This window comes from Pantoea sp. 9140 (assembly GCF_000745295.1).
Classification (GTDB): domain Bacteria; phylum Pseudomonadota; class Gammaproteobacteria; order Enterobacterales; family Enterobacteriaceae; genus Pantoea; species Pantoea vagans.
Window position 1 is genome coordinate 2,233,039 of record NZ_JQNO01000001.1, and the last position, 115,343, is coordinate 2,348,381.

At 52.9% G+C, this 115,343-nt stretch carries 92 protein-coding genes, 1 tRNA gene and 10 pseudogenes (2 of these 103 only partly in view); 50 read left to right on the forward strand and 53 right to left on the reverse strand.

The genetic code is table 11. From position 1 onward, the window contains the following. From FA92_RS10535 to FA92_RS10610, 16 genes are all read right to left on the reverse strand, one after another. Positions 1-124, reverse strand: the start of a protein-coding gene (locus FA92_RS10535) for a glyoxylate/hydroxypyruvate reductase A (protein ID WP_033783470.1). The gene continues 803 nt to the left of window position 1, outside the view; only the first 124 of its 927 coding nucleotides appear in the window; the start codon lies at positions 122-124; its stop codon lies off the left edge, out of view. After that, positions 124-966, reverse strand: a complete 843-nt coding sequence (locus FA92_RS10540; protein ID WP_033783471.1) for a GNAT family N-acetyltransferase — start codon at positions 964-966, stop codon at positions 124-126. Before FA92_RS10540 ends, FA92_RS10535 begins: the two co-directional genes overlap by 1 nt. 11 nt (positions 967-977) lie before the next feature. After that, the gene (locus FA92_RS10545; protein ID WP_033783473.1) at positions 978-2,309 is read right to left on the reverse strand and encodes an FAD-binding oxidoreductase; all 1,332 of its coding nucleotides are present in this window, start codon (positions 2,307-2,309) and stop codon (positions 978-980) included. Between the two features lie 138 nt (positions 2,310-2,447). Then, entirely contained in the window at positions 2,448-4,112 is a 1,665-nt protein-coding gene (locus tag FA92_RS10550; RefSeq protein WP_033783475.1) for an ABC transporter ATP-binding protein, read from the reverse strand. Next, positions 4,109-4,960 (reverse strand): ABC transporter permease, encoded by an 852-nt coding sequence (locus FA92_RS10555; RefSeq protein ID WP_013358371.1) that lies wholly within the window; start codon positions 4,958-4,960, stop codon positions 4,109-4,111. Before FA92_RS10555 ends, FA92_RS10550 begins: the two co-directional genes overlap by 4 nt. After that, the gene (locus FA92_RS10560; protein WP_013358372.1) at positions 4,957-5,913 is read right to left on the reverse strand and encodes an ABC transporter permease; all 957 of its coding nucleotides are present in this window, start codon (positions 5,911-5,913) and stop codon (positions 4,957-4,959) included. Before FA92_RS10560 ends, FA92_RS10555 begins: the two co-directional genes overlap by 4 nt. Positions 5,914-5,954: 41 nt before the next feature. Beyond that, positions 5,955-7,562 (reverse strand): ABC transporter substrate-binding protein, encoded by a 1,608-nt coding sequence (locus FA92_RS10565; RefSeq protein WP_033783476.1) that lies wholly within the window; start codon positions 7,560-7,562, stop codon positions 5,955-5,957. Between the two features lie 81 nt (positions 7,563-7,643). After that, positions 7,644-8,921 carry an FAD-binding oxidoreductase gene (locus FA92_RS10570; protein WP_033783477.1) on the reverse strand — a complete coding sequence of 426 codons (1,278 nt, stop codon included), beginning with the start codon at positions 8,919-8,921 and terminating at the stop codon, positions 7,644-7,646. A gap of 10 nt (positions 8,922-8,931) precedes the next feature. After that, the gene (locus tag FA92_RS10575) at positions 8,932-9,600 is read right to left on the reverse strand and encodes a haloacid dehalogenase type II (RefSeq protein WP_013358375.1); all 669 of its coding nucleotides are present in this window, start codon (positions 9,598-9,600) and stop codon (positions 8,932-8,934) included. A gap of 27 nt (positions 9,601-9,627) precedes the next feature. Next, positions 9,628-11,097, reverse strand: a complete 1,470-nt coding sequence (locus tag FA92_RS10580; RefSeq protein ID WP_013358376.1) for an aldehyde dehydrogenase family protein — start codon at positions 11,095-11,097, stop codon at positions 9,628-9,630. A gap of 447 nt (positions 11,098-11,544) precedes the next feature. Beyond that, positions 11,545-13,002 (reverse strand): NAD-dependent succinate-semialdehyde dehydrogenase, encoded by a 1,458-nt coding sequence (locus FA92_RS10585; RefSeq protein WP_033783479.1) that lies wholly within the window; start codon positions 13,000-13,002, stop codon positions 11,545-11,547. Positions 13,003-13,162: 160 nt separating this feature from the next. Continuing rightward, positions 13,163-14,122: an HTH-type transcriptional regulator Cbl gene (gene cbl, locus FA92_RS10590; RefSeq protein WP_013358380.1), complete on the reverse strand. Its 960-nt coding sequence runs from the start codon at positions 14,120-14,122 to the stop codon at positions 13,163-13,165. Positions 14,123-15,160: 1,038 nt separating this feature from the next. Then, complete coding sequence (nac, locus tag FA92_RS10595) at positions 15,161-16,078, reverse strand: nitrogen assimilation transcriptional regulator NAC (protein WP_033783480.1); 918 nt, start codon at positions 16,076-16,078, stop codon at positions 15,161-15,163. 453 nt (positions 16,079-16,531) lie between these two features. Then, positions 16,532-17,557 carry an ABC transporter permease gene (locus tag FA92_RS10600; protein WP_179291192.1) on the reverse strand — a complete coding sequence of 342 codons (1,026 nt, stop codon included), beginning with the start codon at positions 17,555-17,557 and terminating at the stop codon, positions 16,532-16,534. A 23-nt stretch (positions 17,558-17,580) separates the two neighbouring features. Beyond that, positions 17,581-19,065, reverse strand: a complete 1,485-nt coding sequence (locus FA92_RS10605; protein WP_033783481.1) for a sugar ABC transporter ATP-binding protein — start codon at positions 19,063-19,065, stop codon at positions 17,581-17,583. A gap of 32 nt (positions 19,066-19,097) precedes the next feature. Next, positions 19,098-20,021 carry a sugar ABC transporter substrate-binding protein gene (locus tag FA92_RS10610; protein WP_033783482.1) on the reverse strand — a complete coding sequence of 308 codons (924 nt, stop codon included), beginning with the start codon at positions 20,019-20,021 and terminating at the stop codon, positions 19,098-19,100. 505 nt (positions 20,022-20,526) lie between these two features. On the opposite strand from FA92_RS10610, the gene FA92_RS10615 reads away from it, so the two are divergent. Continuing rightward, positions 20,527-20,602: transfer RNA gene (locus tag FA92_RS10615), tRNA-Asn, on the forward strand. Between the two features lie 161 nt (positions 20,603-20,763). After that, positions 20,764-22,032, forward strand: coding sequence for an integrase arm-type DNA-binding domain-containing protein (locus FA92_RS10620; protein ID WP_033783483.1), 1,269 nt, complete (start codon positions 20,764-20,766; stop codon positions 22,030-22,032). Positions 22,033-22,523: 491 nt separating this feature from the next. Here the strand turns inward: FA92_RS10620 and FA92_RS10625 are convergent, their stop codons facing one another. Both FA92_RS10625 and FA92_RS10630 read right to left on the reverse strand, forming a co-directional pair. Further along, the gene (locus tag FA92_RS10625) at positions 22,524-23,777 is read right to left on the reverse strand and encodes an enolase C-terminal domain-like protein (protein ID WP_033783484.1); all 1,254 of its coding nucleotides are present in this window, start codon (positions 23,775-23,777) and stop codon (positions 22,524-22,526) included. Between the two features lie 88 nt (positions 23,778-23,865). After that, the gene (locus FA92_RS10630; protein ID WP_033784612.1) at positions 23,866-24,567 is read right to left on the reverse strand and encodes a FadR/GntR family transcriptional regulator; all 702 of its coding nucleotides are present in this window, start codon (positions 24,565-24,567) and stop codon (positions 23,866-23,868) included. A gap of 285 nt (positions 24,568-24,852) precedes the next feature. Here FA92_RS10630 and FA92_RS10635 point away from each other — a divergent pair, with 285 nt between their 5' ends. The 4 genes from FA92_RS10635 (at position 24,853) to idnD (ending at position 29,412) form a co-directional block, all read left to right on the forward strand. Further along, positions 24,853-25,620 carry an SDR family oxidoreductase gene (locus FA92_RS10635; RefSeq protein ID WP_033783486.1) on the forward strand — a complete coding sequence of 256 codons (768 nt, stop codon included), beginning with the start codon at positions 24,853-24,855 and terminating at the stop codon, positions 25,618-25,620. A 74-nt stretch (positions 25,621-25,694) separates the two neighbouring features. Continuing rightward, positions 25,695-26,984, forward strand: a complete 1,290-nt coding sequence (locus FA92_RS10640; RefSeq protein ID WP_033783487.1) for an MFS transporter — start codon at positions 25,695-25,697, stop codon at positions 26,982-26,984. A 20-nt stretch (positions 26,985-27,004) separates the two neighbouring features. Next, positions 27,005-28,360 (forward strand): MFS transporter, encoded by a 1,356-nt coding sequence (locus tag FA92_RS10645; RefSeq protein ID WP_033784613.1) that lies wholly within the window; start codon positions 27,005-27,007, stop codon positions 28,358-28,360. 11 nt (positions 28,361-28,371) lie between these two features. Continuing rightward, the gene (gene idnD, locus FA92_RS10650; protein ID WP_081917185.1) at positions 28,372-29,412 is read left to right on the forward strand and encodes an L-idonate 5-dehydrogenase; all 1,041 of its coding nucleotides are present in this window, start codon (positions 28,372-28,374) and stop codon (positions 29,410-29,412) included. Positions 29,413-29,564: 152 nt separating this feature from the next. Here idnD and FA92_RS10655 read toward each other — a convergent pair whose 3' ends face one another. Genes FA92_RS10655 through FA92_RS10670 form a run of 4 tightly spaced genes read right to left on the reverse strand, consistent with a single transcriptional unit; the run spans position 29,565 to position 33,430 of the window. Then, the gene (locus tag FA92_RS10655) at positions 29,565-30,506 is read right to left on the reverse strand and encodes a sugar phosphate isomerase/epimerase (RefSeq protein ID WP_033783491.1); all 942 of its coding nucleotides are present in this window, start codon (positions 30,504-30,506) and stop codon (positions 29,565-29,567) included. 27 nt (positions 30,507-30,533) lie between these two features. Further along, positions 30,534-31,025 carry a PTS sugar transporter subunit IIA gene (locus FA92_RS10660; RefSeq protein ID WP_239780521.1) on the reverse strand — a complete coding sequence of 164 codons (492 nt, stop codon included), beginning with the start codon at positions 31,023-31,025 and terminating at the stop codon, positions 30,534-30,536. Then, the gene (locus FA92_RS10665) at positions 30,985-31,995 is read right to left on the reverse strand and encodes a Gfo/Idh/MocA family oxidoreductase (protein WP_033783495.1); all 1,011 of its coding nucleotides are present in this window, start codon (positions 31,993-31,995) and stop codon (positions 30,985-30,987) included. The genes FA92_RS10660 and FA92_RS10665 overlap by 41 nt, the downstream gene beginning before the upstream one ends. Before the next feature lie 25 nt (positions 31,996-32,020). Continuing rightward, the gene (locus FA92_RS10670; RefSeq protein WP_033783497.1) at positions 32,021-33,430 is read right to left on the reverse strand and encodes a sugar porter family MFS transporter; all 1,410 of its coding nucleotides are present in this window, start codon (positions 33,428-33,430) and stop codon (positions 32,021-32,023) included. Between the two features lie 782 nt (positions 33,431-34,212). Between FA92_RS10670 and FA92_RS10675 the strand changes: the two genes are divergently transcribed. Together FA92_RS10675 and FA92_RS10680 are read left to right on the forward strand one after the other, a co-directional pair. After that, positions 34,213-35,082: an AraC family transcriptional regulator gene (locus FA92_RS10675; RefSeq protein WP_033783498.1), complete on the forward strand. Its 870-nt coding sequence runs from the start codon at positions 34,213-34,215 to the stop codon at positions 35,080-35,082. Between the two features lie 864 nt (positions 35,083-35,946). After that, the gene (locus tag FA92_RS10680) at positions 35,947-36,771 is read left to right on the forward strand and encodes a sugar phosphate isomerase/epimerase family protein (RefSeq protein ID WP_033783501.1); all 825 of its coding nucleotides are present in this window, start codon (positions 35,947-35,949) and stop codon (positions 36,769-36,771) included. Between the two features lie 70 nt (positions 36,772-36,841). On the opposite strand, the gene FA92_RS10685 is transcribed toward FA92_RS10680, so the two are convergent. From FA92_RS10685 to fhuA, 3 genes are all read right to left on the reverse strand, one after another. Continuing rightward, positions 36,842-37,936: an L-dopachrome tautomerase-related protein gene (locus FA92_RS10685; RefSeq protein ID WP_197061499.1), complete on the reverse strand. Its 1,095-nt coding sequence runs from the start codon at positions 37,934-37,936 to the stop codon at positions 36,842-36,844. A gap of 17 nt (positions 37,937-37,953) precedes the next feature. Further along, positions 37,954-38,508 (reverse strand): VOC family protein, encoded by a 555-nt coding sequence (locus FA92_RS10690; protein ID WP_239780522.1) that lies wholly within the window; start codon positions 38,506-38,508, stop codon positions 37,954-37,956. Between the two features lie 979 nt (positions 38,509-39,487). Further along, positions 39,488-41,662, reverse strand: a complete 2,175-nt coding sequence (gene fhuA / locus FA92_RS10695) for a ferrichrome porin FhuA (RefSeq protein WP_033783504.1) — start codon at positions 41,660-41,662, stop codon at positions 39,488-39,490. A gap of 571 nt (positions 41,663-42,233) precedes the next feature. On the opposite strand from fhuA, the gene FA92_RS10700 reads away from it, so the two are divergent. Genes FA92_RS10700 through FA92_RS10710 form a run of 3 tightly spaced genes read left to right on the forward strand, consistent with a single transcriptional unit; the run spans position 42,234 to position 47,928 of the window. Next, complete coding sequence (locus tag FA92_RS10700; protein WP_033783505.1) at positions 42,234-43,355, forward strand: efflux RND transporter periplasmic adaptor subunit; 1,122 nt, start codon at positions 42,234-42,236, stop codon at positions 43,353-43,355. A 12-nt stretch (positions 43,356-43,367) separates the two neighbouring features. Next, complete coding sequence (locus FA92_RS10705) at positions 43,368-46,460, forward strand: efflux RND transporter permease subunit (protein WP_033783507.1); 3,093 nt, start codon at positions 43,368-43,370, stop codon at positions 46,458-46,460. Next, positions 46,447-47,928, forward strand: a complete 1,482-nt coding sequence (locus FA92_RS10710; protein ID WP_197061500.1) for a TolC family protein — start codon at positions 46,447-46,449, stop codon at positions 47,926-47,928. Before FA92_RS10705 ends, FA92_RS10710 begins: the two co-directional genes overlap by 14 nt. Before the next feature lie 734 nt (positions 47,929-48,662). On the opposite strand, the gene FA92_RS10715 is transcribed toward FA92_RS10710, so the two are convergent. Further along, a complete protein-coding gene (locus FA92_RS10715) occupies positions 48,663-49,457 on the reverse strand; it encodes an SDR family oxidoreductase (protein WP_033783508.1) in 795 nt (264 codons plus the stop codon). Between the two features lie 156 nt (positions 49,458-49,613). After that, a complete protein-coding gene (locus FA92_RS10720) occupies positions 49,614-50,465 on the reverse strand; it encodes a helix-turn-helix transcriptional regulator (RefSeq protein WP_033783509.1) in 852 nt (283 codons plus the stop codon). A 239-nt stretch (positions 50,466-50,704) separates the two neighbouring features. Here FA92_RS10720 and FA92_RS23835 point away from each other — a divergent pair, with 239 nt between their 5' ends. From FA92_RS23835 to mobC, 15 genes and pseudogenes are all read left to right on the forward strand, one after another. Further along, complete coding sequence (locus FA92_RS23835; protein WP_072008966.1) at positions 50,705-51,181, forward strand: helix-turn-helix domain-containing protein; 477 nt, start codon at positions 50,705-50,707, stop codon at positions 51,179-51,181. 662 nt (positions 51,182-51,843) lie between these two features. Continuing rightward, positions 51,844-52,233, forward strand: a complete 390-nt coding sequence (locus FA92_RS10730; RefSeq protein WP_033783510.1) for a hypothetical protein — start codon at positions 51,844-51,846, stop codon at positions 52,231-52,233. A gap of 377 nt (positions 52,234-52,610) precedes the next feature. Continuing rightward, positions 52,611-53,522, forward strand: coding sequence for a hypothetical protein (locus tag FA92_RS23460; RefSeq protein WP_072009001.1), 912 nt, complete (start codon positions 52,611-52,613; stop codon positions 53,520-53,522). A 159-nt stretch (positions 53,523-53,681) separates the two neighbouring features. Continuing rightward, complete coding sequence (locus tag FA92_RS10735) at positions 53,682-53,876, forward strand: AlpA family transcriptional regulator (protein WP_033783512.1); 195 nt, start codon at positions 53,682-53,684, stop codon at positions 53,874-53,876. A gap of 14 nt (positions 53,877-53,890) precedes the next feature. Further along, positions 53,891-54,478, forward strand: coding sequence for a DUF2857 domain-containing protein (locus tag FA92_RS10740; protein WP_033783513.1), 588 nt, complete (start codon positions 53,891-53,893; stop codon positions 54,476-54,478). Further along, complete coding sequence (locus FA92_RS22640; protein WP_033783515.1) at positions 54,468-54,677, forward strand: TraR/DksA family transcriptional regulator; 210 nt, start codon at positions 54,468-54,470, stop codon at positions 54,675-54,677. Before FA92_RS10740 ends, FA92_RS22640 begins: the two co-directional genes overlap by 11 nt. A 394-nt stretch (positions 54,678-55,071) precedes the next feature. Then, the gene (locus FA92_RS10750) at positions 55,072-55,293 is read left to right on the forward strand and encodes a hypothetical protein (RefSeq protein ID WP_033783518.1); all 222 of its coding nucleotides are present in this window, start codon (positions 55,072-55,074) and stop codon (positions 55,291-55,293) included. Between the two features lie 77 nt (positions 55,294-55,370). Then, positions 55,371-56,036: a lytic transglycosylase domain-containing protein gene (locus FA92_RS10755; RefSeq protein ID WP_033783519.1), complete on the forward strand. Its 666-nt coding sequence runs from the start codon at positions 55,371-55,373 to the stop codon at positions 56,034-56,036. Continuing rightward, positions 56,017-56,247: pseudogene (locus tag FA92_RS23465) on the forward strand (TrbC/VirB2 family protein); the annotation flags it as partial. The gene FA92_RS10755 and the pseudogene FA92_RS23465, both read left to right, overlap by 20 nt. Next, a pseudogene (gene virB10, locus FA92_RS10760) lies at positions 56,248-56,907 on the forward strand (VirB10/TraB/TrbI family type IV secretion system protein); the annotation flags it as partial. Next, positions 56,897-57,925, forward strand: a complete 1,029-nt coding sequence (gene virB11 / locus FA92_RS10765) for a P-type DNA transfer ATPase VirB11 (protein ID WP_033783521.1) — start codon at positions 56,897-56,899, stop codon at positions 57,923-57,925. The pseudogene virB10 and the gene virB11, both read left to right, overlap by 11 nt. A 50-nt stretch (positions 57,926-57,975) precedes the next feature. After that, positions 57,976-58,278, forward strand: coding sequence for a TrbM/KikA/MpfK family conjugal transfer protein (locus FA92_RS10770; protein ID WP_033783524.1), 303 nt, complete (start codon positions 57,976-57,978; stop codon positions 58,276-58,278). Between the two features lie 18 nt (positions 58,279-58,296). Further along, on the forward strand, positions 58,297-58,581 hold the full coding sequence (locus tag FA92_RS10775) for a hypothetical protein (RefSeq protein ID WP_033783526.1): 285 nt from the start codon (positions 58,297-58,299) through the stop codon (positions 58,579-58,581). 767 nt (positions 58,582-59,348) lie between these two features. Further along, positions 59,349-61,208, forward strand: a complete 1,860-nt coding sequence (locus FA92_RS10785) for a type IV secretion system DNA-binding domain-containing protein (protein WP_033783531.1) — start codon at positions 59,349-59,351, stop codon at positions 61,206-61,208. Between the two features lie 9 nt (positions 61,209-61,217). After that, positions 61,218-61,964, forward strand: coding sequence for a MobC family replication-relaxation protein (gene mobC / locus FA92_RS10790; RefSeq protein ID WP_033783532.1), 747 nt, complete (start codon positions 61,218-61,220; stop codon positions 61,962-61,964). 195 nt (positions 61,965-62,159) lie between these two features. Here the strand turns inward: mobC and FA92_RS22645 are convergent. Both FA92_RS22645 and FA92_RS10795 read right to left on the reverse strand, forming a co-directional pair. Continuing rightward, positions 62,160-62,490 (reverse strand): annotated as a pseudogene (locus FA92_RS22645) (ArdC-like ssDNA-binding domain-containing protein); the annotation flags it as partial. A gap of 22 nt (positions 62,491-62,512) precedes the next feature. After that, entirely contained in the window at positions 62,513-63,580 is a 1,068-nt protein-coding gene (locus tag FA92_RS10795) for an aldo/keto reductase (RefSeq protein ID WP_033783533.1), read from the reverse strand. Positions 63,581-63,678: 98 nt separating this feature from the next. Between FA92_RS10795 and FA92_RS10800 the strand changes: the two genes are divergently transcribed. Continuing rightward, complete coding sequence (locus FA92_RS10800; RefSeq protein ID WP_033783535.1) at positions 63,679-64,596, forward strand: AraC family transcriptional regulator; 918 nt, start codon at positions 63,679-63,681, stop codon at positions 64,594-64,596. Positions 64,597-64,691: 95 nt separating this feature from the next. On the opposite strand, the pseudogene FA92_RS10805 reads toward FA92_RS10800, so the two are convergent. The 10 genes and pseudogenes from FA92_RS10805 to FA92_RS10850 form a co-directional block, all read right to left on the reverse strand. After that, positions 64,692-65,853, reverse strand: a pseudogene (locus FA92_RS10805) (IS30 family transposase). A gap of 261 nt (positions 65,854-66,114) precedes the next feature. Then, positions 66,115-66,675 (reverse strand): histidine phosphatase family protein, encoded by a 561-nt coding sequence (locus tag FA92_RS10810; protein WP_051926502.1) that lies wholly within the window; start codon positions 66,673-66,675, stop codon positions 66,115-66,117. Between the two features lie 3 nt (positions 66,676-66,678). After that, complete coding sequence (locus tag FA92_RS10815) at positions 66,679-67,437, reverse strand: CbtA family protein (protein ID WP_033783536.1); 759 nt, start codon at positions 67,435-67,437, stop codon at positions 66,679-66,681. Positions 67,438-67,447: 10 nt separating this feature from the next. After that, complete coding sequence (locus FA92_RS10820) at positions 67,448-67,657, reverse strand: CbtB-domain containing protein (protein ID WP_051926504.1); 210 nt, start codon at positions 67,655-67,657, stop codon at positions 67,448-67,450. A 28-nt stretch (positions 67,658-67,685) separates the two neighbouring features. Then, the gene (locus FA92_RS10825) at positions 67,686-68,075 is read right to left on the reverse strand and encodes a nitrile hydratase accessory protein (RefSeq protein WP_239780523.1); all 390 of its coding nucleotides are present in this window, start codon (positions 68,073-68,075) and stop codon (positions 67,686-67,688) included. Between the two features lie 41 nt (positions 68,076-68,116). Beyond that, entirely contained in the window at positions 68,117-68,776 is a 660-nt protein-coding gene (gene nthB, locus FA92_RS10830) for a nitrile hydratase subunit beta (RefSeq protein WP_033783538.1), read from the reverse strand. Beyond that, complete coding sequence (nthA, locus tag FA92_RS10835) at positions 68,773-69,414, reverse strand: nitrile hydratase subunit alpha (RefSeq protein ID WP_033783539.1); 642 nt, start codon at positions 69,412-69,414, stop codon at positions 68,773-68,775. Before nthA ends, nthB begins: the two co-directional genes overlap by 4 nt. Before the next feature lie 50 nt (positions 69,415-69,464). Beyond that, a complete protein-coding gene (locus FA92_RS10840) occupies positions 69,465-70,979 on the reverse strand; it encodes an amidase (RefSeq protein WP_033783540.1) in 1,515 nt (504 codons plus the stop codon). Positions 70,980-71,091: 112 nt separating this feature from the next. After that, positions 71,092-71,958 carry a transporter gene (locus FA92_RS10845; RefSeq protein WP_033783542.1) on the reverse strand — a complete coding sequence of 289 codons (867 nt, stop codon included), beginning with the start codon at positions 71,956-71,958 and terminating at the stop codon, positions 71,092-71,094. Positions 71,959-71,997: 39 nt separating this feature from the next. Then, positions 71,998-73,044 (reverse strand): phenylacetaldoxime dehydratase family protein, encoded by a 1,047-nt coding sequence (locus tag FA92_RS10850; protein ID WP_033783544.1) that lies wholly within the window; start codon positions 73,042-73,044, stop codon positions 71,998-72,000. A 305-nt stretch (positions 73,045-73,349) separates the two neighbouring features. Here FA92_RS10850 and FA92_RS10855 point away from each other — a divergent pair, with 305 nt between their 5' ends. Then, complete coding sequence (locus tag FA92_RS10855) at positions 73,350-74,357, forward strand: helix-turn-helix domain-containing protein (RefSeq protein WP_033783545.1); 1,008 nt, start codon at positions 73,350-73,352, stop codon at positions 74,355-74,357. 9 nt (positions 74,358-74,366) lie between these two features. On the opposite strand, the pseudogene FA92_RS10860 reads toward FA92_RS10855, so the two are convergent. Next, positions 74,367-75,540: pseudogene (locus FA92_RS10860) on the reverse strand (IS3 family transposase). 91 nt (positions 75,541-75,631) lie between these two features. On the opposite strand from FA92_RS10860, the pseudogene FA92_RS10870 reads away from it, so the two are divergent. Together FA92_RS10870 and idnO are read left to right on the forward strand one after the other, a co-directional pair. Further along, positions 75,632-76,444: pseudogene (locus tag FA92_RS10870) on the forward strand (2-hydroxyacid dehydrogenase); the annotation flags it as partial. A gap of 51 nt (positions 76,445-76,495) precedes the next feature. Continuing rightward, complete coding sequence (gene idnO, locus FA92_RS10875; RefSeq protein ID WP_033783549.1) at positions 76,496-77,260, forward strand: gluconate 5-dehydrogenase; 765 nt, start codon at positions 76,496-76,498, stop codon at positions 77,258-77,260. 299 nt (positions 77,261-77,559) lie between these two features. On the opposite strand, the gene FA92_RS10880 is transcribed toward idnO, so the two are convergent. Then, positions 77,560-78,411, reverse strand: coding sequence for an alcohol dehydrogenase catalytic domain-containing protein (locus FA92_RS10880; protein WP_239780524.1), 852 nt, complete (start codon positions 78,409-78,411; stop codon positions 77,560-77,562). A 464-nt stretch (positions 78,412-78,875) separates the two neighbouring features. Between FA92_RS10880 and FA92_RS10885 the strand changes: the two genes are divergently transcribed. From FA92_RS10885 to FA92_RS10920, 8 genes and pseudogenes are all read left to right on the forward strand, one after another. After that, positions 78,876-79,508 (forward strand): aldolase, encoded by a 633-nt coding sequence (locus tag FA92_RS10885; RefSeq protein ID WP_033783551.1) that lies wholly within the window; start codon positions 78,876-78,878, stop codon positions 79,506-79,508. A gap of 65 nt (positions 79,509-79,573) precedes the next feature. Next, on the forward strand, positions 79,574-80,914 hold the full coding sequence (locus tag FA92_RS10890; protein WP_033783552.1) for an MFS transporter: 1,341 nt from the start codon (positions 79,574-79,576) through the stop codon (positions 80,912-80,914). 43 nt (positions 80,915-80,957) lie between these two features. Beyond that, on the forward strand, positions 80,958-83,045 hold the full coding sequence (locus FA92_RS10895; RefSeq protein ID WP_033783553.1) for a hydantoinase/oxoprolinase family protein: 2,088 nt from the start codon (positions 80,958-80,960) through the stop codon (positions 83,043-83,045). After that, the gene (locus FA92_RS10900) at positions 83,045-84,727 is read left to right on the forward strand and encodes a hydantoinase B/oxoprolinase family protein (protein ID WP_051926509.1); all 1,683 of its coding nucleotides are present in this window, start codon (positions 83,045-83,047) and stop codon (positions 84,725-84,727) included. The genes FA92_RS10895 and FA92_RS10900 overlap by 1 nt, the downstream gene beginning before the upstream one ends. Positions 84,728-84,730: 3 nt before the next feature. Next, positions 84,731-85,552 (forward strand): SDR family NAD(P)-dependent oxidoreductase, encoded by an 822-nt coding sequence (locus FA92_RS10905; protein ID WP_033783554.1) that lies wholly within the window; start codon positions 84,731-84,733, stop codon positions 85,550-85,552. Continuing rightward, the gene (locus FA92_RS10910; protein WP_033783555.1) at positions 85,549-86,700 is read left to right on the forward strand and encodes an aminotransferase class I/II-fold pyridoxal phosphate-dependent enzyme; all 1,152 of its coding nucleotides are present in this window, start codon (positions 85,549-85,551) and stop codon (positions 86,698-86,700) included. The genes FA92_RS10905 and FA92_RS10910 overlap by 4 nt, the downstream gene beginning before the upstream one ends. A 30-nt stretch (positions 86,701-86,730) precedes the next feature. Then, complete coding sequence (locus tag FA92_RS10915) at positions 86,731-87,351, forward strand: TetR/AcrR family transcriptional regulator (protein WP_033783557.1); 621 nt, start codon at positions 86,731-86,733, stop codon at positions 87,349-87,351. Positions 87,352-87,469: 118 nt separating this feature from the next. Continuing rightward, positions 87,470-88,743 (forward strand): annotated as a pseudogene (locus FA92_RS10920) (Glu/Leu/Phe/Val dehydrogenase). A 354-nt stretch (positions 88,744-89,097) separates the two neighbouring features. Here the strand turns inward: FA92_RS10920 and FA92_RS10925 are convergent. After that, positions 89,098-89,799 (reverse strand): alpha/beta hydrolase, encoded by a 702-nt coding sequence (locus tag FA92_RS10925; protein ID WP_239780526.1) that lies wholly within the window; start codon positions 89,797-89,799, stop codon positions 89,098-89,100. Positions 89,800-89,834: 35 nt separating this feature from the next. After that, positions 89,835-90,969, reverse strand: a pseudogene (locus tag FA92_RS10930) (IS3 family transposase). A gap of 1,128 nt (positions 90,970-92,097) precedes the next feature. On the opposite strand from FA92_RS10930, the pseudogene FA92_RS10945 reads away from it, so the two are divergent. From FA92_RS10945 to FA92_RS23300, 7 genes and pseudogenes are all read left to right on the forward strand, one after another. Continuing rightward, positions 92,098-92,667 (forward strand): annotated as a pseudogene (locus FA92_RS10945) (RNase A-like domain-containing protein). Then, positions 92,667-92,981, forward strand: coding sequence for a contact-dependent growth inhibition system immunity protein (locus FA92_RS10950; RefSeq protein ID WP_033783561.1), 315 nt, complete (start codon positions 92,667-92,669; stop codon positions 92,979-92,981). The pseudogene FA92_RS10945 and the gene FA92_RS10950 overlap by 1 nt, the downstream one beginning before the upstream one ends. Before the next feature lie 245 nt (positions 92,982-93,226). Next, positions 93,227-93,460 carry a KTSC domain-containing protein gene (locus FA92_RS10955; RefSeq protein WP_033783562.1) on the forward strand — a complete coding sequence of 78 codons (234 nt, stop codon included), beginning with the start codon at positions 93,227-93,229 and terminating at the stop codon, positions 93,458-93,460. A gap of 431 nt (positions 93,461-93,891) precedes the next feature. Continuing rightward, positions 93,892-94,164, forward strand: coding sequence for a hypothetical protein (locus tag FA92_RS10960; protein ID WP_033783563.1), 273 nt, complete (start codon positions 93,892-93,894; stop codon positions 94,162-94,164). A 101-nt stretch (positions 94,165-94,265) separates the two neighbouring features. After that, a complete protein-coding gene (locus FA92_RS10965; RefSeq protein WP_033783565.1) occupies positions 94,266-94,508 on the forward strand; it encodes a biofilm development regulator YmgB/AriR family protein in 243 nt (80 codons plus the stop codon). A gap of 774 nt (positions 94,509-95,282) precedes the next feature. After that, positions 95,283-96,944, forward strand: a complete 1,662-nt coding sequence (locus FA92_RS10970) for a methyl-accepting chemotaxis protein (protein WP_033783566.1) — start codon at positions 95,283-95,285, stop codon at positions 96,942-96,944. 724 nt (positions 96,945-97,668) lie between these two features. Continuing rightward, a complete protein-coding gene (locus FA92_RS23300) occupies positions 97,669-97,899 on the forward strand; it encodes a hypothetical protein (protein ID WP_156105702.1) in 231 nt (76 codons plus the stop codon). A 73-nt stretch (positions 97,900-97,972) separates the two neighbouring features. Here FA92_RS23300 and FA92_RS10980 read toward each other — a convergent pair whose 3' ends face one another. The 6 genes and pseudogenes from FA92_RS10980 to FA92_RS11005 form a co-directional block, all read right to left on the reverse strand. Continuing rightward, entirely contained in the window at positions 97,973-98,926 is a 954-nt protein-coding gene (locus tag FA92_RS10980; RefSeq protein WP_343251855.1) for a DUF2254 family protein, read from the reverse strand. Positions 98,927-98,948: 22 nt separating this feature from the next. Continuing rightward, positions 98,949-99,218 (reverse strand): annotated as a pseudogene (locus FA92_RS23605) (DUF2254 family protein); the annotation flags it as partial. 974 nt (positions 99,219-100,192) lie between these two features. Then, complete coding sequence (locus FA92_RS10985; protein WP_033783568.1) at positions 100,193-100,402, reverse strand: hypothetical protein; 210 nt, start codon at positions 100,400-100,402, stop codon at positions 100,193-100,195. 521 nt (positions 100,403-100,923) lie between these two features. Continuing rightward, positions 100,924-103,092, reverse strand: a complete 2,169-nt coding sequence (locus FA92_RS10990) for an EAL domain-containing protein (RefSeq protein ID WP_051926511.1) — start codon at positions 103,090-103,092, stop codon at positions 100,924-100,926. Between the two features lie 470 nt (positions 103,093-103,562). Further along, complete coding sequence (locus FA92_RS22655; protein ID WP_072008969.1) at positions 103,563-103,802, reverse strand: transcriptional regulator; 240 nt, start codon at positions 103,800-103,802, stop codon at positions 103,563-103,565. 535 nt (positions 103,803-104,337) lie between these two features. Continuing rightward, positions 104,338-105,798 (reverse strand): methyl-accepting chemotaxis protein, encoded by a 1,461-nt coding sequence (locus tag FA92_RS11005; RefSeq protein ID WP_033783571.1) that lies wholly within the window; start codon positions 105,796-105,798, stop codon positions 104,338-104,340. Positions 105,799-106,132: 334 nt separating this feature from the next. On the opposite strand from FA92_RS11005, the gene FA92_RS11010 reads away from it, so the two are divergent. Then, positions 106,133-107,914, forward strand: coding sequence for a GGDEF and EAL domain-containing protein (locus tag FA92_RS11010; RefSeq protein WP_033783572.1), 1,782 nt, complete (start codon positions 106,133-106,135; stop codon positions 107,912-107,914). Positions 107,915-107,979: 65 nt separating this feature from the next. Here the strand turns inward: FA92_RS11010 and FA92_RS23470 are convergent, their stop codons facing one another. After that, positions 107,980-108,234: a biofilm development regulator YmgB/AriR family protein gene (locus tag FA92_RS23470; protein WP_197061501.1), complete on the reverse strand. Its 255-nt coding sequence runs from the start codon at positions 108,232-108,234 to the stop codon at positions 107,980-107,982. Positions 108,235-108,640: 406 nt separating this feature from the next. Here FA92_RS23470 and tnpA point away from each other — a divergent pair, with 406 nt between their 5' ends. From tnpA to FA92_RS11035, 4 genes are all read left to right on the forward strand, one after another. Then, a complete protein-coding gene (tnpA, locus tag FA92_RS11020) occupies positions 108,641-109,243 on the forward strand; it encodes an IS66-like element accessory protein TnpA (protein ID WP_239780528.1) in 603 nt (200 codons plus the stop codon). After that, positions 109,240-109,587, forward strand: a complete 348-nt coding sequence (tnpB, locus tag FA92_RS11025) for an IS66 family insertion sequence element accessory protein TnpB (RefSeq protein WP_033783574.1) — start codon at positions 109,240-109,242, stop codon at positions 109,585-109,587. The genes tnpA and tnpB overlap by 4 nt, the downstream gene beginning before the upstream one ends. A 19-nt stretch (positions 109,588-109,606) precedes the next feature. Further along, positions 109,607-111,193, forward strand: a complete 1,587-nt coding sequence (locus FA92_RS11030) for an IS66 family transposase (RefSeq protein ID WP_033783575.1) — start codon at positions 109,607-109,609, stop codon at positions 111,191-111,193. A 225-nt stretch (positions 111,194-111,418) separates the two neighbouring features. Continuing rightward, entirely contained in the window at positions 111,419-112,477 is a 1,059-nt protein-coding gene (locus tag FA92_RS11035) for an alpha/beta fold hydrolase (protein WP_033783577.1), read from the forward strand. On the opposite strand, the gene FA92_RS11040 is transcribed toward FA92_RS11035, so the two are convergent. From FA92_RS11040 to FA92_RS11050, 3 genes are all read right to left on the reverse strand, one after another. After that, positions 112,416-113,438 carry an AraC family transcriptional regulator gene (locus FA92_RS11040; RefSeq protein WP_033783578.1) on the reverse strand — a complete coding sequence of 341 codons (1,023 nt, stop codon included), beginning with the start codon at positions 113,436-113,438 and terminating at the stop codon, positions 112,416-112,418. The two genes, FA92_RS11035 and FA92_RS11040, sit on opposite strands and share 62 nt — an antisense overlap. A 427-nt stretch (positions 113,439-113,865) precedes the next feature. Further along, complete coding sequence (locus FA92_RS23305) at positions 113,866-114,093, reverse strand: hypothetical protein (protein WP_051926512.1); 228 nt, start codon at positions 114,091-114,093, stop codon at positions 113,866-113,868. Between the two features lie 231 nt (positions 114,094-114,324). Next, positions 114,325-115,343: the 3' portion of a bifunctional diguanylate cyclase/phosphodiesterase gene (locus FA92_RS11050; protein ID WP_239780529.1), read on the reverse strand. The gene runs 499 nt beyond the window's last position; only the last 1,019 of its 1,518 coding nucleotides appear in the window; its start codon lies beyond the right edge, outside the window; its stop codon occupies positions 114,325-114,327.

A 115,343-nucleotide genomic window follows, 5' to 3' on the forward strand; every position in this document is an offset into this window, starting at 1 on the left:
CTTCAACCTGCTCCGGATCACCGGTCTCCGGCCAGAGATGCAGCTGAATGTCAGGCGCATGCTCGGCCAGCCAGCGCTGCCAGATCCGGCCTCGTTCCGGCTCCGATTTATAGACGATATGCATCAGGCCATCGCCTGCGTCATCAGTCCAAATGCCTGCATACCCTGCGGCGTCCAGGGCGTGCCGCGCACCATGGTGGTGGGCGCATCGACCTGAGGAATACCAAGACTTTCAAGCCACCCCGCCATCGGCAGCGCGGCGTCGGTATCGATGCGCAGAAATTCACCCTGCAGCGACTGCATCAGCGAGGCGACCAGTGCCTGAGCGGCCGGAAAGTCTGCTGCGATCACCGGGCCAATTGCCCAGCCGTGACCAAAGCGGCGCAGGCTGGCGAAGCCCTGAATCTGCTGCTGCGCATCCTCTAAAATCACTGTCTGGCTGTCGCGAAGCAGGTGGTCGATCAGCGCCGGGCGATGCATGCCGTGTGCCAGCTGATCCAGCGTCACCAGCATGCCGTGATCGGCAGCCGTCGCCGGGCGCAGTTTCAGCCCTGCGGGGATCACCACCTCTGGCAGCGTGGTCACGGCACGCGTCTGGTGCTGGCGGATCTCACCACAGCTGACAAAGCCGAGCTTTTCATACAGCCCTTTGCCCATTTCGGTGGCGTGCAGACGCACGTTAACGTCGGGCACTTTTTCCAGCTGTGCCAGCATCAGCTGCTTGCCCAGGCCGCGTCCCTGCTGCTGGTTATCGATAATCACCAGTCCCACCGTGGCGGCATGGTCACCCCAGCGCCAGAGTACTGCGCTGCCAATCAGTTTGCCCTGCTCTTCTATTACCGTGCCCTCGCCCAGCTGCAGCGCCAGCTGCCAGTCTTCACGGCGATGGGGCCATTTCAGCACCTGGGTTAAGGTGAAACACGTTTCAATATCATCTGGCGTCATTGCGCGTATTGTCAGGCTCATTCGCGTTCTCCTTACATCATGCCTGGCGTGTCAAGTCCGCTGCCGTCAACCAGACGGCTGTAGCGGTACGGCTGAGGATCAACGATGGGTGTGGCTTCGGTCGCCAGGTCGGCAGCCAGTCGTCCGGCACCGGGTCCGATACCGAAGCCGTGGGCGCTGTAACCCGCCGAGAGCACCAGCCCCGGCAGTTTCGCCACGGTTGAGATCACCGGAATCGCGTCCGGGGTGCTGTCAATCATGCCGCCCCACGACTGCGCCAGCCGGAGATTCGCCAGCGCCGGATATTCACGCCGCATTGCCGCCAGGCCCTCTTCCACGATTTTTGCATCCGCTGCCGGATCGAGAATGCGCATCCGCTCAAACGGCGACTCGCGGTCGAATGACCAGCCCCCCATCGCTTCAGGGCCATTGAAGAACGGTGACAGGCCGAGATTCAGGGTCAGATTCTTTCGGCGGCTTTTAAAGGTCGGATAGAACTGACGGGCATAGCGCAGCCCCTGAGCGCCCGGCTCAAGACGTCCGCGGCCTGAGACTGAGACGGTATAGCTGCCATCCATTTGTGGGCGACAGGCAAAGCCCGGTGTGTAGAGCGGCATGGCGATCGCCTGCTCAATAGGCTGCGTGCGGAAGGCAGTGCCAATCACGTTGCCCAGCGGCAGGTCGATGCCGTGACGACGGCAGAACATGGAGGTCCAGGCCCCGGCGGCACAGATAACCCGGCTGGTTTTGATCAAACCGCGCTCGGTCCAGACGCCGCTGACCCGTCCGGCGGCAATATCCAGCCCGCGGACTGCGCACTGCTGAAACAGCAGTGCACCCTTTTTCTGCGCGCCCGCCACCAGCCCCGGTGCGGCCAGGCGCGGCTCGGCGTGACCATCGGTCGGCGACGAGAGACCGCCCAGCCAGTTTGTGGTGCTGCCGGGCGTCATTGCTTTAGCCTGCTCTGCGGTGAGAATCGAACTGCGCATGCCATAGCCTTTCGCCATCTGGTTCCACTTATCCCAGGCCGCGATATCCGACTCTTCCTGGGTGGCGTAGACCAGCCCGCTGCGGCGGAAACCCAGCTCTTCACCGGTTTCTTCACTTAGCTCACCCCAGCGTTGCAGCGCATAGATAATCAGCGGCAATTCACGCTCATCGCGGTTTTGCTGGCGGCACCAGCCCCAGTTGCGGCTCGACTGCTCAGCGCCAACCAGCCCTTTTTCAATCAGCACCACCTTCACTCCCTGCTTCGCCAGCTCCCAGGTGGCGGCGGCACCGGCGATACCGGCGCCAATCACCACCACATCGGCGGAATCGGGAAAGTCAGCACTGTCCTGTACATAACGAATCGGTGCGGGCATAACAAGATGACCTCTGTTGTCAGTATCGGGTCTGGCGCACGGCGACATCGCCGCTGTACGCTGACCCACGCCGCCTGCCTTGCACATCAGTACTGCGCAGACGGATAAATTCAGTTGCCCGTAAGGCTCAGCGGCCACTCACTCCGCTTTTAAAATCTCTTCATGTTCATCCAGCCAGCCCTGCCGCAGCTCCGGCACCGCGCGTTTCAGCCGCTCGAAATACAACTCGCTGGTCGGCTTGTCGTAGTCATTGCGTGCCAGCTGGGTGACGATGCGACCGCTTTTCATCACCACAATTTCGTCGCACACCGCGCGCACCGCATGCATATCGTGGCTGATGAAGATCACCGAGAGCCCCAGCTCACGGCGCAGTTCGCTGATTAAGTCGAGGACGGCGGCGGCGACCACAGTATCCAGCGCCGAGGTCACTTCATCGCACAAAATCAGATCCGGCTCCGCTGCCAGCGCACGCGCCAGATTGACGCGCTGCTTCTGACCGCCGGAGAGCGCCCAGGGACGCCGCCACAGCACGCTGCGCGGCAGTTGCACCAGATCCAGCAGCTGATAAAGTCGCTGCTGCCGGGCTGCCCCGCTCAGGCCATGAAACAGCGTCAGCGGTCGCGACAGGATGCGCTCAACGCTATGGGCCGGATTCAGCGCGGTATCTGCCATCTGGAATACATACTGAATGCGCCGCAGCTCGTTGTCAGGACGTTTCTGCATATCGCCGGCAATATAGTGGCCGTTAAACAGGATATGCCCGTGGCTCGGCGCGTTGAGACCTGCAATTGCATGAGCCAGCGTCGTTTTGCCGGAGCCTGACTCGCCGATGATGCCAATCGCCTGCCCTTTCCACAGCTTAAGGTTAATCTCCTCCAGAATACGTATTTTCGGCTGGCCGTCGCTGTCGCGCGGGCCGTAACCGGCGTTAAGATCGCGCACTTCCAGCAGCGGCTGAATATCGGCGGCAGCCGGACACCAGTTGCTGGACCGCTCTTTCTGCCGCGCCGCTTCCATCAGCAGCCGGGTGTACTCCGCCTGCGGCGCGCCAATCAGGTGCGCGGTGCTGCCATACTCCGCCATTTTACCGCGCAGCAGCACCAGAATCCGGTCAGCCATCTGTGCCACCACGGCCAGATCGTGACTGACGTAGATCGCGGTGACGCCGCGCTGCACCACCACGCGGCGAAACGCCTTCAGCACTTCCACCTGCGTGGTGACATCCAGTGCGGTCGTGGGCTCATCCAGGATCACGACGTCAGGATCGCCAATCAGCGCCATCGCCGTCATCAGACGCTGTAACTGACCGCCCGACACCTGGTGCGGGAACCGGTCGCCAATGGTCTCGGGATTGGGCAACGCCAGCTCACGGAACAGGCCAATCGCTTTGGCTTTCGCGTCTTTGCGGGTCATCGTGCCGTGAATAACCACCGGCTCAATCACCTGGTCGAGGATCTTCATCCCCGGATTAAATGACGCCGCGGCGCTCTGGGCGATATAGGCGACCTTGTTGCCGCGAAACGCGCGCAGCTGGCCCGGTGACAGACTGTTCACATCGGTGCCGGCAACGTGAATATTGCCCTCAGCGATGCGGCAGCCGTTGCGGGCATAGCCCATCAGTGCCATGGCGATGGTGGTTTTTCCGGAGCCGGATTCGCCAATCAGCGCCAGTACCTCGCCCTTCTGCACCGTGAAGTGAATATCCGACACAAGGTCGAGCTCTTCACCGCGATCGGTCTGCGCGGTGACGCGCAGTTTATCTACCGAAATCACCGGCATAGCGGTATGTGGTGTCACGTTCATGCTCCCTCCTTCGCCAGCGTCATCGGACGCATCGCCTGCAGGCTGTCAATAAACAGGTTGGCACCAATGGTCAGGCTGGCAATCGCCAGTGCGGGCATCAGTACCGCGGGCGAGCCATCAAACAGCCCCTGCATATTTTCACGTACCAGCGTGCCCCAGTCGGCGTACGGCGGCTGTACCCCCAGGCCGAGGAAGCTCAGGCCGCTCAGCAGCAGCACGATGTAGACAAAGCGCAGGCCAAAGTCCGTCAGCATCGGGTGCACCATGTTAGGCAGGATATCGTGAATGGCGATATACCAGCGGCTTTCGCCCCGCAGCCGTGACGCCCGGACGTAGTCCATGCTGCGCAGCGAGCTGGCCATGGCAAAAGCAATGCGGAATGCGCCCGGCCAGTAGGTGAACACCGCCGTCAGGATCAGCATGGGCAGCGAGGAGCCAAACACCGCGACAATCATCAGCGACAGTACCTTGCCCGGCAGCACCAGCAGGGCATCGTTGACGCGTCCCAGCAGCTCCTCCAGCCAGCGTCCCGTTACCGCCGCCAGCAGGGCCAGCAGCGTGCCGATCAGGCTGGCCAGCAGCGCCGCACTCAGCGCCAGGCCGATGGAGAACTTCGCGCCGTAGAGGATACGGCTCAGCATGTCGCGCCCCAGGTAGTCGGTCCCCAGCAGGTTATCGGCCGTCATGCCGCCCATCAGCGGGCCGCCGCCGATGTCATCAATGCTGTGCGGGGCCAGTGGCGTGCCAAACACCGCCATCAGCAGCCAGAACAGCGACATGATCAGACCCAGCCGGCCCGACCAGGAGAGCGACTGTAAGAAACGCCAGGGCAACAAGAGTGTATTCATGCGCTTCTCCATTTCGGGTTAAAGGCGATAGTCAGAATGTCGGCCGCCAGCAGCAGAACCAGGTAGCAGGCGGCGAACAGCATCACGCAAAGCTGAACCACCGGCAGGTCGCGGTTGCTGACCGCATCCACCAGCTGGCTGGCCAGACCGGGATAGCTGAAGATGGTTTCGATGATGATCACCCCGCCAAACAGGTAGGAGAGACTGAGAGAGATCGCATTGGCGATGGGTCCGACCGCGTTGGGCAGCGCATGACGCAGCACGGCGCGGAGCGGCGACACCCCTTTAAGCAGCGCCATCTCCAGGTAGGGGCTGTCGAGCTGATTGATAATGGCGGCCCGCGTCATGCGGGCCATCTGCGCCACCAGCACGCAGCAGAGCGTCAGCACCGGCAGCGCATAGGCTTTGAGGTAGCTCAGCAGGTCGCTGTCCGGACTGCCGAACGACATCGCCGACACCCAGTGCAGTTTGACGGCGAAAATCAACACCGCCACGGTCGCGACCAGGAACTCCGGCACGGCCACCGTCGCCATGGTGCCGATAACCAGCGCCCGATCGAGCCTTGAACCGCGGTTCATCGCCGCGATAATGCCGATAATCAGCGCCAGCGGCACGCAGATCAGCGTGGTGATGCCCGCCAGTTCGAAGGTGGCGGGTATGCGCTGCGCCACCAGCTGCGAGACCGGCAGATGGCTGGCAAACGAGATGCCAAAGTCACCCTGCACCATACCCGTCAGCCAGTGGAGATAGCGCACCAGTAGAGGCTGATCGAGACCCAGCTGCTGCCGTAACGCCGCCACCGTTTCCGGCGTGGCGTTCTGGCCGAGGATCATCTGCGCCGCGTCACCCGGCAACAGGCTGGTGATGAAAAACACCACCGCCGAGACGATAAGCAACGTCAGGATGCCGGCGCCAATGCGCCGGGCAATCAGGAACAGCATGTATCGGTTCATCGGCGAACTCCTTATGAATAGCCTGATGGGACAGGCTGAGATCAGGCGGTCAGCCAGGCAAACTCATGGAAGCGGTAGCCCATCATCATGCCTGACGGCCAGGCTTCGACCCCTTTGACCTTTTTGTTGTAGCCATCGGTGGAGCTGATAAAGGTCGGGATGATCGTGCCGCAGTGGTCATAAATCAGCGTCTGCATGTCGCCATACATCTGCTTGCGCTTTGCCTGATCGCGTTCTCCGCGCGCGGCGACCACCAGTTGATCAAACTGCGGATTTTTCCAGCCCGACTCGTTATTCGGTGCGGTAGAGAGATAAAACTGTGAGAAGAGCATGTCGAGCGTCGGACGCGGATTTATCGAGCCATATCCCACCGGATCTTTCATCCAGTGCGAAGACCAGTAACCGTCATACGGCACGCGTCGCACTTTTATGTTCAGCCCCGCCCCGCGCGCCAGCTGCTGGATCATCTGCCCGCCTTCATTCGCCCCTTCAATGTTGGGCGTCGTGATGATCTCTACCGTAGCGCCCGCCATGCCCGCTTTTTTAATGTGGAACTTCGCTTTTTCGATGTCGAGCGGACGCGGTTTGAGATCGGCGTTGTAAAGCGGATGCCACGGCGGTACCGGGGTGTCATTACTGACGTCGCCGTAACCCTGCAGTACCGTTTTCACCAGCATTTCGCGCGGCTGCAGATATTTCATCGCCAGCACAAAATCTTCATTGTTACCTGGCTTCACGTCGGTACGGATAATCAGGTTGGTGTACATGCCTGATTTGCTTTCCAGTATGCCAAACTCGCTGCTGGCTTTGATGCGTTTGCAGTCCGCGGCGCTCAGAGTGGAGACCATCTGCAGATCGCCCGACATCAGGGCATTGACACGCGCCGCGTTGTCAGTGACGCCAATCAGCTCCACCTCATCCAGATGCGGCAGACCGGGCTTGTAGTAGTTGGGATTTTTGGTACCAATGGTGCGCGTGCCTGGCATAAAGGTTTTGCAGACAAACGGACCGGTGCCGATGCCTTTACTGAAGTCGGTGGTGCCGTCTTTGACAATCAAAAACGGCGGCGTCGCCAGCATGTAAGGGACGTCAAAGTTGGCGTTGTTCAGCTCCAGCTGCACCTCATTATCATTGACCGCGCTGAAGGTTTTAAACTGATCGGCCAGCTTAAAGGCGATTGAGGCGATGGCCGGATCTTTGTGTCGGCTGAGCGAGAAGATCACGTCTTTAGCGGTCAGCGGTTTGCCATCATGGAAGGTGATGCCCTTCCGCAGTTTAATATGCCAGGTGATGCCGTCGCTGGATTCCACTGATTCGGCCAGCGCCGGTTGCGCCATCAGGTTTTTGTCCAGTTCGGTCAGGCCGCTGTAGAACATAAACTGACGGGTATAGTCCGCGCTGTTGTTACTTTTCGCCGGATCGAGTGTGTCGGTAGCGGAGGCATTCGACATTGCCGCCCGCAGTTTACCGCCTTTGACCGGCTTGTCGTCCGCCAGTGCCGCCCCGGAAAAGCCCACCAGCCCGCTGCTCATCACCGCACCGGCGGAAAGAATCTTCATCAGGCTGCGGCGTGACAGCGAGCCTTCGGTGATCATGCGCGTCAGTGCCGGATTTACCGCATCAGCGTCGTTATTATCAAATTTACTCATCTCTCTACCCTCAATAGTCAGGCGAACCGGGATCATGTTCTGGCGGTGCTGGCAACCTGGCGGCCAGCACCCGACGGGACGTTAAGAAAGGCGATCCTTTGCTTTGTAATAGAGTCCTGCGAGCGGTAAAAACCATGGCTTGCCGTGATAACCGGGCAGCGCGGGCCATGCGTCGCGCTGCCAGGGATTTTCAGTGCGCTTTTCGGCCAGCAGATCGGCCATTACCCGTCCCATCCACACCGACATCTGCGTGCCGTGGCCGCTGTAGCCCAGCGAATAGAAGAGGCCATCCTGTTCACCCGCATGCGGCAGACGGTCGGCGGTCATATCGACCATGCCGCCCCAGCAGTAATCCAGCGCTGCCTGGCCGAGTTGCGGCAGCATCTGCGTCATCGCGTGGCGCAGGATCTCGCCGCTGCGCGAATCAGAGGTCGGGTTGCTGACCGCAAACCGCGCCCGGCCGCCAAACACCAGCCGGCTGTCGGCAGTGGTGCGGAAGTAGTTGCCGATATTCAGCGACGTCACGTAGGTCCGATTGTTGGGCAGCACCTGGCGCAGCAGCGCCGGGTCGAGTGCTTCGGTCACCACGATAAAGCTGCCGACCGGCACGATGCGGCGCTGAAACCAGGGAAAAGGGCCGACGTTGGAGCAGCCGGTCGCCATCAGCACCTTATCCGCCAGAAGGGTGCCGTTTGCAGTGTGAATCCGGTGCTGATAGCCCTTCAGTCGCTCTAACTTCGTCACGGCATGATGCGGATAAATCTTCGCCCCGCTGCGCGCGGCGGCTTCAGCCAGCCCGATGCCAAATTTGCCCATGTGCATCTGACCGCCACGCTTCTGCAGCAGGCCGCCGTGGAACTTGTCGCTGGCGATCTCGTCGCGCACTGCCGTTTTGTCGAGCAGTTCGATCTCCGGGTCCACGGTGCGGCGCATCAGTTCATACGCCTCCCGAAGCCCGGCGACATGCGAGGCTTTGCTGGCGAGCTTGAGTTTGCCGCACAGCCGGAAGTCGCAGTCGATCGCTTCATCCTGAATCAGTTGCTGGACGTAGCTCACGGCGTCGTCAAATGCCCGGTAGAAGCGGCTGGCCTGTTCCAGACCCTGACTCGCTACCAGCGAGGCGAAGTTCTGCGCCACACCGGTATTGCAGTGACCGCCGTTGCGCGCCGATGCCTGGCTCATGACGTCGCCACTCTCCAGCAGCACCACGCTGATGCCGCTGCGCGCCAGGTTAAGGGCTGCCGAGACACCGGTGAAGCCGCCGCCAATTACCACCACCTCCGCCTGGGCGGGCAACGGTTCGCGGGCAGCACCGGCAAAGGCCGGAGCCGTAGCCTGCCAGAACGATTCCAGTTTCATGGGGGGTTCCTCAGAGTCCGACGACGCCAGGCAGGCCGCCGATATCTTTGATTTCGGTGTACTGGTAGTACGGGTTCGCCGGTTCATGACCGCGATTGACCCAGACTTTGTTTTTGATGCCGAGATCGTAGGCGGTCATCAGGTCATAGCGGAAGCTGGAGGAGACGTGCAGGATCTCTTCCGGGCCGCAGTCAAGCTTATCCAGCATGTACTCGAAGCCCTTCATCTGCGGTTTGTAGGCACCCGCTTCTTCCGCCGTGATGGTCATGTGGATCGGTGCGCCCAGACGCGGTATATGGTGCGGGATCAGGTCTTTCATGGAGTTAGTCAGCAGCACCAGCGGGAACTCTTTTGCGACTTTCGCCAGCCCGGCCGGCACGTCGGGATGCGGACCCCAGCTGGCGCAATCGGTGTAAATGAAGTCGCTGTCGGCTTTATCCCATTCAACGCCCCACTTTTTGCAGGTGCGCTGGATGGCATTGCTAACCACGTCGTAATAAGGTTTCCATGCGCCGAGCACCTCATCCAGCCGGTAACTGGCAAAATCAGCGGTGAAGGCGTGCATGGCCTCAGGGTCGACGCGGTCGCTGAAACAGCGTTCTGCCGCACCGGCCATATCGAAGCGAATCAGCGTGCCGTAACAGTCAAACGTGATGAATTTCGGTTTAAACAGTGCCATGTAACACCCTCGTCTTGTCAGTTGCGCTTAGAAATCGATGAGTACGCTCTTCTGGCGCTGGCAGGCCTGAAACGCCTGACGCCCTAAATCTTTGCCAATGCCGGAGCCGAGAAAACCGCCGGTAGGAATGATGAAGTCGCCGGAGCGGCCATAGCGGTTAATCCAGACGGTGCCTGCGTCAATAGCTCGCATCGCCCGCAGCGCGCGCGGCAGGCTCAGGGTGTGGACACCGGCGCAGAGGCCGTAGGTGTCGTGGGCGGCCATCGCCAGTCCCTGCTCTTCATCATCAAACGTCTGTACCGTCAGCACCGGACCAAAAATCTCCTGCTGAACCGCCGGGTTATCCTGCGCCACATGGCTCAGCAGCGTCGGCTGCCAGAACCAGCCGTTGTCCGTGTCGGCAAAGCGCTCTCCGCCCACCAGCACCTCTGCGCCCTGCGCTTTTGCGGCTTCAATGACCGAGCAGACTTTGTTGCCCTGGCGTTCATCGATCAGCGGCGCGTAGCGGCTGCCCTCCTGCCAGGTGACGCCCGGTTTCACTTCCCGGCAAAGCTGGGCCAGCCGCTCAACCAGCGGATCGGCAATGTTGCGCTGCACAATAAGACGGGTGCCCGCCACGCACGCCTGACCGCCGTTGGCAGTGAAGCCGCGCAGAATGCGCTGAGCCAGCACCTCAAGGTCACCCGCATCATCAAATACCAGCTGCGGGCTTTTGCCGCCCAGCTCCAGCGTCACCGGTTTCATGCCGTGCTGCGCGGCATCGCTCATGATGCGCGCGCCGGTCAGGGTCGAGCCGGTAAACGAGACTTTGCGCACCAGTGGATGTTTCACCAGCGCACTGCCGGTCACCGCGCCACTGCCCTGCACAATGTTCAGCACGCCCGCTGGCAGGCCCGCCTGAATCGCCAGTTCAGCCATGCGCACCGTCGAAAACGGGGTCAGTTCAGAGGGTTTCAGCACCACCGCATTGCCTGCTGCCAGCGCGGGTCCGCATTTCCACGACGCCATCGACAGCGGGAAATTCCACGGGGTAATCGCGGCGATGACGCCATAGGGTTCCGCAATCAGCATGCCGAGGCTGCTGTCGCGGGTGGGAAAGAGATCGCCGCTGTATTTGTCTGCGCATTCGGCGTAAAAGCGAATCGCCTCGGCGGTAAACGGAATTTCGTGCAGCACCACGTCGCTGATGGGCCGGGTTGAGCCCAGCGCTTCCAGCTGAGCCAGCAGCGCGTCCTGCTCTATCAGGTCAGCCCAGCGGCGTAACACGCGACCGCGTTCACGCGGCGGACAGCCAGACCAGCCGCTGGTTTTCAGCGCCTGATGCGCCACGGTGACGGCACGATCAACATCCTGCGGCGTGGCGTCCTGCAGCGTGGCATAGCCCCTGCCATCAGAGGGACGTTTAACCTCAAAGGCTGCGCCCTGACTCTGGCAGTGCTGGCCGCCAATATAATGGCCAGCCGGAAGAGAAACTTTTTCAGGGTCGAAACTTAACATGGAAGAATTCCTTATTTGTAACACCCATCAGTTGCTGGCTTAATAGCGTTTTTAACTGGCGATTTCTGCGCTGTTAATAAGCTAATGCAGAAAGTATGCCAGCCGGGCAAAAAATAAAAATGCGTTTAAAACAGCGCAAAAAAATTTTCTGCCGTATTGCCGGGGTAATTTTTGCGGATTTGCCGAACAATTAAACAGATGATTTACTTCACAAAATTTATGCGCCCTGCTGGTGCAACCTGCACGGAAATTGCACCAAAGCGGATATTCCGGTTCAGGCTGCTCACTTCTGCACTCATGACACACCGATTTACCGACCGGCCTCACATCCCTGATAAATTCTTTACTTTTTAAAGAGAATTATTTGACGCCGTGGAAATAATTCTGTGCGTCAGGCATAAAAAAACGCCAGCCGGATCGTCCGGCTGGCGTTTTGGTCATATTTAATTACAGACTGCCAATATGAAAAGTTTTCTGTTCCAGATATTCATCAATTCCGTAGCGGGATCCTTCCCGGCCAATACCGGAAAGTTTCACGCCTCCAAAGGGGGCAACTTCAAGAGAAATCGCGCCGGTATTAAAGCCGACCATGCCAAACTCCAACGCTTCCGCCACCCGCCAGGCACGCCGGATATTTTCGGTAAAGAAGTAGGCGCCCAGTCCGTAGGGCGTGTCATTCGCCATTGCGATGGCCTCATCCTCATCATCAAAGATAAACAGCGGCGCGACCGGACCGAATGTCTCCTCATGAGCAATGCGCATGCTGGACGTGACCTCGCCGAGCACCGTGGGCTGAACAAAAGTACCGTTGCCCTGGCTGATGCCGCCGGTCAGCAGCGTGGCACCCTGGCTGAGCGCATCATCGATGTGACCATTCACCTTTTCTACCGCGCGGGGGGTAATCAGCGGACCCATGGTGCTGTCGGGCGCAAAGCCATCACCCACTTTCAGGGTGGCGACCGCCTCCAGCAGTCGCGCGGTGAAGCGCGTATAGATGTTACGCTGCACCAGAATTCTGTTGGCGCAGACGCAGGTCTGCCCGGCGTTGCGGAACTTGCTGAGCATGACGCCCGCGACCGCAATCTCAATGTCGGCATCATCAAACACGATCAGCGGCGCGTTGCCGCCCAGCTCCAGGCTCAGACGTTTGATGCTGTCAGCGCTTTGCTGCATTAATAACTGCCCGATGCGGGTCGAGCCGGTGAAGGAGATTTTACGCACCGTACGGCTACCAGTCAGCGCCGCACCGATCTCTGTAGGCAGGCCGGTCAGCACCTGTAATACGCCTGACGGAAAACCGGCACGTTCTGCCAGCACCGCGAGGGCCAGTGCCGAGAGCGGCGTTAATTCAGAGGGTTTGACGATAATCGGGCATCCGGCGGCCAGCGCGGGGGCCACCTTACGGGTGATCATCGCAATCGGGAAGTTCCAGGGAGTGATGGCGGCGGCAACGCCTACCGGCTGTTTCAGCACCAGAATGCGCCGGTCATCGCTGGGCGCGGGAATGGTGTCGCCATAGACACGGCGCGCCTCTTCCGCGAACCATTTCACAAAGCTGGCCCCGTAGAGCACTTCGCCTCTGGCTTCCGCCAGCGGTTTGCCCTGCTCTGCGGTCATGATGATCGCCAGGTCGTCAGCATGTTCAATAATCAGTTGATGCCATTTTTCCAGCAGCGCGGCACGGCTGGCGTTAGTGGTTTTTCCCCAGCTGATGCGAACCGTTTCCGCATAGGCTATCGCCTGCTCTGTTTCCGCACGGCCCAGCGCCGGTATGGTCGCCAGCGTTTCGCCCGTGGCGGGATCGGTAACCGGCAGCGTGGCACCCTGATGTGCATCCTGCCAGCGTCCGGCAAATAACGCCTGCTGGCGCAGCAGATCGCTGTCTTTAAGTTGTAATCGCGACATAACATCCCCTTGTGGTCAGCTGATTCCACTTTATCGCGCCGGGTCAGCGCAGGATGTTGTTGTGCGGGGTCAGAAAGGTCGCTAAGCGAGTTTTTCGCGGGGATTTAAAATTTTATGCTGTGCGGAAATGTGCGCGCATCCGGTGGGATGCGCACGCGCTTTAAATCTGGAAGTCGATGACCGGTTCGTCGTCATTACTGTAGGAGAGCGCCTGGCGTTTGATCTCCTCCAGCGACAGATTAGCGTTACAGAGTTCCAGGAACTGCCAGACATAATTGCGCTGCAGCTGTCCCCGCTTGAGGCCGAGCCAGACGGTGCTGGCATCAAACAGATGCGTGGCGTCGATGCGTACCAGCTCTTCACTCTCTTCCGTTTCACACGCCTGATCGGCCAGTATCCCGACGCCCAGACCAAGTTTAACGTAGGTTTTCACCACGTCGGAGTCCTGGGCGCTGAGCACGATGTCCGGTTTTAAACCCGCCGACTGGAAGGCACGGTCAACCCGCGAACGACCGGTGATACCCTGGCGGTAAGTAATGAGGGGATAACGGCTGAGGGTGCTCAGTGAAACCGGTTGATTCTGTACCAGCTCATGATCTTTCGGCACCAGCAACGCATGATGCCAGCTGAACCAGGGGAATGCCGCCAGGCTGCTGTTATTGACCAGCATTTCACTGGCGATGCCGATGTCCGCTTCACCCGCCAGCAGCATGGTGACAATTTCCTGCGGCGATCCCTGGTTGAGTTCCAGACGAACGTTGGGATAGAGCTGACGAAACGCTTTAATGATTTTCGGCAGACTGTAGCGCGCCTGAGTATGGGTCGTTGCAATTGTCAGAATGCCGCTGGTTTCATTAGTAAAGACATCGGCCAGACGTCGTACCTTCCCTGCTTCATCGAGGATGCGTTCGGCGATGGTCAGCAGCGCTTTACCCGGTTCGGTCATTCCCAGCAGGCGCTTACCGCGACGAATAAAGATCTCAACACCCAGTTCATCTTCCAGGTCACGAATGTGCCGACTGACACCTGACTGGGAGGTAAACAGCGTGTTAGCGACTTCCGTTAAGTTAAACTCACAGCGGGCCGCCTCGCGGATGATTTTAAGCTGCTGGAAATTCACGACATTTACCTCTCTTTACATAATCTGATTCCCTAATGTTAAGAACTATTATTGATAACAGGAAATACTAAAAAATTTGGCTTTATGACCTTAGGGAATAACGGGGGAGATTACGCGGATGCGCTGAGGTGTTCGCTGCGCGAACGGGGCTGGGTGCGGAGCTGAAGCTGGTGTTTGTTCGCTGCGCGAACGGGCTATGAGAAGGTTTCGTTCGCCTGGCGGATTGGCATCTCTGGGTGTTCGCTGCGCGAACGGGCTATGAGAGGGGTTTCGTTCGCCTGGTGAGCCGGGCAGTTTCAGTTACGCCTCTGCAGGCGACCAACAAGGGGGCGCCAGTCGCCGCGCCCCCTTGACCCCGGGCTCCGGCCTGCTTCACCGCCGCTTCGCGGTCCCTTCGCTTCTTCCGGATTTCTCAGGGACCGCCGGGACGCGCCATCCCTGGCGCGAACCCGCCTCTTCGCGACATCCCTGTCGCTCGTCCTGAAATCCCTCATCCGCTCAACGGCTCAGATGGCCTCCCTGACCCCCTGCTGTTATTTCTTCTTCTTACGTTGGGTATTTTATCGCTTTACGTTTCCGGGATTGGCTTTGGCTTTGGCTTTGGCTTTGGCTTTGGCTTTGGCTTTACAGGTCAGCAGACAACGCAGCACCAGAGAAAAAAAAGAAATCACAGGCGGAGGTTTGGGAGAGGCATCCGGAGCGCTGAGGAACAACCAGAGGCCAGGATGAGCCGACAGGACGTCGGCGAAAGGACGGTTCGCGCCAGGGATGGCGCGTCCGGACGGTCCGCGGGCCGCAGGGCGTGACGAAGGGACCCCGCAGAGCGGGGCGCGCAGGCTGCCGGACGCCGGGATTGTTAAGGGGCGGGCGTCCGCCCCTTGACGCGTCCGCCTGCACGGAGGACCTGAAACTCTCCACCGCCTGGCGGGCGTAACCTGCTCAGACTCAGACCGCTGCAAAGCCTGACCTTAGCCCGCTGCAAAGCCTGACCTCAGCCCGCTGCAAAGCCTGACCTCAGCCCGCTGCAAAGCGCGCTCTCTACCCTACTAACATCAATTCCCGCTCCTCACTCAGCGGCTTATTCAGCAGCGACAGCAGGATATTTTTCACGGCCTGTGCAGAAGGCGACAGCGGCAACCGGGCTGAGATGTTCAGCGACAGCGGAAGACTCAGTGACGGGCTGTTGATGCGTGACATCCAGGCATCGGTTGAACCTACCAGCGCACGGGCGGCCGATTCAGGTAATACGGTGACACCCATGCCGCTGGAAATGGCTGCGGTCAGGGTTGAAATCGATTCGATCTCACCAATGATGCGCGCACTCAGGCGACGCAGTGAAAATGCCTCATCAACCCGTTTGCGCACTGCGCTATAGTCGCGGGGTAAAAACAGGCTCATCTGCGCTACATCGGCCAGATCGACGCTGGCTCCTGGGTAGTCGGTAGCGCCGACCAGGAAGAGATCTTCTTTCATCAGCGGCATGCTGTTGATGCCGGCAGTCGGAGCGCGATCGTACAGTACCGCCATATCCAGCTGACCGTTCATCACTTTCTCATTCAGCACGCTGCCGCTGTTTTCGTGCAGGTAGACCAGTACTTCAGGAAACTGATCGCGAACGGTTTGCAGCAGCGGCATGGTCAGCGAGGAGGCTGCTGTGCCGGGTGCCAGACCAATTGATACCTGGCCGCTCAGCACCTGACCGGCATTAATGACCGCCGTCTGGGCCTGCTCGCACTGGCGCAGAATAGTACGCGCATGACCATAGAGAATCTTTCCGGCTTCCGTTGGCGTGACGCCGCGCTTGGTGCGGATCAGGAGTTGCTGATCCAGCTCATTCTCCAGCGTTGCCACCTGCTGACTGAGTGCAGGCTGCGCGATGTGCAGCACTTCCGCTGCCTGCGTCAGACTGCCGATATCGACGATTTTCACAAAGTACTTCAGTCGTCTTAAATTCATCTTGCCTCCGTCACTTACCCTGAATAGCGAAAGGTGTCTGGCCCATCGCTCTGATGACAGAGATTTTGCAAGATGCAGGCCAGGTTTAAATCCTGCGCCTTGCCCGTCAGCCAGATTTTTCCTAACGGCCCGGAAAATAAGCGTTTCTGATTACCTCTTAAGGGTTAATAAGGATCAGGAATGCGTAATAGCAACAGAGGAGTCGAGCGGGCGCACTGTGGCAGTGCAGATGCTGCGAGTCAGACGTGCAGAAAAGTGATGACGGGCTGTACAGTTTTAGTGCAGTGGAAACGTATTGCACCGGATGAAGGCTCGCCAGGCTTACAGGAAAGCATTAACGAACAGACTGAGAATGTAACCGCTATCAGCGGGATTTCTTATCGCTGACGCTTCCTGAAGACAAAAAAGCAACCGTTGCCCTCTCCCGTTGCGGAAGAAGGCAACGCCTGCTGATTAACGTTTTTTACGGTTACGGTGCATGTCGATAGAGACCGCAGCGACGATGATCACCCCTTTGATGATGTCCTGAATATAGGCATCAACACCCACGAAGGTGAATCCGCTTTTAATCAGGCCAAGGATAACGGCACCAATTAATGTGCCGGTGATACGGCCGACACCGCCCATCAGGCTGCTGCCGCCGATAACGGCTGCGGCAATCGCATCCAGCTCGTAGGACATCCCCATGCTCGACTGGCCGCTGCTGACGCGCGCCGCCAGTACCACACCCGCCAGGCCAGAGAGCGCGCCGGCAATGGTGTAGACGATGATCAGATACTTATTAACGTTGATACCGGAGACTTTTGCCGAGGTCATGTTGCCGCCGATGGCGTAAACATATTTACCGTAGCGGGTATGTTTCAGGGCGATGTGAAACAGCAGTGCCACCACCAGGAAAATCACGACCGGCATGGCACCCTGACCGATTGAGGTAAAGCCATCGGAAAGGAAGCTGATGGGATTACCCTGAGTGTAATACTGCGCCAGACCGCGTGCCGACACCATCATGCCCAGCGTGGCAATGAAGGGCGGAATGCCGGTGCGGGTAATCAGTACACCATTGACCGCACCCGCCAGCAGACCAACACCAATACCGGCCGCGATAGGGATCACCGCAGGCATATTAACCAGCGACGGATACATCGGCGACAGGCTGTCAGAGGTCTGCGCCAGACTGGCGGCGACCACCGCCGCCAGGGCGATGACGGAACCGGACGAGAGATCGATACCGGTGGTGATAATGACCTGGGTCACGCCAACGGCGATAATCCCGATAATCGCCACCTGCAGGACAATCAGGATCAGACGGTTGGTGTTGAGCAGGAAAGACTGGTCACGCACGTACCAGCCAAACATTTCAAAAATCAATGCAATCCCCACCATCACCACAAAAATGCCGGTATCTTTCGGCAGTTTATGGCGCAGGCTGGCAAAAAAAGAGGGTTGCTGCGGGGCTGCCGGGGTAGCAGTAGCTTTCATATTGCTCATAGTGGTCTCGCGCCTCACTCGGATGCCAACGACAGAATGGTTTCCTGATCGGCTTCTTCTTTATCGAGGATGCCGGTTATACGCCCGCCGTGCATCACCATCACCCGGTCGCTCATGCCAAGGATTTCCGGCAGTTCAGAGGAGACCATGATGATAGCCACGCCACGGTTGGCGAGTTCACTGATTAAGCGGTAGATCTCCGCTTTAGCACCGACGTCTATACCACGCGTCGGTTCGTCCAGAATCAGAATCTTCGGTTGTGCCAGCAGCCAGCGGGCAATCAGAACCTTCTGCTGATTACCGCCGCTGAGGTTATTGATGATCTGATCCATGGTCGGCGTTTTGATATTGAGCCGACGGATCTGGTCCATGCAGTCCTGCGCCATCTTCACATGACTGACAAAACCGCTTTTGCCGCTGTACTCCGGCATGTTGACGATGCTCATGTTCTCCATCACCGACAGCACCAGAAACAGGCCAGACTTTTTACGGTCCTCAGTCAGGAACGCCATGCCTTTTTCAATTGCGGTTGAGGGTGAGTCGATCGTCACCGGTACGCCATCAATCAGGATCTCACCGCTGTCAAAACTCTCCATGCCGAACAGGCTCTCCATCACCTCGCTGCGACCGGCCCCCACCAGCCCGGCGACGCCGAGGATTTCACCCCGGCGCACGCTGAAACTGACATCGGTGAAACGATCTTTGCAGGTGAGATTACGCACCGTCAGCACCTCTTCCCCGATGGCACTGTTGAATTTCGGGAACAACTGCGTCAGCTCGCGTCCTACCATCTGTGTAATCAGCGACTGGCGGGTATATTTCGCCGTCTGATCGCTGGCGATCCAGCTGCCGTCGCGGAAAATACTGACTTCATCGGTGATGTTGAAAATCTCATCCATCTTGTGGCTGATGTAGATGATGGCTTTACCCTGCTCCCGCAGATCGCGAATGATGGTAAACAGATGCGCGACTTCAGTTTCCGTCAGCGCGGAGGTTGGCTCATCCATAATGACGATGTCTGAGTCCCAGGAGACCGCTTTGGCAATCTCAACCATCTGCTGCGACGCAATGCTCAGTTCACCCACCATCCGATCGGCTTTCAGACGGATATTCAGGCGGTTGAGCAGTTCCTGCGTCTTCTGATTAAGTCGGGCGTGATCGACAAAGCCAAACTTTATCGGCTCACGACCCAGCCAGATATTCTCAGCGACGGTCATGTAAGGCACCAGGTTGAGTTCCTGGTGGATCATTGAAATGCCGGAACGCAACGCGTCCATGGTGTCCTGAAACTGCACCGGCTCCCCTTTAATTTTGATGGTGCCCTTATCGGGACGATACATCCCGATAAGGCACTTCATTAAAGTGGATTTGCCCGCGCCATTTTCGCCCATCAAGGCATGTACCGTTCCCGGACGCACCCGCAACGACACGTTGTCGAGGGCTTTGACGCCGGGGAAGAACTTGCTGATGCCTTCGGCTTCAAGCGCAAACGCGTTCATACATCACCTCCGTACAGCTGGGTCGGGAACGATTATTTCAGGTTACGCTGGGTAAACTGTTCCATATTTTCTTTGGTAATCAGCTGGTAAGGGATGTTGATAATTTTCTGGACTTGTTCGCCTTTCACCAGTTTTATCGCCGTCTGAACTGCGCCTTCACCCTGGCCCTGCGCATCCTGGAATACGGTAGCGACCATCTTGCCCTGCTTCAGCATCTGCAGCGCATCAGGAGTACCATCAACGCCAGCAATCAGGATTTTGTTCGGGTTTTTACCCAGTGCCTGCAGCGCACCGATTGCCATTTCATCGTTGTTCGACGCGATAGCATTGATTTCATCACCGGCCGTCATCCAGTTACTGACCACATCCACCGCGTCGTTACGGGTAAATTTGGCGGTCTGCTTCTGAACAATTTTGATGCCAGGATATTTAGCGGCCACTTCTTCCACACCTTTGGTACGGTCGCGGGTCGATTCATTCGCCAGGTCACCCATCAGAATGGCGACGTTGCCTTTGCCGTTCATTGCTTTCGCCAGCGCTTCCATCTGTAACCGCCCGGCCAGTTCTGAATCGGAACCCACATAGGCCATTTTGCCGGTGAGTTCAGCCCCTGGACGGCGGTTAACAAAGACAAGCGGAATGCCCGCTTTGCTTGCCTGATCCATAATCGGTTTCACCGCGTTGGTGTCGACCGGGTTAACGATCAGGGCATCAACACCCTGGCCGATGAAGTTCTGAACCTGCTGAAGCTGTTGTGAAACGTCACCCTTTGCATCCTCAACCTGGCCTTTAACACCATCCTTCTGCATCTCCTTCTGCATTGAAGTACGCAGAATCGTCAGGAAGTTGTCATCAAACAGCGCCATCGAGACGCCCACTGAGATATCTTTTGCCATAACCGCGGCAGGTAACATGCAGGCTAACAGTGAGGCGACAATCGTTTTTTTAATGTTCATAGGGACCCTTCTTATTTGTTAACTTGCTCAGCGGCTGTACCCGCGAATGAAAAATATCTTTTACATTCACCCAGCCTGTCTGGCGTCTGTTTCAGGAAATTTGAGGTAAGACTTCAGGTTATGGCTATTTTTGTGATCGACCACTCCTTTTCACAATCACTTGATCTGCAAACAGTTAGTTTAAAAATGCCGTTTCATTTCCGGATGATAATCACGACCGTGATGATAAGCAGTTTATTTGTTCCATATAATGTCTTTTTGAAATTTTTATCATAAAAGCACTGAAACGGTTGTTTTAACATCGGCAAACAACAAAACTTTGACATGCCTCTAACATCTGCCGAGAAATGCCCGCAAAGTGAGATCCTGTTGGCAGTTTGAAAAGCCAGCAGATTTGCGTAAAAACCGCCAATCCGCTGCTTTTACGAGCATCTGAACGCAATTCAGTAAACAGGGCTTTGACAAGCGGGATCAGCGCCGTTAATATTCGCCCCGTTCAAGCGATTCCTCTGTAGTTCAGTCGGTAGAACGGCGGACTGTTAATCCGTATGTCACTGGTTCGAGTCCAGTCAGAGGAGCCAATTTCCTATTTTCATGCCTCCTAGCGAATCTTTATCTGATATTGATTCAAGAAGTTAGCGTGAAAATTCTTCCCGGTGTATTTTGATTTAATCCTCCGCATCGGGAAAAATTGGTGGTCTGATCTGGGGTCATTTCAGTTCGATGATGGAGTGACCACCATATGTCTCTTACAGACACCAAAATCCGCAACCTCAAACCAGTAATTAAACCATTCAAAACATCCGATGCTCATGGTCTGTATTTATTGGTTAATCCAAATGGATCGCGACTTTGGTATCTCAAGTACCGTATCAATGGCAAAGAATCCCGCCTCAGTTTAGGTGCTTATCCTGATGTTTCTCTGGCCGACGCCCGGCAACAGCGTGACGGCATCCGTAAGCTACTTGCACAGAAGATCAACCCGGCACAACAGCGTCTTATTGAAAAGGCAGCCCGGTCACCGGAAAAAGCCTTCAAAGCCGTAGCTTTGAGCTGGCATAAAAGCAATAAAACTTGGTCGGAAGATCACGCCAATCGCGTGCTTGGCCGCATGAACAACCACATTTTCCCGGTTATTGGTCATCTGCCGGTAACAGAACTGAAAGTTCAGCACTTCATTAATCTGCTAAAAGGCATTGAGAATAAAGGCTTGCTTGAAATAGCTTCTCGTATCCGACAATATATAAGCAGCATTATGCGGCACGCCTTACATCAGGGGTTGATTGAACACAACCCGACTGCTGACCTGAAAGGCGTCACCGTTCCGCCCATCAAACGTCACTATCCTGCCCTGCCCCTGGAACGTCTGCCGGAACTGCTGAAACGCATTGACGACTACAAGCAGGGACGGGAGTTAACTCAGTTGGCGATCATGCTCTCTCTTCATGTATTTATCCGTTCCAGTGAACTGCGTTTCGCCCGTTGGCCGGAGATTAATTTCAGAAACAGGCTCTGGACTATCCCCGCCACCCGAGAAACTATCCCCAATGTTCGCAACTCTGGGCGGGGGGCAAAAATGCGTGCGCCGCATATTGTGCCGCTTTCCCAACAGGCCATCGACATTCTGAAACAGATAAGAGAAATCTCCGGTGACAAGGAACTGGTGTTCCCCAGCATTCGTGATCTATATAAACCAATGAGTGAAAATACGATTAATAAAGCATTACGACTAATGGATTATGATACTAAAGAGGATGTCTGCGGCCATGGATTCCGGGCAATGGCCTGTAGCGCCCTGATAGAGTCCGGCCGATGGTCAGAGGATGCCATTGAAAGGCAGATGAGCCATCAGGAGCGTAACAGTGTGCGGGCAGCGTATATACATAAAGCGGAGCACCTGGAAGCCCGTAAAGCAATGATGCAATGGTGGTCAGATTATATAGATGAATGCCGGGAAAAATATGTTCCCCCCTATATTTGGAGCAGTCAGAAAAATAATCATGCTACCTAATCCAGTAATGAATCACTAGGAGAATAAAAAGGTAGCAGATCCTCTCGCTTGACGATCTGCTTTTGAATAGCCTTATTTGGGTTGCTGGAACGATGTCTTTAATAAAATCACACGTAGGTTTAGATAGCACCGAGAAAAATCCCCCGTCTACTCGCACGGCAATACCTGTATTGCCAGGAGCCCTATTGGAGCTGAGATAAACGATCAAATTAGCTAATCTTCACCGTTTGCCATTCGGCTCAATAGAAACGTTGAACGCTCGTTGCGAATGAACATACGCCCAGCCCTTTCAGAGGTACTGTTAGATCAGGAACCATCTCTCTCACAAATTTTTGAATGAAGTGTTTTACTAACTCAATATATAAAGCGAAGCAGATGAGAACTCGTGAAACAAGGCGGTGCTATCTCTTCGCCTTGTTTCACCTACTGGTCGGTTGAAGAATGGCAATTGAATAGGGCTATCAGTACAACGTTCGCCATTTCATAATTTATTAAGGTCTTGCAGCTGTACCATCGGGCAGACGTGCATTGGTCCAGTCTGGAATACCGCCCAACACCGGGTATTTCGCCGCTTTGTTCAAATCGATATCCACGCCGAGCCCCGGACGATCGCTAAGATACGCATAGCCCCTATCAATCTCCGGACAGCCTGGGAACACTTCCTGCAATGCTTCATTCACCGGCGTGTACTCCTGAATACCAAGATTGGTGATGCTCAGATCAATATGCAGGTTTGCTGCCACGCCAATCGGTGAGATATCACCCGGACCGTGCCACGCTGTGCGCACGCCGAAAAGTTCCGCAAAGGTCGCTAGCTTCTTCGCCGGCGTGATGCCGCCAATGGTGCTGACATGGCAGCGAATATAATCGATTAGCTGGTTTTGAATTAATGGCTTCCACTCGTTGATTTGCGTAAACAGCTCGCCCATGGCAATTGGTGTGCTGCTTTGGCTGCGTAACTTACTTAGCCAGTCGATATTTTCTGGCGCAACCGGATCCTCGAGGAAAAACAGCTGATACGGTTCGAGTGATTTCGCCAACTGAATCGAAGCGATCGGCGTGATGCGCTCATGTACATCATGAATAAACTCGACGCCAAAGCCGAGTTTATTGCGCAGATGATCAAACAGGCGCGGTACGGCGCGCGCATAAGCATCCGGATCGAAATAGATGCCGTGAGTAGGATTACGCGGTGACACTTTCGCCTGGATATTGCGAGCTTTGGCCAGCTTGCCGGCAATCAGACGCAAATCATCGGTACCCGCGCCGCCATACATGCCCATCTGACAGCGCACATATTGATAGCCCTCCTCCATGCGCGCCCGAATGTTATCTTCGACTTCAATCTCATCGGCACCGTCGCAGTGACGATATAGCGGCACGCCATCGCGACATTTGCCGCCAAGCAGTTCATACACCGGCAGGTCGGCGACTTTACCCTTCAAATCCCACAGGGCCATATCCACGCCTGAGAGCGCATTATTCATTACCGGGCCGTTACGCCAGTAACCACTCACCGCTGCCGATTGCCAGATATCTTCGATACGCGCCGGGTCTTTACCAATCAAAAACGGCTTCATATAGTTTTCAATCGCTGCGGCGACCGCATAGATACGTTGAGTAAAAGTGGCGCAGCCCAAACCGTATAAACCAGGTTCGCTGGTTTCGATCTTTACCACCACTAAATCAATGCCGCCTGGCGCGGTAAGGATGGTTTTTACATCGGTAATTTTCAGGTTACTCATCATGATCCTCACGGTATCTGGATAACATGCTGTATGATGTCCTACATGTTATGTGTATTAAAAAGCCCTGCGTAAGGCTTATGGTTATTCAGTTATGGCGCACATCTTCAATGGCGTGCACGTTATGTGTCATCGCACTATTAAGCGTCTCGGCCGCCAGCGATGCATCGCGGTTTTTCAACGCCATAAAGACTTTGATATGGGCTTCTACGCTTTCCAGCGTGATGCTTAATACGCGGTTCAACTCTTCGAGGTAATGCACATAAATACCCTTCAGGGATTCCATGACATGGATGAACACCTTATTGTGCGAGGCTTTCACAATTGCCAGATGGAAATCGTAGTCCGCCAGCGAGTACTTTTTGTAGTCATCTTTACTCACCAGCATGCGATTCAAGGCGCTTTCCAGCACTTTGACATCTTCATCAGTGGCGTTCTGCACTGCCAGCTCCATACATTTGAACTCGACGGTCTGACGGAAAACCCGCATATCATCAAACTCTTCCTGCGAAAGGTGCAGAATGGGCTGATTATCACTGAACGATCCGTAGCGCGCCACCTCGCGGGTGACATAAGTGCCCTTTCCCTGATGCGTCACCACCACGCCAAGGTCACGCAGCTTCTGCACGGCACTCCGCACGCTGACGCGGCTCACCTGAAAGGTCGCGGTCAATTCCGCTTCAGACGGCAACTTACAGCCCGGCTCCCACAGACCATCCTGAATGTTCTGCTTCATCTGCTCGTAGATGACATCAACCACATTATGTTTTTGGATACTTTCCAGCGCCACGGCATTACTCACTTGTCCTACATGTCTACCGCTTTTTAACGCGTCACTGCTTGTAACACAAGAAGGAATTTTGCTGACATCAACAGTTTTAGTGCAAAATAGCGAAATTTAGTTATTAATTTCAATCAATTAATATTGAGTCCGGATAATTACCTGCTGACAATGGCATTAAAAATCTGTGAGATATCTTACAAATCTCTCACCTGCCAATTGCTGCCTTTCTGCGCATAACGTAAAAGTAACCCATCCAACTTGTTAGTCATGCTACATGAAGGACGTCTTGTTATGCAGACCTTATTCAACCTCTCCGGGAAAACCGCCCTGATCACCGGCTCAACGCGCGGTTTGGGCTTTGCTTATGCACAAGGCCTGGCGCAGGCCGGCGCAAAAGTGCTGCTGAATGGCACGAGTCAGGAGCACATGGATACGGCGCTGGAGCAATTACAGCAACAGGGATTTGATGCCCGAGGCTTTCTGTTCAATGTGGCTGATGAAGCCGCGATTGAAGCGGTGTTCCAGCAGCTCGATGAAGAAAATATTCACGTCGACATTGTGATCAACAACGCAGGCATCCAGTTCCGCAAACCGATGCTGGAACTGGCATTGAGCGACTGGCAGCGCGTGTTGGATGTCAATCTTACCAGCGCTTTCCTCGTCTCGCGGGCGGCCGCCAAACGCATGGTGGAACGCCAGCGCGGTGGGAAAATTATCAATATCGGATCGCTGACCAGCGAAGCCGCGCGTCCTACCGTCGCGCCCTACACTGCGGCAAAAGGCGGCATCAAGCTGCTAACCAAATCGATGGCGGCTGAATGGGCGCCGTTCAATATCCAGACCAACGGCATCGGGCCGGGCTACATTCTCACGGATATGAACGAAGCGCTGGTCGAAAACCAAGCGTTCAATAAATGGGTCTGCAGCAGCAATCCTTCGGGACGCTGGGGAAAACCCGACGAACTGGTTGGTACCGCCATTTATCTGGCGTCCTCTGCTTCCGATTACGTCAATGGCCAGATGATTTACGTGGATGGCGGCTGGCTGGCCACCCTATAAAGTGCCTATTGAAGCGACCTAAGCTGAGCATAAAGACTCAGCTGTATCCTACTCAAGCGACCTGAGGTCAAACCATGAACCAGAACATTGCAGGGATATTACCGGCCAGTCGGTGGGGAAAACTCATCCCGATTGCCTTTATAACCTATAGCCTCGCCTACCTCGATCGTGCCAACTACGGTTTTGGTGCCGCCGCCGGTCTGGCTGAAGATCTCAATATCACGCCCGCGATTTCGTCTTTACTTGGCGCACTGTTTTTCCTTGGTTATTTCTGTTTTCAGGTGCCGGGCGGCATTTACGCTGAAAAGCACTCGGCGAAGAAGCTGATTTTCTGGAGCCTGATCCTGTGGGGCGCATTGGCCACCGCTACCGGCATGGCGCACAGCGTGGCGTTGCTGGCGGTGATCCGCTTCCTGCTCGGCGTGGCGGAAAGTGTGGTGATGCCGGCGATGTTGATCTTCCTCAGTCACTGGTTCACACGCGCGGAGCGTTCCAAAGCCAATACTTTTCTGTTCCTCGGTAATCCCATCACCGTGTTGTGGATGTCAATCCTCTCCGGCTATCTGGTGAACTCCTTTGGCTGGCGCGGCATGTTCATTATTGAAGGCGTGCCCGCCATTTTATGGGCTTTTATCTGGTGGAAAATTTATGCCGATCGACCGCGTGATGCCAAATGGCTAAGCGAGGCCGAAAAGCGTGCGGTTGAAAACGCGCTGGCGGCAGAGCAGCAGTCGATCAAACCGGTTAAGAATTACCGTGAAGCCTTCCGCTCGCCAAAAGTGCTGGCGCTAGCCTTTATCCACTTCTTCTGGAATATCGGTATGTACGGTTTCATCATGTGGCTGCCTTCCATGCTGAAGAGCGCGTCCGGCATGGGCATTGTCGCTACCGGCTGGTTCTCAGCCGCGCCCTACCTTCTCGCCGTGCCGCTGATGCTGACCGCATCCTGGTTTTCCGATAAATATCAGCAGCGTAAAAACATCGTGCTGCTTTTTCTTGGGCTGGGGGCGGTGTGCTTCATTGCTTCTTTTACACTCGGTGCGACGCACTTCTGGCTCTCATGGGCGCTGTTGGTGATCGCGGGTGGTGCGATGTACACGCCTTACGGCCCCTTCTTCGCTGCAATTCCTGAGATGCTGCCACGCAACGTTGTGGCGGGCGCGATGTCCTTCGTGGTCTGTTTCGGTGCGCTCGGATCCTTCGTCGGCGCGTGGATAGTGGGCTATCTCAATGGCCTGACCGGCAGTCCGGCGGCATCTTACGTATTTATGGGCGGATCGCTGGTTTTGGCGGTTTTACTCACTGCGCTGACCACCTTTAGCAGCCTGAGCACGCCAAAGGCACAAACCCGCTCAGCATACTAATAGAGAATGAAGTCATGACCATGAAACCCACGCGCGCGCGTTTAAGCGTTTTATTCATGCTATTTATTGTCACCGCTATCAATTACATGGATCGCGCTAACCTGGCGGTGGCCGGTACCCATATTCAGGGCGAGTTTTTCTTATCCGCCACTCAGTTGGGTTTACTGTTTTCGATGTTTACCTGGTTTTATGCCCTGAGCCAGATTCCGGTCGGCTATCTGCTTGATCGGATTGGTTCGCGCTGGCTGTACGGCAGCGCGATTGTGCTGTGGAGCCTTTTTACCCTGCTGATGGGATTGGCATCGCATCACTTATTCACCACCGCAACAGCATCATTTATGATGCTGTTGGTGTGCCGCGCGCTGATTGGCGTGGCAGAAGCGCCCTCTTTTCCCTCCAACACTAAAATCATCGCCACCTGGTTTCCCGACCATGAACGTGCGCGTGCAACAGCCACCTATTCCAGCGCGCAATATATTGGTCTGGCGCTATTGACGCCGGTACTATCATTCATCGTCTCTCAATGGGGTTGGGAGATGTCATTTTATCTCTCTGGCCTGGTTGGCATTGCGTTCGGGATTTACTGGCTGATTGTCTATCGCGACCCGCAGCACAGCAGCAAAGTGAATGATGCGGAACTCGATATTATCCGCAAAGGCGGCGGCCACGGTTCGGTGAATCAGCAAACCGGAAACGGCAAAGTTAACTGGCAGTCGGTAAAATACATCCTGCGTCAGCGCACCACATGGGGTTTGTTTATCGCGCAGTTCGCGGCCTCGTCGACGCTCTACTTTTTCCTGACCTGGTTTATTGTCTATCTGGAAAAAGGGCTGCATCTGTCGATCGATAAAGCGGGGATTGGCGCGATGTTCCCTTATCTGATGGCGATGGCTGGTGTGCTCTGCGGCGGAACGTTGAGTGATTTCCTGCTCAAGCGTGGCCGCAGCCGCACCTTTGCACGCAAACTGCCGGTGATGCTGGGCATGTTGCTCACCTGTTCGATTGCGCTGGTGAATTTCTTCCAGGACAGCCCGGTAATTGCCATCGCTATTCTCTCTATCGCCTTCTTCGCCAACGCCTTCTCGAATCTCGGCTGGGTGGTGTGCAGCGATGTGATTCCGCGCCACTTAATCGGCACCATTGGCGGCTTTCTGAATATTTTTGGCAATCTCTCCGGCATTATCAGCCCGATCATCATCGGCGTTATTTTGCAGCGCACCCACTCCTTCCAGTACGCCATGTGGTACATCGCCGCCGTCGCGCTGATGGGATTTTTGTCCTACCTGCTGCTGGTTGGCAAAATTGAAGTGATGACGCCGCCCGGCGAAGAACAGGCTGAAAGTAAGAAGAAATTTGAAACCCCTTCAAACGCATAGAGAGAAGCATGATGCAACAGAAAACAGTGAACGCAGTGATCGTCAATGCCGCACATGATGTGCGCTGTGAGTCGCGGGAAATTGAGTGGAACGCGCAGCAAGTGTTAATCAAAGTTGAGCGTGGCGGGATTTGTGGCTCAGATATCCACTATTTCCAGCATGGCCGCGCGGGCATGTCGGTGCTGAAAGCGCCGATGATTTTAGGTCATGAATTTGTCGGTATTATTGAGCAAGTGCCTGAAAACAGTCAAATGAAAGTCGGTCAGCGTGTGGCGGTTAATCCTTCCCAGCCGTGCCAGCTATGTGCGCTGTGTCAGGAAGGAAAACAGAATCTTTGCCGCTCAATGCGATTTATGGGCAGCGCGCAGTTTTTCCCCCATGTTAACGGCGGATTTGCCCAATATGTGGCGGTCAATCCGGTGCAGTGTGTACCGTATAGCGAAGATGCGGATGCCAAAGTGATTGCCTTTGCCGAACCGTTGGCGGTTTGTATTCATGCGGTACGCCAGGCTGGCGATCTCACAGGCAAGCGCGTGTTAGTCACTGGTGCCGGGCCGATCGGTTGTCTGGTTATCGCTGCGGCGCTGGCTTCAGGAGCAACCGAGGTGATTGCGACGGATATCAGCAGTCGCTGTCGGCAACTGGCGAACGAAATGGGGGCCAGTGCGGCAATAGATCCGCGTGATGAGCAGCAAACCGCGCTATGGGCGGAAAATAGCGGCCATTTTGATGTCTGCTTTGAAGCCTCAGGTGCAGGTGCGGCGGTAGGCTCGCTGGTCGCCTTTACCCGTCCTGGCGGCATTATTGTTCAGCTCGGCATGGGTGCAGCGGAAGTGAACTATCCTATTGGGCCGTTACTTGTAAAGGAGATACAGCTGCGCGGCTCCTTCCGTTTCACCAGCGAATTCACCACCGCTGTACGCTGGCTTGAGCAAGGTAAGATTAAGCCGTTACCGCTCCTTTCTGCCGAACTGCCGATGGGGGATGCAGCAAGCGCACTGGAGCTGGCGGCGGATAAAGAACGAGCCGCGAAGGTGCAGTTAGTTTTTTAAAGCCCTAAAATCCCGGCGGCCAGTCGGGACTTTTAGTTAATAAATAAAGTCAAAAATTCCCATACCCAAACTGCCCGCACGCCCCATAGAACGCTCAATTTTTATCAGTCGGTTAAATGCGTGCCTACCTTAACAAAGTAGGCACAATATTTTTAACGACTTAACGTTGCGTTAAGCGCGTCAATTGAAGTTTGAAGACCAGCTTCCACACTCATAGTCAGGTCTTCCATTTCAAGTGAAACATCACCATCATAACCGGTCATTCGTAAGACGGAGAAAAATTCTTTCCACCATTTCAGATCCTGGCCGCAGCCCACTGCGACATAATTCCATGTGCGAGTTTTAGTATTGGTAACCGGCTGATACTCCATAAGACCGTCTATATCCGCCAGGCCTCGCTCAATACGTGCATCTTTGCCATGTACATGGAACACCGCGCCTTCAAGTTTACGTGCCGCAGCTATCGGGTCAGCCCCCATGGCAATTAAGTGTGAAGGATCCAGGTTGATCCCAATCATGTCATCCACGGCGTTACGCAGGCGCAGTAACGTAGACGGATTGTAAACAAGCTGGCACGGGAACTCTTCGATAGCAATTTGTTCAACACCATGCTTCTTAGCGTGTTGCACAAACTTTTTCCACCATGGAATGGCAACATCATTCCATTGGTAATCAATGACACCAGGCATATAGTCTGGCCATGAAATAGTCGACGTAATCCAGTTCGGAACACGATCTTCAGGTCCGCCGCCGGGCAGGCCGCTCATCATCACAATCTTCTTAACACCAAGCTTGCCTGCTAATTCAACCGCACGGTAACTGCTTTTGGTGTGCGTCTCACCCAACTCACACGGAGCAAGTGGGTTGCCTGAACAATTAAGGGCAACAATGTGCATTTTGCGCTGTGCGAGCTCTTCTTTAAACAGTTCAAGTTTTTCAGGTGACGCAAGCAACTCTTCGGTTTTCACATGAGGGCATGGCGACCAACCGCCTGCTGTCATTTCTACGCCGTCAATACCGTAGCTTTTGACTTTATCCAGCATCGCAGTAAACGGTAACTCAGCGAGCACATCGGTACATAATGCAAGTTTCATGGTTCAATCCTTTTCAAGGGCTGGTAATCAGGGTTTTTCAAATAGCTCAATAAACGCTTCTCGGGATTTAGCATTGGCTAATAAGTAGGTTTTCACTTCATTACCTAATAGATCCGCAATATCTGCCAGCACCTGGATATGTTCATTTTGAGTTGCAGCTACAGCGACAACGATGAAAACAACTTTCCCCGCTCCCCAACTAACACCATTAGGAAATTGAAAAACCTGAAAACCTGTTTTGTTCACGAGGTTGAGGCTCTCTTTGACACAATGAGGAAATGCAATTCCGGCACCGATATACGTTGATACGTTTTTTTCACGCGCTATCATGCCTGCATAAAAACCCGGCTTAACAAAACCGGCTTTTTCTAATTCGACTGCGGCAATTTTAATCGCCTCAGCTTTTGTTGCTGCCCGGCAATTTAAAAACACCGCATCTTCGGTAAGATTTAACATGATTTCTTCTCTCGCAGTGATTTCATTGATACAGAGCTGGCTGAGATGGAATAATAACGTCATGCTTCTCACCATCTTTTAACGACGCCAATCCAGCATCACAGACGAGTGCAACAACATAACCATCCCATGATGAAGGGCCAGTCATTTGACGTCCGGCATTCACGTGATCAATAAAAGTCTGCACTTCACGATCGTAAGCAGTAGCAAAGCGCTCCATGCAAGATTGAGCTATGTGCTGCGCTCTGCCATTAATAGAGCGCGTCGTGATTAACTGTTGCTCATTGAGTGCCGCAATAGCATTTTCGCCAATAACCTCACAACGGATATCATAACCGTAATGACAGTTCACGAAAAGTTCATCGTCTATCCGCACACCAGACTCGGTCTCAAAGATGACGATTAAAGGATCCTGTAAATGTGGCAACGCACGACTAGTTGATTTGCGGGGCCTGTCAACACGTACAGACGTGATATTTTCATTAAGCAAATAACGGATGATATCAATTTCATGCGTAGCTGAATCATTTACCGCCATTTCAAGGGTATAACTTTCTGGCACAGAGGGATTACGGTGCGCGCAGTGAATAAGCATAATCTCTCCGAGATCACCGCCATCAATCGACGTTTTAAGTGCCTGATAACCCGGGTCGTAACGTCGCATGAAACCGAGTTGCAATAGCCGTTTACCTGCTATGACTTCTGCTTCAATGATTTCTTTTGATTCGTCAGCAGTGGGTGTCAGTGGCTTTTCGCAAAATACCGGTTTACCTGCTTTAAATGCAGCTAAAATTTGTGCTTTATGCACGGGGCCAATTGAGCATATAAATACTGCATCAATGAGATCTGAACTAATCATTTCTTCAGCATCATAAAATGCGGTAGCGCCATATTCATTAGCTACTGCATCTGCTGCCGAGCGGTTAATATCACAAACAGCAGTTACCTGTGCGCCAGTAATAACATTCTTAAAGCGCTTGAGATGATCGTGACCAATCATACCGAGACCAATCAAACCGATTTTAGCATTCATTTAAAAATCCTTGTGTGTAATAGCTTTAAAAGCGAAATTTCTTTTCAATTTGCTCTAAGGTCAGCCCACGCGTTTCTGGCAAGTATTTCATCAGAAGAATAAGCATAATGACATTAGTTGCGCCAAAGAATCCAAAAGTCATACCGCCGCCATAATGGCTTAACAGGTACGGGAAAATGGACTGAATCATGAAATCAAACATCCATAATCCGAATACGGCAAAGCCCATTCCTACACCACGCATCTTCAACGGATATATCTCGGCTAACATTAACCAGAATACCGGTGCGATCCACCCCTGCATAAACACGAGAAAAACCAGCATAAGGGCGAGAATTACATAGGGTGCGTTAACGAAATTGGCATGTAGTGTCTCAACACCATCGATAGTTTCTGTATGGAAAAATAATTTAAACGCTACCCCAATTAATAGTAGGCTAATGGTGACGCCAGCCTGACCGGTAAAAAACATTTTACGACGTGAGTGTTTTCCAATTAGCGCCATACCAAGGAGTGTAGCCAAAACAGAAATGATACCGTTTGCGACCGCCCCCGTCACTGCCGCTGCATCTCCCAGGCCTGTCGCTTTTAATACCGTTGGCGCATAATACATGATGGTATTCACGCCGGTTACACGTGTTGCTAATACAATCATTAAACCGATTAAAACCAGTTGAATAACCCACCTATTTTTTAATTCAACAAAAAGATTGAACTTAATTTTATCGGCTTTAACAATCTGTTGAATCTCTTTTACTTCTTTATCAATTTCTTCCGGCAAACGAAGCGTTTTCAGAACGTTAATAGCTTTATCAGTCTCGCCACGTCTTATAAAGAAGCGCGGAGATTCGGGCATCATTAACATGCCAATCCACAATAGTGCGCCAGGTAGAGCGGGAATGGCCAACATAATTCGCCAGTTATGCTGCATTTCTGGATAGAGATTGACTATGGCGGCATTGACCGAGTAAGCGAGGAATTGTCCCGTGACTATCATTAATTCATTTACGGTAACCATTCTCTCTCGTTGATCGGCACGAGCCAGTTCTGAAATATAAATTGGAACGGTTACCGAAGCACATCCTACTGCTAATCCAAGAATGAATCGCGCTACCATCATTGATGGAACATCCCATGCGAACGCGGTACCCAATGCTCCGAACATAAAGATTGCGGCAACCCATAATAGGTTTTTTCGTCGCCCCTGTTTATCAGAAAGATAACCTCCAACCAAGGATCCTAACGCTGCGCCAAACAACAGGAAAGACGTGATAAATCCTTCCTGAGCAGGCGTTAGATTCAGATCATACTTCATGAAGATAAGAGCACCTGAAATAACGCCCGTATCATAACCGAAGCACAAACCACCTATCGTAGAAACGATAGTAATAAGCCGCATACGCTGCGGGTTTTGCAGGTGAGTTTTATTATACATATCTGTTCCATCTGGTTATAAGGTCGTAAGGTTAAATGCTGTTATGATGGTCAGTTTTAGACTTAAATTATTTTAAGTCGAATCTATGAATATTTCTCGAGCGCAAAGCGCGAAGTTATTTTCTTAAAAAAATTCGTTATAATTATATTTTCTTTTATCGTTGCAACAACGTTATATCAAAGTTAATTTTAAATACCAGACATTAACTTCCGACTTCATCTCATGACGTGCGTGTGATCATAATTCACTCTTGAAAAGCACTATTTGCAGTGATAAATGTCACATTTCAATATTAGGACGTTGACAAAACAAGAGTCGAGATTGAAAAAAGCCAATCTGAGCCAGCAAGAAATAAACCTTTTAAAAAATTTTAAAGGATTTTTTTTATTCTTTTATATCAATAGGTTATCACTAAAAACCTTCGTTTTTTTACGTTAAGCCTTTCATTCGCTTTAACATTAATAACAGCAATGATGATATTTGGCTCCGACTGTTAATATTTCTGTAAAGATGATGTACAACTTTATCTTCTCTCAGCCAGTGATTTGAAATGTCACAGACGCTGGATGTACTTTGATCAAAATAAAAGCGTGATGGAGATCAACTTTCAAGAGGAGTGAACCATTTCGAAAACAACATTATGCAGTTAGTGCCCTTTTTAATATTGCACTCCCGATTATTACCTATACATATCAACAGATTAAATAAGCTGAAAAAGCAAAATTGATGATTACGAATTTATTAAGTAATGTGAGAATAGCGACAGACTGACAGGAGATACCATGCTGACCTTTTGCCTCAACGAGCATCCTTTTTCACAAGGCTTCGAAAACGGCCTTCGGCCACGCCTTAAATTTATATGTAAGGCTGAGGGGCCAGAGGCGGCAATTCCACGAGTCATGCATAAACACGATGATCGCTTCGAAATCATGTTTATTCGTTCTGGCACCGGTATCTATAACATTGATGGACGTGGTTACAATGTGCAGCAAGGTGACCTTATGCTGTTTAATGCGAATGTTTTGCATGATGAACAACCAACCGCATCTGATGAGTTATTGATTTTTAGTTGTGGTGTTGAGCAGTTGAAAGTGGATGGGTTACCAATGAATGTGCTTACCCCCCGAACCCAACCGACAGTAATGCCTTGTGGTGGCTTTTACCTTGAAATATGCCAACTTTTTGACCAGATGTGGTCTCATGTCAGCAGTAAACGACTCTTTAGTTCTGAGATAGGTGACAATCTTCTGAATGTGTTGCTGTTGATCTGTCGTAATTTATGGATGGGACACAAGCATGAGCAGGAAACGGACAGCATTTTACTGGGCCAGCGAGTTAAAGATTACATCGATAATCATTATAAAGAGGATATTGCATTAAGTACTATCACTGCAGCGCTTAATATGAACCAATTTTATCTCGCGCATGCTTTTAAAGATTACTCAGGATATTCGCCTAAACATTATCAAACACGGCGTCGCATCGGTGAAGCACAAAATTTACTACTTAGCACCGAGTTAGGCGTAACTGAAGTTGCAAATGCAGTTGGTTACGACAACGTTAACAATTTCCATCGTATATTCCATAATCTTGTCGGCATTCCTCCTGCACGATATAAAAAATTCTGGCTAACCGGGCAAACGAAGACATAATTTCAGCCATCCGACCGCACACTTCTGACCGGGTTTATTTATATTAAACTGCAGAATCTCTTTTGCTTAAATAAGTCAGGAACCAGTATGATATTGGTATATTTAACTGGGGGCTACAATGAAGAGTAATAGTCGATTTAATGCCCGCTCTGTTTATTCACTGTGCGGCATTGCTAGCTCGGCGGTGTAATGTTCGATTATTCAACCGGCGTAATTTCAGGCACAGTTGATTCTATTCAGGCTCATTTTCATCTCGCCCCTACCCAAACGGGTTGGGTTGTATCAAGTATGTTTGTTGGGTGCATTATCGGTTCTCTTATAGCAGGAAATTTAGCGGCCAGATTAGGACGGAAGCTCGTACTTCTCCTCGCCACTCTGGCTTTGGGAATTTCGGCTGTTGGCTCAACGGTTGCTGATTCCTTTATCATTTTCTCTTCAGCCCATATCGTTGTAGACTTGGGTCTACCTGTAATGAAACTCGGTACTGATGTTCATGGTTACGTTCGCCATTAGTTGGGGGCAGGATGCTGGGTTCTGATCTCAGAAATTTTTTCCACCGCGCATCAAAAGCTACGCAATGGATCTGGCGGTCAGTTTTGTGTGGGTCTTCTTTCCTGGTCACGCAGTTCTTCCCGGTTTTAAATGAAATCCTGCATTACAGCAAGTATTCCATGGTGCATTTTCATTTGGATCTTTACTGCTATCAATCTCTTTTGCTTTTTTCCTGATGCGATATGTACCTGAGACGCACGCCGTGGCGCTGGATGATATTGAACTTCTGCTGGCCGAGCGTATAAAGCACATTAAAATACCCTGTTCCCCAACGGGTTTCCTCCACTTCAAATGAAACTTTGAGAGGTAAAAATGATTAAGGCACTTCACGGTATATCAACACATTATTGCAACGTAGCCACTGAATTACGCATCGCAGCAGAAACCGGTTACGACGGACTTGAGTTTCTGCATTACAAATTACTGCGCTATCTTGATAATAGCGGCAGTACATATGCATTGAAGAAACGAGTACATGGCTTTGGCTTGCAAACCTCTTGCCTGAACGCACTGATTAATATTGAGCGTTATCGGGATAATGCCAGAGAGCAAATGCTGGCCGAGGCAACGCGATTGACGCAAATTGCTTCAGATCTGGAGTGCCCGACAATTCAAATCCTTGCGCAGCATGGCATTGACCATCTGCCAAAGTCGCAGATACTCGATATCATGACTGAAAATATCGCTGAAATTGCATCTATTGGGCAACGGTATGGTGTGCGCTATCAGATTGAGGTCATTGCTCACACCAAATTCAATACGTTAGATCAAGCGTTAGAGGTTATACGACGTATCGAAAAACCTAACGTTGGGCTGGTCATTGATTTCTGGCACTTGTTCGCAACTGGAGCCACCACCCCTGACGACATAGCGAAACTTGATCCATCACTCATTTTTGGTGTGCATTTTTGTGATGGCCGCAAGCCGCGTCCTGGTGAAGGATGGAAGGAAACCGTATTACGTGCTTATATGCCAGGAGAAGGTGATATTGATATTCAGGCCTGGACCGATGCGGTTAAAGCTACAGGATTTGATGGCGTGTGGTCTGCGGAATTATTTAGCCCCACCCTATGGGAAATGGACCACGCAATTATTGCAAAACAAGTTATTGAAAATATGAATCGTTATTTAAATTAAGCGTCTCTGGCTCATCAATGACTTCTTAATTTGATGAGCCTGGATTTAATTTAAAGTAGCAATAATATATCTAATTGGGTAAGCGGAATCGATATATCGACCAGGGTTGATGCGTTTTATCTTCGCCCTGATTATTTTGGCTGAGATATTCTATTTGCGGCGCTGGAATATATACCCATCCGTTTATGATAACTAAAGCATCAGGTGTCTCTAAGCGGTCATCCTGAATAAGTGTGTTTATTGTTCCATCTGGCTTTAGTCGATCTATTGATCTTTTCTCAACGTTCGATAAATAGATATTTCCATCTGCATCTATTGCCGACCCACCGATGGAGGGAATATCGGCCACCTTTTCCAGCTTATTTTCAAGCATGCTATCAGTGTATGAATTATCGAAAAGATATTCGGTACGAATCCGATATAGCGGGCCTGTGGGTGTTGAATAATAAAGCCAGTTACCATCGGCAGTGACTTCGATGACATCACTGTGTACATCCGGCATTTTTCCCCTGGCATTCTGCAATACTCTGCTTCTGAACCCTTTCTGGACTAAATTATCCGGTTTACGTAATAGCGCAGAGGCTGATAGCCGTCTGATGGTCTGCCCGCTTTTAAGGTTATGGATGATTATCCCACCTAATCCAGAATCAGTAACGTAAATCAGGTCGCCATGAATACGCAGATCGTTGGGCGTGCCTCCAGCAGGTAACGAATCTTCATTGAACCTGATGATATTTTTTGCTTCACCTGAGTTGATATCAAATGCAACCAATTTAGCTGCTCCCGCTTTAGGCTTATCACCCTGTGGAGCACCTTGATCAACCACCCAAATCAATTCATTATCAAATATGTGGCAGGCATTTATATTCACCAGCGTATTAATCCCTTCATCTCCATCTTGCCATTCGTTCCAGTGATTACCGGGAAAAGCAACCGGGCCGCTAAGCGTAATGCGGGCTAATCCAGGCGAATCCGAATGCCCTTTAAAACGCGGCAGATTGATAAAACTGGCACCATCGGTTGAGACAGCAACGCCATTTACCAACCAGGGCGATGTAAAAATACGCTCAAGAGCCGGTTTGGTTACCGTTTTAGCAAAAGAAAAAGTTGATTTTGTGAGACATAAAATCGCGAGACTGCCACTTATAAATTGTCTACGTTGCACATTACACTCCGTTGATTTTAAGAGGCAGGTATCCATCGCGAGGCAGTAGCCCCTTCATCGTAGTGCAGCCCCGAAGGAAGTGAGATTAATTCAATAAGAACACCGAAGGGCGTCATGCCGAACCAGGTTTGGTTTCCCTCACCTTTCTCCTGCGCAAAGCAATCTGAGGGACCTTGAAACATTTTCGCTCCATGTTCACGCATTTTTTCCCCCGCCAAATTGATATCATCTACGTATAGCGAGAAATGATTAATACCTGAATTTGCAGGGTTAGCCTGGTGATCATCTGTAGTGGGAAAGATTTGAAAGAGTTCAATATTACAACCGTTGGCGAGTCGTAACATAGATAAACCTGTTACTTTCATTTCGGCCGGGAAGCCATTTAGGGGTTGCATGTCGTCGCCTTCAATCACTTTATCTGAGTCATTCTGCGGAGCCAGACGGTAAAGTACGGTTGCGTTTAATGCTCCCAAGAAAAAATCTTCTGCTTTTTTAATATCATTTACAGTAATGCCAATATGCTCAATACCACGAATTGTCATTGTTACTCCAAGTTTCACCAGATCAATCACTTAAAAGTAAGCCTGGCACAAACGTGATAGTTGTCACATATGAAAGATAAATAGCTGATTTTATTTTGGTTCTGACGTGTAATCTGAGGATGAGATCGGCAAGCAGAGCAATCTTGCAATGCGTAAAATCTTAATAATGTTTGCATGCATAAAGAAAAAAGCTCTTGACAAAGGTAATTCCCTGGTGTAATGGTGTGCAAAATTGCGCGACAAAAGCATAAGCAGTCTGTGTCCTCAGATATATCCCCTCTTCAAAGCCAATGAAAGAAAACTAAAAGGACTAAAGGAGTGATGATGCGTAAGCAGCAACTTCCTTATAGGCCGATATGTAAATTACTGTCAACAAAGCATTTCGGATGATAAATTATGCCACGAAAGTATCTATCTGTGGGCTTGGCTTTCATGCTATGGCCTGTAACGCCCTAATGGGATCTGGACTTCGGTTACAGGATGCAATTTAACGTTACATGAGTCACACGGAGCGCAACAGCGTGCGGCTTATTTATCTGCGGCGTATCTGGAAGTCTTAAGGACAATCATGCAGTGGTGGTTTGACTATCTAAATGCTTGTCGGGGAAAGTATATTCCGTCCTGTAATCGGTGCTGAAAAAACTGTTTTAGAATAACGTTAGCCAGCTTGACGCCATTAAGGATAAAATGAAAGCAGCTCCTAAACTTCAGGAACTGCTTTTTGAAGTCAATAACGTTAACCTGCCATCGCTAAAATGAACCGCTCCTTTCAATAATTAATATTGCGTTTGGTGAAAAATCTCTGGCGGCAGTTCTTTGCTATCGGTACATTTTCCTGACTTAACAGTTTTGGTGAGTAAATTTTAAATATTTCTTGTAATCAAATACCGAAGCATTCATTCCCGAAAATATCCTAAATTTTAGCGAAGAAATTATTCTATATTTTAACAGCTCATGAGATTTTTTTGTCGCTTCTATGAAAACTAAGGCTTTTCATAAAGGCTAATTTTTAAAACCTAAATGTAGCGGTCGCTGTAATCTGACGCTCATTTCCATAATAACACGCTGTAGTGGCGTAACACCCTGCCACGTACTCTTTATCAAATAGATTGTTCACGCTAACTCCAATATTAGAACCCGGTAAATTAAACTTGGTCAAATCGTATTGAACTGCTGTATTCCAGATGGTATAGGACTTAACTTTGAATGAGTTGGTACTATCACCTTCAGTTGAACCGATATACCGTGCTCCAAGTCCAAGTGTCAACCCGCTCAGGGCAGTTTCATGAAAAGTGTAATTACCCCATAGCGCCGCCATATTTTTTGGAATTTCAGATGGCCGATTATCCTTGTACAACGTGTCTTTTGTATATTCTGCATCCGTATAGGAATAGTTTCCCATCACATCCACATTTTCAGTTAACGCCGCTTTAGCTTCAAGCTCAATACCTTTTGACCGTATTTCACCGTTTTGCACTGAATAATAAATATGTTCGGAGTCCGTGCTCAAATTTTTATTCTTTGTCAACTGAAACACAGATAATGTTGCGGAAATCAACCCATCATCAGGTATATATTTTAAGCCTGTCTCATATTGTTTAGCACGTGATGCCTGGAATGTTTTACCTGCATAGTCAGTGCCACTTGTTGGCAGGAATGATTCACTATAACTGAAATAAGGTGAAATACCGTTGTCAAACAGGTAATTCAGCCCACCCCGCCATGTAAACTCATTGTCTTCCTGCTCGGAAACAGCATTATCACTCAGGCGGTTAACACTGTCTGTTTTGGACCAGTCGTAACGGCCTCCCAGAGTTAATACCCAGCGATTCCATTCAGCCTGCTCCTGCAGATAGAGTCCCGTTTGCTCCTGGTGATTAACCTGGCTGCTGGTACTGTAATACTGCACCGCGGTGTTACCATAAACAGGATTTATAAGATTTAGATTGGATGCCAGACCAAAGGCATGCCATATGTCATTTCGGGTGCGTCGATAATCTATGCCCAAAAGCAGGGTGTGATCGACTGTATCTGTAGAAAACTTGCTTTGTACCTGAGTATCGACCGCGAAGGTAGATAAATGCTCCTTAAACGCCAATGCCCCTCTTGTTAACTGAGTAGGATCAACGGGGGAAATACTTCTACCATAGATAGTTCTATAATCCATATCGACTGTTCCGTAACGCAGGTTCTGACGCACGGTCCAGTTATCATTGAGCTGATGGTCGAAGGTATAACCGACTAACTTCTGGTTTCGGGAGATTTTATTATAACCCGGTTCACCATCATTAAAGCTTGTTGGCAATTTACCTCCGGCACCATTAGTCACGGTTCCATCCTTAGGTAGGTAACCAAACCAGCCAATGTCAGGTTCATCGAGGAAGCTGCTTAAAAAAGTAAAGCTGGTTTTGTCATCTGGACGCCAGGTAAATGACGGTGCTATCGAATAACGCTTTGCTTTTTCCCCAGTTTGTTGTTGATCTTGATCGCTTGCGACACCGGTCAATCTGTAGGTTAATTCTCCGTTATCATCGGCCGCACCGCCAAAATCAAAACCGGTTTGAAAAAGATTATGATTCCCCATCTTAAACTGAAGTTCTCGTATGGTTTCCGCTGTAGGACGTTTGCTCACCAGGGAAATAATTCCCCCTGGATCACTCAGTCCATATAAGACAGAGACGGGGCCGCGCAATAGTTCTGCACGCTCAATCATATAAGGGTCGACCTGGAATGATGCATAACTATCGTTCTGAAGTTTTAATCCATCAAGATAAATATTATCCGCAATCTGGCTAAAACCTCGAATATTGACTGAGTTGAATCCAGTTACAGAACCTCGGTTGTCAACCATCACACCGGCTGAATAGCGAAAAGCATCTTTTAGCGTCGGGGGATCCAGCAAATCCATTTCTTCACGAGTCACGACGCTGATCGACTGTGGTGTTTTAATTAATGGAGTATCTGTTTTGGTGCCTGTCGCACTGTGTTTTGCTACCATTGTACCCACTGGCCCCCAGGCATTCTCAGATGTTGAGCTCTGGCCCTTAGTGGTAACCGTCATCGTATCTTCTGTAGTAGCGGTCGTGGGACTGTCTGACGATACTGCCGGAAATGACAATGAACTGATAAACGCACTGATCATGACGGTAAAGGGGCGTAGAACCAGAGCTTTTTGCAATTTCATTTATATACTCGTTTGGATTAAGTGAGAAATAATGTCGTGAGATCATTTTTCAGGACTTAGAAATTAATGCCTTATATTGCCCTGCTTAATATTTCCTGATTTATCAATATCGGTGACCTTAACCTGCGCCTGCCACCTATTTTCTTGTAGATGCCCACCAACTTTCACTCCAGATACTTTTCTGAAAATAAATTTCTGCGGAAAAAGACCATTCAGGGTCCAAGGATGTACAGCGCTGGGACACTCAAATAGAAATCATTCTCATTAAACTACTAAAATCAATGTTCCGATAGCGAAATACAGCCATATAATTTTTCAATACAGCCAAAATGCACTTTAAAAATTTTTTTGGCTAGAATGCGAAATAATATGACAAATTTTCGCAATGTCTCTAATTCATCGAAAGGATAGAGTGCCAATCAAAATGCCTGGATGTGGGCAAAAATACGCTTGAACACAGCTTAATTTCAAATCGATGAGGAATAATCATGCATCCACGAAACACCAGGGGGCAATTATCGCGGCCCTACTCCCACACCCTGTCTGTTTTCCCTGACAAAGGTAAGCATTTATGAGCCTCGCGTTAAATCGCCATGTGAAGCCAGCAGTCATCAGCATTCTCGCCCTCATTATGGTTTTCGGTCTGCTATACACCTGGCGGAACCTCCGTAGCAGTAGCGCAGAACAACAGACTCTGCCACCTATACCTGTAACTACAATCCGTGCAGAAACCAGTAACGTCGCAGATCAATTGCAAGTCGTTGCAAGTTTGCAGGCAGTACGGGAAGTATTGCTTGCTCCGGATACATCAGGGCGTGTGACCGCCATTAACTTTCATGCTGGCCAATTTGTGAAGGAAGGAGACGCCGTGATACAGCTTTACGATGCTCCGGAACAAGCGGATCGCGCGGCTGCAAAAGCAAAAGCTGATTTTGCGCAATTGCAACTTCGACGTTCACAAACATTATCCCAGACCGGCGCAGAGTCCCGCGAACTTCTTGAACAGCGTATGGCTGAAGCCGTCCAGACTGCTGCTGCAGTACGGCAACTTGACGCACGAATCCAGCAGAAGACCGTTCATGCACCATTTACTGGTCAACTTGGTATCCGTCATATCAATCCTGGTCAGTACCTTAACGCAGGTGATGAAATCGCCACGCTAACCCAGCTCGACCCTCTCTACGTCAATTTCACTCTGCCTCAGCAGGATCTGCCTAAATTGGCACAAGGTGCATCGGTGCAGGTGACGGTAGATACCGCACCGGGCCGGATATTCACCGCCAAAATTAGTACCGTCGAACCGAGAATTGATAGTGAAACACGTAACGTGTCTATTCAGGCGTTGGTGCAAAATGCGGATCTGTCTCTGAAATCCGGAATGTACGCGACGGCACAACTGAGCTTACCGGCAACTACCCATGCCATTGTTCTTCCCCTTACGGCGATCCAGACTTCGGCTTCTGGAGACAGCATGGTAATTGTGCAAAATGTTAACGCAGAGGGGATTGGCAAAGCAATCGCTGTGCCGGTAGTCACTGGTCGGCGACTCAGCGAAGAAGTCATGGTGATGAAGGGTATAAAAGCCGGTGACATTGTGGTGACGGCGGGTCAGAACCGCCTGCCGCCCGGTGCTACCGTTAAAATTAGCAATACATCTACTTCGACTATTGCTTCAGATGCCAACGCACAATAGGAAAAAAACATCGTGCATTTCACTGACATCTTTATTCGCCGACCGATCCTGGCACTGGTCGTCAGCTTGCTTATCCTGCTGATGGGTATAACAGCCGTCTTCCAGTTACCTGTACGGCAATACCCCTATCTCGAAAATGCCACTATCAGCGTGAGTACAACCTTACCTGGCGCAACGCAGGAGGTAATGCAGGGTTTCGTTACGACGCCGATTGCACAATCCATCGCTACGGCCAGCGGCATTGAATATCTGACTTCAACCACTACGCAGGGCAAGAGTGTAATTAAGGCACGGCTGGTACTTAACGCCAACTCTGACCGAGCGATGACTGAGATCCTCGCCAAGGTGCAGCAAGTCAAATACCAGTTGCCGTCCGGTGTGACAGACCCGGTCATCAGCAAGTCTACCGAGGGCAGTACAGGGGTTCAGTACGTGGCTTTCTACAGTAAGACGCTGACGATCCCACAGGTAACAGACTTTGCCACCCGCGTGGCACAGCCCATGTTTACTGGCATTCCCGGCGTAGCCTCTGCCAACATTCTGAGCGGCCAGACCATGGCGATGCGCGTCTGGATCGACCCGATAAAACTGGCTGCTCGTGGTCTGTCAGCCGGAGAGGTTGCGGCCGCGTTGCGCGCCAACAATGTGCAGGCCGCGCCGGGCCAACTCAAGAGTGCTTTGACGGTTACCAATATCAGTGCCGCGACCGATCTGCGAGATGTTGAAGATTTCCGCCAGATGGTTATCAAGTCCAGCCCGGTGGGTGGCGTTGTGCGGTTGTCAGATATCGCCACGATGGAGATCGGTGGTCAGAACTACAATAGTGCTTCGTTCGCGACCGGCGTCCCAGCAATCTTCATCGAGCTTCAACCCACCCCGGACGGAAACCCGATCGATATCGTCAAACACGCACAGGAGCTGGTGCCCAAGATTCGTGAAATGGCGCCGCCCGGACTCACGGTAGCACCCAATTACAATGTGGCCACCTTCGTCAATGCTTCTATCGCCGAGGTCAAACATACGCTCGCTGAAGCCATCATCATCGTTATCGCGGTAATTTTCCTTTTCCTCGGCACATTTCGTGCTGTCATCATTCCGGTCGTCACTATCCCGCTTTCTCTGGTGGGTACCGCTGCACTGATGCTGGCGTGCGGCTTTTCGATTAATCTTCTGACTCTGCTTGCGATGGTACTGGCGATTGGTCTGGTAGTAGACGATGCCATTGTTGTGGTGGAGAACATTCATCGACACATTGAGGAAGGCTTGTCTCCTGTACGCGCGGCCCTGCTGGGCGCTCGCGAGATAGTCGGGCCGGTGATCGCCATGACCATCACGCTTGCGGCGGTATATGCGCCCATCGGCATGATGGGGGGCCTGACTGGAGCGCTATTTAAGGAGTTTGCTTTTACTCTGGCTGGTTCGGTTCTCGTCTCCGGCGTGGTTGCACTAACGCTCTCGCCGGTGATGAGTTCCATGCTGTTGAGTTCAAAACAGGGTGAGGGGCGCCTCGCAAAACGGATCGAGCATACCATGCAGGGAATGACCGCTATCTACGGACGATTGCTGGCGCACACGCTGTCTGCGCGTGGTGTGGTGTTACTGGTAGGAGCAGTAGTCATGGGGGCCATTATAGTGCTGTTCTCAGGTACCCGTCATGAGTTGGCACCGATGGAAGACCAGGGCATTGTCCTGGCCGTCACCAAGGCGCCCCAGTATGCAGGAGTCGCTTACAGCACACATTATGCAGAACAAATCGAAAAAGTGTTTGAGTCGATACCGGAATTTGAAAGCAGCTTCATCCACATCGGCGATTATTCCGGGGGGCAAAACCTGACTATTGCAGGCGCGATTCTAAAAGACTGGTCCGAGCGCAAGCGTTCATCCACCGAGATTCAAGGCCAAATTCAGGCTGCTGGCGGTGCCATCGATGGTGAAACCGTCACGGCTGTCCAGATGCCTCCGCTACCGGGCTCCAGTGGTGGCCTGCCTGTACAGATGGTGCTGCGCTCGCCTGAAGACTTTCAGACTTTATATGAAACCGGAGAGAAGATTAAAACAGCCGCTTATGCCAGTGGATTGTTTCTCTATGTACAGAATGACCTGGCCTTCGACAGCCCACAGGCACATATCAGTATTGACAATGTTCGCGCCAGCGAAATGGGCGTAACCATGCAATCCATCGCCGATACCCTGGCGGTGCTGGTTGGAGAGAACTATGTCAACCGCTTCAACTTCCATAATCGTTCCTACGACGTGATCCCGCAGGTACGTGGCATTGATCGTATGACACCGGAAGACCTCGGCCGGTTTTACGTCAAGTCAACCTCCGGCGCGCAAGTGCCTCTGTCTACCGTAACCCGCATTGAAATGCGCCCACAGGCCAACCAGCTTACTCAGTTCGGCCAGATGAACTCGGCTACACTGGAAATGTTGCCAGCACCAGGGGTGAGTATGGGAGAGGCAGTCAAATTTTTGCAATCTCAGGCTTTGCCCCCCGGAACCAGCGTGGACTGGCTAAGCGACAGCCGCCAGTTCGTTCAGGAAGGTAACCGCTTACTGGTTTCCTTCTGCTTTGCGCTGGTGGTCATCTTCCTTGTGCTGGCGGCACAGTTCGAGAGCCTGCGAGACCCGGTGGTGATCCTGGTCACGGTACCCCTGGCGATTTGTGGTGCTCTGGTGCCACTGTGGTTAGGTTACGCGACGCTAAACATTTATACCCAGATAGGACTCGTCACATTGATAGGACTGATTTCTAAACACGGAATTTTAATGGTCACGTTCGCTAATCACATCCAGCATCATGAAAATGTTAGTCGCATAGAGGCTATTCAGAAAGCTGCCACGGTGCGTATGCGTCCCGTTCTGATGACAACATCGGCCATGGTCGCCGGTTTGGTGCCGCTTTTGTTCGCTGATGGTGCAGGCTCTGCAAGCCGTTTTTCTATCGGTGTTGTGGTGGTTATGGGTATGCTAATCGGCACCTTCTTCACGTTATTTGTACTTCCTACAATTTACAGCTTCGTTGCGAAAGATCACCGCGCAGTCGCGGAAAGTCCTCGTGCACGCGAACTCGCCAGTTCGGAGACTCCCGATGTCGAATTGTGATCTGTTTTCTGTCCACACTGATGCCATGACCGTCGTTCTGCATCGTGCTTTATTCCCCATGTTACGTACCACGTTTCTGGCTACTGCCGTCACAACGTTCGTCACTAGTTGCGCCAGTGGCCCCGATTACCGTGCACCGTCTTTGCCTCAGACCGCAGGCGGCCCATTTGTCAGCAAATCGAACCATACGGATACCGCTCAATCTCTGCCAGCTGAGTGGTGGAAATTGTATGATGACCCCACCCTGAATAAACTTGTCCAGGAGGCGCTTACGGCCAATACCGGGCTGCGTGTCGCTCTGGCTAACCTTGAACGAGCACGAGCTATTTACAAAGAAGTACAAAGCGGCTTGATACCTTCTACAAACATATCGGGCGGAGCAGGCTACGGGCGCGATCAGACAACATGGACTGGCCCTGGTCAGGCTCCCACGCAGTGGAGCTACAGCGGTGGACTTGACGTCTCTTATGAACTCGACCTGTTTGGCCGTGTTCGACGTGATATTGAAGCTGCGCAGGACGACACTGATGCAGTCGCCGCCGACTACGATGCAGCGAGAGTTATGGTGGTCGCTGAAACGACACGTGCCTATTTGGATGCCTGCGCCGAGGGCGAATCCATTGACATAGCTCAATCGTCCATTGAACTGGCCCAACGTAGTCTGGATCTTATCAGTAATCAGGTACACACCGGAGCGGCATCAAATCTGGATGTGGAGCGTGCCGGTGTCACGTTGGCTCAGACCCAGGCCGCTCTGCCGCCTTTGCAAAGCCAGCGGGATGCTGCGCTGTTCGAGCTGGCCGCATTAATGGGCCGCACACCCTCACAGGTTCCCGCTTCTGCACGTGCCTGCACCAAAGCACCCATGTTTTCGGGAGTACTCCCTGTAGGCGACGGCACTGCCCTGCTGCGTCGTCGCCCCGATGTAAGACAAGCCGAGCGTCAGCTGGCTGGTGACACCGCACGTATTGGCGTGGCGGTGGCCGACCTTTATCCGCGAGTGTCGCTGGGTGCCGCAGGAAACTACCTGCATAATGACTATCTGAAAGGCAATCGCACCTGGTCTTTCTCAGTCGGTTCACTGATCTCCTGGACATTCCCGAACATGATGGAGGCACGCAGCCGTCTCGCTCAGGCTAAGGCGCAAACCGCTGCATCCCTTGCTCATTTTGATGGCACCGTACTGAATGCGCTAAAAGAATCCGAGCAATCATTGAGCGCCTATAATGCCGCAATGCAGCAGCATGATGCGCTGAACGACGCACGTAATCGTGCCGGGAACGCCTTCCGGTTAGCTGAAGAGCAATACCGTGCTGGAGCAATCAGTTATCTCGATGTGATCGAAGCGCAAAACAACCTGATAGACACAAGGTCACAGATGGTTGCCGCTGACCAACGGATAGGTAATGCCCGGGTAAACGTATTTAAAGCCCTGGGTGGAGGATGGCAAAAGAGTAGTACAAAATAAAAAACCACACTAGCGCATTGCATGTTCTGTGGTCGCGCTGGTAACCACACTCATCTTCACCCGGCCCGGCAGACTTTACGTTGTCGCGCACAGCAGAAAAGTCGGCTCTGTAAAGGAGAATAAAGATGGCTTGTAATGACAACCCAAAATTCATTGATCGCATTACGTCATTTGGCAATAAAAGCACTAGAGCATCAAAACAGCCCGGGCGAACTAACTCAGTCGTCTCTGATTTAAAGGGAATGAAAGTCAGTCACCGCATACTCAACGTCTTGAAGCAAGCCACCTCAGGGCAACATTTACACGAATTTCTATACTGAACGCTCTGAGTCAAGCTGCACCACATTGTCCTGGTGCGGGGCAAAGATATCGCCTCCTTAACTCGAAGCCATCCAAGCGCTTAACACAAGCTACAATCTATAGGGTGCTCAATGATTTATGGGTGGCAGGATTACTTGCCCGTACCGATGGAGTTCGTGGCCACGCCACCTATACACTCAGGCCATAAAAAAAGTTACGTCATCTGGATAGCCTGCGTTGCAAATGTGGGGAAAAACTCATTTTCATTGAGAACCCCAAATTACATGAACATCTGCTTTCTCTTTCCGGTCAGAAAGGTTTCGAACTTGATGGCGAGCCAGTCTTTACCGTTACACTAATTTGCACTGGCTGCCCACGATGAAAGGATGGTTAACAGACGGCTTATCACCACCCATTTGTTAAATAGCGCTTTCTTATGCGATTGACCTCACCACCCCACCATCAACCCTGAGTGCTGCTCCGGTCGTAGCAGATGCACGCTCGCTACAGACATAAGCAATCATCGCAGCAATCTCTTGTGTCGTTGAAAAACGCTGAAGTATTGAAGAAGGGCGTGCTGTCGCAAAGAACTCCTGCTCAATGGATTTGGGATCTACACCACGCCCCGCCGCCATCTCAGCAACCATTGCACCTACGCCCTCTGATGCTGTGGGGCCTGGAAGCACACTATTAACGGTGATACCTGTACCGGCAAGACTTTCAGCCAGTCCGCGCGCTACGGCAAGTTGTGCGGTTTTAGTCATACCGTAGTGGATCATTTCAGCAGGTATCTGCAAAGCTGATTCACTGGAAACAAATACAATCCGCCCCCAGTTACGCGATCTCATAAACTGCACATAATGGCGTGCGAGGCGTATGCCGCTTAATACATTGGTTTCAAAGAAACGTAGCCAGTCTTCGTCGGTGATGTCCCCGAACGATTTAGGTTCGAATATACCCAGATTATTCACTAACACGTCGGTATGCGGTAACTGGTTTATCAGCGCCTCGCAACCGTCATAATGGCTCAGGTCCGCAGCAATTCCCGAGACCCGCGCATGAGGTAACTCATTCAGTATTTCTACTACAGCCCTATCAACACGCGCCTGTGTCCGCCCATTTACTGTCACAGATGCTCCTTCAGCGGCCAACATGCGGGCTGTAGCCAGCCCAATGCCTGCCGTTGAACCCGTTACAAGCACACGTTTGTCACTTAATCCAAGATCCATAAATTTTCTCCGATATATATCAAAACTTCAAATTTATCGGTTTCTGTGTGAGACGGTTAGCGACGTCCGGCCAGAATATTGCTCAATACAGTCAATCTTATATTTAGCAAGAATGAATTACTCTAAAAATGTGGAGTGCTAAGAGCGGCGCAACGTTTATTCCAACCGGATGATGCCTGGCATATAGGCGGACTCCCCAGCCGTGGAACCTGCCATTCGTTCAATCAGGTAACGACCGGGCGGTTTGCCCAATGCTTTGCGGAACATGGTGACAAATCCGCTGGCATTCTCATAACCAAGCTCCAGTGCTACTGTCTGCACACTTTCGCCCTTTGTAAGACGTTGCAGAGAAAGGATCACATGCAGCTGTCGACGCCAGCGGCCAAAACTCATTCCTATTTCCTGTAACAGAAGCCTACTCATACTTCGCTCGCTCATGCCAATACGATGAGCCCATTCACCTAAAGAAGATTTGTCAGTAGGATCGGCCAGCAGCATTTCTGCAAGCTGCCGAAGTCGCCTGTCGCGAGGCATTGGCAAATGAAGATCTTCCGCAGGAGCCGAAGACAATTCATCCAAAAGGGTTGCTATTAATCTCCCCTCACGGCCATCTGTCAGGTATAGCTGGGGAAAACCAACCACTTTCAACAATAATTCGCGCATCAGTGGCTCTACTGAAATAGTGCAACAGGTTTTAGGAAGACCTGGCGCCGCGTCTGGTTCAACGAACAAACAATAACACTCGGTATCACCAGAACCTCGGGCGGAATGAGGTAAATTACCCGGAATCCAGACCGCACAGTGCGGAGGGACAATCCACACGCCGTCTTCCACCTCGCAATTCAACATACCTTTCACCGAGTAGAGCAGTTGCGCTTTGCGATGCTGATGCCGTTCCTGTTCCCAACCTGTAGACACCATTGAAGCCCTCATGACGGAGACAGGCCTGGGAATACTATCCACATCGGGTAGTACAACAGAATCGAGAGAGTAATCCATGTTTGACATAATCTTAATCGGACCTCAATTTACGGGAAAAGGTGGCAGGATTGAATAATATTATGACCAACATTCGCAATGCAGTCTAATGCAGAATCGCGTATTTTTAATCTAACATTCAGATACTCGAAACTTTCACGGAGAACTCGCACTGGGGTGGGGTATCGCGACGTTGTCAGAACAGCAAAGGGAGCAGAAGCACAGAAACGCTCCCTTTCACAATTGTTGAATACAATGGGGGGCGATTTATGAACCAAGGTACAATAATTTTCGACTTGCTTACCTGGCTTGAAGACCACCTTACAAATCCGTTGTCTCTGGATAATGTTGCACTCAAAGCCGGATACTCAAAATGGCATTTGCAAAGGATGTTTAAAGAAGTCACTGGTCAAGTACTGGGGAGTTATATTCGCGCCCGCAGACTGTCAAAAGCGGCCGTGTCACTACGGTTAACCAACCGCCCGATTCTGGAGATTGCCCTGGAGTATCACTTCGATTCTCAACAGACATTTACACGTGCCTTCAAAAAGCAGTTTGGTCAGTCCCCCGGCAGGTATCGCCGTTCATTAGACTGGACTGCCTACGGGCTTTGCCCCCCTATCGCCCCAGGTGATTTAACTCTTCCTGAATCAATCTTCATGACTTTCCCAGAAACTGTGCTAATCGGTCAGACACAAAGTTATACCTATGAGCCCAACAGCTCACCAGTTATCAGGATGAAATGAGGTCCCATTTCTGGGGGATTTCTTAAAGAAACAGACTGCCCCCTATGTGGTTTAAGAGCTGCATCAGGTACGGTATGGACGTGAAAGGGATAACGAACTGGAAATTTTATACCACTTCGGTTTCATCTTACGTACTGACGCAGCCTTTACCTTAAACACAAACCACACTTCTGGAAGCCGGAGACTATGTGCAGTGCACCTATGAAGGACCGTGAAAAAATCTTCAAAAATTCATTCATTTCATTTATGTAGCATGTATGCCTGCATTTCAACTCAAATGGAGGCGCGACTATGATATTGAGAAATTTATCAATAGTGGTGAGAAAAGGGCACTAAACCACTGGTAAATATCCGCTGCGTATATCTGATTACAATCTCAGGGTATTCAACTCCATTGAAACGGGAAAAATTCCGGACACGCAAGTTAACCTGCTACTTAATTCAGGAAGGGGTCATTGAACTGGCCGAATTGAGCAATATTATGGCCAAGCATCGCAATGACGTTCTATAGACTTTTGGGTATATTTGAATAAACCATGCTGGTGTGTTGCAGCCTAAGGATTTGCCCCTCATTGCCAATGATGTAAATGCCTTTTACTTGCAAGTAGGACTACCGAAAATGACAATAATAGATAAAAACAAAATTTGGAAGGAATATTACTATGAAAATTGATGCTACTCAATTCCCTCTCGTGTGGATGCAAATCACTGCCCCTGGCAATGATCCAGATGTATCCCCGTTTACAGAGTTCGAAGCTCTGCTTGCACGTAAGGAGGTCTTCGTTTTCCTGAACGATGAAGATGTTGCTCATGGCAAACACGAGCATTCGCCTGAAGAGATGAAGCAAACTACACGTTGGATGAAAACACACAAAAAAGAATTAAGGTCCTTCGTCAAAGCCTCAATCCATATTGAACCAAACAATGCCAAACGGATTGCGGCCAAACCATTCTCAATAGTATATGAAAAATTCTGGGGCTATCCTTTGATTATGACATCTTCGAAGGAAGAAGCTTTAGCGATAGCGCATAAATTGCTGTCAGAAGGGTAAAAGAATAGGCTGCGTTTCTCCATTGATTGTGACTAGATACTGACTACGGCGAAATAATAAAGAATAATGCATGTGAAACCACTTCTGCTATTTGTATAATTCTTACGCATTACCGTAGTCAGGTCATTGAATATGAGTGGCAGCATTACATTCAGCCACATATACTGAGTACTGAACACCCAGCACTAATAATTTCAATGTTGTTTTAAAAAACAATATCACAGCTCACAGTCACTCAATATTCATTTTTTATATTGTTACGGCGATATATTAAAATTCCCAACAAATAACATTATCTTTTTTATTTTATCAAAGATACTGTTGCATGAAAGGAGTTGTACTATGTCAAAAAAAACATTATTTTAAATTTTCGAAAAATGATGCCAGACTGGGTGACTATACAAGAAGCTGTTGATCTAGCCAGGCAAAGGGGGAATGAAAACCTGACAATAAGTGACATTTACCGTCAAGCCTTATCTGGAAACATCTACCTTTCCATTTACTTTCAGTCACCTGTCATATTAAAGAAAATCCAATTTTCTAACAACAAAGTAAAACTGCGTCCTGTTGAGAATTCGCCAATACGCCAACTTTGTCTGGTAGACCATAACTGTTTTCAACGGGGGAGGAATTTAATTATCAGTACTTGTGATGAAGCCATTTCACCTATGCAAATGGTTATTGATACAACATTAGCTGGGTATGAATATGTTTTGGTGCAACGCTTACTGGCTCGAGCTCTCAATATCCCACCTCCCATTAAAGGGGCTTATGAAATAAATCATGGCATTTCAGTTTTTCTTTATGGTAAATTATTTATCTTACTTGAAAAAATCACATGGATGGAACGGATAGAAAAACAAATTAGGAGATTACCTCAAAATATCACCCCTAATATTCACGAACACTTTTTATCTCAGAATAAAGGAAAATACGCATTTTTCCCAATTTATGAGTTACCACGAGATGCAAGTTTTGTAATCCGACGTACAGAACTTGAAAAAATAATCGAACTCCCCGTTAAAATTAAAAGATCATCTTCATCTTCATCTTCATCTTCATCTTCATCTTCATCTTTATCTTCATCTTCAACAAGAATATCAACACCACTCTCCCGTCTGTTCTGGCTTTCCTGTCGGAATAATGAGGCCATAAGCCCATTAATCAACAAGCCATATAAACTACTCTCCATCTTTGAACAATGGGCATCAGCCGACGGCATTACCGATCATCTTAGTGGTGACACACTAAAAACCGCACTTGAGCGCGGTTCGCCCACATCAACCTAAACATCAAATATAAATGATATTACTCTATTTAACCTGAAAGTCCGTATTAAGCATAACGACATCCTTAATACGGGCTTAGCAACTTCCCTCACTCACCCTTTCTGTGTTTTTTTGTCCTCTCCGGGCCTGTCCCGTTTACTTACAGCACAGGAGAAAATCATGACATCCCATCAGTTATTGCGTCTGAAACAGGTTGAAGAAAAAACGGGCCTGAAGCGATCTCAAATCTATCTGTATATGAAAGACGGCGCCTTCCCTCGCTCAATCAAGATTGGCCCGGCCAGTGTCGCCTGGCTCGAATCGGAAATTGACGAATGGATAAATATTAAATTAGCCCGCCGCTCAATAAGCTGAAGGGAGAAAACACCATGATTATCCCATCACTGAATTACGCCGTTTTAACCGATGCCTTGCATGCATTGAAGGATGGCAACATTCGTTACTGTGAATCGCTCGGATTCACTTTCGACGAAATGAATGCCCTCAACCAATTATCACTAGACGAGCTGTTTATCATCAGTCGGGAGTCTGCGCAGTTTTTGGCTGTGACGGTTCATCACGACGCATTACACCTGCTTCTGGCTAAATCCCGTGAGGAGTTTCTGCAGCAGCAACGTATCAATCATGCCATCCGGCTCGGCGGGTCAATTGCGCTACTCAACAAGTATTTTGGCCTCACCTCCAACGAAGTTTGCCTTCGCCGCCGGTTACTGGGCGTCCGTGTGCCTTATGGCCGGACGCCAGAGCCGGACGAAGAGACGGATGCGGCCATCTGGCGGCAATGGCAACAATGCCGGGTGGCCAACCTGGAATCGGCCGATGCGCTGGCCGCCATGATGCAGGTAACGCAAACCCTGCTGCCGAAAGTCGAAGGGTTGTCACTGACCATCGTCTGGAAGCGTATCGCACTTTGTGAACAGGAGGCGTCAGACCGGAGGGCCGCATATGCCAGATGAGATCGACCGCGATCAGGAATTTAATGAGCAACGACTGGAGGAGATGATTGAACAGAGTCGTTTTAAGCCAGGGTCTACGCCATCATTATTCCATTGTCGTCTATGCGGTAAGCCCATTCCTGAAAAGCGACGGCAGGCACTCCCGGGCATAACCACCTGCACAGAATGCCAGGAAAAACTTGAACGTCGAACACGTTAATAATGGTCACAGAGACATGCAGGAATATTTCCCCTGCATGTCTCTATCATTAACTATGAATATACAGTCGTCTTTATTATATATTTCACTTACTTTTTTTTTCGCAGAGCTTACCCCCTCCAGCACTAATTTATCTCTCTCATTTTAACTTTGAATTTATCGTTTATATACCGCCCCGGATATCTGATCCTGAAAACGTCATTACAGAATGGTTGCCCGAATGGGCATTAATTTCCCCAGATCGGGCATTGCTCTTTAAAAATAAGGTTCGGGCTGTCACGAAACCACAATTCAGGGTGCCGCTGAATGTTCTCGCTGACCCGTTAAAACCGGAATGCAGAATTGGGATGTGACATTTATTTAACTTATCGTTGTTTTTATTAGAGGAGGCCATATGCGAAAACCCATTTATCACGTATTTGTCACCCAGGAAAGTCAGCCCGACCCACAGGGTGAAAAAAACACCTGGTGGACGAAAGTCGGCGTCGCTTTCGCCCATCACGGTAAACCCGGCCTGAACGTGGTACTGACACCCGGCATTGCCGTTTCCGGCAAGTTAGTGCTCCTTGAGCCCAGGGATGACGGCGACGCGACACAGGCTACTCAGCCCATTTAACCGCCCTTCCCCCTTTTCCCGGCCCTGTGCCGTCTGATGGCGGTACGCGTTGCCCGGTTTACCGTTCCGAGGCCACCATGCTTTCCACCACCGTATTTCTGGCGGCGGCCATGCAGTGCGCCGCCAGCGTTCACCCGTCGACGGCACTTGATGTGACGCGGGTCGAATCCGGTTTGAATCCGTATGCCATCGCTGAAATTCTGCCCGGTGGCAAAGGCGTGACTTCACATTTCCCCACAAGCAGGGATGAGGCCGTCAGTCTCACCGGACGGCTGGCGGCACGGGGCCGACGTTATTCGGTCGGGCTGATGCAAATCACCAGCACCAATTTCCGTCATTATGGCGTGACCGCCAGTGACCTTCTTGACCCCTGTACCAACCTGTCCGTGTTTGAGCACATCCTCACCGACTGCTACCATCGCGGCGGTTCCCTCAAGCGTGCACTCAGTTGCTACTACTCAGGAAATTTCACGACCGGCCAACAGCCGGAATCCGCGTTTAACCAGACCAGCTACATCCAGCGCATCGGCTACGCCGTACCGTCAACGCGGGAAGACCGGCAGCGACCTCCCGCCGAAAAGCTCGTGCCTGAAATCCATTACCCCACCGCCGTCATGCGTGGCGAGCTTACCGATAACGCCACGCCAGTTCTGACATCCCTGCGCTACCCCAATGCCGTGATACGCGGCGCGTTACCCATTCCCGGCCCCAGGAGGAACAATGATGAAACGAAAACAAACTGACTGGCCCGTCCTCTCTTCCTTGTTAATGGCAAGCCCGGTGCTGGCAGCAGACAGCGGATTTAATAAAGCCAATGAGACGCTGAGCAACACCTCTACCGGTCTGCTCGGACTGGCCGCCGTCACCATCACGCTAGCCACCATGTGGGTGGGATACAAAGTCTTGTTTGACGGCAAGAGCCTGCATGACATGCGCAACGTCATCATTGGCGCCAACAACGACAATCCGGGCGTCGCCCGTGTCACCGGCGTCAGACGAATGGGTCTTGATCCTGATCTCTATATCCCAGTGGACCGCTATATCCCGTGTTCGATGATGTGGCGCTTCGTGTCCGATGTCGGGGGGCATATTTCCTGCCTGGTCAGTGAAGATGTTTACAGCGCCAGCAACCATGTGACGCTGATCCCGGCGGGAACGGTCGCCCGTGGCATCTACCGCACCGGGGCGCTGCAACACGGACGCAGCCGGATGTTTGTGCTGTGGACGGAGCTGCGTACGCCTGAGCCCGGCAGCCTGCAAATACCGCTAACTGATACGCAGGCCAGCGGACCGATCGGCGAGGCGGGGATCGCGGGCTGGATCGACAATCACTTCTGGGAGCGCTTCGGCAATGCCCTGATGCTCAGTACGGTGCAGGACGTGGCAGCGGCGGCGTCAGATGCTGCCCCGGGGAAAGACCGCAATACCGACTACACCGAAAACACCCGCGCCGCCACGGCGGAAATGGCGAAAACGACGCTGGATAACAGCATCAATATCCCGCCCACCCTGTACCTGAATCAGGGTGATGTCATCGGGATCATGACCGGCACCGATATTGATTTCTCATCCGTCTGGCAGTTGCGACTGAAAAAGAGGTGGTATGAACGCTGAAAACCTGTCGCTGGATTTTATGAAAAACCAGCTGTTTGGTGAGTTTATTGCGCAGGACGGCCTGACGGAAATTGCCGTTAACCGGCCGGGTGAACTGCATACCAAAATCCGGGGGAAATGGCGAAGACATGAAGCCCCGATTACGCTGCGCCAGTGTTACGCCTTTGCCAGAGCGGTGGCGTCATGGCAGGAAGATAATATCGACGACACCTCGCCGATCCTTTCCGCCACGCTTGAATCAGGCGAGCGCATTCAGGCCATTATTCCCCCGGCATGTGAGCGCAATACCGTGTCTATTACGCTGCGCAAACCCTCATTCGGGCAGAAAACACACCAGTCATGGATTGATGCGGGATTTTATAACCGGGTAAGCGGTCAGGAGCGAACGGAAGGCAAAGATGTTGAACTGACCCGCTATTATCAGAGTGAGGATATGCCTCGCTTTATGGAAAAAGCGGTGGAATACGGCAAGACGATTTTTATCGTCGGTGAAACCGGATCCGGTAAAACCACCTATATGAAAACGCTGCTGCACCATATTCCCCGGCACCTCAGGCTGACCACCATTGAGGATAATCCCGAAATCCGTTTTTATCACCACACCAATTATGTCCATCTCTTTTATCCGGCGGACGCCGGGGATAATGCCATTGTCACGCCCGGCAGACTGATACGCGCCAATTATCGTATGAACCCTGACCGGATATTACTGGCTGAAATTCGCGGTCGGGAAGCCTGGGAGGCACTGAAAATCGTCGGTTCCGGACATGAGGGATTAATGACCTCCCTGCATGCGAGCAGCCCGGAAGAATGTATTGAAGGGTTAATTGACCGCTGCTATGAAAACCCCGACTGCCGGAACATCCCTTTCGACGTGCTGTTACGCAAGGTGCTTAAGAGCATTGATGTGATCGTCAGCATTGATATTCACGGTGACATACGCCGGATGAGTGATATTTATTTTAAACCCCTTCATCTCAATGGCATCAAAGGTGTATTCAGCAAAGGACTCCAGTAAATAACTTATCGAATTACACTACCCTCGCTTCAATATGAAGGTGACTGAAAATGAAAAAAGTAATATCCTCCGTATTATTACTCAGCGCTATGGCGTCATATTCAACCTCCGTCATGGCCGCAGACGCCTGTGAAGTGGTGTTATGCATGTACGGTAAAGCCACCGGGAACGGCGGCGGCAATGAATGCCATTCAGCTGAACGCGCATTCTTTAACATCGTCAAAAAGAACAAGAACGGTTTTCTGCCGGACCATACGGCCGATGCCAGAAAATCGTTCTTACTTGAGTGTGATTCGGCAGACCCGGCAATTATCCGCCAGATAATCAGTAAATTTGGCCGCGTGCGTAGTTAATTAGCGGAGGTTATCTTTATGACCAAACCGGGTTTTATTCAGCATTCCTGGACACATCAGCGTGGGGATTCCATTAGCTCAGCCTGTGTTATTGAGCACATTGAAAATGAGGCGATGCACGGATGCGGCCTTTATTATGAAATTTATCACTACCGGGTTGTCTGCCGGTTATTGCAGTTGCTGCAAACACTGAACGTTACCGACAGAATAACGCTGACAGAAGAAGCTAACCGGCGAGGATTTACGCTTGATGAAACCAGCATTAAAGAAAGTCGTCAGTGTTATTCCGACATCATCAGGTAAATCCACGAGAGCCACTATTAATCCCTGAATTAATTTTATTCGCAGGTCCCCTATAGCGCCAAAATATTTCAGCCGACTCCTGCTTAAGGCGTGATGGTTTTCAGGTTTTTACGTCCCAGCACATTTTTCGCGAATTAAGGAGTGAAGAAATGCGGGCCGTAAAAATGAGGCAGCGGACAGAATTATTTTCGCGGGTTAAGGAGCGAAAATAGTTCAGGCACCGCGCCTCACCGGCAAACAGCCGCGCCCACGCGGATTTTGCCGGCCGGGGGGAGCCGAATAAATTTCGCCGCCCCAGCGAGCGAAAAGCTGTCGCCCACGACAGCGCTTTATTTGGGGGGCATAGCCCCGCACACCGTCGCGGCTAAGTCTCCGGCCAATAGCCGGTAGCGTGGCGCGACCATCCCTTTAAAGGTCAGCTTCCCTTTTATTCCCGCTGCGAGGAACGAGCAAAGGGAAGAAAAAGGCGAAAGCGACCGTCTTAAAGGGATGGTCGCGCGTAGCGTGCGACGGTGTGCCGCCTTTGACCCTGGGGGTTTTGGCGCGGCGTTCAGGCACGACATTACCCCCATGCGGCAGGCAATAAGGGCGTCCAGCCCGCATGTACTGGAGCACGCCGTTTCGTACCGGGAAGCATGCTTTCCGGCACATGGCCGCACAGCGGCCACCTTCTTTACCCCATACGCTCGCCCCGCCTTTTCGCCCGACACCGTGGAGCGAAAAGACGGGGCGATGTCATGGGGCGAATCGCTGACGAAGGAAGCACGATGATTTTAAATAAACTTGCCGCTTCACTGTCGCCGATAGTGAACGGGATGCTGGCGCTGCTCGCTTTTGTGCAACAGCAGCAACTGATGCTGGCATTATTAGCGGGGCTGACGATGCCGTTTTTTGCATCAATGAAAAGCGATGAACGGCAGAAAGCGCCGCTCTGGAAAAAGCTGATTATGGCTTTTTCCATGGTGTGTTTCATCTCTGGCACACTGGCCCCGGTCGTTATCGGCTTTTTTCAGTGGCTTTATAAAATCAGACTCTCCAGTGATAATACGGTACTGGCGTGGTCAGTACGGATTGCTTTCACTGTAACCGGGATTATTTTTCATATTCTGCTTCGCCGGGTACTCACGCCGAAACTGGACAGAATAAAGAAACACCTTGTTAAAAAAACCACCCTTGAGAGAGAATTACGCACCGATGTCCGCACCGTAAAATCCCTGCTGCCGGAAACACTGCATTATAGCCCGCTGGATTATATCGACCTGAATAAAGGCATCTTTACTGGCATGGACAGGGAGAATGAACCGATCTATCTCCCGTTAAAGGACTGGCAGAAACAACACTCGGATATTATCGGCACCACCGGGGCCGGTAAAGGGGTTGCCACCGGCATATTGCTTTACCAAAGTATTCTGGCCGGTGAAGGTGTGTTTGTTATGGACCCCAAGGATGATGAATGGGCACCCCACCTTTACCGCAAAGCCTGCGAGGATGCAGGAAAAAACTTTGCCTTAATTGACCTGCGGAAACAGCAATACCAGTTAAACCTGATTGAAGATATTACGCCAGATGAACTGGAAGAACTGTTTGTTGCAGGGTTCAGTCTGGCGGAAAAAGGACAGGAATCGGACTTCTATCGTATAGATGACCGAAAAGCCGCCCGTATGGCCGCGCAATTTGTCAGTGATAACCCATCGGCAACTCTCCGGGATATTTATAACGGTGACTACGTTCAGAGCATTGCCGAAAAAATCAAAGCGTTTTTCGGTAAGATTGAAGAACTGGCATTATTAAATGCCATTAATTCACCGGAAGGCTTTTCACTTAAAAAAATGTTTGATGAAGGCGGCTGTTGTTATGTTATCGGCTCCATGCGAAACAGCAAAATTATTACCGCCCAGCGCATGTTATTGGTTCGCCTGTACCAGTTAGCAGAAAGGCGCGACCGTGTAACAGACGTACCGCGCCCCATTGCTGTTTATCTTTCCGAACTTAAATACCATTTATCCAGGCCAGCGCTGGAAGGTTTAGGCGCTGCGCGGGATAAAGGCGTGCATATTATTATGGACCACCAGTCCATTGCTGATTTAAAAGACTGCCCGGCAGATTTGAAAGGTGACGCCGTTATCGGTGCGGTCGTTGAAAATGCCAAATTCAAACTGGTTTACCGGGTTATGGACCCGAATACGGCGGAATGGGTGGCAAGAATGTCAGGCACGATTCTGGTGGATGACGAACTCCGCAAGGCTAAGACGGATAATATGCTGACGGAAACCATCGACAGTGAGCGCACCATCCGCCAGGCCGAACGTTTCTTTATTGACAGCAATATGATCCTGAACCTGCCCGATTTTGTCAGTTTTATATTTACGACAAAAACACTACCTTTTGCTTCACTGATCTCGCCGATAAAGGTCAGAAAGCGTCAGCTAAAAATCTTTTCGGTTTCTTCTGATATTGCCGCAGCGGTAGCCCCCGTGAAGATCATGCTGGATTTTGGCGAGGATGATAAACCAGCCATGCCGGATGTGATGACAACACACCCGGCTCTTTTCTTCGACGAAAGCGAAGTAAAACCGGTAAAGCCGAAACCTGATGATGAAAAAGACCTGTCCCCGCTGGATTTTTAAGGAGCGCTTATGCTGATTTCGTCCTTTCACAAGCGCCAGACGCGTAACAACGAAAAAATAAAACAATTGCTGAACTTCCTGAAAGAAGAAACCTACAGTGATTTTAAAACGCTGATGCTGTTATTTGGTTTTCGGGATCACAAATCGCTTTATTCGCTGCTGGCAAAAACGGAGCGAATGGGGTTAATCCAGAAGCATATGCTTGAATCACGGACAATGAAGATTTCATTATGGGGGATCACCAGCGACGGGCTGGCGGTAGTGTTAACCCCGGATGATAAAATCTTTCCTGCGCGGTTTGAACCATCAAAAATCACCGGCTGGACGCTGGAGCACCATCTTGATAATCAGGCCGCCAGGCTTATTCTGGAGAAGAAAGGCGCTTCGGGATGGATTAACGGCGACCGAGCCAGCTTTCTCAGCCAGTATCAGGTAAAACATCGCCCGGACGGGTTACTGACCCTGCCTGACGGTAACGTTATTGCCATTGAAACCGAGCGCCGCCTGAAAACCCGGGCCCGTTATCAGTCGATCATGGCAAGCCACCTGCTGGCCCGTACCCGCAAGCAGTGGATTTACGTTTTTTATGTCATTCCTGACCCACAGAAAAAACGGGCACTTGAGCTGCTGTTTGACAACATCAGACATGTCATCATCAACCATCGTCAGGTCCCGCTGGAAGAACGCCACCGTCGGATTTTTCGCATTTATACCCTTGATGAACTGAAACACCTGTCACTAGACAGCTATACGTAAGCTTTTACTCAGGCCATCGTGATGGCCTCACCGGCCTGGCGGCGATACTCGCCTGGCCGGACGATTTTTTATCCCACTGCAAGGCGCAGACTGTTTGGTACTCGCGGTGCTGCGTTCCGCCTCAGTCTGCGCCTTGCAGCGTTGCCGGTTAAAAACCATTTAACGGCATTCCCTTGCGGTTGTCTGGCTAAGGCCTCAGAGTTTATCCATCAGATAACGATGCGCTTTAGAGGCTGCGCTGGCCGCTTTGAAAATATAGCGCTTGTCGTTTTTCAGCGCTTTCAGCCAGGAAGCAATATAGCTTTCATGTTGTACCTCCACCTGCAGCCTGTGCCTGTTTGTAGGTCAACCAGCGTGAATCGCTAAACCCTTGTTTTGATGCACTACTCCACAGCAACATGATATTCATGCCACTATAGGCTACGCCGGTGGCGTAATTGGAAGGCAGACCAGACATGCCAGAGACACGCTGCCACGGGCAGGACCAAGGTTTAACACCGGCTTCCAGTGCTGCAATGATGTTGTCGTTATCCCGTATATACGTGATTTCAGACGGGTGACTCGCCCAGTACCCAGCTGGGTCCGGTATCGGTAAAGCCCGCAGGGTAACGACTCTCGGCATTATATGACTGTATCCAGCCCGGATAACGAATCCCCGGATAACTTACCTCGTCCAGCATCCCTTTCTCTTCTTCACTGAGTTCAATAGACATTGCGCAGAGGTTCCCCCTGAGTTGCTCCACATTACGCACGCCCGCTATAACGCTGGTCACCTGCGGTGACGAAAGCAGCCAGGCGAGCGCGATGCAGGCTGGTGTGGTGTTGTGTTTTTCAGAAACTACTCTGAGCACATCCACGATATCCCATGCCTGGTTCTTGTCGACGGGTGGAAATTCGATCTTCGCGCGCCTGCCCGAAGCGTCATGATTGCCGCTGCGATCAAACTTGCCTGAAAGCAGCCCGCCTGCCAGTGGACTCCAGCACAGAAGTCCGCTGTGGCTGTCCTTGATTGCCGGCAGGAGTTCATGCTCAATGTCGCGGCAGGCCAGCGAATAAAAAGACTGTACGCTGACAAATTTCTCAAGCTTATGTTCAGTCGAGACACCCAGAGCTTTGGCAAGCTGCCAGCCCGCATAATTCGAACAGCCGATATACCTGACCTTACCCTGTCGCACCATATCATCCAGCGTTCGTAAAACCTCTTCAGGCGGCGTTGCAGCATCAAAGTTGTGGACCTGATACAAGTCAAGGTGATCGGTTTTAAGCCGCCGCAGGCTGGCTTCAAGCGCCTGCATCAAGTGATAGCGCGACTGGCCTGCATCATTTGGGCCAGCATTCATTCTGCTGTGCGCTTTTGTTGCAAGGAAAACCTGACCGCGGCGCTGCGCCAGCACTTCGCCCAGCACGCTTTCAGAGCCCCCCGAACCGTAGACATCGGCGGTATCAATAAAATTGATGCCGGCGTCCAGCGCTTCACCAACGATAATGTCCGCCTCTTTGCCCGTCAGACGGCCGATGGCATTACCGGCGGCATTATCCGCCCCGCCAAATGTCATCGTCCCGAGACAAATGCGTGAAACATAAACCCCTGTTTTACCCAGTTCTGCGTATTTCATTTGGTTTTCTCCGTAAAGCTCTAAATGATAATGACGCAGATAAACGCTTTCTTTTATTATAGAAATCCCTTTTTTATTATTCATTCGTCCAGGATGTTATGGATCCGCTGTCTGATATTCTTTCACTCCTGAAGGTAGAGGCCATTCTTACGGCCCGTATGGAGGCACGTGGCCCCTGGGCAATGCGGTTTCCCTCTTATAAACACATTAAGTTCGGCACTGTGCTTGAGGGGAACTTCTGGCTCTGGATGGACGGAATGCAGCCTCGGCTGCTTGAAAAAGGGGACTTCTATCTTCTGACTTCGGGTGACGCTTACTGCTGTGGTTCAAATCCGGCATTGATGGTGAGTGACGGACGGCAGATATTCTCTGCTCACCGTGAAGCGGATGGCGTGGTCCGCTACGGCCGGGGTGAACTTATCAGTGAGGGGATTGGGGGGAGATTCGTATTTGAGGAGGCTTCCAGCCCGCTGCTTTTAAAACATCTGCCTCAGGTTCTGGTTTCACGACGAGAGGAAAGTTCTTCTCCTGCACTCACCGCCCTTATCACTTTGCTTTCGCATGAAACATCAGCGCTTCGTCCCGGACACGACATTGTGGCCAGTAGCATGGCAATACTTGTTCTGGTGCAGATGCTGAGGGAATACTTAGAGGGTAATCAGAAAGGTAAATCCTGGTTGAAAGCGCTCGGTGACAGGAAAATAGGACCCGCATTGTCATTGATACATTCTTCTCCATCTGCAGACTGGACGCTGGCTAGTCTGTCTGCTAAATCAGCCATGTCCCGCAGTGCGTTCGCTAGTCGGTTTCACCAGCTTACCGGTTCAACGCCCGGGAATTATCTGACGTCATGGCGAATGGAGCTGGCATGCGCTGAACTCAAGAAACATCACTTAAGTATTAGTGAGATAGCCAGATTAACCGGATATAAATCTGTTCCCTCTTTTTCTCTGGCATTCAAACGTCATACCGGAAGAACGCCAGGAGGCTACCGCAATCTGCATAAGAACACTTAAGAGGCCACTCTGATAATTGTCTTTTAATGCGTTTGCAAAATTATCAAAAAGTATCGCAGCGTGCAAAGATTCAACGTCCGCTTCTGGCTGTGAGTTCAACTAATGGATGCAACACACTTATTGAACCGTTCTGCGGGTGATTCATAGTCTGGCGTTTTTCTCGGTCTTTCGTTGAGCTGTCTGGCAACGCTGTTTAGTCTCTGCTGACTGTGAACCGATAAGTCAGTTCCCTTTGAAAATATCGTATTAGCAACCTGTTCGTATTTTCATTTGAGCCACGTGGCCAGGGAGATTGAGGATCACAGAAGTAAATCTGGATGTCTGTTGCTACAGTAAACCGGGTGTGGCTGGTCATTTCAGCTCCCCGATCCCAGGTTAATGTTTTATATAGCTCAGCAGGTAATTCCCGTGCTTGTCTGATGAGTGCAGATATAACCGTTATGGTCTTGTTGTCCCTGATTTTGGCTAACATAACAAAGCGGGAATGGCGTTCTACGAGGGTGACGATACAGGATTTTTTTCGCGCCCTGGATCAGATCACCTTCCCAGTGACCAGGGATGGCTCTGTCTGAGACTTCCGGTGGCCTTTCGCTGATAGGTATCGTATTCGGGATTTTCCCTAATCCTTTCCCTTCAAGTGATGACGTTCGGGATCCACGAACTGCTCTTCCGCTTCTGAGGCATTGCTGCAGCTCTTTTTTTAATGCCCCCCCGGGTTTGTATAAAAGGCGTGTTATAAATCGTTTCGAGTGACATATGCATTTCCTGATTATCCGGATAACAGCGTTTCAGCCAGCCGGCGATCTGTTCCGGCGACCAGTCCTGATGCATCTTCGCTGCAATGATTTTACACAATGTGGGGCTTTCAGTTAGCTTGCAGGCTTTTGGTCTCAGAGCATTTTCCCACGCAGCAGTATCTGCTTTTTCTGCACGGTATTGCTTGGCACCTCCGTGCCTCCTGACCTCGCGGCTAATCGTTGAGGGTGCTCTTGATAAGTTGGCAGCAATGTCCCTGATACTGAGTTTTGCTACCAGTCCTCTGGAGATCTCCTCTCTTTCATCAAGCGTAAGCGCTAATCGATGCCGCTTTTGAACGGGAGGACGGTAGCCACCTGTCTGGTGGATTGTGGGCATGATGGAAGAATGAAATCTTTCTAACATTCTGGCGATATCATGCAGGGAATCACCTTGCTTATATCTGTCACAGATAATCGCCTTCTGCTCTGGCGTGTAGTTAATCCGAGTTCTTCGTTTCATGGCAACGTCCCCCCTTGATTAAGGATAGCGTTGCATCGAGCCATTGAACTCACAGCACATAGCGGCCAACTGGCCGGGCACTGTCCACTAAGAGCGAGAAGCGGACACCTTTCAGCCCTAGTTTAGGAAGTTTAAGTTACCAAATCAGTTTTTCACACACACTTCGCTCAATGCGGACTGTTAGTTGAAATCTGAGCTGATACACCTCTGAATGAGCGATAACACTACCTATATGTGACGCTTCCTAACATTATGTAGAAACTATAACTTTTCACCTAATGTGCAGATATTCCAGCGGCTTCCGGTACTTGTGATAATTGTTCTGCTCATTGGCGCAATATCGATCCGCTGGAATGCACTCAATGGCGCATCCAGCAGACCCGTTATGATTGCGCGAATAACCGCTGCCGATGTAATCGCGCAGTGAGCCCCCTGCACACCCGAATTTCGTGAAAGCCATTCATTTGTACGGGATATAATCGCAGCGATACTCTCGCCACCCGGTGGTGCGTCACACGACAGCCAGCGATGAAATGCTTCACTGTTATCCTTCATAACCTGTTTTATGGGCAGGCCCGCCCATTGACCATAGTCAGGCTCAGCCAGCTGAGTAACAACCTCGCCCCTCAGCCTCAATGCGGCTGCAGTCTGTAGGACTGCAACCTCCGGAGCTAGCCATATTTTACTCCCGGTTCTGATATCTACCTTCATCTTGCTCAGGGCTGCAATTGCTTTCTCACTGAGCTCGTCATTCGCCGGAAAACGCGTGTGGTGGTTTGCCAGGGTTTCTCCCTGGCAGATAAGATGCATCACCGCGCTCACGCTTCAGTCGCCTGCAGACGCAAAACGAAGCCTGACTTTGTTCAGGCTCTTTTCTGTCAGCCAGCCAAACAGAAGTCCGGTTGTACACCACATGGCCAGTTGCGTGCCGAAAGCACTTAACCGGAAGCGCCAGAGAACGTCTGCAGAGAAGCCTTCGGGTATTTCATTCACCGCCGGCATCAGCAGACAGGCCACAATTAGCATCGTGAGGCCAGCCAGGATACCCCAGAGCGCTGCATTCCAGTTGCCCATATGTTTCCGGAGCTGGTGCGCACCCCAGGCTGCCGTAACAACAATCGCGGCTGAAACCAGCAGCATGATGAAGTAAAGCATCGTCCTGTAACCAATCGTAGCTGCATCACCCACCGCCGGCGGATTGGGCGGATATTTCAGCCCCGGCATCAGGCTCATAAACAGAAATCCCCCCAGTGACAGTATCAGCGCAAGCGCTCTTGCGCTTGATGGGCCGGTACGCTGCCAGCATAGCGACCATGCCAGCGCCAGTGCTCCACCCATTGCGGCGCTGAACAATATCATCCCGCTCAGCAGGCCCGCTCCGGACTGTGTACCGCGGGTGAAAACCTCGCCTTCGTCATCATGATTATGTTCACTTTCACTGCTGGCATGCTTTACGCTGAGCGTTTCTTCAAAGGCTATGGCTTTGTCAACCTGCGGCTCACCCAGAAAATGGGCAAAACCAAAGGCAACGATACCCGCCAGCATTCCGGCGAACATTCCGTTCAACAACAGCTTTCCGGTCATGCGTCAGTCCTCAGTGGCAGGGAAATCCCAGCAGATGCCGGGCGTCATGGAAATACTCATGGATCTGATTGCCGGAGAAGACAGCGGTTGCCCCCTGCTCAGCACCGATAAAATAGACCGACAAGAGCACCATCAGCGTGATAAATGCGGTCCAGGGCAGTATTGCGCTGAGCGGAATAGGTGCGTGCTCTGAATGAATATTCTCAACAATGTGTTCCATAATTTGTCCTCATCTGGATGCAAAATCTTCAGGAATCAGTTCGTACAGTTCCCGGGCTTATTGCCACGGGGACACGTTGCACCGGGTGGTGGTGAATATGCTCAGGCGGACAGCTTGCCCTGGTAAGCGTCACCGGCATGCCATGGGGAGTGTTAAGATATGCCTGACGCCATTCATCTGCCCGGCAGCTTATTTCTGCCTCACCGGTCATCTGCAGGGACATCAGCATCTTTTCCGTTGCGGCCACCCACTGGCGGTAATAGGCATCATTGACACTTTCATGCGCCTGCGGCGGATGCGCTCTGATTTCCGCGCTGAAAATGTCTACCCATGCTTTCCAGCTGAACAGCCCTGCCTTATGCATGCAGACGACCAGGGAAAAGACCTGCGCCTGCCACGGGTGCTCAAACGGGGCCATGTCTGATTCCGGTTCACTCATCATTGCCGGTTTAAACGTACTCATAACGCCTCCAGATAATCGTCCCACAGGTCAATGCGCACCGTGTCCTTTGCCGGCGCGTTTTTGCCCCACAACTCTGTTGCGTCGAAGCTGACGCTGTAGACGTGCTGCGGATGATCGCCGAGGCAGTGTGCCACCGTGTCCGGAGTAATAAATACGCCGTGGTCAACGACAATCGTGCCGGTTTTTCCGCGTACATAGCGCGGCAGGCGGGTATGGCCGGCTGGATTGATGTTTTTTGCCCTTACGCGGTCGCCCGCCCTGAAGCTCGCGGGAATATCTGTCTCAACCCGGGCTGATGATCCTGTCATGATGACGGCCTGCACCATTTCCTGGCGTAATACAGGGATGTCAGCAGAAGCTTCTCCCGGCTGCTGGATGCCGGCCAGCTCTTCCGGGGTTATCACCCCCTTTTCAAGCAGCAACGTTTCGAAAGCGTGCATCCAGTGTTCGTAATAGCTTTCTTCAAGGTAGTGCGCCGGGTTCATGCGCTCGATGGCATGCCGGAACATATCTACGTTAAAGTGGCCACCGACAAACAGGGAGGCAAATAATGAAAAGGTGCGTCTCTCCCATTCGTGATGAAAAGGCGGTTCATTTTCTTCAGTAATGACGGCACCCATGCCGTGCATGCCGCCCAGGTCATGTATTCCGTTCATCGCATATCCTCCGTAATGTCTTTCAGAGCATCGGGTTGCAGGGCAACACCGGTGCCTATCATGGCATCGCGCGTCACCAGCTTAGCGAGCTGCTCTTCACTCCAGCCCGCGGTGCCGGTTGGTCTCTCTGGCAGCACGAGATAGCGCAGTTCGGCGCTGCTGTCCCATACCCTTATTTCCTTTTCCTCGCTGATGTTCAGGCCAAACTCAGCCAGAACATTTCGCGGCTCAATAACGATACGCGAGCGGTAAGGCGCGGACTTGTACCACGCCGGCGGCAGGCCCAGCGTCGGCCAGGGGTAGCAGGAACACAGCGTACAGACAGTCACGTTATGAACGTCTGACGTGTTCTCAACCACCATCATGTCCTCCCCCTGTACGCCGGAAAAACCCAGCTCGGCAATGGCCGGGGTGCCGTGTTCAAGCAGACGGGCCTTGTAATCGGGATCGTTCCAGGCCTTTGCCACCACGCGGGCGCCGTTTCGCGGCCCGATGCGGTGTTCGTAGGTATCGACGAGTTCATCCAGCGCAACAGGATCAACCAGTCCTTTTTCCGTCAGTAGTGACTCCAGCGCCTTCACCCGCAGCGCAATCTCTGCCGGGGGCTCGGTGTGGTCGTGCTCATGGTCATGTGCCATCGTTCTTCTCCGGGTGTTGGTAAACGGTGTCGGACATTGCGGCCCGGTTATTACATCTTCTTCCAGTCGCCGCTAGCCTCAAACGCGGCGGCAGCCTGATAAATCGTGCTTTCAGCATAGTGACGGCCTACCAGCATCATGCCAACAGGCAGTCCCCCTGCCAGCCCGCAGGGAACAGACATGGCCGGATGACCGGTCACGTCAAGGGCCGCAGTATTGCCAATCATCTCAAACGCCCTGGAGATATATTCCGTTACCGAACAGTCAGATGATGGCAGGGGCGGAGCCGTAACCGGCACGGTAGGCATGACCAGAAGGTCGAAGTCACTCAGGGCTCGGTCATAATCTGCGCGTGCACGGCGTGCCAGATTCTGGGCTTTGGCATAATAACGGCCGTTGTAGCGCGTCAGACCGTACTGGCCGATGAGCATACAGATTTTGAGTGAGGGGGAGAGCGAGTCTGCGTTCGTACGCCATCCGGCATGTTTATCGAGCAAGGCAACATCATAGAGGCCCTCCCAGTTAAACCCCATGCCGTTGCCGTGCATCATCTGCATCGTCAGGCCCTCGCAGCCGATGGGTGACCACAGCGCGGCGGCAAGCGTATGCCCCGGCACCGAGACCTCGCCTGCCTGGGCGCCGAGGCTTTTCAGGCGATCTATCGCGGCCCGGACTTTCTCCGCGACCGCCGGCTGAAGGTTAGGTAACCCAAACCCCTCCGTCACAATCCCTATTTTCAGTCCACTGACTCCTTTCTCCAGCGCGGCGGTATAGTGTCCGCTGCGCGGGCTGTACTGCCGCGGGTCCAGACCGTCAGGGCCAGCCATGACTTCCAGCATCAGAGCGTTGTCACGCACGCTGGCGGTAATGGGTCCGGCATGGTCGATAGTGGCCTCAATGGGCATAATACCGGTGTAAGGCACCAGCCCGTGGGTGGGTTTCATTCCGTAGGTGCCGCAGAATGCGGAGGGAATACGGATAGAACCGCCCTGGTCGCAGCCCACAGCCATATCAACCTCACCCGCGGCAACCAGCGCGGCGCTGCCCGAAGAAGAGCCCCCGGCACTGTGTCCCTGACGCCAGGGGTTATGGACAGGCGCCGGATCGGAGGTATGACTGCCGCCGGAAAGGCAGAAATGTTCACAGGTAGCCTTACCCAGTATGGTTGCGCCGGCGTCCAGCAGGCGGGTTACCACTGTCGCATCGAAGGCGGGCACATGCCCCTCCAGCGAGGCAGCCCCGTTCATCATGGGCACGCCGGCCAGCGCGATGTTGTCCTTCAGCGCCACGGTTTTTCCTTTCAGCCTGCCATCGGGCGCCCCCGTTACCTCACTCTTGTAATACCAGGCGTTAAATTGATTTTCAGCTCCTGCCGGACGGTGCCCTTTTTCGCGCGGGTACTCAACCGGCGGAATTTCATCCGTTAAACCCTCTATCAGGTCATAGGCATCAAGGTTAGGCTGCATCAGGGAAAGATATTCAGCGGCTTCACTCTCTGACAGAGTCAGATGAAGCTGGCGGGCGAGTTGCTGTAGCTGGGTGGAATCCGGGCGTTCAATGGCCATTTTTCTGTTCCTCATATAAATATCTAAGACTGATTTCCTGCTCTGAACATAACGCGGGCGGCCCCCCGCTACCTGGCTGAGAAGGACAGCCAGGTGGTCAGGAAGGACAGCATCAGAAAACGCGGGCGTAGCGCAGGTTCACTCGGAAATTTTCTTCCGCACCATTCTCCACGCGCAGATCCCGCCCCAGCTGGATCTGGAACTGATCGCGCGGGGTGACGAATTTCGTGGTAGTCAGGCGAATATTCGTGGTCTGAGTCGGGTTATCCTGATTCACACCATCGATAGTGGTTTCGCCCCCCCAGGTCTGACCTAATCCCAGTCCAAAGGAGAGCGTCTGATCGGACATGTACCGTCCCATTATCTGTGCGGCCCAGGCGTTATCCTGTTCGAGTCGTGATGAACCGGGGCCATAGTCACTGTTATTCCCGTACCAGATGCCATCGCCCACCACGTCCAGCGCCCAGCGTTCTGTAAAGAACTTCACCCATGCGGCCTGCAGATCCACTTTCCAGCGGTTTTCGCCCAGATTCAGGGGATCGTTATGGTCGTAACTGCCAGAAGGCACGTACAGATAAGGTGCAAAACCAAAGATGTCGCCGCCGTCGCTGAGCCTGACTTTCAGTGGAACGGTCAGTATGAGATCACCTATGCCACTGGCTGAGCCAAGCGAAGCAGCCTCCCCGCCGCCTGAAATCCGCCCAAACGGCAAAAGGAACTGCGGGTCCAGCGTTGCCGATTCGGTAATCTGCACGGTGTGCAGCAGACGCAGCATGCCGATATCGGAGGTCAGGTTGTAATCAGAGCTGACTTTGCTACCGCGCGAATGGGCCGAGCCGGTTGAGGCGTGCTGGTAGTAAAGCAGTCCTACGGTTGTGCCGTCAGAAAACTGGCTGTAATCACCGGGCGCCACTTCCACCGCGAAAGCCGACAGAGACGCGAGCATGAGAGCAGGCGCGCTGAAACGTAATGCGTGCATAAAACCCCCCAAAGTGTTGACGTTGATAATCCTTTTTTCTCAGCGCTTCGCGTCACGCATCATTCCGGTTCCAGGATGGCAGTTGATGTATTCAAAAGTCTGAAAACGGGCGTCTGAAACGGAAACCTCATGGTAAAGCCGCAGCTTCTGCAGGCCGGTCACGACACGGAAGAAGGTGGTGAAGATACGCAGATGGGTGGGGTGGGATTCGGCCCAGCGCTCAAGCCGGTCCAGAGAGCGCCAGAAGCCAATATCATAGGCAATATCCAGAAGGTTTCCGTCACGGTCGACGTTGCGCACAAAGCGGTTGCTGTAGCAGCCGAGTGCGTGCCCCTCGTCGCGCAGAAAATCCATGCCTGCCTGCAGCGGCGGCAGCATCTCATTGAAGTAAAGCTGGCGCTCCTGTTCATCGGCTTCTGCCCAGTCCTGACCGGAGCGGATAAGCGTAATGTTGTCGTGACCCTGCACGACCACCCGACCTCCGGCTGCGGGATCGCCTGCCATGATGCGCAACTCGCCGTCAGGCTGCAGCCAGTCATTCTGTGAGGCCGGAATCCGGTCACGCACCGACCCCCAATAGCCGTGTTCCTGAATCTCACCGCTGAGATTGTTCATGAGGGCCCCGACGCCCGGCAGCTCCTCTTTGAAGGCGTACAGGGTTTCGAACTGCTCGGCGCGTGGTGCGATAATTTCCCGGAAATAGCCAAGCTCCTCACTCAGACGTTCGTCTGATGACCACCAGTTTTCGATCTCTGGCAGGCGCAGCCAGCGGCAATAGGCTGACGGATCCCGCCAGTAGCCCACCACAATAAAATTCCCGAATCCCTGGTTATCGACGTGAAAGGTCATGTCATGGTGATCCGCACCGTAATCCAGACTGAAGCTGTCGACCATGTGCTGCATGGCTAATATCGCTTTCTGCCGGTGCTCTTCATGAAACTGCACCCCCAGATAGGTCATGACGACCTGGGTCAGCTCTTTATCGGCCCGACCGACAAACATCGGAAAAGGAGGTTCGTAGTCATCATGAACCCGGCGGGACAGCGTGCGGGGGCATTTAAGGTGCTTGTCGATGGCTGATTCCATAAAACTCTCCGGTATGCTTTTCAGTGATGAATATTTTCAACACCAATACTAAGGAGAATTTTTCTGTCTACCTGGCTGAGCAGGACAATCAGCTGGCTGTTGCGGACACATCTTTGATTGCGTTACCGCGGATTAAATCTGAATAGAAATGGTGCGGGAGTGCCCTGGAAAAGTGCACCGGGGAGGCTGGCACACTTCTGACCGCGTCAGTATATGCATGTGGTGCGGGATAAAAGCATGGCACGGAAATTGCTTAAAGTCAGGAACAACTATTAGCTATCAGCCGATTTATATGAGGTGTCGCTGTGAATAATTATTCCGCACCCCAGGGAGAAATTCGGTATTCAACCGGAGAGGTTGCAGTCCATCAGCGCTTCGATTACTGGCATGATGTTATTCTTCGTCACTGTATTCCTTCAGAGGGCAAGCCTCAGGCTGCCGGCAGATTCAATGGTGAGCTTGCGGTACGTGAAATAGGGCTGGTAGATGTTTGCACCCTTAATTCAACCCTGCATCACTGGGAAAGAAAGGCACATCATCTGCGCTCGGGGCCGGAGGATGACCTGTGGCTGGGCTATATTCAGGGGGGATATGGTCAGCTCGAACAGGGCGGCCGCAGGGCCTCTCTGTCAGCAGGGGACCTGGTGCTTTATGATGCGGCTCAGACTTTTCGGTTCAGCATTGGCGGGAGCGATAATCATCTGATCCGGATCCCGCGGCACCTTCTCAATGGGCAGATTTCGGCCGGAAGGGGAATGACCGCCACAATTCTTGATAACAACCGCCCCGGTGTGGTCCCACTCCGGGAAATCGTCTGTCTGGCCGCAAATAATTCTGTTTTGTCGGGTAACCCGGAAATGGCCGGGCGCTTTTCGCAGACGATACTGGATCTGTTGACGCTGAGTCTTGAACTTCAGAGTATCGATAAAGTCGCTGCTGAACGCGATTTGTACGCGAGAGTACGTAACTATATCAGTCGTAATCTGAAGAACCCCGAACTAAGTCTGGAAAGCATTGCGAAAGCGCATCATGTTTCCGTTCGCACTGTAACCCGTGCTTTTGCCCGCCATCAGAAAACTCCGGCTGCTATTATATGGCAGGAACGTCTGACCGCCTGCAGAAACGCCCTTGTTCAGGGCGGGGCACGAAGTGTTTCAGAGATAGCTCTGGATCACGGTTTCTCTGATTTGACCCATTTCAGCCATGCATTTCGTAAAGCTTTCGGAGTAACGCCAAGTTCGGTGATGAAGGAGAATTCATGCGTGATTAACATGGGCGGATTTTCGGAGCATGAAAAACTGGCTGAAGGCTAATTGTAGTGGTCAACAAAAACTGGCCACGGCTTTAGAGTTTTTCCAGAACAATCGTTCTGATTCATTCGGCGTCAAACCACCATTATATTGATGAGGTCTGAGCTGGCTGTAATATCCTGTGATGTAATTCGTTATTGCCGTGCTGGCTTCGCTAAAATTCACGTAGCCGTTATCCGGTACCCACTCTGTTTTCAGGCTTCTGAAGAACCGTTCCATTGGGCTGTTATCCCAGCAATTCCCCCGGCGACTCAGGCTTTGCTTTATCTGACACCTCCACAGTAACTGCCTGAAATTCCTGCTGGTATAGTGACTGCCTTGATCCGAGTGATACAGTAAATTAGCCGGCTTTCCTCGCGCTTCCCATGCCATGGACAGCGCTTTAGCTGTCAATGCAGAATCCGGGAAAAATGACATCGCCCAGCCAACCGGTTTACGGGAAAACAAATCGAGTACTACAGCCAGATAAGCCCAGCGTTTTCCCGTCCAGATATAAGTCACATCACCGCACCAGGCCTGATTAGGCTCGGTAACAGCAAACTGGCGATCCAGATAATTAGGGATCTCAATGTGTTCCTTAGACGCCTTCTTATAACGATGGCCAGGTTGCTGACAGCTGATAATATTGAGTGCTTTCATCAGCTTTGTTGCCCGCCAGCGGCTCAGTTTTATACCTTTGGTGGTGACCATCGCGGCAATGCTTCGCGCTCCTGCTGAGCCGTTACTTTCGCGATAAACTTCACGCACAAGGCTCAGTAATGCCACTCTCGTGGCGTCAGGCTTCCTGGGCTGCCGCCAGTATTTATAACTGAGCGATGAACCCCAAACACGTTGCACACAACGGCAACAGGAAACCGCGCCCTGAGTTTCTCAACTAATGAGAACTGTTCAGGGAGTCTGACATCAAGAGCGCGGTAGCCTTTTTTAATATATCCCTTTCCATTTCAACGCGTTGAAGTCTTTTCTTCAACTCACGTATCTCAATCTGCTCAGGTGTCATGGGTGAAGCTATGGGTGATTTTCCCGCTCGCTCTTCTTTCAGTTGTCGAACCCATTTGTCCATCGTGGATTTGCCGACATTCATCGCAGTGGCAGCGGCGGCAACGGTGTAGTGCTGATCGAGTACAAGCTGGGCAGCTTCGAGGCGAAATTCGGGGCTAAAATTGCGTCTGTTACGTCCGGTCATAATGTCACCTGTTTTGACTATGAGGTAATGATATCACCTCTATTCAGGTGGCCAAATTCAGTGTGCCACTACAAAGGGACATCAGTTCAGGGCTATCATCACCCGTGGAGATGCGGGTGTTAAAACAGAAATACTGGAAAAGCTCCCTTTTTTAGGGCTGATAGCGGTATTCGGCGTAGGTAAAGATGCAATTGACCTGGCTTATACCCGGCAACATAATATTGCCGTCGCTATTACTTCTGGCATTTTAACCAGCGACGTCGCTGATATGGCGATAGGCCTGATGTTGAGCGGGGCGCGTAAACTCTGTCAGGGAGATCGATTCGTTCGCAGCAGAGCCTGGGAAAATAAAGCGCCGCCGCTGGCAACCCAGGTAAGCGGCAAGCGCCTCGGGATCGTGGGTATGGGAAACATTGGACAGGCTATTGCAAGACGTGCGCTCGCGTTCGATATGCACATTAGCTATAACAGTCGAACCGAAAAAGAGTCACTACCCTATACATGGCAGGCAAATTTGCTGAGCCTTGCGCGCGACAGTGATTTTCTTGTGATTGCTGCCTCAGGCGGCGCGCATACAAAAAACCTTATTAATTCAGACGTTATTGCCGCCATGCCAGCACACGCTTGGCTGATAAATATTGCCCGAGGCTCAATGGTGGATGAGCCGGCATTAATTAATGCTTTGCAGAGTAATAAAATCGCCGGAGCAGCACTGGACGTTTTTGCCAGTGAACCTAACATCTCAGAAGCATGGCTGGCACTTGAGAATGTCGTGCTACAGCCGCATGTTGGGAGCGCAACGTATGAGACGCGTCAGAAGATGAGTGAAAGCGTTCTCGCTAATGTAGACGCTTTCTTTACCGGGAAAACACTGCCGGGCCAGCTCAGAGGGTCACAATTATGATCAACATGGAAAACATGAGCAAGCTGCCACGACTGCCTACGGGATTTTATAATGAGTGAACTTTTTGATATTACTAGCAAAAGAATATTAATTACCGGCGCGTCACAGGGAATATGCTTTATCCTGGCACGATGTCTGGCTCAGCATGGTGCAGAAATCATTATTAACGGAACCCATGCTGAGCGAGCCGAAAAAGCCGCCAGAACGCTGCGTGAAGAGGGATTTACCGTTCACGTTGCTGTGTTTGAAGTGGCAAATGCAGCCGAAGTACAAACCGGCATCTACGAAATTGAGAATAACCTGGGCCCGATAGATATTTTTATTAATAATGCCGGCATTCAGCGGCATCATCCCTTTACGGAATTTCCCCTTGATGACTGGAACGATATTATGGCGGTCAATCAGACTGGAGTGTTCCTGGTTTCTCAGGCTGTCGCCCGGCAGATGAGAAAGCGTCAATCGGGAAAAATCATCAATATTTGTTCCATGCAGAGCGAGCTGGGACGCGACACAATCACGCCTTACGCGGCATCCAAGGGCGCAGTAAAAATGCTGACTCGCGGGATGTGCGTAGAACTGGCCATGCATAATATTCAGGTCAATGGTATCGCGCCTGGCTACTTCAGAACGCCGCTGACAGAACCTCTCGTGCAGGATAAAGCTTTCAGCGAATGGTTATGCAAGCGAACGCCAGCCGCGCGCTGGGGAAAACCCGAAGAGCTGATTGGGGCCGCGGTTTTTCTCTCATCCCGGGCGTCTGATTTTATCAACGGGCATCTTATTTTTGTTGATGGTGGCATGCTGGCGGCTGTGTAATAAAAAACCTTTTTCAGTAAGGGCCTCGTGGCCTGACTGGATACTGCATTATTCTCTCATTAAAGAAGCCGGCCCACGCTCTGTCGGCTCGCCTCTGTTCCTTAACAACTATTCAGAGCAGAATCTGAATTTTTGCATAGCGCGCTTTATCGGCTGCCATCTCAAAAGCCTTTGCGGCTTCATAAATGTCGACTTCGGCTGACAAAAGAGGAAGCGGATCTATTCTGCGATTTTCCAGCCAGTTAACCGCATGTTGAACTCATCCACAAAGCGGAAAGATTCTTTTAGCTGAATCTCTTTCACCAGCAGCTGCCTACAGGATAATCTACGCTGGCTGCTCCCATTCCGAGCTGAACTATCTTTCCGGCAGGAAGCACAAAGCTTACTGCCGACGAGATAGCCGTAGCCGCGCCTGATGCCTCGAAGCACACATCGAGATAGCCGCCTTCCGCGCGCCAGAGATCCGCCTGCTGCTCATCGCGTGCATCGATGGCCGCTGTGGCTCCCATAGCGAGCGCAAGATGCCGACAGCGTTCGCTGATATCGGTGTGGATTACCTCAGACGCGCCGGAGGCGAGGACAGCCGCGGTGACAAGGCAGCCAATAGGTCCCGCACCCGTTACCAGCACGCGTTTGCCGACCAACTTGCCTGTCTGACGTACCGCATGTATACAGACGGCGAGAGGTTCGGCGAATACCAGTCGTCTGGGATCTCCATCGGGCTGACAGGGTACACACTGCTGCGGATCGAGCGCAACGTACCGTGCAAATCCGCCATTCACATGAGGGAAGAATTGCGCGCTGCCCATAAAACGCACTGAGCGGCATAGATTCTGATGCCCCTCTTCGCAAAATTTACATCTCCTGCAGGGTCGTGTGGGATTTACCGCGACGCGCTGGCCCGCTAACAGACCACTCTTTGCAGGAGCGTACTCGACTGTACCGATAAGCTCATGCCCAAGGATCATAGGGGCCTTCAGAACAGACATGCCTGCACGTCCATGAAGATAATAGTGAATGTCCGAACCGCAAATACCGCCGCGTTCGACTTTTATCAATACCTCTTCATCGTGCCATTCCACCATGTAGTTTTCACAGCGAACGTCATGTACTTTATGAACAGTGACTGCCTTGACTTCTTTTTGCTGCATATCATTTTCTCAGGTTCAGATTAATCCCAAAAAAATGTAATGCCTTTTCAGGTGCACAAATAAGGTGCATCAAAAGCTGATGCCATTCTTATAAACCTATGGAATTTATGGGCTTTTAATTCATAATTATTCTTTCAACACTTTATTGCACCATAATTGTGACGATGATCCATTTAATTTTCTTTTACGCACTAATTTTGTGCTGTGCGTCAAAATTTAACATATGAAAATTATATGTTTAGAGATAATGTCATAACTCTGAAATTACCCCATATCTACCGGAATAAAAAATCAAATATAATCATTAACATAAATAAAAAATGAGAGCAAAAAAGCCTGGTTGTGTTTTGATTATCATATTTTTTAACGGCAAGATACCTGTAAAAAAAGTGTTGCAAATATAATTTTTAAAATGATAAATAATTCTCAGTTGATAATAAATTTTCATTTAAAGGATACCTGATATGTCATTAGAGACCGCTGGCTTGCGTATTTCATCATTCTGGGAACGCCCAGAGAAAAATTGGCTTTCAGCCTTCGCTGAGTTCCCCGTTGCAAATATTGGCGACGCAATGGAAAGGTTAAATATGTGTGATGCAGGCATCATTCCGGTCAGCAGCAACACGGCCTTTGTGGGTTTTGCGTTTCCTGTTCTGGTCACGGCAGGCGATAACGCGGCCGTCATCAAATCTCTTGATTACATTCAGCCTGGCGACGTCATGATGATTAATGGGCTTGGGCATATCGATCGCGCGCTGGTCGGTGAGCAGCTCACGCAGCGATTTCAGCATGCCGGCGCGGTAGCACAGGTTATTGACGGTGCCATACGCGATCGCAAAGTGATTGAATCCACCGGCCTGCCGACCTTTTGTCGTGGCACAACGCCTGCCGGGCCTTTTAAAAACGGACCTGGCGTTATTGGCGAGCCTGTCGCAATTGGCGGAGTCGTATGCAGCGCCGGAGATATCGTGGTGGGTGACGAAGATGGCGTCATCATCATTCCTTTCTGGCGAGCGGAAAAAGTCCTCGCTGCGGTACGGGAAGTTGCGCGTCGAGAAGCGGAAATGACGGCCGAAGTGACCGGTAAATATCAGTAGAACGCTACTTCAGGTCTGATCTGCCGCGGTTCCAGACTTAATCAACCACTTTTCAGGGCAAAACAATGACGAAATCACATGCGGTTACAATGGATTATGCTTTGCCGAAGGATGGAACGAAAAAAAACAACGTTGTACGCCGCGCATCGCTTGCAGGCGGCGTGGGTTCGTTTGTTGAATGGTACGACTACGGCATCTATGGCCTGCTCGTCAGCTCTCTAGTTCTGGTTTTTTCAGCCAGCGACATGAGTACCACCGACGCCGGGCTGATGCTGACCTACGTAGGGTTCACCGTCAGTTTCTTCGTTCGCCCGTTTGGCGGCATCATTTGTGGCTATCTGGGTGACAGAATAGGCCGTCAGAAACTGCTGGCTGTTTTGCTGCTGATGATTTCCCTTGCGACCGCTGCCGTTGGGTTGATGCCGACCTATGCGAGTATCGGCTGGGCCGCACCCGCGCTGCTAATATTACTTCGAATCGTTCAGGGCTTTTCCGCAGGCGGAGAAGTTTCAGGCGCAGGCTCCTTTGTGGCAGAGTATGCGGAAGATCATCGCCGTGCGGTTGTCATGTCTCCTCTGGTAATGGGATCCTTTATTGCCTTGCTGTTCGGCAGTTTATTGATCAGCGGTCTGATTAATGTTTTCGGCGTCAGCGCCTTGAACAGCTGGGTCTGGCGCGTGCCCTTCCTGCTTGCTATCCCCATGGCGTTGATCGGCGTCTATATCCGCACCCGCATCGAAGATACGCCTCATTTTCAGATAGTGAAATCCAGCAAACGCGTGGTACGCAATCCTCTTAAAGAAGTCCTCACTTCAAAACGCCATTTAAAGGCGATCGGGCTGGCCATCACGCTGCCGGCGGTTAATGGACCTGGCTACTACATTCTGTTCGTCTATATGCCAACTTACCTCAATAAAGTGATGCATTTTCAGCAGATCCAGAGTCTGCTGGTCACCGCCTGCGGACTGTTGACTATCATCGGCGCCATCCCATTGATGGCATGGCTGTCGGATCGCCTTGGGCGCAAGCCTCTGCTGATGGCTTCAGCGATTGCCATGGCTGTGCTGGCATGGCCGTGTTTCTGGCTGCTTACCCTGGGCATGATGCCGCTGGCCTGTATGTCGGCCGTTCTGCTTGCCTTCGCCTTTGCAGGACACGCTGCCGTTATTCAGACAACGCTGGCAGAAATGTTTCCCACTAACGTTCGTTACAGCGCTTATAGCATCGGTTTTAACCTCTCAACGGTCATTTTTGGCGGTTCCGCCCCATTACTGATGACATGGCTGATCGGGCTGACGGGTGTAGCCAGTATCCCCAGCTATATGGTGATGTTGACGGCCCTCCTTACCCTGTTCAGCGCCTTTTATCTGAAAGAAACCGCAGGCAAACCGCTCTGTGACGAATAACGGTAGCGGGATTTAAGCACACTCTCCTGATTTCGAGGTCTCTATGAAAAACGTATCTCCCTGGCGGATAGGGTTCGATATTGGCGGCACCTTCACCGATCTGGTGCTGTTAAATGACATAACGGGTGAAGCCATCCGCCATAAAACGCTTACCACGCCCGACGATCCGTCTGAAGGGGCGTATACCGGGCTGACACAGCTGGTCGGGCTGGCCGGTTTAGCAGCGAATGATATTCATACCATCACGCATGGCACGACCCTCGCGATTAACGCCCTGCTGGAACGACGCGGCGCGAAAACTGCGCTGGTCGTCACGCGCGGCTTTCGCGATGTGCTGGTACTTGGGCGCGAGTACCGCTATGACATCTACGACCTGAACGGTGCACCGGCGCAGCCTTTGCTGCCTCGTTCGCACGCCTATGAGATTACCGAGCGCGTCACGGCCCGCGGTGACATCGTGACGCCGCTCAATGAAGCGGACGTTTTTCAGCTGGCCGCAGAACTTCGCGAAAAACAGTACGAAGCCGTAGCGGTCCTTTGCATACACGCCTACGCCTGGCCTGACCATGAAAACCAGATTGAAGCGATCCTGAGCTGTGAGCTGCCCGGCGTTTCCATTTCCTTATCGCATAAGGTGTCGCGTGAGATCCGTGAGTATGACCGCGGCGTCCTGACGGCAATGAATGCCTTTGTGCAGCCCAAGGCCAGGCGTTACATGGCACGTCTGGAGACCAAACTGCGTGAAGGCGGCTTCACCTGCGACTGGCTGGTGATGGGTTCGAACGGTGGCTTAATGGCGCCACAGGTGGCAGCAGACTATCCGACGCGCATTATCGAATCCGGTCCTGCGGGCGGTATCGTGGCCACGGCGGCGTTTGCCCGCAGAAACCAGACGCACCAGGTGCTGGCGTTCGATATGGGCGGCACCACGGCCAAGGCCTGCGTCGTGCGCGACGGGGAGCCCTCGATTACCACCGATTATGAGGTGGGGCGCGCCGACCGGTTGTTGAAGGGCAGCGGCTTACCGGTGAAGCTGCCGGTGGTGGACATGATTGAAATCGGCGCAGGCGGTGGCAGTATCGCACGCGTCGACTCACTGGGCCTGCTGGAAATCGGGCCGGAAAGCGCCAGCGCCTGGCCCGGACCTGCCTGTTATAGCCGTGGCGGCACGCAGCCCACGGTAACGGATGCCAACCTGGTGCTTGGCTTACTGGATCCCGACGCTTTTCTCGGAGGTCGCATGCGCCTTGACGTTGAGGCGGCCCGTCAGGCGATCCAGCGGGTAGCAGAGCCGCTGGGGCTGAGCATTGAAGATGCGGCCTGGGGTATTCATGAAGTAGCGAACAGTAAAATGTCTGAAGCACTGCGCACGCACTCTGTTGAAAAGAATGTCAGCCCGTCGCAAATGACGATGCTGGCCTTTGGCGGTGCCGGTCCCAGCCACGCCTGGTCGCTGGCAAAGCAGCTGAATGTGCGACAGGTTTATTTTCCTAACGGCGCTGGCGTTTATTCCGCATTTGGCCTGCTGACCGCCCCGCCCAGCGCAGACTTTGTGCGCAGCGATCGCTGTCGTTTGGTGCCTGGCTTCGATGCTGCGCGTGTTAGTGCGTTGTTCGCGGAGGGTTTTGATGAAGCCTTTAGCACGCTGGCGGCTGCCGGTGCGGAACCGGAGAGCGTTATAAAACAGAAATTAGCCGGCGTACGCTATATCGGCCAGGGGTCTGAGCTGACGGTCACATTACCCGATACGTTTCTGACTGAGTGTGACGTACAGGCGCTGGTCGACGCGTTTGAAGCGGCTCATCTGGCTCGCTTTGGCCGCACCCTGCCCGGACAGGGCGTTGAGGTGGTGAACTGGCGCGGTCGCGTGCAGACGCCCCCGCCTAAGCTCAACACCACTGACCAGCTTCGTCACCCCGAGCCTGACGCCTGTGAAAAAATCCTTCAGGTCTATCTTGGTAGTAAGCAAGGGTTTAGCGCATGCCGCGTGATCCCGCGCAGTTTGCTGATCGCTGGCGAAGCGGTACAGGGGCCAGCGTTACTGCAGGAAAAAGAGTGTGCGATTTATGTCGGACCCGGCGCCTCCGCGCAGCTGGATGAACAAGGCAATATTTTGATGGAGCTGAACTGATGACTGTTGCAACCCCTGACAACCTGCGTTTCCTGGACGACCCTGTTAGCCTGCGTATCGTCTGGGATCGTCTGGTCAGCATTTCTGAAGAAGCGGCCGCTACACTGGTTAATATGGCTTTCTCCAGCATTATCCGTGAAGTGGGTGACTATTCGTGTCTGCTGATGGATGCCAGCGGCAGCTCGCTTGCGCAGCCAAAAACCAGCGTTCCGGTATTTATCGGTACACTGCCTGCAACGGTGCGTCACTTGCTGGCAAAGTTTCCAGCTGAGACATTAAAACCAGGCGATAGTCTGATTACCAACGATCCGTGGCTGGGCACAGGGCATCTCAATGACGTCACGGTCGTGACGCCCGTCTTTCGTGACGGGACGCTGGTTGCCTTTACCGGCGCAGCGGCGCATATGTCTGATATTGGCGGCTCGTTAAACATGGGCTCATCACGCGATATGTTCGAAGAGGGTTTCTTTATTCCGCCGAGCAAGCTGATGATTGAAGGTCAGGTCAATCAGCAACTGCTGGGTATTTTCCTTGCCAACGTACGCGCTCCCGATCAGGTTGAGGGCGATTTGCACGCTATGCTTGCTGCCAATCAGATTGGTGCCAACGGCCTACTGAGTCTGATGGATGACCTGCAACTGGGGTCCGTTAAGCCGCTGGCGGAAAAAATCCATGCCCTGACTGAACATGCCATGCGCAAAGCCATTGACGCGGTGCCGGACGGCCGCTACGAAGCAGCAGTCGATATCGGTGACTACGAAGGCGATATTCACCTGCATGTCGCGGTCATCGTTGAGGGCAGCAATATCAATATTGATTATGCAGGCTCGTCAGCCGAGTCACTGTTTGGCAGCAACTGCCCGATGTCTTTTACCTATGCCTACAGCGTTTATCCGCTGAAATGTCTGCTTGAACCTCACCTTCCTAATAATGAAGGCTGCTTCAGATCCATTACCGTCACCGCACCTGAAGGTTCTATCGCTAATGCACGCCCGCCCTGTGCCGTAGAGATGCGTAACCGCGTGGGGCATATGGCGCATGCGGCGATTTTTACTGCTCTTTCCGACATCATGCCTGAAAGGGTAATGGGCCATTCCGGTAGCGCGCCCGTGACCTGTGACGTGTTTGCCGGACAGTTTGACGACGGGCGTCGCTTTGTGGAAAGCCTCTGCGTTAACGGCGGAACCGGCGCGCGACCTACTGCAGACGGCATCGTCACAGGCTTTCCAGGCAATATGTCGTCCACGCCCGTTGAGCTGATTGAAGCCGCCACCCCCCTGCTCTTCTTGCAAAAAGCGATTGTGCCCGACTCGGGCGGCGCTGGTCGCTATCGGGGCGGCGTGGCGCAGAGAATGGTGATCCGCAACACCAGCAATTATCCCCTTTCCCACAGCATGTTTTATTCACGACAGAAGCACGCGGCCGAAGGCGTACTGGGCGCGTCGGCAGGCGCCCCGAACTATGTGGCGATCAATGGCGAGCCGCTGGCTAAACCCGTGGGCCGTCACGACGTTATGCCTGGCGATGAGATCACGATACAGATGCCGGGCGGCGGGGGAAAAATGCCCATCGCTGAACGCGAAAAACAGGCCCTTCTGTGGGATCTCCAGGAGGGCTACATTACTGAAGCCGGTGCGTTGCGCGATTACGGCGTGAAGATAGCGGAACTGAAAAGGGGATAGGTCATGGATCAGTTAACAGGAAAAGTGGTGATGGTCACGGGTGCCGGCAGCGGCATCGGTAAAGCAGCGGCGGCGGGATTTGTCGCTCGGGGTGCGCGCGTCATCTTAGTCGGCCGCCGTCAGTCCGTGCTGGACGATGTGGCTGAAACGCTGCGAAAAGTGGGTGGCGAAGTATGGGCACGTACAGCCGACATCAGTAAAAAAGAGGAGATTGACGCGCTCGTAAACTGGTCGAAAAGCGAACCAGGCGGCGTTGATATTCTGGTGAACAACGCTGGCAGCTCCAGCAAAACGCTGAATGCCCGCTGGATTGAAGAAGATGAGTGGGATCAGGTTCAGGACGTCAATATGAAAGCGGTCTTCCTGCTTACTCAGGCGCTGCTACCGGCCATGCTGGCCCGCAAAAACGGCACGATCATCACGGTATCTTCACTGGCGGCGTTGCGGCCGAACTTGTTAGGCGGCGCTGCCTATGGCGCCGCTAAGGCCGCGGCCCGTAATTTTATGACCTATCTGCATAACACTTTTCGCAATGACGGGATCCGCGCGACCAGTATTCTTCCCGGCGAGGTAAATACGCCGATCATGGATAATCGCGCCAGCCCGCCCGCACAGGTTATTCGCGATAGTATGGTGCAGCCAGAAGACGTTGCCGAGGCCATTTTGCTCTGCGCTTGCCTGCCGACGCGCACGGTGATTGAAGAACTGATCGTTGCGCCGACTTTCCTGCGCGATGTCTCAGCGGATATTGAGGCAAGCCGCTGGAAAAATGCCCCTGCCGATTGTGCAACTGAGCGTGAATCTCATCAAAAAGGTGAATTATGACTTCCAGACTTTTTACCTCATCCGAGGCTGTTCTGCGCGTTGAGCGCTTCTCTATGCGTGTACAGCAGCCTGCATCATCCGACGATATGATCTCCCTGGCAATGGGCGAACCCGACTTCGATACACCGCCGCGCATTATCCAGGCAGCGATGGATGCGCTACAGAATGGATTTACGCACTACGCGCCCCTGTTAGGTGATAAAGCCTTGTGTCAGGCGCTGGCGGATGAGGTTTCTGCACAAAGCGGTAATCCGGTAAAAGCGGGTGAAGTGCTTGTTACGCATGGGGGGACGGCAGGCCTGGCTGCGGCGATCCTTTCTATTGTCAATCCTGGCGATCGCGTGGTCATTCCCGACCCAACCTATTCGTTATATGCCGACCTGGTGAATATGGCTGGCGGTATTTGCGTGCCAATGCCCTGCCGCAGCGATTTACACTGGGATTTTGAGCGGCTTGATAAGGCGCTTGAAGGGGCAAAACTCTTTGTTTTCTGTAACCCTGCCAACCCGACCGGCATTGTGCACAGCAGTGACGAGATTGAAGAGCTGGGCAGGCTGGTCAACCTTCACGATACGCTGGTTGTTGCGGATGAAGCTTACAGCGATCTGGTCTTCACTGACCGTCCCTTTACCTCAGTTTTGCAGCTTCCTGCTTTTGCCGGACGAACGCTGTTTTGTCATACGTTTTCCAAGAGTTATGCGATGACCGGCTGGCGGGTTGGTTACCTGGCCGGGCCGGTAGAAATGATTGCAGCTGCAGCGCGCGTGCACAATACCGTCAATGGTTCGGTCAACAGCGCGGTGCAGCACGCGGCTCTGGTGGCGCTTACCGAATGTAAAGATGACATTAAACGTATGTATGATGTCTATCGGGAGCGTCGCCTGTTGATGATGCAGGGGCTTGAAACCATTCCTGAGCTGACGCTGAACAAACCAGAGGGTGCTTTTTACTGCTTCCCGTCTTATTCTCTGCCCATTCCGGCTATAGATATGGTGGCCCTGTTACGTGAACAGGGGATCGCTCTGCGGCCTGGCAGTGAGTTTGGGGTAGCCGGAGAGGGGCACCTGCGCCTTTCTTACGCGGCCAGTAGTGAGGCCATCAGCGAAGGGATACGCCGCCTGAAGCGTGGACTTGCCAGTTTAAAATAACCACCGGCGCCAGAGGATACTGAATCCACCATGACGGGAAAACCGATGCGCAGTGATACCGAAAGGAACCGCAAGAGTCTTATTCAGGCTGCGGCCAGATTATTCGAGCGTTCAGAAAATCCGATTAGCATGACGGAAATTGCCGCCGAAGCTGGTGTTTCCGTGGCGACAGCTTATCGTCAGTTTACGTCGGTAGAAGAGGTGCTGAATACCTATCGTCAGGATGTGGGGCAGCTGTTGCTGGATTACAGCCGGAAGCAGAGCTGTAGCGGGCTGCTGAAGCTGGAGAAGGTCAGCCGATACTGGATAAAGCTGGTCCGGGAGCGCGGCGCCGCCATGGTGCCGATGCGCAACCGGAACGGCTATCTGGAGCGTTTATGGGAAGGCGCAGAGTATCTTCTGGTGCAGGCCGACGCTCTGCGCCCCGCCCTGCACGAATCAATGGAAGAGATGGACCTGCCGGATATTGGCGACAAGGCTGTTTTTCTCTGGAATATCCTATTCGACCCGCGTGAAATATTTGATCTGTTAAATACGGTCGGCCTGACTGAAAAACAGGTCGGTACCCAGCTTCTGTCCGTACTTGTGGGTGGGTTGCGCGGTTTTGCCACGGCGAATGAACTTTCCCTAGAATCGTACAAAGTAAAATAACTCTGGCCGCCTGAAGGTGGCCTCTTTTCTCTCTCTTTTTATTTTCACGTCTGCCGTGAGGGTTTTCTGCGCGCTGCGTAACGCCGCTAGGGTCCTCTGGCTAATTAAAGGTGAAATAATGAGCGCACTTTCCTATGTTTCAGCAGATAACAATTCTCCATGGAAAACCTATCTGTCGCAAGTTGAACTTGTACTGCCTTATCTCGGCGAGCTGTCTCGCTGGGCTGATACATTACGCCATCCTAAGCGCGCACTGATTGTTGATATTCCGCTGCAAATGGATGACGGCAGTGTTCGCCACTTTGAAGGCTATCGCGTGCAGCATAACCTGTCCAGGGACCAGGAAAAGGAGGCGTACGCTATCATCCTGACGTTACGCTGGAAGAAGCCATGGCGTTGTCTGCATGGATGACAGTGAAATGCGCTGCGCTCAATCTCCCTTTTGGCGGCGCGAAAGGTGGTATCCGAGTTGATCCGCGTGAACTTTCCCTGAAAGAGCTGGAAAGGCTGACCCGACGCTACACCAGTGAGGTCGGAACGATTATCGGACCTCAGCAGGACATTCCGGCCCCGGACGTGGGCACCAATCCACAGGTTATGGCGTGGATGATGGATACCTGGTCTATGAATACGGGCGAGACCAGCACGGGCGTCGTGACCGGCAAACCTGTTCATCTGGGCGGTTCGCTGGGGCGCTTTAAAGCGACCGGCCGGGGTGTATTTGTGACAGGCCGGGCAATGGCTTTCCGAATTGGTCTGTCGCTGAAGAACTGTCGTATAGCAAAACAGGGTTTTGGCAATGTCGGTAGCGTGGCATCAGAGTTATTTGCTGAGGCAGGTTCCCTTATCACTAAGGTGCAGGATGACAGCGCCACGCTTTACTACCCTTACGGCATTGATATCCTCGTGCTGACAGAATGGCAGATACAGAATGGCTCGATTTCGGGTTTTAAAGGGGCAACGACAGTCAGCTACGACGCGTTCTGGGGTTATGACTACGATATTCTCATTACCGCAGCGCTTGAGGGACAGATCACTGCCGAACGCGCTGAAAAGTTGCGCTGCAGGCTGGTGCTTGAAGGCGCCAATGGGCCGACACTTCCGGTTGCTGATGATATTCTTCGTGACCGCAGCAATATTACGGTGGTGCCGGATGTGATTCGCAACGCTGGCGGCGTGACGATGAGCTATTTTGAATGGGTACAGGATTTTTCGAGTTTCTTCTGGAGCGAAGATGAGATCAATGTCCGGCTGGATCACATCACGGAGCAGGCGCTGCTGGCCGTCTGGCAAAAATCGCAAATATTAAGGGTGACACTGCGAACCGCCGCCTACGCTGTTGCCTGCGAGCGTATTCTGACCGCCCGTAAAGAGCGTGACATCTATCCATAAACTCATCTTTACCACTGATATCATTATGGCTGTTGCTCCAGTGAACAGCAGCCTAACCTACGCGCCTCTAAAGCCCTCAGGTATCTCATATTCAATGTCGGCCACTAGAGTAAAGTATCGCCATCTTTTGGCGCGTTTTACTGTCTGGCTTCAACACTTCTCTATGAACCGCACCAGCTCCAGTTCCTATTCTACCTACATATCTCTGAAAGAATGCGACAGTCCGCTTTGTGCTGTGAGTTCAATGGGTCGATGCAAAGCTATCCTTAATCAAGGGGGGGGGAACGTTGCCATTTCACTATAAGTATATATCTGTACGCTGCTAGCAAAGTTGCAACAGAAAACCACTGTAATTCAGCCGTAACTTCTTTTGGATTTTCTTCGGCCATATGGTGACCGCTGGCTATCGTCTTTCCCCCGAACATCACGTGCCCAGGTTTTCCAGATACCTAATACATCGCCATATATATTCCAGATCATCATATTTCGACCATAAACAAAGCGTTGGGCACATAATAAGGTTTCCTTTCTGGCGATCCTGGAGCTCATGTTCTTTATCGATACAAAGGCCGGCACGATAGTCTTCAAGCATCCCATATACAGTTTCTGGATCATGAATAGCTTTTCTGAACTCAAAGTACTCTTCATTTCCCATTGTTTCAGGCTGCCCTCCATACCACTTGTCAGGATCAGCAAGTATTGCCCGCTCCGGCTTTTCTGGTTGAGCAAAGAAGAACCAGTGAGACCACTGCCGTGCAAACTTCTCATTACACGGTTGAGGGCTTCTAGTATTGGAATGCAATCAAGTACGGCAAGCCGTGTGATTCGCTCTGGATAGTCAAGAGCGGCTCTGTAAGCTGTGTAACTCCCTCTGTCATGCCCAACAAGCGCAAATTGCTCAAAACCAAGCTGACTCATTAATTCAATGCAATCTTTTGCTTTAGCTCTTTTAGAAGAACCAGCATGATCACGCTGATCAGCCAGCTTTGACGACTGGCCGAACCCCCGTAAATCAGGACATACGACGGTAAATGATTTAGCTAGCTCGGGAGCCACTGGACTGACCCCACGACAGTAGACAGTTCCTGTCCTCATGACGAGGCCTGTTCAAATGCCTCCGGACTGACGCCACCGAGATGACTGTGGCGCCCAGGCCCGGTTGTAGAACACTTCAATGTAATCGAAGATATCCGCCCGGGCCAGATCCCGGGTTTTATAGATGCGTTTTCTGATCCGTTCTTTTTTCAGCAAACTGAAGAACGATTCGGCCACCGTATTATCCCAGCAGTTGCCATGCCTGCTCATGCTCGGCACCAGATTATTGGCCCGGCAGAAGCGCTGTCAGTCGTCACTGCCGTACTGGCTGCCCTGATCGCTGTGTACGATAACCTCGCCGTCCGGTTTTCGACGTCACAAGGCCATCATCAGAGCGTCCAGCGCGAGTTCGCGAGAGAGTGTGGGCTTCATCGACCAGCCCACCACGTTACGTGCGAAGAGATCGATGAGCACCGCCAGATACAGCCAGCCCTGCCAGGTGCGGATATAGGTAATGTCGGTGACCCAGACCTGATTGGCCCGGATAACGGTAAACTGCCGCTGCACACGATTAGGCGCAACCACTAAAGGTCTACCAGCGATACGACGCGGAGCTTTATAGCCGCGCACGGCTTTAATCCGGTTCAGTTACATATTACGGCCCACCCGGTTTTACCGCAGGTTTCCCCGAATTCGTTCAGGTCGCCATGAACCCGGCGGTAACCGTATACGCCTCCGCTCAGTGAATAGGAGTCACGGATAAGCGTCAGCAGACGCTGGTTATCTTTATCCCGCGCGGAGACCGGGTTATGCAGCCACGCATAAAACCCGGCCCGGGCAACGCACAACACCCGACACATCGTCATGACACCCCATACAGTGCGGTGCTCATTGATAAAGCGGTACTTCGGTCGGGCTCCCTTGCAAAGTACCGCGCGGCCTTTTTCAGAATGTCTCGTTCTTCCTCAGTGCGCTTCAGTTGGGCCCTGAGCTTCAGGATCTCGCTTTTCGCTTCCAGTAAATTACGGGCATGCTGCTCGCTTTTATCGGGTTTAATCGCCCAAACCACTTATAGAGGCTGTGTGCTGAAACGCCCAGCCGGTCAGAAACTTCGGCGACGGAATAACCGCGCTCCGTTATCTGACGGACGGCTTCGTCCTTAAATTCAGGTGTAAATCGTGGTGTGCCCATACGCTCCTCCTATGCTCAAACTATAGGGCAGGCTCGTCTACCGGGGCGGGGTCAGTCCAAGGTGCTGCTCTGGCAGCAGGTTTTGTAGCCGCGTACTTTGATCCCGAATTCGCTAATGAGCTGAACAATTCTCTAATACCATCTTTATATTGATTTAAATATGCAGCCGGAAAAATCCGGCTGCTGCCATTTATTTCTCTGAAAGAATAATGGCCTTTACAGGCAGGGATATGAACATTAAAACCGGTACGAATATTAAGAAATAGAAAAAAACGATCGCCATTGCATAGTAGATACAGGTTAAAAAATACCATGTAGATAGTGCTCTGAAGATTTTTCTTGCCAGAGCCAGGTCATTAGGTGACTTTAAAATAGTGATAACAATGAAAAGAAAAATCATCAGCAGCGGGCATAATGCTATATAGATAATATATTCAGATACGTAATTTCTTGCCTTGATTGTTGGTGTGCATACCAGAGCGGAAAGAAAGCCAAAAAAAAAAGACCCTAAATAAACTGAGGTGCTATTTAGTAAAAGACTTTTATTCATGAATCGGGAGTTGTACGTGCCTCTAGGAACCATTGGAATGCTACTGAATATAGATTTCAGAACATCCGTTCTGTTGTATGCCAACGTGAAAAGAAGCAAAACAGGCATGAAAAGCCCGGTAATAAATATTGAAGTGAAAACTCTGCTATTTTTCATTCATAACCTCATGAAACTATCAGATAAATAATTACAATGCTCACATAGATTAAGAGGTTTCTATAAGGAACCCTATTTGATAATTGAGTTCTGATAGTATCCATCGGACTCGTCATAACAAGCAATCTCAGTCCGTTCGTAACTTTACGCTTAAGGAAGCGATGCTATCGTCAGGCATGGCTGACATCGTGCAGATCGTTATTGATAAGCTGGAAATCCTTGCGGATATGAACAGCGCAGAGCCGCTTTGAAACGGGCCCGGCAATGCTCTTTTTACTACTGGCACTGAAGCTGTATTCCGTTTTGCTTATGTTCGTTACCTCACGGACGATAAGAGGACAGGCTTCCCGGATTTGCAACTGGCTGCAGTGCTGGTTATAAATTGAGCCAGTTACGTGCTGGTTTACGACAGGGAGAATTCTGTGGAAGAAGAACAGGGACTGAGGATAGCGCTTTCGCCGGTGCAGCTGGCTGCTGTACTCTCTGATCGAAGCGTTAGTGAAGGTGAATCAGCCAGCAACCGTATATCCGGCGGGCTGGGGCTGGGGCTGGCGGGTGGCGGGTGGCGTGGTGGAGATGTTCGGTGCAGGGACCCTGTGCGTGGTGCCGGAGCCCACCATGCTGACCAAAGCCGGCTGCGTCTTTGTCGGAACGTACGGACTTGATACCCTTCAGGCCAGTCTCCGGCAGGTCTGGACCGGCAGGCAGGTCAATACCGATACCTTTAATTCCGCCGTGGCTCTCGCGGAATCGCTCGGAGCTGACCGCCAGATCGCGATGAAGGTTGGTCTGACGGTCGATATCGCCATACCGATGGCGTTTGCACTGGCGGCCGGCGCAGAACGGGTTATTGCATTGCGCACCCCACGGGGATTATGGTACGCAAAGGAAATCAGGAGACCATTACCTGTTATGCCGTCCGCGTGGTGATTGATTTCAGGTCATTTAACGGAAAACCCTGTTTTATTCTGACTGCGTTTCCGGAGGTATAGTGGACCGTATCAGCATCAGTGAGCTTGATAATTTTATCGGCGTTTATTTCGGTCAGGACTACGTTATGGCCGAACCCGGACATGAGACAGAGCCCAAAATTCAGGCCTACATTCACGACATGCCCGACGCGAATCTTAATGCCCTGCTGGCAGATATTGAACTGTTTCTCGACGGGTGCGACGATACCGAGCTGGATTTCCGGACGCATTACAAACGGGAATTTGTGCCGGCGAACTGGGACACCACGGCGCAGGCGTTTCTGACGCTGGTACAGGCGCGGGTGTCTGCCGCGCTTAAAAACCGTGAACACTGACATCTGGTCGTCGATCCCCGCGAAGCAGTCAGCGGTGCCGGTTCCCTGTTCCTCCGGGTTCTCTTTTTACAGACTACAGTGAACGCCCGGGGTGGCTCAGAACAACGGACACGCAGCGGATGAGCCGTCAGTAAACAGCCGGATACATACCATTGTATTTTATCCTGCACAGGCATTTTGTATGTGCGCTCCGCACCTTTACGATCAACAACTTCATTCATCAGGGACCTGTCCGGAATAACGCCATGAACAGACATGAAGTGACGTCTGCGCTTTTCAGCAGCGCGGGATACGATGCGACTACCGGCGTGCTTGAGCTGGAGTACCGGAACGGCGCGTGCCGGCGCTGGCTGGCCGTACCGGCAAAGGTGTATCAGGCCTTCTGTGCGGCCGCAGACAGCGATACTTTTTTCAGGACCAGCATCGATGGACGCTACCTCTCTGTGCGGGGCAGCCTCAGCCTGCGGCGCGACGTCTGAGGCCATCATCTGCGCGTACGCATCATAGTTCTCCAGCGCCTGCTGGCGACAGTATCGGACGGGTGCCCTGCGCTCAGCCCGTACCCGGTAGCCACAGCGGCGCTGCCGGGCTGAATCCGTCAGCGTGGCCTGCTCCGGGGTTTGAGGGTCAACCATGCGAAAAACCACGTTTAGCGGCTAACGGTATGAAATATAGGGATTATGAGACTGCATATTAAGGGCAAAAAAACTGTTCCAAATGTCGTTTTTTGGTCATTTTGATACTGTGTCGTATCACAACCGATTTCTGATACTGCTTAGCGTGGTTTTTTACATCAATGGCCGTCAAACCCCGCACCCATGACCAGAACGCGCGTCCGGATGCGGCCTCAGCAGTCTGTCAGATACAGGCAGGTATATAAAACGCCCCTTTACTGATATGCGGAAGTGGTATGTACGGAAACAGAATCGAAAAGTTTATTGATGATGTTATCAGTGAGGCCGTGGCTTCCCTGCTCAGCGAAAACGCGCCTGTATCAGGTGCGGCGCTGGCGGTGAGGCTGATGGAAATGGCGGGCAATGAAATGCGTCCTGAACGTGCTGACGCGCTAAGGATTGCACTGAACGAAGTCAATATTGCCCTGCCTGCGGCACGTGCCATGCAGAGCCCGGAACAGCAGTTCCTGTCTGAAGACATGCCGCCTCCGGGCACCCGCCAGCACTGACCAGTCAGTATGCTCCGGATTCAGCCGGAGGCAGGAAGGAGCCTGCATAGCGCCAGGGCACCGGCGGTGCCCTGAATACAGTCTGTCCCGGAAGATGGGTTATGCAACTTAATAGACCTGAACAAAACATACTGCAGCAACTGAATGAGTACGGCGACCGCTTCGCCGCCGAGTCAGTCGTTATCAGCGCCATGCTGCAACGCCTGAAAGCGCGGGGCGGACGGGTACTGCAAAGGGATATGATTCTTGCACTTATAGCTGAGATAGAAAGCACGTCTGACGTTGTCAGGCTTGATGTCCTGCGCTGCGCACTGGAAGTTGTCGTGTGCCCCCCCGCAGAATGAGCACCGCCGGTACTGACCGGCAGGCTATTCACAACCCCGGATTATGCTGCTGTCCGGCCAGCCGGAAACCGGCTCCGGGTTATGAAAATGGCAATGGAGTACTCATAATGCCTGCAAGAGAATAGCTGTATCAAAAGTACGGTACTGCACATTTAAGCAGAAATAATGCCGGTTTCGCTTGCACATGCATGAATCCGGCTGATACTTGTTACATCCTTCACCAGGGATATACAACGGTACGCAATACTGCGCGTATCGGGCCGCCACGAGTGAGATATTTTTCAACCCGTGACGCAGGATGACTTGCTTAAGCGGATATCTGGTTCATCATTAAAATGTGCCGCTTCCCTGCTGAAGCTGGCGCGTTTGCCGTAAAATGTGAACGATTTTTTATTGTTCAGCCCGCTAAAGATGGCGGGTTTTTTTACGGGCAGAATTCAGGCGTGGCTGCGATGCAAGGCTGTGAAAGTTATCTGGCGTAATATTTGTTGCCCGAAACAACAGTTGCACGGTTGCCTGTGGTATTCATTTACCTGCCGGGTTACCGGTCCGGTTAAGTAAGTGTATGTTCGGATTACACGGTTAAGCAGATGTGATAAGCGAAGCGTCTGCTGTCCACTTACACCGGATACTGTTCGCCTTTTTTCACCTCATCACGCTGATATCCTCTATTTAAAATAACGTTTCCTGCATTTCTGCCGATATAGATGCTGAAAGTTTTCATTATTTCAGATTTTATAAATTATCAGCCACTTACATTGGCAGGAGTAACAGATGACGATCACACAGCGGTTGCTGCTCACCTTTTCACTTCTCTCCGCTGCACTGGTCGCGATGGTCATCGTGGCCGTTGTGGTAGCCGGCGGTTTTCAGTCCCGCTTTCAGTATGTGCAGGAAAACACCGTTGCCTCCCTTCTGGACCTGGGAAAGCTGACAGACGGCAGTAACTCTCTTATTATCTGGCTCTACCGGCATCAGAGCGCCACAGAGCCCCGGCGGCAGGCTGAAGTCGAAAAGAAAATTGATGAAACCATCGGTAATATCAAATCACTGAACCAGTACTATCTGAACAACGACGTATCGGACGAGCAGGACCGGCAGATGACCGAAGCGGCCTTCTCCACCATCAGACAGATAGAATCCTCGCTGCCGGCATTTCTTGCCAGTTCACGCGCGCAGAATGACGCCGTTTCGCTGGGGGCGCTTCAGAGCAATGAAGGCATTGGCGAAGCGGCCCGACAGCTGATTGCGGGGTACAGGAAACAGCTCCAGCTGAATGTGGACATCGGTAAAGCCCTGCGTCAGGAAAATGACCGGACTTATCAGATGACACTCTGGGGCCTGCTGGGTGGCTCGGCACTGGTTATTTCAGTACTGGCTTTCTTTGCGCTGAAAACCGTTTTCGCCATCCGGCGCCAGCTTAACGGAATGCGCCAGACCATGGAAACTGCCAGCGGGCGGCTTGACCTGACCCTCAGAGTGGACGAGTCGCGGCGGGATGAAATCGGCCTGACAGCGAAAGCGTTTAATCAGCTGATTGAAAATGTTTCGGCTTCGCTGTCGAAAGTGGAGGTCTCTGCACAGTCGGTCAGCTCTGCCTCAGCGCAGATATCTGCCGGTAATGAGGACCTCTCATCCCGTACGGAAGAGCAGGCGGCTTCACTGGAGCAGACGGCCGCAAGTATGTCTGAACTCAGCGAAACGGTTCGTCAGACGGCAGAGAACACCGCTCTCGCCAGCCAGCTGGCAAAGAACGCCCGGGATATTTCAGAGGACAGTGCCGGCCGGGTACGCACGCTGCTGGGCACCATGGGTGATATCAGGGGAAGCTCTGCAAAAATCACGGATATTATCGCGCTTATTGAAGGGATTGCGTTTCAGACCAACATCCTGGCCCTGAACGCCGCCGTAGAGGCCGCCCGCGCCGGGGAGCAGGGGCGTGGCTTCGCGGTGGTGGCCGGGGAAGTGCGCAATCTCGCGCAACGTTCGTCCTCATCCGCCCGGGAAATCAAGGAGCTGATTCAATCATCAACAGGCTTCGTGGAAGCCGGAGCGGCCCAGGCCGAGGGCGTGGGCGAGAATATGTCCCGCATGAACGATGCCGTGCGGCAGGTCACTGACCTTGTAGACGAGATTTCCGTCGCCGCCAGTGAACAGTCTAAGGGGATAGAGCAGGTCCATCTGGCTGTAAATCAGATGGATGACGTAACGCAGCAGAACGCCGCACTGGTTGAAGAGGCCTCAGCAGCGTCCTGTTCACTGATGGAGCAGGCGGCGTCGCTGAACCGGCTGGTCAGTACCTTTACGCTGGTTTCCGCTTCAGACCAGGCACCTGCTGCGCGCGCTGACGCAGTCCGTCCGGTACGGACGGCAGCCTTAATACGTTCTGCTCCAGCCGCTGCGGCGACGGGGGATGACAACTGGCAGAGCTTCTGAAGCAGGCGTCAGGCTTAATTGATTGAGAGACAGAGCGGCAGCGTCCAACAGGCACTGTAACATAGTCATGTTACAGTGCCTGTTTCTCCTGGTGTGCCTGAATAACTACTGGCTGCGCTTTACTGCAGTTCGCCGGCAACGCACGCCAGATCATGGATGAAGCGGCGGGGCTTAACCAGCCAGTCCGTGGTACCGGCGCTGTTTCCCTTGTGAGACCAGATGCAGACTGCACGATTATGGAAAATACAGCGTACAGGAGGGTATGAAAAAAATTGTGCCACCCGGCCTCATGCCAGCGCGGCGCATGCCGATAATTATCGTACGCCTCCCTGGGCGATATAAAACGATAAGTGAACGTAACTGTTGTGGTTCTGGCTTCTCCTGCTCCGGAGAAGCCTTTTTTTCGCCTGCGGGGATGCTGGCCTGTATAGCCGCATTTTCCTTTCATGCTGTAAACGTGCCGTTCCCTGCAGAAGCCGGTACGTTTGCAGTGAACTGCAGGAGTTGATTGATCCGCTCGCTAAAGATGGCTGGTTTTACGGATAAAATCCCGGAATTTCAGTACGCATGCTCAGCCATGGCGGCAGACAGCCCCGGGCACAGGAAGCTTTTTTCCCGCTTACGCTTGTTATCGTGGCGATCTTTTTTATGATTAAGATCGGCCGGCAGCTCCGGCTGACCGCGATAAAAGCAAGAGTCACAGTATTCCTCTTTGTACCGCCTTATGGCGGTTTTTTTTGCCCTGAAAACGGGCGTTAGCAGTAAGCGCGCTTTGCAGAGCATCAGGCGGCACATCAGCCTGTGCCAAAAAAATGCAGCAAAGATTACAAGTGCAAATGCAGGCGCAGCAGAGGTGAAAAATACTGGCGGATTGATGTGGACTGGTTTGTGCTGGCTTTCAGTTTCTGATGAAGAGATAAGTATCCTGCCAGGAGCGGATGAAGACAAAATGTAACAATCAGTATGGAGCAGGAAAAACGGCAGGCTGCCGGATGATTAACGGTGCAACAGCCTGGCCGGTGCTGGCTTCATCTGCTCTGCCAGTGCGAGGCACGCTCCACAGCAGACTTATCCGCTTCACAGGTCATTGCAAAATTTGCACGTACCAGTGCGAGACGCGCGTGGCGCTGCGCATCTGCGGCATAATCATGAGGCGCGATTATGGCCAGCGCATGCAGCGCTTTCTGCAGACGCAGTTGTACCTCAACCAGTGCGGCACCATCGCGCGCAATGCCTGTAAATATATCGTCGAACATATCCCCGATTTGCGCAGGCATCATAAAGAGATGCGGATAACGTGCCGTAAAAGAGTCTGCTGTAACGGGCTGGCTGAACAATCTGACAGCCCGCCCGATAATATCAATGGCAGTGCCGGGATCGTTTACGGCCGGAGATAAAGCGCGTGAGGCGATTTCGGACAGTACACACAGGCCAAAGCGGGGATCCTGCTCAAAGGAGCGATGTTCACCCAGCGTAAAGGCATTGCGCAGTATCTGAAGTTCATCATCAGAAAGCGGCTTATTACACCAGAGCAGTGCGCCACCACCGTGAACAAAACTGCCCGGTTGGGCAGCAAGGTAAAGGTTACTGCCACTTTCTTCTGCGAAATCGGAAAGATGCTTCAGATCCAGATGCTGCAGATAGCCCGTCTCCAGCGGAAAAACGCCCTGCCTGAAGGCCGCCTCCGGCAGGATACCGTCCCATGCAGAGCAGCCAAGACTGGGTTCCTGGAGGCGGCTGTGAAGCGCCGCCGTTGTGACTTCCTCAACGCGACGCGATGTGTCAGACATGCGGCCAAACTGTGCCAGATGCTGTATCCAGCGCTGGAGGGTAATAACAATCATGGCAATGACTGCAAGGATAACAAAAAACAGAACAACGCGGCCCTGTGTGCCATAGGCTCCCATGCCGGGGGCGATAATGCCCACCAGGCTGTAAAGAAAAGCCGATAAAGGTTGCAAGCACATTCTGTGTCGTACCATCCTCAAGCAGCAGCACGGTCGCACGTGGTGTGACGCTGCTGCTGGCAGAGTTATAGGCAGAGACCATGATGTTGAGAGAAAAGGTGGTATCGGCCAGCATGCTTGAGGCGAGAATGGCCAGAATTTTGTCCACCGCGTCACTGCCCACGATGCCGGAAACCGAAGCCGGTATGAAGGGTTTAACAGCGATAGCGACCAGTGCAGTAATAATGGTCAGCACCGCGAATAATGAGCTGCGAAACCAGAGCTGCCGGGTCAGCCGGTGAATAAGCCATTGCGTTTTAGACATCATGTTGCCTGCTGTAATGAGTTTAAATAAGTTTGCCGGCTGTGGATCACCTTCTGCTTAATCCGGCTGACACAAAGCAGAGCGCCGGCACTTCGCCGATGCATTGCTTCAGACGATGCAAAAGGATATCAGTAAGGAATTTTCTGCATGAACCTGTCAGAATATTCAGCAGATATCATTTTTCTGTCATCCATCAGCTGTTCTCATAACTTCTGTAAGGTGTCTGTCCGGCGTTTTCCCTGACACTGTCAGCAATATTTTTGTGTGGTTATATCATGCAGAAACAGTCGTACCATCGGTTCTGAAACAGCATAAAAAAGCCCGGCGACCGGGCAATGACTCAGCCGCTCCTGTCTGAGCAGGTTACGGGGTGGGTTCAGTCAGGGTAGGTGAGTATCAGAGATTGAGCCAGGCGGCAGGAGGAAGAATACCCGATTCGGATGCTGGCAGCCGGGACGAATCGCGGTGGCGGTTTCAGACTCCTGACTGGCTTCGCTCTGCTGTGAGGCAGACACCCTTCTTTTGGTCTGTAACATATCAGCCAGTAGCGGGGGCGCTTACTCCCTCGCCGCCTGTTACAGAGAAGAGGAGTGTTATGAGATGATCGGTGTAAGTGGTAAGACTGCCCCGCGCCCTTTTTTATGGCGAAAAAAAGCCCGCTTTACACGGGCTAATTACAACAGAGCATTCAATAGAGAAGCGTTTATTGAGCAATTTATGCTCATCTGATCCATCGGCCAGCCGCGTGAAAACTTTAGCCGGCATGGCATGCTGACTGAAAAGACCAGCGACATAAAAAACTGCATGATACCGATGCCAGGATGCTGTGTTTTTCAGCCGGTACCACTCACCTCTCACCCAGAGCCCGCTGTTATCTTAATCGGCCCCCTGCTGATAACGCTGTCTGCTACTGAAGGACACCAGGTCGTGCCCGGGCAGTGGTAAAGCTCAGACCTGATTTACGAAGGGCAGTACGGTCAGTCACCAGCCCGCTGACGCTGTTCACGCTGATATTTGTGGTAATCCTCATCACACTCTGCTGAGCAGAACGCTGTGTCAGCCACAACAGCCTCATCTTTGCACCATATACATTTACCATTGGGGCTTACCAGTCGCGGCTTACGCGCGGACAGTGAGGCAGTCAGGTGCGCTTCTTCGCGTTCCTGTGCCTGATCTACATCATCCAAAATTTTTCTCCATTAACGTTACAGAACGTCCTGTGGCCAGTGCCCGACAGGAGTAATACCATCCCGGGCTGAATCACCCCGGTTAGTGTGGATTCAGGCAGAAGGCGTAGTAACACAGTTCGTCAGGGGGAGAAGTGGTTACAGATTAGTCACTTAACACGTCACCTGCCCGGATAAAATACGTTACCGGCTTAATTATCTTACAAATGTGTGAACCGGCCCGCTTTATATCACCTCCTCACTGAAAATACTGTCTGTTCATACGGCGCTTACTGAAAGTGGATTAAACAGGGTGACAGACGGTGACATCTGGCCAGCCTCCACCAGAATAATCTCATCGAATGGCAAAGGACGCCAAAACGTTACTCCGCCTGCAGCGGCTGGCCTCAGCCAGTTCAAAACCGGAAGCTTATGAACTGATTAGTGAACAGTTTCCCGGTCACGTCGTTCATTGCCGTCATCAGTCAGGCGGATAATTCTGCAGCCTGATCGGCTACAGGAATGGTCAGTTACCTGCGTCATCAGGGGGCGGGCTGCCTGCGCGTGAAGCTGCCGTCATCCGACATCAGCAGTGCCTCAAAAGCCTCCGGAGTGAGTGGCCTGCACAGCCCGTTACCCTGCATAACATCACAACGGGCGGTCGTCACGAATACCTGCTGTGCCGTATCTTCAACTCCTTCTGCCGATACGCTGAGTCCGAGGCTTTTTCCCAGGGCTGCGATAGCACGGAACATCATCCGAATGCGCATACTGTTACCCAGCTGAAGAGTCAGGGACTTGTCAATTTTGAAACCGCTGACGAAGCCGTGCTGCAGCAGGCTGATGGCGCCCAGCGTTCGTCCGTAATGGTCGATAACAAACCGGGCGCCCGTACGCCTTATTGTCTTTAACTGTGCCGGCCTGCCCTGAACCAGCTCCGCCAGCAGCGGTTCATCCACCTCCAGCTCAACAAAAGCTGCATCACCGCCTGCAGACTCGCGCAGCACGTTTTCAAGACTGCTGCAGGCCAGCTGGCGCGGGAACAGGTTGATGCTGACCCGAAGCTGCGGACAGCTGCCCTGCCACTGACGTACCTGCGCCAGGGCAGTCCGGACAATCCAGTTGCCCAGTACGACCGAAAGCGGACTCTTTACCAGCATATCGGTAAACCCGGCCGGCAGCAGCAGGCCCTGTACGGGATGCTGCCAGCGCAACAGCGCCTCGCAGCCCACGATGCGGCCGCTGCTGGCGTCATAGCGCGGCTGATAGTGCAGAAGGAACTGCTGCTGCCTTACGGCGGTTTCCAGCTCGTGCTCAAAGCGGCGGCGCTGCTGCACTGCCTCGCGAAATGCTGGCCGGAAATGGACGCTGCGGCCTTTACCCGAGGCTTTGGCCCGGTAAAGCGCCAGGTCAGCCGCCGACATTAGCGTGGACGGATCCTTACCGTGTTCCGGACAGGAGGCAATGCCGGTGCTGGCACCAGCCACGACGCGCGAACCGTGATAACGGAAAGGCGTCTGCACGGCCGCGATAAGACGCTCTGCCGTTGAGCCGGCATCATCATGCCCGCCAGGCAGCAGGATGATAAACTCGTCACCGCCCAGCCGGGCAGCAATTATGGCATCAGTACATACCCGCCGGATCTGCTCAGCCACATGACACAGCAGTGCATCGCCGGCAGCGTGGCCGAGCGTATCATTAACTTCCTTGAAGCCATCCAGATCCATCATGAGCAGCATGCAGGACACGCCGGCCTCAGTCAGCTGAGTCAGCTGCTGCATAAACGCGCCGCGGCTGGCCAGCCGGGTCAGCATGTCCAGAGAGGCCAGCTCGCACAGGCGTGCCTCGCACTCATGCCGTGCAGTAACGTCGCGGACGATCATTCCCACCAGGCGGGTGTCGCCTTCACGCCAGTCCGAGAACGAGACTTCGGCCGGAAATTCCTGGCCGTCGCGCCGTCGCCCCCATGTCTGCATCGTGCGCGGCAGGGAAATCGCCGTATCTTCGCCGGTGAGACGGTCCAGCTCATTGCGGTAATCGGTCTGACAGCGGTCAGCAATAAGTCCTGCGACGTACTGGCCCGCCATCTCCTCCGGCCCGTAGCCAAACATGGCGGTGGCGGCCGGGTTCCAGAAAGTGATGCCACGGCGCAGGTCGGTACAGATAATGGCGTCCGGCGAGGTGGCAGAAATGGACTCCAGCCGCTGCTGGCTGGCATGGCGCAGCTGATCCAGCCGGTGAACCTCCATCCGGTCCATAACCAGCGCAGCGATGTCGGTAAGATGCTGCCGGTCGGCCTCCGTGAGTGGCGGACGCGGGGCCGTATCGGTCAGGCATACGGTGCCGATAATATGGCCATCCGGCGTCGTCAGCGGGATCCCCGCATAGAAGCGGATATGCGGATATCCCTGAACCAGCGGACTGTGGCGAAAGCGCTGGTCATTCAGGGCGTCAGATACGCAAAGCAACTCCCCCTGCGCCAGCGTATGATCGCAGAAGGACATGCGACGGGCGGTACCGGATATGCTGAGCCCGTAGCGTGACGTGAAAATCTGCCGCTGGTCATCAATCAGAGAAACAAAGGCGGTGGGCACCCGAAAAAGACGTGCGGCAAGCGTGGTGAGCCGGTCAAGCACGTTTTCCGAAAGCGCATCCGCCCGCTGGTACTCCGCCAGTGCGGCCAGGCGGGCGATCTCATGAACTGTGGTCATGCGTTTCAGAATCTGTCCCCTTGAGTGTAAGAACTGTGGCAGGCATGACACAGCAAAAAGGAGACGGGTTCAATCAGACCAGTCCGCAGAAATCCCTGCGGCCCGTAGTCTGAAAACGGATCCGCGAGCGGCCTCCCGGTGACGGGAGAGATGTCATGCCGGACAACCGGGACATCACAGCATTGCTGTTCCGGACGCCGTCGGGCGGCAGGTCACCGCTGCTGTAAGGCGCACAGCTGGCAGATAACACAGTCGGGATATTGCAGCCGCGCTGACTGAAGCGCATGTGTGAGGGTGTGGAAAGTGCCCATAAACTTCCTCCCGCCGGCCCGAGCCAGTTCGGTGCAGCCCTTACAGTGAACCTCTCCGATTGCGGGATGGCCGCACCGCACCGCATAGAAATATTTCTGACTCATGTCCTCATCCTGGCCGGTAACGCGTTAAATTCAGGTGCTGCCAGCCAGGGAGAACTATTTTTTCGTTTTCGGTACAAGCGCATAATGAGGATGTCTCCCGGCCAGCAGAAGCAACATTTCATACTCTCCCTGGCTCAGGGGGGCGGGGTTTTTTGCTGCCTCTTTGGTCTGCCACACGCGCAGGCTGAGCTCAAAGCGTTCAGCTGCAGCTTCCTGCGACAGGCCTGCGGCCAGCCGGAGTTCACGGACGTCGGAAAAGCCAACAACAGGGCGCTTCACAGGCTGATTTCCCAGAGTATACTCCCTTTACAGGTGCGGGCCAGGCAAGGCTGGCAGAGTGAAGATAACGCAGAGAATGACAGTACAGTCATTACATTGTCTTAACTTTTCTTCCGTAATGCAATGCCAGCGGCCCGGCCATTTACTGAGTTACCGCAGGCGGTATGCGTTAATTCAGGTTACGTCTGAGTTATTCGTTTTTCTGTGAAAACCTTATTTCCTGCGGACTCCAGGGGGGTCTCCTTGTTTCCGCAATGCTGCCGACGAAGTTATTCCGCTATATCCTATCTGATGAGTCGTCATGCCAGGAAAAACTTTAAATAAACGGACATGGGTAATACTGCTCATACCGGTATAAAGAGGATAATATTCAGTGTCTGATGGCCGACAACGTCAGTGATGCAGTCATCCGATAACAGGAGCCGATAACTTTGCGGACGATGTCGCTGCGCACAACCCGGGCTAGCCAGATCCAGGGCGGGCGTGAGGCGGGTACGGACACCGGCCGCGAGCGCGTGGCAGGATGAGAGCCTGCCGCCGTATACGGGTGTTACTGATGACCGAACGCCACCCAGCCACCTTCTGTTGACGGGGTCACCGGGGGACTGATATGACGCTGCAGCCCCGTTGCGACAGTCATAACGTTATCGTCCGCCGCCGGCAGCGTAAAGCGGGTAATTGCCCCTCTCAGAGCGGTAGTCTGTCCGCTCAGGCTGCCCGCCGTAGCGGACACCGCCTGTACCAGTGTGGCATTCTGCTGGGTAACATGGTCAAGCTCCGCCACAGCCAGCGTGACCTGTGCGATCCCTTTGCTCTGCTCCCCGGAGGCGAGCGCTATCTGGCCGATCAGTTCGCTGACCCCGCTGACGCCATGCAGTACCTCATCCATGGTAGTGCCTGCATTGTCCGCTGCCTGGCGGCCGGCGCTGACGCGTGCCACGGTATCGGCGATCAGTTCTTCAATCTCTTTTGAGGCGATCGCACTCCGCTGCGCCAGCGAACGCACTTCGGCGGCCACGACGGCAAAACCCCTGCCCTGTTCACCGGCACGGGCAGCCTCGACCGCGGCATTCAGCGCCAGAATATTAGTCTGGAAGGCAATCCCGCTTATCGTTGTGGTGAACTGACGAATTTTTTCAGCCCCCTCTGCTATTCCGCCCATGGCATCAACCACTGCGCGAACCAGATGCTCGCTGCGGCGCGTGGTTTCCGCGGTCTGTACCGCCAGCTCCCTTGCCTCACGGGCGTTAGCGGCGTTGTGGCTGACGGTGGCGGTAATCTCTTCCATGCTGGCCGCAGTCTGCTCCAGTGCGGCAGCCTGGGAGGCGGTCCGGTCGGACAGATCTGCGTTACCGCTGGCAATGTCGCCGGCCTCGCGGTGCAGTATGACCGCGTTGTCGCGGATCGATTTTACCGCATCCAGCAGGCTGTGCTGCATCTCCCTGACCAGCGGTACCATCTGCCCGACGCAGTTGCGGCCGAGGTCTTCCGGCTCACGGGTGAGGTCGCCATCCGCAATAGTCTTCAGGTGCGCACGGATTTTAGCAACAGGGCGGACGAGATGTACCACGAGGTAGCGGTCACAGAATGCCAGCAGCGCAGTGGCGGCCAGCAGGGCGGTAAAAAGAATCACCTCAAGACGGTGGCGTTCGACCAGCACTGGCGCATCGTCTGCGGCCAGCTGCTGCGTCAGGGCACTAAGGCGTTCGCGTGCCGCGGCCTGATAACCTGCCGGTGCCGACAGCGTTGCGCGGTACGCGTCCCATGACGGATCAGCCGGAACGGCGGTCAGCAGCGCCGTTTTATCCGCTGCGCTGCCGTCCTGCATGACGAGGCCCGCGCGCGTCAGAAAGGTCAGCTGCTGCGTCAGCGTGTCGGCGCGGTCGGCATGGCGGTACATCTCGCGCAGCGTCAGTGCGCCATAGCCACCGGCAAGCGCCACCACGGCCAGTGAGAGGATCATTATCCACAGCACCACGCGGCGGATGGTCAGGTGTCTGAGTAACTGCATAAGGCTTTCCCTGGTGTCAGATTGTTATTAAATAATTTTTAGTTTTTTATTTTTGCGCGTAATTAATTACGCGCTGCGTTTATTAAGAAGAATTGTGGCAGGAATAATCAGAAAAAAATATGTTTTGACGATAAGAGAAAAGAATCGTGATGCAGTATATAATTTGCTAAACAAAATAATTGATGACACCGGACCTGATGGTACCTAGAATGCCGGATATATTATAACTTTAATAGCTTCTTCCTGTTGCAGTTATTTCCTTTCGTGCCGGCCCGTTATTGTACATTTTTCCTTTCTTATTTCGCACCGGAACCAGGCCGGGACGGAGGACTCCATGCTGATAAACCTTACCGGCGATGATGATCGCCGCGCCCGGGCGCTGAAGGCGCTGCGCAGCCCCGACGAAAGCCGGGCCGACGTGCTGCAAAAATTTGTCCGGCTGGCCAGCCAGGCACTCGGCATTCCCGGAAGTTTTATCTCCGTGCTGGACGATAAGCACCAGTATGTGCAGGCCGCTCACAATTTCGGGCTGAAGCAGTCGTCGCGTGAGGACTCCCTGTGCCGCCATGCGGTGGACAGCGACAGTGAAGTGATTGTACCTGACACCTGGCAGGATACCCGTTTTTCGTCACATCCCCTCATTACCGGCGCGCCCTACATACGTTTCTATGCCGGCGTACCGCTGAAAAATCACGAGGGTATCGTGCTTGGTACGCTGTGCGTCACGGACACGGTGCCGCATCCGTTTGGATCCGGGCAGGTAACCACCCTGAAGCTTCTGGCCGCGCTGGTGATGTCGTTTCTGGAGGCCTGGCACTCTGCCGGGCTTGCCGACCCGGTCACCGGCCTGCCTAACCGCCAGTGTCTTATCCGTGACCTGCAGGGCCTGGCCGCATCGGGTGACAGCGCGTCACGCCGTCTGGTGCTGATTGACTGCATTGACATGCCTCGCGCCTACGAACTCGCCCGTTCGATGGGAATGGGGCCGGTGGAAAGCCTGCTCAGGGACGTTGCCATCCTGCTGCCGCTTCGCCTGCGCCCGGCCGCCGGTGAACCGCTCTACACCGTCGCCACCGGACGATTTGCCGTTCTGACGTGCGATGACAGCCACATGAATGCAGAATGGGTCGCGGGTCGTCTGGAGGGGATCCGTGCCGATCTCGGGGACGGCATCGCCGTGGCGCTCAGCACCTATGCCGGCGAAGTGACCTTTGCAACCGGCAGCATAACGGCACAGGAAGCGCTGCGCCGTGCGGTCAGCGCGCTTCATGAGGCCATCGGCCGGGGTATACCCGCCATGCGCTTCAGCGCGGCAAGCGACGCGCGTCATACTCAGGACTTTACGCTGATGAACGACCTCGCCGCCGCGTTACGGGAAGACAGGGGCCTGTGGCTCGCCTTCCAGCCTAAAATCTGCCTGCACAGCGGCAGGCCCGTCGCACTGGAGGCGCTGGTCCGCTGGCAACACCCGGTCCGCGGCGAACTTTCTCCTGCGCTGTTTGTCCCTCTGGCCGAGCAGACTTCGCTGCTCAGCGACCTGACGACCTGGGTCACGGACCGCGTCATCAGCCGTCTGGCGTGTCTGCGCAACAGCTGCATTCAGCTTCCGGTCACGGTGAATGTCAGCAGCCAGGACTTTGCGTGCGAGGGCTTTGCCGACGCGCTGGAGCTGAAGATGATAAGGGCAAAGCTTCCCCCTTCGCTGCTGGGCATTGAGTGTCTGGAGACCGAGCGTATTATTGAAAATCCGGCGGCGATGCACGGGCTTGAAATGCTGAAGCTGCGGGGGTTCGGGATTTCGCTGGATGACTTTGGTACCGGCTACAGTAACATCAGCTACCTTCGCCGCATGCCGATTGACGTTATCAAGCTGGACCGCTCGCTCATCCGTGAAATTGCGACTGACACCGCCTCGCGCATCATTGCACGCAGTATCATTACCATGCTGAAGGACCTTGATTATACCGTGCTGGCCGAAGGCGTTGAGGATGCCGAAACGGGCTCCGCGCTCGCGGAGTACGGCTGCGACCAGGTGCAGGGGTATTTCTATTCACGGCCCCTGCCGGAAGGTGAACTCGACGAGTGGCTGAGCTGGAAGCTGCGCGGCCACTGCTGATACCGTCCCCGCACCAGTATCGTCCCTTTGGCGGGTCATGTTTCTGCGAGTGTAAAATGCCCGCCTCAGGTATGCGGATCATCCGGCGTATAACCGGCAACCAGTTGCTGCAGGCTCAGGAGCGTGGCCTGCCGGTTTTTGTCAGTCTCGGCCGCCTGTTCATCTTTGAGTCTGAGGATAATGGCCTGATTACTGACCTGTCTCCCCTCGCTGTACAGGGCATGGATTACCGCTTCAAATTCCGCTGATTCACCTGTGAACCGGTGACCGGAACCCAGCAGGTATGCGCGGATATGTGCAACCGTATTTGTGTCTGCCATGATTTTCATCTTTTCCTGCTCTCTGCGATTCATACATTTCGGCGGCTGTAAAGGTGTAAGCGATTTATTTGCGGGTGTCACTGACTGTCCCTTCGCCGGTCCGTGCGGGTCAGCATAGCATGGCCTGACCTTGTGACTGACCTGCATGGCAGTGCTCCGGGTACGCTTAACGATGTCCCCTGCTGTCCTCTCTGGCCGGTATGCTGCTGCCGGACCGGGTGACCTCAAAGCGATACTCCCGCGCCAGCGGGAGAGAATATTTCAGCGCTTTTTATCCTGTTCCGGAAAAAAGCCCGAAGAATGTCTTCCGCATGTGTCATCCCTTCCGTAAGCGTCACACTCAGACCGTCTTCCATTTTTTCCCGTGTTTCCTACCATGGACACTTTCGCGAACATGGACACTACCGTGAACAGAAACACGCCTTACACCAGTAGGCCCTGGATCACTACCGCACTCAGCCTGCGGTTTAACGACGCCCTGACTTACCGTGAAATCGCAGAGCAACTGAACATCAGCCCTTCCGCTACGCATAAAATGTTCAAGCGTTTTCGCCGCACGGGTATTAACTGGCCGTTGCCGGAGGAATACACGCCGGAACGCCTGGAGGAAGAGCTTTACGCCTTCAACCTTGAAACAAACCTGCCCGTGAAAAAACGGCGTCCGGACTGGCCGATTGAGTTCAAAATCCGCATGGCAGAGCTCAGCCTGCAGCCGGACGCCTGTGTGGCACAGCTGGCCCGGGAGCATGGCGTCAACGATAATCTCGTGTTTAACTGGCGCAATCTACACCGTCAGGGCCTGTTAGACCCTGCCACTCGTGCCGGGATGATCCCCGTCACGGTTGAGTCTTTCCCTGTACCGGTCAGGCAGAACGGCGGCACGCCGGATTCGCCCCCCGTTATAAGCTGTAAGCTGACGCTGCCGGGCGGCAGCCTGAGCCTGACCGGACCCTTGACGCCGGAGCTGCTGCACGCGCTGGTCAGCGAACTCAGGAAAGGTGTGGCATGATTAGCTTTCCGGCGGGTGCCCGCATCTGGCTGGTTGCCGGCGTGACTGACATGCGGTGCAGCTTCAACGGGCTGGCCGCAAAGGTGCAGAACACGCTTCGCGCCGACCCGTTCGGCGGCCACCTGTTCATCTTCCGGGGTCGGCGCGGCGATATGGTAAAAATTCTCTGGGCCGACGCGGACGGTCTGTGCCTGTTCACCAAACGCCTGGAGCGGGGGCGCTTTGTCTGGCCGGTGACCCGTGACGGCAGGGTTCATCTTACGCAGGCCCAGCTGGCAATGCTGCTCGAGGGCATTAACTGGAAGCATCCGCAGCGGATAAATGCTCCTGGCCTGCGCATCTGAACCGGAGTAATGTGGCTGCATGGAACGCTCACTTTCTGCAGAAAACGCCCGGCTCCGGGCGCTGCTGGACACGCAGCAGCACACCATCCGCCAGATGGCGGAGTACAACCGCCTGCTCTCACAGCGGGTGGCGGCCTACGCCAGCGAAATCAACCGGCTGAAGGCGCTGGTCGCTAAGCTGCAGCGCATGCAGTTCGGCAAAAGCTCCGAAAAGCTGCGGGAGAAAACGGCACGCCAGGTGCGCGAGGCAGAGGAGCGCATCAGCGCCCTGCAGGAAGAGATGGCAGAGGTGCTGGGCGAACAGCATGACCCGGTACTGCCACAGCCGCTGCGCCAGTCTTCTGCCCGTAAACCTCTCCCCGCCACACTCCCGCGTGAAACCCGCACGCTGTTGCCGGCAGAAACCGCCTGCCCGGCATGCGGCGGAGAGCTCAGCGCACTGGGCTGCGACGTGTCGGAGCTGCTGGAGCTCATCAGCAGCGCCTTCAGGGTTATCGAAACGCAGCGGCCAAAGCTGGCCTGCTGCAGCTGTGACCACATCGTTCAGGCCCCCATGCCCTCAAAGCCCGTTGAGCGCAGCTACGCCGGCCCCGGCCTGCTGGCGCGCATCGTCACGGCGAAGTTTGCGGAGCACACGCCTCACTACCGGCAGTTAGAAATCTACCGCCGTCAGGGCGTGGAGCTGAGTCGCGCCACGCTGGGGCGCTGGTCAGGCGCGGTCAGCGAACTGCTGGAGCCGCTGTACGACCTGCTGCGCCAGTACGTGCTGATGCCGGGCAAGGTGCATACCGACGATATCCCGGTACCGGTTCAGGAGCCGGGCAGCGGCAAAACGCGCACGGCCCGGATGTGGGTGTACGTGCGGGATGACCGCAACGCGGGTTCACAGCTTCCGCCTGCGGTCTGGTTCGCGTACTCACCGGACCGTAAGGGAATGCATCCGCAGCAGCACCTTGCGGGGTACAGTGGTATCCTGCAGGCGGATGCGTACGGTGGTTACAACGCGCTGTACGAAGACGGCCGCATCACGGAAGCGGCCTGCATGGCGCACGCCCGGCGAAAAATCCACGACGTTCACGTCCGTACCCCGACCGACATCACCACCGAAGCGCTGAAGCGCATCGGTGAGCTGTATGCCATCGAAGCGGAGATACGCGGCAGCCCGGCAGAGGACCGGCTGGCGGTGAGAAAAGCCAGAACCGTCGCGCTGATGCAGTCGCTGTACGACTGGATACAGGCGCAGATGAAGGTGCTGTCGCGCCACTCGGATACGGCGAAGGCGCTCGCGTACCTGCTGAAGCAGTGGGATGCTCTCAGCCTGTACTGCCGTAACGGCTGGGCTGAAATAGATAACAATATTGCGGAAAACGCGCTGCGTGGCGTCGCCCTGGGCCGAAAAAACTGGCTTTTTGCCGGTTCAGACAGCGGCGGTGAGCGGGCCGCGGTGCTGTACTCACTGATCGGGACCTGCCGGCTTAATGGCGTGGATCCCGAGGCATGGCTGCGTTTTGTGCTGAGCCATATTCAGGAATGGCCTGTGAACCGGCTGCGCGACCTGCTGCCGTGGAAAGTCGATCCTGCATCTGCTGTATCAGCTCAGATTTAACCTTAAAACTTCTATGGCATGGGGCAAATTTTAATCTGACTGCAGCCGGACATTTTTTTTGATAAAACGGTTAAATCATAGATCCCGGTCAGACTGAATGGCTGGGAAATTCAGCTTTAAGTCGGCTGACAAAAGTCATAATAAAGGTACTCGATCGCGTTTCAGGACGCATCAACCGGGCGTTCCTGACCACAATGCGTCTCTGTCTACTTACCGGAGATCGTTATGATACGCCCCCTTACCTGTTTTCTTTTTTCTCTTCTCTTTAGTGTCGCGTCGTATGCCAACACGGCTTTTCGCCAGCTGAATATCCACGAGGCTGACTCCCGCCCTCTCGATATCGCTATCTGGTATCCTACCGCGGCTACCGGTTCGCCGGAAAAGGTGGGTGACAATATTGCCTTTTACGGTACCTCTGCGCTGCGCGATGCGGCTCCGGAAGCGGGCAAGCATCCGCTGCTTCTGCTTTCTCACGGCTATGGCGGCAACTGGCGCAACCTGAGCTGGCTGGCAACGGAAATGGCGGCTCAGGGCTATATTGTGGTGGCGGTCGATCATCCCGGCACGACAACATTTAATAAGCGGCCGCAGGATGCGAAGGAACTCTGGCGTCGTCCACAGGATCTGCAGCGGGCGATGGTAAAAATTATTACCACCCCCTCTCTTGCAGGAAAAGTTGATGTGCAGCGAATAGCCGCCGCCGGACACTCTCTCGGCGGCTGGACGGTACTTGAACTGGCGGGGGCACGCTTTGACGCCGCACGCTTTCAGAATGATTGCCGGACACATGCCAGGCTGTCAGCCTGCAAGCTAACTCAGGCGCTGGGTATTGATGACGCTGACGGGAGGCTGGCAGCAGACGAAAGCGATCCGGCAATCAAAGCCGTTGTCTCACTCGATTTGGGTCTGGCCCGCGGATTCACGCCAGAATCACTTTCTCAGATTGCAGTCCCTGTGCTGATTATGACGGCCCAGGCGGACAGCGACGAGTTACCCGCCAGACTGGAGTCGGGCTACCTGGCTGAATATATTCCCGCTGCGGTGAGGCGTGTAGTGAATGTCGAAGGGGCCACGCACTTTAGTTTTATGCAGCAGTGCAAACCGGGTGCGATGGCATTGATCGCAGAAAAAGAGCCGGGCGAAGAGATCGTCTGCCAGGATGGCGGTACCCGGAGTCGGGCTGCGATCCATCGTCAGCTCACCCGGGATATCAGCGCCTTCCTCAATCAGTCCCTAGACTTTCAGCCGCTGTCCGGCGGTAATCCGTCGGGGTCATACCGCTGATACGAAGAAACTCGCGATGAAAGTTTGATTTGGTGGCAAAACCCGCCTCCAGCATCACTTCCGTTACAGGCAGAGCCGTGTTTCGTAGAAGCTGCTGCGCGAAGTCGATGCGAAAACCGTTGATCCACTGTGAGACATTGCAGCCGCGCGTCAGGTTCACCGCTTTTGAAATCTGGCGCGCCGGGACCCCGGTTTTTCTTGCCAGCGCATTCAGCGTCAGGTCGGGGTTCAGATACAGATTCTGCTCGCTTATCAGCGTATTCACCCGCTGATAAGTCGAGAGAAACGTTTCAGTATTGTCCTCTTTACTCTCTTTGGGGGGCAATGCAGGCTCCCTGACCACGAGTGACAGATGGCTGCTACCGACAATGGCAAAACAGACAAATGGCAGCAGAATAGCCTGCGAGATTGCCACCACCTGCGGCGCCTGCTGGCCCTGATAAAAATGGAAGTTAAGCGCGATGACCAGATCGGTCAGCCCGGAAAAACAGAGAAAGCCCCCCGCGATAAAAGCGCGTGATGAGGTTGAAGCGCTGTCGCTAAGTCGCCTGAAAATAAACGTATCACTTCCCTGTAACGCCATTCGAATCAGGGCACAACCGTAGCCGATATAGAGCAGCATCAGCACAGCATCCGTGGTTGCCGGAGCAATAAGATTCAGCGCCAGAGCGAGTGTCGGCGGTCCCACAAAAGCGGCAACTTTTTGCTGCAAGCGCTGTCCCGTAAAGCAGGCAAAGCAGTGCCAGGCCAGCGGTGGCAGGGTAATCGCCATGACAGACTGCAACTGGCGCAGCTTAATAAGATCAAACTGCCAGCGCAGGGCTGACATCATTAGCAGCAGCGAACAACCCGCAATAAAAATCGCGCTGTTGCGATAACCCGCGGGGCGCTGCCGGCAAATCTTCAACAATAAAATAAGCAAAATAGACAGGGTGTACCAGGGAAAAGGAATGGCTAGCATGTAATACCTGTACGCAAAGCATTTATATCAGAGGATATGTTGTGCCATAAACAGGCAAAAAAAACATTACTAAGCACATAAATCTTCAGCGGTTTAACATGTTCCCTAACTTTACGCCTCCCAGAATTATGAAGCCGTCATTTTGGATAACGTAAGCATCTGTGTGTTACCACCCTCAGCTGAAATTAATGTCCAAAGCAGAGCGTCAGCATAAGTCTTAGCAGATACACGTCTGCGTAAGCGTATATACGGTCTAAATGTGACGCTTACTCCCTTCCTGAGATATACTCCGGTCTTACTCCCCAGCACACAGATACTGTCAGTGCAGAAAAATGCTTATTGCCCGGTCCCGCGATACAGGCGGAAGGTCTCTGCTCCGGCGATAACCACCACGTTACGCCCTGCACCCTTCGCTTCATAAAGGGCCTCATCCGCCCGCCGAAGCATCGCTTCCCGGTTTCCGCAGTCCGCCATCGAGGCCACCCCGGCAGACACGGTCATCCACGACCAGGGCAAAGCGCTTCATCTTCACGTCGACCGTGTCGTTCATTCCCTCCGTGGCCTGCCTCAGAGCGTGAACGGCAATACCCGTGCACAGGATAAAAAGCAGGATAAGCAGGCCAAAGCCAGCGCTGAGGCGCATTGAAATTTTCATCAGTTCTCCGGAAACGTTCGTTTGATGAACGGGTATCGGCAGAAAGCGCGGACTCAGGAGGGGGGGAGTGCAATAAAGTTGCGCACTATATAATTCTCAGGGGCTGCAGCATACCCGTTCTGGCGCATCGCATATAGCATGAATGCCGTACAGCCGTAATGACTGCCTGCGGCATGCAGAAGTTACTCACGCTGATTCCGGCATCAGTCGCATATCTGATGTGTTTTTAAGTTATGATTTTTTCATGCCCGGATAGCCCGCCTCAGTCAGGCCGGCGGCACGCTCTGCCGGAACGGGCTGACTGAAAAGGTAGCCCTGGCCGTAATCACAGCCTCTTTTTCGCAGCCATTCCAGGGTGGCTGCATCCTCAATCCCCTCAGCCGTCACCGTAACGCCCAGTTCCTTACAAAGTATGAGCAGGGTCTCAACTACCTTTTCCTTCTGAGGGCTGTTTATCAGGTCAGAGATGAACGAGCGGTCAATCTTGATATGGGTGATACCGAGCCCCAGCAGGACCGACAGGTTGGAATAGCCGGTGCCAAAATCATCAAGTACCACGCCGGTGCCGGATTCTTTCAGGGTGCGGATAGCCCGGCGCGCATCTTCCGATATCGTCATCACCTTCTGTTCGGTAATTTCGAGCTCTAACCTGACCGGTACGGCATGCTGCATGAGGCGGGACAGGCATGCCGTCAGCGCCGGCTTAAGCAGCTGCTCCGGTGTGATATTCAGTGCCAGATGAAGGCCTGCCGGCCATCCCGGGGTCAGCGGGACGACGGCCTCCAGCAGCCGGGCGGTCAGCGTGTCCATGAGTCCCAGTTTCTCCACTACGGGAAGAAATACGTCCGGGGCAACGGCCCGTCCGGAAGCATTAGTCCACCGCGCCAGTATCTCAAACCCCCTGATGCGGCCCGTCTTAAGGCAGACCAGCGGCTGCAGAAAAGGTACGATGTCGTGATTTCTGACGGCCATGGCAACCTCATTCTGTAACCGTTCCCTGCGCCGGAACCGCTGCTCCAGGCCGAGCGTAAAACGAACCACCGGATGCGCCGTATTCCTTTTCGCCTCATACATGGCAAGGTCGGCCGCCCGCACGATGTCATATCCGGCGCTGCAGGCAGGGCTGGCGACGCCCACGGACAGGCTCAGGAACGTTCCCGGCCCGGTCCGTACGCCCGCCGCGCGTGTGAGAAGAGTGTGTGCTGTCTCAGTGGCCTCATCCGTGTATGAATGTCCGGAGGTAACAGCAA

Coding starts and splice junctions, on each gene's coding strand:
- FA92_RS10815 (WP_033783536.1), bottom strand. CDS start 67,437: ATGACCGGAAAGCTGTTGTTGAACGGAATGTTCGCCGGAATGCTGGCG.
- FA92_RS10770 (WP_033783524.1), top strand. CDS start 57,976: ATGAAAAAAGTAATATCCTCCGTATTATTACTCAGCGCTATGGCGTCA.
- FA92_RS10665 (WP_033783495.1), bottom strand. CDS start 31,995: ATGAATGCTAAAATCGGTTTGATTGGTCTCGGTATGATTGGTCACGAT.
- FA92_RS11030 (WP_033783575.1), top strand. CDS start 109,607: ATGGAACGCTCACTTTCTGCAGAAAACGCCCGGCTCCGGGCGCTGCTG.
- FA92_RS10605 (WP_033783481.1), bottom strand. CDS start 19,065: ATGAACGCGTTTGCGCTTGAAGCCGAAGGCATCAGCAAGTTCTTCCCC.
- mobC (WP_033783532.1), top strand. CDS start 61,218: ATGCTGATTTCGTCCTTTCACAAGCGCCAGACGCGTAACAACGAAAAA.
- FA92_RS10655 (WP_033783491.1), bottom strand. CDS start 30,506: ATGAAACTTGCATTATGTACCGATGTGCTCGCTGAGTTACCGTTTACT.
- FA92_RS10715 (WP_033783508.1), bottom strand. CDS start 49,457: ATGGATCTTGGATTAAGTGACAAACGTGTGCTTGTAACGGGTTCAACG.
- FA92_RS10545 (WP_033783473.1), bottom strand. CDS start 2,309: ATGCCCGCACCGATTCGTTATGTACAGGACAGTGCTGACTTTCCCGAT.
- FA92_RS10600 (WP_179291192.1), bottom strand. CDS start 17,557: ATGAAAGCTACTGCTACCCCGGCAGCCCCGCAGCAACCCTCTTTTTTT.
- FA92_RS11005 (WP_033783571.1), bottom strand. CDS start 105,798: ATGCAGTTACTCAGACACCTGACCATCCGCCGCGTGGTGCTGTGGATA.
- FA92_RS10840 (WP_033783540.1), bottom strand. CDS start 70,979: ATGGCCATTGAACGCCCGGATTCCACCCAGCTACAGCAACTCGCCCGC.
- FA92_RS10540 (WP_033783471.1), bottom strand. CDS start 966: ATGAGCCTGACAATACGCGCAATGACGCCAGATGATATTGAAACGTGT.
- FA92_RS10670 (WP_033783497.1), bottom strand. CDS start 33,430: ATGTATAATAAAACTCACCTGCAAAACCCGCAGCGTATGCGGCTTATT.
- fhuA (WP_033783504.1), bottom strand. CDS start 41,662: ATGAAATTGCAAAAAGCTCTGGTTCTACGCCCCTTTACCGTCATGATC.
- FA92_RS10880 (WP_239780524.1), bottom strand. CDS start 78,411: ATGCAGCAAAAAGAAGTCAAGGCAGTCACTGTTCATAAAGTACATGAC.
- FA92_RS10775 (WP_033783526.1), top strand. CDS start 58,297: ATGACCAAACCGGGTTTTATTCAGCATTCCTGGACACATCAGCGTGGG.
- FA92_RS10580 (WP_013358376.1), bottom strand. CDS start 11,097: ATGTTAAGTTTCGACCCTGAAAAAGTTTCTCTTCCGGCTGGCCATTAT.
- FA92_RS10850 (WP_033783544.1), bottom strand. CDS start 73,044: ATGGAATCAGCCATCGACAAGCACCTTAAATGCCCCCGCACGCTGTCC.
- FA92_RS10845 (WP_033783542.1), bottom strand. CDS start 71,958: ATGCACGCATTACGTTTCAGCGCGCCTGCTCTCATGCTCGCGTCTCTG.
- FA92_RS10700 (WP_033783505.1), top strand. CDS start 42,234: ATGAGCCTCGCGTTAAATCGCCATGTGAAGCCAGCAGTCATCAGCATT.
- FA92_RS10735 (WP_033783512.1), top strand. CDS start 53,682: ATGACATCCCATCAGTTATTGCGTCTGAAACAGGTTGAAGAAAAAACG.
- FA92_RS10740 (WP_033783513.1), top strand. CDS start 53,891: ATGATTATCCCATCACTGAATTACGCCGTTTTAACCGATGCCTTGCAT.
- tnpB (WP_033783574.1), top strand. CDS start 109,240: ATGATTAGCTTTCCGGCGGGTGCCCGCATCTGGCTGGTTGCCGGCGTG.
- FA92_RS10885 (WP_033783551.1), top strand. CDS start 78,876: ATGTCATTAGAGACCGCTGGCTTGCGTATTTCATCATTCTGGGAACGC.
- FA92_RS10620 (WP_033783483.1), top strand. CDS start 20,764: ATGTCTCTTACAGACACCAAAATCCGCAACCTCAAACCAGTAATTAAA.
- FA92_RS10565 (WP_033783476.1), bottom strand. CDS start 7,562: ATGAGTAAATTTGATAATAACGACGCTGATGCGGTAAATCCGGCACTG.
- FA92_RS10965 (WP_033783565.1), top strand. CDS start 94,266: ATGCAACTTAATAGACCTGAACAAAACATACTGCAGCAACTGAATGAG.
- FA92_RS11035 (WP_033783577.1), top strand. CDS start 111,419: ATGATACGCCCCCTTACCTGTTTTCTTTTTTCTCTTCTCTTTAGTGTC.
- FA92_RS11040 (WP_033783578.1), bottom strand. CDS start 113,438: ATGCTAGCCATTCCTTTTCCCTGGTACACCCTGTCTATTTTGCTTATT.
- virB11 (WP_033783521.1), top strand. CDS start 56,897: ATGAACGCTGAAAACCTGTCGCTGGATTTTATGAAAAACCAGCTGTTT.
- FA92_RS10635 (WP_033783486.1), top strand. CDS start 24,853: ATGCAGACCTTATTCAACCTCTCCGGGAAAACCGCCCTGATCACCGGC.
- FA92_RS10910 (WP_033783555.1), top strand. CDS start 85,549: ATGACTTCCAGACTTTTTACCTCATCCGAGGCTGTTCTGCGCGTTGAG.
- FA92_RS10900 (WP_051926509.1), top strand. CDS start 83,045: ATGACTGTTGCAACCCCTGACAACCTGCGTTTCCTGGACGACCCTGTT.
- nthA (WP_033783539.1), bottom strand. CDS start 69,414: ATGGCACATGACCATGAGCACGACCACACCGAGCCCCCGGCAGAGATT.
- FA92_RS10560 (WP_013358372.1), bottom strand. CDS start 5,913: ATGAACCGATACATGCTGTTCCTGATTGCCCGGCGCATTGGCGCCGGC.
- nthB (WP_033783538.1), bottom strand. CDS start 68,776: ATGAACGGAATACATGACCTGGGCGGCATGCACGGCATGGGTGCCGTC.
- FA92_RS10980 (WP_343251855.1), bottom strand. CDS start 98,926: ATGGTACGACACAGAATGTGCTTGCAACCTTTATCGGCTTTTCTTTAC.
- FA92_RS10915 (WP_033783557.1), top strand. CDS start 86,731: ATGACGGGAAAACCGATGCGCAGTGATACCGAAAGGAACCGCAAGAGT.
- idnO (WP_033783549.1), top strand. CDS start 76,496: ATGAGTGAACTTTTTGATATTACTAGCAAAAGAATATTAATTACCGGC.
- FA92_RS10955 (WP_033783562.1), top strand. CDS start 93,227: ATGAACAGACATGAAGTGACGTCTGCGCTTTTCAGCAGCGCGGGATAC.
- FA92_RS10825 (WP_239780523.1), bottom strand. CDS start 68,075: ATGGCCCCGTTTGAGCACCCGTGGCAGGCGCAGGTCTTTTCCCTGGTC.
- FA92_RS10750 (WP_033783518.1), top strand. CDS start 55,072: ATGCGAAAACCCATTTATCACGTATTTGTCACCCAGGAAAGTCAGCCC.
- FA92_RS10640 (WP_033783487.1), top strand. CDS start 25,695: ATGAACCAGAACATTGCAGGGATATTACCGGCCAGTCGGTGGGGAAAA.
- FA92_RS10890 (WP_033783552.1), top strand. CDS start 79,574: ATGACGAAATCACATGCGGTTACAATGGATTATGCTTTGCCGAAGGAT.
- FA92_RS10785 (WP_033783531.1), top strand. CDS start 59,349: ATGATTTTAAATAAACTTGCCGCTTCACTGTCGCCGATAGTGAACGGG.
- FA92_RS10905 (WP_033783554.1), top strand. CDS start 84,731: ATGGATCAGTTAACAGGAAAAGTGGTGATGGTCACGGGTGCCGGCAGC.
- FA92_RS10555 (WP_013358371.1), bottom strand. CDS start 4,960: ATGAATACACTCTTGTTGCCCTGGCGTTTCTTACAGTCGCTCTCCTGG.
- FA92_RS10730 (WP_033783510.1), top strand. CDS start 51,844: ATGAAAATTGATGCTACTCAATTCCCTCTCGTGTGGATGCAAATCACT.
- FA92_RS10800 (WP_033783535.1), top strand. CDS start 63,679: ATGGATCCGCTGTCTGATATTCTTTCACTCCTGAAGGTAGAGGCCATT.
- FA92_RS10550 (WP_033783475.1), bottom strand. CDS start 4,112: ATGAACGTGACACCACATACCGCTATGCCGGTGATTTCGGTAGATAAA.
- FA92_RS23300 (WP_156105702.1), top strand. CDS start 97,669: ATGGCGGTTTTTTTTGCCCTGAAAACGGGCGTTAGCAGTAAGCGCGCT.
- FA92_RS22640 (WP_033783515.1), top strand. CDS start 54,468: ATGCCAGATGAGATCGACCGCGATCAGGAATTTAATGAGCAACGACTG.
- FA92_RS23470 (WP_197061501.1), bottom strand. CDS start 108,234: ATGGCAGACACAAATACGGTTGCACATATCCGCGCATACCTGCTGGGT.
- FA92_RS10660 (WP_239780521.1), bottom strand. CDS start 31,025: ATGACGTTATTATTCCATCTCAGCCAGCTCTGTATCAATGAAATCACT.
- FA92_RS10960 (WP_033783563.1), top strand. CDS start 93,892: ATGTACGGAAACAGAATCGAAAAGTTTATTGATGATGTTATCAGTGAG.
- FA92_RS23835 (WP_072008966.1), top strand. CDS start 50,705: ATGAACCAAGGTACAATAATTTTCGACTTGCTTACCTGGCTTGAAGAC.
- FA92_RS10675 (WP_033783498.1), top strand. CDS start 34,213: ATGCTGACCTTTTGCCTCAACGAGCATCCTTTTTCACAAGGCTTCGAA.
- FA92_RS10710 (WP_197061500.1), top strand. CDS start 46,447: ATGTCGAATTGTGATCTGTTTTCTGTCCACACTGATGCCATGACCGTC.
- idnD (WP_081917185.1), top strand. CDS start 28,372: ATGCAACAGAAAACAGTGAACGCAGTGATCGTCAATGCCGCACATGAT.
- FA92_RS10610 (WP_033783482.1), bottom strand. CDS start 20,021: ATGAACATTAAAAAAACGATTGTCGCCTCACTGTTAGCCTGCATGTTA.
- FA92_RS10625 (WP_033783484.1), bottom strand. CDS start 23,777: ATGAGTAACCTGAAAATTACCGATGTAAAAACCATCCTTACCGCGCCA.
- FA92_RS10820 (WP_051926504.1), bottom strand. CDS start 67,657: ATGGAACACATTGTTGAGAATATTCATTCAGAGCACGCACCTATTCCG.
- FA92_RS10990 (WP_051926511.1), bottom strand. CDS start 103,092: ATGACCACAGTTCATGAGATCGCCCGCCTGGCCGCACTGGCGGAGTAC.
- nac (WP_033783480.1), bottom strand. CDS start 16,078: ATGAATTTAAGACGACTGAAGTACTTTGTGAAAATCGTCGATATCGGC.
- FA92_RS10570 (WP_033783477.1), bottom strand. CDS start 8,921: ATGAAACTGGAATCGTTCTGGCAGGCTACGGCTCCGGCCTTTGCCGGT.
- FA92_RS10895 (WP_033783553.1), top strand. CDS start 80,958: ATGAAAAACGTATCTCCCTGGCGGATAGGGTTCGATATTGGCGGCACC.
- FA92_RS11010 (WP_033783572.1), top strand. CDS start 106,133: ATGCTGATAAACCTTACCGGCGATGATGATCGCCGCGCCCGGGCGCTG.
- FA92_RS10680 (WP_033783501.1), top strand. CDS start 35,947: ATGATTAAGGCACTTCACGGTATATCAACACATTATTGCAACGTAGCC.
- FA92_RS10795 (WP_033783533.1), bottom strand. CDS start 63,580: ATGAAATACGCAGAACTGGGTAAAACAGGGGTTTATGTTTCACGCATT.
- FA92_RS10755 (WP_033783519.1), top strand. CDS start 55,371: ATGCTTTCCACCACCGTATTTCTGGCGGCGGCCATGCAGTGCGCCGCC.
- FA92_RS23460 (WP_072009001.1), top strand. CDS start 52,611: ATGATGCCAGACTGGGTGACTATACAAGAAGCTGTTGATCTAGCCAGG.
- FA92_RS23305 (WP_051926512.1), bottom strand. CDS start 114,093: ATGAAAATTTCAATGCGCCTCAGCGCTGGCTTTGGCCTGCTTATCCTG.
- FA92_RS10970 (WP_033783566.1), top strand. CDS start 95,283: ATGACGATCACACAGCGGTTGCTGCTCACCTTTTCACTTCTCTCCGCT.
- FA92_RS10720 (WP_033783509.1), bottom strand. CDS start 50,465: ATGTCAAACATGGATTACTCTCTCGATTCTGTTGTACTACCCGATGTG.
- FA92_RS10575 (WP_013358375.1), bottom strand. CDS start 9,600: ATGGCACTGTTTAAACCGAAATTCATCACGTTTGACTGTTACGGCACG.
- FA92_RS10645 (WP_033784613.1), top strand. CDS start 27,005: ATGAAACCCACGCGCGCGCGTTTAAGCGTTTTATTCATGCTATTTATT.
- FA92_RS10585 (WP_033783479.1), bottom strand. CDS start 13,002: ATGTCGCGATTACAACTTAAAGACAGCGATCTGCTGCGCCAGCAGGCG.